This is a genomic window from Streptococcus sp. A69 (assembly GCF_058556195.1).
The window spans coordinates 346,030-461,372 of the sequence record NZ_JBZUJU010000002.1; the positions used below are offsets into that span (position 1 = coordinate 346,030).

At 42.6% G+C, this 115,343-nt stretch carries 106 protein-coding genes and 2 pseudogenes (2 of these 108 only partly in view); 86 read left to right on the forward strand and 22 right to left on the reverse strand.

What is annotated here, in order from left to right:
• A protein-coding gene (locus AC4ME5_RS05710; RefSeq protein ID WP_491800299.1) for a TDT family transporter crosses the window boundary here: on the forward strand, nt 1-821 show its 3' portion. Its footprint begins 79 nt before the window's first position; only the last 821 of its 900 coding nucleotides appear in the window; its start codon lies off the left edge, out of view; the stop codon is at nt 819-821.
• Nucleotides 822-845: 24 nt separating this feature from the next.
• Here the strand turns inward: AC4ME5_RS05710 and serS are convergent, their stop codons facing one another.
• The 3 genes from serS to AC4ME5_RS05725 all read right to left on the reverse strand — a co-directional run bounded on the left by serS (nt 846) and on the right by AC4ME5_RS05725 (nt 4,072).
• Nucleotides 846-2,120, reverse strand: coding sequence for a serine--tRNA ligase (gene serS / locus AC4ME5_RS05715; protein WP_084853551.1), 1,275 nt, complete (start codon nt 2,118-2,120; stop codon nt 846-848).
• 213 nt (nt 2,121-2,333) lie between these two features.
• Entirely contained in the window at nt 2,334-2,705 is a 372-nt protein-coding gene (locus AC4ME5_RS05720) for a DUF956 family protein (protein ID WP_000079371.1), read from the reverse strand.
• A 2-nt stretch (nt 2,706-2,707) separates the two neighbouring features.
• On the reverse strand, nt 2,708-4,072 hold the full coding sequence (locus tag AC4ME5_RS05725) for an aspartate kinase (protein WP_491800300.1): 1,365 nt from the start codon (nt 4,070-4,072) through the stop codon (nt 2,708-2,710).
• Between the two features lie 282 nt (nt 4,073-4,354).
• Between AC4ME5_RS05725 and AC4ME5_RS05730 the strand changes: the two genes are divergently transcribed.
• The 18 genes and pseudogenes from AC4ME5_RS05730 (at nt 4,355) to AC4ME5_RS05815 (ending at nt 18,053) form a co-directional block, all read left to right on the forward strand.
• Nucleotides 4,355-5,140 (forward strand): enoyl-CoA hydratase, encoded by a 786-nt coding sequence (locus AC4ME5_RS05730; protein ID WP_001015588.1) that lies wholly within the window; start codon nt 4,355-4,357, stop codon nt 5,138-5,140.
• Nucleotides 5,141-5,230: 90 nt separating this feature from the next.
• On the forward strand, nt 5,231-5,665 hold the full coding sequence (fabT, locus tag AC4ME5_RS05735; protein ID WP_000386338.1) for a fatty acid biosynthesis transcriptional regulator FabT: 435 nt from the start codon (nt 5,231-5,233) through the stop codon (nt 5,663-5,665).
• A complete protein-coding gene (locus tag AC4ME5_RS05740; RefSeq protein WP_491800301.1) occupies nt 5,665-6,639 on the forward strand; it encodes a beta-ketoacyl-ACP synthase III in 975 nt (324 codons plus the stop codon). The genes fabT and AC4ME5_RS05740 overlap by 1 nt, the downstream gene beginning before the upstream one ends.
• A gap of 57 nt (nt 6,640-6,696) precedes the next feature.
• A complete protein-coding gene (locus tag AC4ME5_RS05745) occupies nt 6,697-6,921 on the forward strand; it encodes an acyl carrier protein (RefSeq protein WP_000257840.1) in 225 nt (74 codons plus the stop codon).
• A 117-nt stretch (nt 6,922-7,038) separates the two neighbouring features.
• Complete coding sequence (gene fabK, locus AC4ME5_RS05750; protein WP_491800302.1) at nt 7,039-8,013, forward strand: enoyl-[acyl-carrier-protein] reductase FabK; 975 nt, start codon at nt 7,039-7,041, stop codon at nt 8,011-8,013.
• A complete protein-coding gene (gene fabD, locus AC4ME5_RS05755; protein ID WP_000167648.1) occupies nt 8,006-8,926 on the forward strand; it encodes an ACP S-malonyltransferase in 921 nt (306 codons plus the stop codon). Before fabK ends, fabD begins: the two co-directional genes overlap by 8 nt.
• Nucleotides 8,927-8,971: 45 nt before the next feature.
• Nucleotides 8,972-9,703: a 3-oxoacyl-[acyl-carrier-protein] reductase gene (gene fabG, locus AC4ME5_RS05760; protein WP_491800303.1), complete on the forward strand. Its 732-nt coding sequence runs from the start codon at nt 8,972-8,974 to the stop codon at nt 9,701-9,703.
• 29 nt (nt 9,704-9,732) lie between these two features.
• Complete coding sequence (gene fabF / locus AC4ME5_RS05765) at nt 9,733-10,968, forward strand: beta-ketoacyl-ACP synthase II (protein WP_057488697.1); 1,236 nt, start codon at nt 9,733-9,735, stop codon at nt 10,966-10,968.
• A gap of 2 nt (nt 10,969-10,970) precedes the next feature.
• Nucleotides 10,971-11,459 (forward strand): acetyl-CoA carboxylase biotin carboxyl carrier protein, encoded by a 489-nt coding sequence (gene accB / locus AC4ME5_RS05770; protein WP_096421712.1) that lies wholly within the window; start codon nt 10,971-10,973, stop codon nt 11,457-11,459.
• Entirely contained in the window at nt 11,456-11,878 is a 423-nt protein-coding gene (gene fabZ / locus AC4ME5_RS05775) for a 3-hydroxyacyl-ACP dehydratase FabZ (RefSeq protein ID WP_000565515.1), read from the forward strand. The genes accB and fabZ overlap by 4 nt, the downstream gene beginning before the upstream one ends.
• Before the next feature lie 11 nt (nt 11,879-11,889).
• Nucleotides 11,890-13,257, forward strand: a complete 1,368-nt coding sequence (gene accC / locus AC4ME5_RS05780) for an acetyl-CoA carboxylase biotin carboxylase subunit (protein WP_000488663.1) — start codon at nt 11,890-11,892, stop codon at nt 13,255-13,257.
• A 35-nt stretch (nt 13,258-13,292) separates the two neighbouring features.
• Nucleotides 13,293-14,159: an acetyl-CoA carboxylase, carboxyltransferase subunit beta gene (gene accD, locus AC4ME5_RS05785; RefSeq protein ID WP_001173376.1), complete on the forward strand. Its 867-nt coding sequence runs from the start codon at nt 13,293-13,295 to the stop codon at nt 14,157-14,159.
• Nucleotides 14,156-14,923 carry an acetyl-CoA carboxylase carboxyl transferase subunit alpha gene (locus tag AC4ME5_RS05790; RefSeq protein WP_001017372.1) on the forward strand — a complete coding sequence of 256 codons (768 nt, stop codon included), beginning with the start codon at nt 14,156-14,158 and terminating at the stop codon, nt 14,921-14,923. Before accD ends, AC4ME5_RS05790 begins: the two co-directional genes overlap by 4 nt.
• A 147-nt stretch (nt 14,924-15,070) precedes the next feature.
• Complete coding sequence (locus AC4ME5_RS05795; RefSeq protein ID WP_096421714.1) at nt 15,071-15,772, forward strand: CPBP family intramembrane glutamic endopeptidase; 702 nt, start codon at nt 15,071-15,073, stop codon at nt 15,770-15,772.
• A 226-nt stretch (nt 15,773-15,998) separates the two neighbouring features.
• A complete protein-coding gene (locus AC4ME5_RS05800; protein ID WP_007520576.1) occupies nt 15,999-16,181 on the forward strand; it encodes a hypothetical protein in 183 nt (60 codons plus the stop codon).
• 26 nt (nt 16,182-16,207) lie between these two features.
• A complete protein-coding gene (locus tag AC4ME5_RS05805) occupies nt 16,208-16,933 on the forward strand; it encodes a CPBP family intramembrane glutamic endopeptidase (protein WP_096421716.1) in 726 nt (241 codons plus the stop codon).
• Nucleotides 16,934-17,117: 184 nt separating this feature from the next.
• A pseudogene (gene briC / locus AC4ME5_RS05810) lies at nt 17,118-17,313 on the forward strand (biofilm-regulating peptide BriC).
• 17 nt (nt 17,314-17,330) lie between these two features.
• Nucleotides 17,331-18,053: a CPBP family intramembrane glutamic endopeptidase gene (locus AC4ME5_RS05815; RefSeq protein WP_491800304.1), complete on the forward strand. Its 723-nt coding sequence runs from the start codon at nt 17,331-17,333 to the stop codon at nt 18,051-18,053.
• Nucleotides 18,054-18,105: 52 nt separating this feature from the next.
• On the opposite strand, the gene nusB is transcribed toward AC4ME5_RS05815, so the two are convergent.
• From nusB to gatC, 9 genes are all read right to left on the reverse strand, one after another.
• A complete protein-coding gene (gene nusB, locus AC4ME5_RS05820; protein ID WP_045617622.1) occupies nt 18,106-18,525 on the reverse strand; it encodes a transcription antitermination factor NusB in 420 nt (139 codons plus the stop codon).
• Nucleotides 18,518-18,907 (reverse strand): Asp23/Gls24 family envelope stress response protein, encoded by a 390-nt coding sequence (locus tag AC4ME5_RS05825; RefSeq protein WP_000510584.1) that lies wholly within the window; start codon nt 18,905-18,907, stop codon nt 18,518-18,520. The genes nusB and AC4ME5_RS05825 overlap by 8 nt, the downstream gene beginning before the upstream one ends.
• Nucleotides 18,908-18,928: 21 nt before the next feature.
• Nucleotides 18,929-19,489 carry an elongation factor P gene (gene efp / locus AC4ME5_RS05830; protein WP_000568640.1) on the reverse strand — a complete coding sequence of 187 codons (561 nt, stop codon included), beginning with the start codon at nt 19,487-19,489 and terminating at the stop codon, nt 18,929-18,931.
• Between the two features lie 81 nt (nt 19,490-19,570).
• A complete protein-coding gene (locus tag AC4ME5_RS05835; RefSeq protein ID WP_491800305.1) occupies nt 19,571-20,698 on the reverse strand; it encodes an SPFH domain-containing protein in 1,128 nt (375 codons plus the stop codon).
• Between the two features lie 8 nt (nt 20,699-20,706).
• Nucleotides 20,707-21,663 carry a zinc-ribbon domain-containing transport protein gene (locus AC4ME5_RS05840; protein ID WP_491800306.1) on the reverse strand — a complete coding sequence of 319 codons (957 nt, stop codon included), beginning with the start codon at nt 21,661-21,663 and terminating at the stop codon, nt 20,707-20,709.
• Between the two features lie 99 nt (nt 21,664-21,762).
• Entirely contained in the window at nt 21,763-22,158 is a 396-nt protein-coding gene (locus tag AC4ME5_RS05845) for a hypothetical protein (RefSeq protein WP_491800307.1), read from the reverse strand.
• A 57-nt stretch (nt 22,159-22,215) separates the two neighbouring features.
• The gene (gatB, locus tag AC4ME5_RS05850) at nt 22,216-23,661 is read right to left on the reverse strand and encodes an Asp-tRNA(Asn)/Glu-tRNA(Gln) amidotransferase subunit GatB (protein WP_491800308.1); all 1,446 of its coding nucleotides are present in this window, start codon (nt 23,659-23,661) and stop codon (nt 22,216-22,218) included.
• On the reverse strand, nt 23,661-25,127 hold the full coding sequence (gene gatA / locus AC4ME5_RS05855; RefSeq protein WP_491800309.1) for an Asp-tRNA(Asn)/Glu-tRNA(Gln) amidotransferase subunit GatA: 1,467 nt from the start codon (nt 25,125-25,127) through the stop codon (nt 23,661-23,663). The genes gatB and gatA overlap by 1 nt, the downstream gene beginning before the upstream one ends.
• Nucleotides 25,127-25,429, reverse strand: a complete 303-nt coding sequence (gatC, locus tag AC4ME5_RS05860) for an Asp-tRNA(Asn)/Glu-tRNA(Gln) amidotransferase subunit GatC (protein WP_117305431.1) — start codon at nt 25,427-25,429, stop codon at nt 25,127-25,129. The genes gatA and gatC overlap by 1 nt, the downstream gene beginning before the upstream one ends.
• A 165-nt stretch (nt 25,430-25,594) precedes the next feature.
• Here gatC and AC4ME5_RS05865 point away from each other — a divergent pair, with 165 nt between their 5' ends.
• The 19 genes and pseudogenes from AC4ME5_RS05865 to AC4ME5_RS05955 all read left to right on the forward strand — a co-directional run bounded on the left by AC4ME5_RS05865 (nt 25,595) and on the right by AC4ME5_RS05955 (nt 49,915).
• Nucleotides 25,595-26,287, forward strand: coding sequence for a YwaF family protein (locus AC4ME5_RS05865; protein ID WP_491800310.1), 693 nt, complete (start codon nt 25,595-25,597; stop codon nt 26,285-26,287).
• Nucleotides 26,288-26,430: 143 nt separating this feature from the next.
• The gene (locus tag AC4ME5_RS05870) at nt 26,431-27,975 is read left to right on the forward strand and encodes a peptide chain release factor 3 (RefSeq protein WP_491800311.1); all 1,545 of its coding nucleotides are present in this window, start codon (nt 26,431-26,433) and stop codon (nt 27,973-27,975) included.
• A 756-nt stretch (nt 27,976-28,731) separates the two neighbouring features.
• On the forward strand, nt 28,732-33,459 hold the full coding sequence (locus tag AC4ME5_RS05875; RefSeq protein ID WP_491800312.1) for an accessory Sec-dependent serine-rich glycoprotein adhesin: 4,728 nt from the start codon (nt 28,732-28,734) through the stop codon (nt 33,457-33,459).
• A gap of 228 nt (nt 33,460-33,687) precedes the next feature.
• Nucleotides 33,688-34,914: a glycosyltransferase family 8 protein gene (locus AC4ME5_RS05880; RefSeq protein WP_491800313.1), complete on the forward strand. Its 1,227-nt coding sequence runs from the start codon at nt 33,688-33,690 to the stop codon at nt 34,912-34,914.
• A 15-nt stretch (nt 34,915-34,929) separates the two neighbouring features.
• Nucleotides 34,930-36,162 (forward strand): annotated as a pseudogene (locus AC4ME5_RS05885) (glycosyltransferase family 8 protein).
• Nucleotides 36,163-36,234: 72 nt separating this feature from the next.
• Nucleotides 36,235-37,452, forward strand: a complete 1,218-nt coding sequence (secY2, locus tag AC4ME5_RS05890) for an accessory Sec system protein translocase subunit SecY2 (RefSeq protein WP_491800314.1) — start codon at nt 36,235-36,237, stop codon at nt 37,450-37,452.
• A 9-nt stretch (nt 37,453-37,461) separates the two neighbouring features.
• Nucleotides 37,462-39,042: an accessory Sec system protein Asp1 gene (gene asp1, locus AC4ME5_RS05895; protein WP_491800315.1), complete on the forward strand. Its 1,581-nt coding sequence runs from the start codon at nt 37,462-37,464 to the stop codon at nt 39,040-39,042.
• The gene (asp2, locus tag AC4ME5_RS05900; RefSeq protein WP_491800316.1) at nt 39,026-40,555 is read left to right on the forward strand and encodes an accessory Sec system protein Asp2; all 1,530 of its coding nucleotides are present in this window, start codon (nt 39,026-39,028) and stop codon (nt 40,553-40,555) included. The genes asp1 and asp2 overlap by 17 nt, the downstream gene beginning before the upstream one ends.
• Nucleotides 40,552-40,992 (forward strand): accessory Sec system protein Asp3, encoded by a 441-nt coding sequence (asp3, locus tag AC4ME5_RS05905; RefSeq protein WP_491800317.1) that lies wholly within the window; start codon nt 40,552-40,554, stop codon nt 40,990-40,992. The genes asp2 and asp3 overlap by 4 nt, the downstream gene beginning before the upstream one ends.
• A complete protein-coding gene (secA2, locus tag AC4ME5_RS05910; protein ID WP_491800318.1) occupies nt 40,979-43,357 on the forward strand; it encodes an accessory Sec system translocase SecA2 in 2,379 nt (792 codons plus the stop codon). The genes asp3 and secA2 overlap by 14 nt, the downstream gene beginning before the upstream one ends.
• A gap of 12 nt (nt 43,358-43,369) precedes the next feature.
• Entirely contained in the window at nt 43,370-44,890 is a 1,521-nt protein-coding gene (gene gtfA, locus AC4ME5_RS05915) for an accessory Sec system glycosyltransferase GtfA (protein WP_491800319.1), read from the forward strand.
• On the forward strand, nt 44,874-46,220 hold the full coding sequence (gtfB, locus tag AC4ME5_RS05920; RefSeq protein ID WP_490211332.1) for an accessory Sec system glycosylation chaperone GtfB: 1,347 nt from the start codon (nt 44,874-44,876) through the stop codon (nt 46,218-46,220). The genes gtfA and gtfB overlap by 17 nt, the downstream gene beginning before the upstream one ends.
• On the forward strand, nt 46,213-46,392 hold the full coding sequence (gene asp4, locus AC4ME5_RS05925; protein WP_247923996.1) for an accessory Sec system protein Asp4: 180 nt from the start codon (nt 46,213-46,215) through the stop codon (nt 46,390-46,392). Before gtfB ends, asp4 begins: the two co-directional genes overlap by 8 nt.
• A gap of 1 nt (nt 46,393) precedes the next feature.
• Complete coding sequence (asp5, locus tag AC4ME5_RS05930; protein WP_491800320.1) at nt 46,394-46,618, forward strand: accessory Sec system protein Asp5; 225 nt, start codon at nt 46,394-46,396, stop codon at nt 46,616-46,618.
• Between the two features lie 70 nt (nt 46,619-46,688).
• Nucleotides 46,689-47,174 carry an immunity protein YezG family protein gene (locus AC4ME5_RS05935; protein WP_044021262.1) on the forward strand — a complete coding sequence of 162 codons (486 nt, stop codon included), beginning with the start codon at nt 46,689-46,691 and terminating at the stop codon, nt 47,172-47,174.
• A gap of 116 nt (nt 47,175-47,290) precedes the next feature.
• The gene (locus AC4ME5_RS05940) at nt 47,291-47,863 is read left to right on the forward strand and encodes a suppressor of fused domain protein (protein ID WP_000872725.1); all 573 of its coding nucleotides are present in this window, start codon (nt 47,291-47,293) and stop codon (nt 47,861-47,863) included.
• A gap of 292 nt (nt 47,864-48,155) precedes the next feature.
• Nucleotides 48,156-48,680 carry a hypothetical protein gene (locus AC4ME5_RS05945; RefSeq protein WP_000656481.1) on the forward strand — a complete coding sequence of 175 codons (525 nt, stop codon included), beginning with the start codon at nt 48,156-48,158 and terminating at the stop codon, nt 48,678-48,680.
• Nucleotides 48,664-49,269 carry an immunity protein Imm33 domain-containing protein gene (locus tag AC4ME5_RS05950; RefSeq protein ID WP_491800321.1) on the forward strand — a complete coding sequence of 202 codons (606 nt, stop codon included), beginning with the start codon at nt 48,664-48,666 and terminating at the stop codon, nt 49,267-49,269. Before AC4ME5_RS05945 ends, AC4ME5_RS05950 begins: the two co-directional genes overlap by 17 nt.
• Before the next feature lie 106 nt (nt 49,270-49,375).
• The gene (locus AC4ME5_RS05955) at nt 49,376-49,915 is read left to right on the forward strand and encodes a T6SS immunity protein Tdi1 domain-containing protein (protein ID WP_491800322.1); all 540 of its coding nucleotides are present in this window, start codon (nt 49,376-49,378) and stop codon (nt 49,913-49,915) included.
• Between the two features lie 102 nt (nt 49,916-50,017).
• Here the strand turns inward: AC4ME5_RS05955 and AC4ME5_RS05960 are convergent, their stop codons facing one another.
• Nucleotides 50,018-50,971, reverse strand: coding sequence for an aromatic acid exporter family protein (locus tag AC4ME5_RS05960; protein ID WP_491800323.1), 954 nt, complete (start codon nt 50,969-50,971; stop codon nt 50,018-50,020).
• A 49-nt stretch (nt 50,972-51,020) separates the two neighbouring features.
• Nucleotides 51,021-52,232 carry a serine/threonine transporter SstT gene (gene sstT, locus AC4ME5_RS05965; RefSeq protein WP_491800324.1) on the reverse strand — a complete coding sequence of 404 codons (1,212 nt, stop codon included), beginning with the start codon at nt 52,230-52,232 and terminating at the stop codon, nt 51,021-51,023.
• Between the two features lie 149 nt (nt 52,233-52,381).
• Here sstT and AC4ME5_RS05970 point away from each other — a divergent pair, with 149 nt between their 5' ends.
• The 23 genes from AC4ME5_RS05970 to AC4ME5_RS06080 all read left to right on the forward strand — a co-directional run bounded on the left by AC4ME5_RS05970 (nt 52,382) and on the right by AC4ME5_RS06080 (nt 74,547).
• Complete coding sequence (locus tag AC4ME5_RS05970; RefSeq protein ID WP_001150572.1) at nt 52,382-52,942, forward strand: mechanosensitive ion channel family protein; 561 nt, start codon at nt 52,382-52,384, stop codon at nt 52,940-52,942.
• Nucleotides 52,943-52,999: 57 nt separating this feature from the next.
• Nucleotides 53,000-53,908, forward strand: coding sequence for a magnesium transporter CorA family protein (locus AC4ME5_RS05975; RefSeq protein ID WP_000899712.1), 909 nt, complete (start codon nt 53,000-53,002; stop codon nt 53,906-53,908).
• 17 nt (nt 53,909-53,925) lie between these two features.
• Nucleotides 53,926-54,453: a YqeG family HAD IIIA-type phosphatase gene (locus AC4ME5_RS05980; RefSeq protein WP_491800325.1), complete on the forward strand. Its 528-nt coding sequence runs from the start codon at nt 53,926-53,928 to the stop codon at nt 54,451-54,453.
• 2 nt (nt 54,454-54,455) lie between these two features.
• Complete coding sequence (gene yqeH, locus AC4ME5_RS05985) at nt 54,456-55,562, forward strand: ribosome biogenesis GTPase YqeH (RefSeq protein WP_491800326.1); 1,107 nt, start codon at nt 54,456-54,458, stop codon at nt 55,560-55,562.
• A gap of 220 nt (nt 55,563-55,782) precedes the next feature.
• Complete coding sequence (gene yhbY, locus AC4ME5_RS05990; RefSeq protein ID WP_491800327.1) at nt 55,783-56,094, forward strand: ribosome assembly RNA-binding protein YhbY; 312 nt, start codon at nt 55,783-55,785, stop codon at nt 56,092-56,094.
• A 52-nt stretch (nt 56,095-56,146) separates the two neighbouring features.
• Nucleotides 56,147-56,776 (forward strand): nicotinate-nucleotide adenylyltransferase, encoded by a 630-nt coding sequence (locus tag AC4ME5_RS05995; RefSeq protein WP_491800328.1) that lies wholly within the window; start codon nt 56,147-56,149, stop codon nt 56,774-56,776.
• The gene (gene yqeK / locus AC4ME5_RS06000; protein WP_491800329.1) at nt 56,776-57,369 is read left to right on the forward strand and encodes a bis(5'-nucleosyl)-tetraphosphatase (symmetrical) YqeK; all 594 of its coding nucleotides are present in this window, start codon (nt 56,776-56,778) and stop codon (nt 57,367-57,369) included. The genes AC4ME5_RS05995 and yqeK overlap by 1 nt, the downstream gene beginning before the upstream one ends.
• Entirely contained in the window at nt 57,370-57,870 is a 501-nt protein-coding gene (locus AC4ME5_RS06005) for a cysteine hydrolase family protein (protein WP_491800330.1), read from the forward strand.
• Between the two features lie 12 nt (nt 57,871-57,882).
• Nucleotides 57,883-58,236: a ribosome silencing factor gene (gene rsfS / locus AC4ME5_RS06010; RefSeq protein WP_045617599.1), complete on the forward strand. Its 354-nt coding sequence runs from the start codon at nt 57,883-57,885 to the stop codon at nt 58,234-58,236.
• 322 nt (nt 58,237-58,558) lie between these two features.
• Complete coding sequence (locus AC4ME5_RS06015) at nt 58,559-59,299, forward strand: class I SAM-dependent DNA methyltransferase (protein WP_491800331.1); 741 nt, start codon at nt 58,559-58,561, stop codon at nt 59,297-59,299.
• A gap of 9 nt (nt 59,300-59,308) precedes the next feature.
• Nucleotides 59,309-60,406, forward strand: a complete 1,098-nt coding sequence (locus AC4ME5_RS06020; protein ID WP_491800332.1) for a nucleotidyltransferase — start codon at nt 59,309-59,311, stop codon at nt 60,404-60,406.
• A gap of 203 nt (nt 60,407-60,609) precedes the next feature.
• Nucleotides 60,610-62,223, forward strand: coding sequence for a ribonuclease Y (locus tag AC4ME5_RS06025; protein WP_491800333.1), 1,614 nt, complete (start codon nt 60,610-60,612; stop codon nt 62,221-62,223).
• A 134-nt stretch (nt 62,224-62,357) separates the two neighbouring features.
• Entirely contained in the window at nt 62,358-62,984 is a 627-nt protein-coding gene (gene gmk / locus AC4ME5_RS06030; protein WP_409002430.1) for a guanylate kinase, read from the forward strand.
• A gap of 24 nt (nt 62,985-63,008) precedes the next feature.
• Nucleotides 63,009-63,323: a DNA-directed RNA polymerase subunit omega gene (gene rpoZ / locus AC4ME5_RS06035; RefSeq protein ID WP_002874282.1), complete on the forward strand. Its 315-nt coding sequence runs from the start codon at nt 63,009-63,011 to the stop codon at nt 63,321-63,323.
• Between the two features lie 65 nt (nt 63,324-63,388).
• Nucleotides 63,389-65,785: a primosomal protein N' gene (locus tag AC4ME5_RS06040; RefSeq protein WP_491800334.1), complete on the forward strand. Its 2,397-nt coding sequence runs from the start codon at nt 63,389-63,391 to the stop codon at nt 65,783-65,785.
• A 12-nt stretch (nt 65,786-65,797) separates the two neighbouring features.
• Complete coding sequence (gene fmt, locus AC4ME5_RS06045; protein ID WP_491800335.1) at nt 65,798-66,733, forward strand: methionyl-tRNA formyltransferase; 936 nt, start codon at nt 65,798-65,800, stop codon at nt 66,731-66,733.
• Nucleotides 66,726-68,039: a 16S rRNA (cytosine(967)-C(5))-methyltransferase RsmB gene (rsmB, locus tag AC4ME5_RS06050; protein WP_491800336.1), complete on the forward strand. Its 1,314-nt coding sequence runs from the start codon at nt 66,726-66,728 to the stop codon at nt 68,037-68,039. The genes fmt and rsmB overlap by 8 nt, the downstream gene beginning before the upstream one ends.
• Nucleotides 68,040-68,054: 15 nt before the next feature.
• Nucleotides 68,055-68,795, forward strand: coding sequence for a Stp1/IreP family PP2C-type Ser/Thr phosphatase (locus tag AC4ME5_RS06055; RefSeq protein ID WP_491800337.1), 741 nt, complete (start codon nt 68,055-68,057; stop codon nt 68,793-68,795).
• Complete coding sequence (pknB, locus tag AC4ME5_RS06060; RefSeq protein WP_491800338.1) at nt 68,792-70,681, forward strand: Stk1 family PASTA domain-containing Ser/Thr kinase; 1,890 nt, start codon at nt 68,792-68,794, stop codon at nt 70,679-70,681. Before AC4ME5_RS06055 ends, pknB begins: the two co-directional genes overlap by 4 nt.
• An 85-nt stretch (nt 70,682-70,766) precedes the next feature.
• The gene (locus tag AC4ME5_RS06065) at nt 70,767-71,525 is read left to right on the forward strand and encodes a threonine/serine exporter family protein (RefSeq protein WP_000344546.1); all 759 of its coding nucleotides are present in this window, start codon (nt 70,767-70,769) and stop codon (nt 71,523-71,525) included.
• 1 nt (nt 71,526) lies between these two features.
• Nucleotides 71,527-71,982, forward strand: a complete 456-nt coding sequence (locus tag AC4ME5_RS06070) for a threonine/serine exporter family protein (RefSeq protein ID WP_000176910.1) — start codon at nt 71,527-71,529, stop codon at nt 71,980-71,982.
• A gap of 118 nt (nt 71,983-72,100) precedes the next feature.
• Nucleotides 72,101-73,273, forward strand: a complete 1,173-nt coding sequence (locus AC4ME5_RS06075; protein WP_491800432.1) for a hydroxymethylglutaryl-CoA synthase — start codon at nt 72,101-72,103, stop codon at nt 73,271-73,273.
• A complete protein-coding gene (locus AC4ME5_RS06080) occupies nt 73,273-74,547 on the forward strand; it encodes a hydroxymethylglutaryl-CoA reductase, degradative (protein ID WP_491800339.1) in 1,275 nt (424 codons plus the stop codon). The genes AC4ME5_RS06075 and AC4ME5_RS06080 overlap by 1 nt, the downstream gene beginning before the upstream one ends.
• 36 nt (nt 74,548-74,583) lie before the next feature.
• Here AC4ME5_RS06080 and AC4ME5_RS06085 read toward each other — a convergent pair whose 3' ends face one another.
• Nucleotides 74,584-75,549, reverse strand: coding sequence for a LacI family DNA-binding transcriptional regulator (locus AC4ME5_RS06085; RefSeq protein ID WP_049479116.1), 966 nt, complete (start codon nt 75,547-75,549; stop codon nt 74,584-74,586).
• On the reverse strand, nt 75,530-76,984 hold the full coding sequence (locus tag AC4ME5_RS06090) for a sucrose-6-phosphate hydrolase (protein WP_491800340.1): 1,455 nt from the start codon (nt 76,982-76,984) through the stop codon (nt 75,530-75,532). The genes AC4ME5_RS06085 and AC4ME5_RS06090 overlap by 20 nt, the downstream gene beginning before the upstream one ends.
• Nucleotides 76,985-77,363: 379 nt before the next feature.
• On the opposite strand from AC4ME5_RS06090, the gene AC4ME5_RS06095 reads away from it, so the two are divergent.
• Both AC4ME5_RS06095 and scrK read left to right on the forward strand, forming a co-directional pair.
• A complete protein-coding gene (locus AC4ME5_RS06095) occupies nt 77,364-79,250 on the forward strand; it encodes a sucrose-specific PTS transporter subunit IIBC (RefSeq protein ID WP_491800341.1) in 1,887 nt (628 codons plus the stop codon).
• A 158-nt stretch (nt 79,251-79,408) separates the two neighbouring features.
• Complete coding sequence (gene scrK / locus AC4ME5_RS06100; RefSeq protein ID WP_491800342.1) at nt 79,409-80,296, forward strand: fructokinase ScrK; 888 nt, start codon at nt 79,409-79,411, stop codon at nt 80,294-80,296.
• A 46-nt stretch (nt 80,297-80,342) separates the two neighbouring features.
• On the opposite strand, the gene AC4ME5_RS06105 is transcribed toward scrK, so the two are convergent.
• Nucleotides 80,343-80,960: a TVP38/TMEM64 family protein gene (locus tag AC4ME5_RS06105; protein WP_491800343.1), complete on the reverse strand. Its 618-nt coding sequence runs from the start codon at nt 80,958-80,960 to the stop codon at nt 80,343-80,345.
• Between the two features lie 133 nt (nt 80,961-81,093).
• On the opposite strand from AC4ME5_RS06105, the gene AC4ME5_RS06110 reads away from it, so the two are divergent.
• The 23 genes from AC4ME5_RS06110 to dtd all read left to right on the forward strand — a co-directional run bounded on the left by AC4ME5_RS06110 (nt 81,094) and on the right by dtd (nt 111,682).
• A complete protein-coding gene (locus AC4ME5_RS06110) occupies nt 81,094-83,727 on the forward strand; it encodes a DEAD/DEAH box helicase family protein (protein ID WP_491800344.1) in 2,634 nt (877 codons plus the stop codon).
• A 67-nt stretch (nt 83,728-83,794) separates the two neighbouring features.
• On the forward strand, nt 83,795-86,788 hold the full coding sequence (locus AC4ME5_RS06115; protein WP_491800345.1) for a type I restriction endonuclease subunit R: 2,994 nt from the start codon (nt 83,795-83,797) through the stop codon (nt 86,786-86,788).
• A gap of 406 nt (nt 86,789-87,194) precedes the next feature.
• Nucleotides 87,195-87,380, forward strand: coding sequence for a hypothetical protein (locus AC4ME5_RS06120; protein ID WP_491800346.1), 186 nt, complete (start codon nt 87,195-87,197; stop codon nt 87,378-87,380).
• 44 nt (nt 87,381-87,424) lie between these two features.
• A complete protein-coding gene (locus AC4ME5_RS06125; RefSeq protein WP_491800347.1) occupies nt 87,425-88,186 on the forward strand; it encodes a DUF6261 family protein in 762 nt (253 codons plus the stop codon).
• A 116-nt stretch (nt 88,187-88,302) separates the two neighbouring features.
• Nucleotides 88,303-90,546 carry an exodeoxyribonuclease V subunit gamma gene (locus tag AC4ME5_RS06130; RefSeq protein ID WP_491800348.1) on the forward strand — a complete coding sequence of 748 codons (2,244 nt, stop codon included), beginning with the start codon at nt 88,303-88,305 and terminating at the stop codon, nt 90,544-90,546.
• A 14-nt stretch (nt 90,547-90,560) separates the two neighbouring features.
• Nucleotides 90,561-91,781, forward strand: coding sequence for a restriction endonuclease subunit S (locus AC4ME5_RS06135; RefSeq protein WP_491800349.1), 1,221 nt, complete (start codon nt 90,561-90,563; stop codon nt 91,779-91,781).
• 16 nt (nt 91,782-91,797) lie between these two features.
• A complete protein-coding gene (locus tag AC4ME5_RS06140) occupies nt 91,798-92,994 on the forward strand; it encodes an HAD family hydrolase (protein ID WP_491800350.1) in 1,197 nt (398 codons plus the stop codon).
• A 27-nt stretch (nt 92,995-93,021) separates the two neighbouring features.
• A complete protein-coding gene (locus AC4ME5_RS06145; RefSeq protein ID WP_491800351.1) occupies nt 93,022-94,323 on the forward strand; it encodes a P-loop NTPase fold protein in 1,302 nt (433 codons plus the stop codon).
• 29 nt (nt 94,324-94,352) lie between these two features.
• A complete protein-coding gene (locus AC4ME5_RS06150; RefSeq protein ID WP_491800352.1) occupies nt 94,353-94,826 on the forward strand; it encodes a hypothetical protein in 474 nt (157 codons plus the stop codon).
• Between the two features lie 380 nt (nt 94,827-95,206).
• Nucleotides 95,207-96,808: a type I restriction-modification system subunit M gene (locus AC4ME5_RS06155; RefSeq protein ID WP_491800353.1), complete on the forward strand. Its 1,602-nt coding sequence runs from the start codon at nt 95,207-95,209 to the stop codon at nt 96,806-96,808.
• Nucleotides 96,809-96,900: 92 nt separating this feature from the next.
• Entirely contained in the window at nt 96,901-97,305 is a 405-nt protein-coding gene (locus AC4ME5_RS06160; protein WP_491800354.1) for a YbgA family protein, read from the forward strand.
• The gene (locus tag AC4ME5_RS06165; RefSeq protein ID WP_491800355.1) at nt 97,289-97,651 is read left to right on the forward strand and encodes a TIGR02328 family protein; all 363 of its coding nucleotides are present in this window, start codon (nt 97,289-97,291) and stop codon (nt 97,649-97,651) included. Before AC4ME5_RS06160 ends, AC4ME5_RS06165 begins: the two co-directional genes overlap by 17 nt.
• A 243-nt stretch (nt 97,652-97,894) precedes the next feature.
• Complete coding sequence (gene metE / locus AC4ME5_RS06170) at nt 97,895-100,144, forward strand: 5-methyltetrahydropteroyltriglutamate--homocysteine S-methyltransferase (RefSeq protein ID WP_491800356.1); 2,250 nt, start codon at nt 97,895-97,897, stop codon at nt 100,142-100,144.
• A gap of 63 nt (nt 100,145-100,207) precedes the next feature.
• Entirely contained in the window at nt 100,208-101,074 is an 867-nt protein-coding gene (gene metF / locus AC4ME5_RS06175; RefSeq protein ID WP_101800275.1) for a methylenetetrahydrofolate reductase [NAD(P)H], read from the forward strand.
• A 367-nt stretch (nt 101,075-101,441) separates the two neighbouring features.
• Entirely contained in the window at nt 101,442-103,655 is a 2,214-nt protein-coding gene (gene pnp / locus AC4ME5_RS06180; protein WP_491800357.1) for a polyribonucleotide nucleotidyltransferase, read from the forward strand.
• Nucleotides 103,656-103,670: 15 nt separating this feature from the next.
• Nucleotides 103,671-104,288 carry a serine O-acetyltransferase gene (gene cysE, locus AC4ME5_RS06185; protein WP_084875724.1) on the forward strand — a complete coding sequence of 206 codons (618 nt, stop codon included), beginning with the start codon at nt 103,671-103,673 and terminating at the stop codon, nt 104,286-104,288.
• Between the two features lie 35 nt (nt 104,289-104,323).
• Complete coding sequence (locus AC4ME5_RS06190; RefSeq protein WP_009729870.1) at nt 104,324-104,992, forward strand: hypothetical protein; 669 nt, start codon at nt 104,324-104,326, stop codon at nt 104,990-104,992.
• 23 nt (nt 104,993-105,015) lie between these two features.
• Nucleotides 105,016-106,359, forward strand: coding sequence for a cysteine--tRNA ligase (gene cysS, locus AC4ME5_RS06195; RefSeq protein WP_491800358.1), 1,344 nt, complete (start codon nt 105,016-105,018; stop codon nt 106,357-106,359).
• On the forward strand, nt 106,352-106,738 hold the full coding sequence (locus tag AC4ME5_RS06200; RefSeq protein WP_109289706.1) for a Mini-ribonuclease 3: 387 nt from the start codon (nt 106,352-106,354) through the stop codon (nt 106,736-106,738). Before cysS ends, AC4ME5_RS06200 begins: the two co-directional genes overlap by 8 nt.
• Nucleotides 106,739-106,741: 3 nt before the next feature.
• Complete coding sequence (locus tag AC4ME5_RS06205; RefSeq protein ID WP_491800359.1) at nt 106,742-107,611, forward strand: helix-turn-helix domain-containing protein; 870 nt, start codon at nt 106,742-106,744, stop codon at nt 107,609-107,611.
• A 113-nt stretch (nt 107,612-107,724) separates the two neighbouring features.
• Complete coding sequence (locus AC4ME5_RS06210) at nt 107,725-108,855, forward strand: ABC transporter ATP-binding protein (protein ID WP_000229937.1); 1,131 nt, start codon at nt 107,725-107,727, stop codon at nt 108,853-108,855.
• Nucleotides 108,856-108,992: 137 nt separating this feature from the next.
• A complete protein-coding gene (locus AC4ME5_RS06215; protein WP_001123776.1) occupies nt 108,993-111,209 on the forward strand; it encodes a RelA/SpoT family protein in 2,217 nt (738 codons plus the stop codon).
• 29 nt (nt 111,210-111,238) lie between these two features.
• Nucleotides 111,239-111,682 (forward strand): D-aminoacyl-tRNA deacylase, encoded by a 444-nt coding sequence (gene dtd / locus AC4ME5_RS06220; RefSeq protein WP_414344055.1) that lies wholly within the window; start codon nt 111,239-111,241, stop codon nt 111,680-111,682.
• Nucleotides 111,683-111,712: 30 nt separating this feature from the next.
• On the opposite strand, the gene AC4ME5_RS06225 is transcribed toward dtd, so the two are convergent.
• The 5 genes from AC4ME5_RS06225 to AC4ME5_RS06245 form a co-directional block, all read right to left on the reverse strand.
• Nucleotides 111,713-112,126, reverse strand: a complete 414-nt coding sequence (locus AC4ME5_RS06225) for a hypothetical protein (protein WP_057488656.1) — start codon at nt 112,124-112,126, stop codon at nt 111,713-111,715.
• Between the two features lie 107 nt (nt 112,127-112,233).
• Entirely contained in the window at nt 112,234-112,884 is a 651-nt protein-coding gene (locus AC4ME5_RS06230; RefSeq protein WP_491800360.1) for a metal-dependent transcriptional regulator, read from the reverse strand.
• A gap of 83 nt (nt 112,885-112,967) precedes the next feature.
• Nucleotides 112,968-113,462 (reverse strand): thiol peroxidase, encoded by a 495-nt coding sequence (tpx, locus tag AC4ME5_RS06235; protein ID WP_000206541.1) that lies wholly within the window; start codon nt 113,460-113,462, stop codon nt 112,968-112,970.
• A 122-nt stretch (nt 113,463-113,584) separates the two neighbouring features.
• Nucleotides 113,585-114,514: a metal ABC transporter substrate-binding protein gene (locus AC4ME5_RS06240; RefSeq protein WP_000733081.1), complete on the reverse strand. Its 930-nt coding sequence runs from the start codon at nt 114,512-114,514 to the stop codon at nt 113,585-113,587.
• 26 nt (nt 114,515-114,540) lie between these two features.
• A protein-coding gene (locus AC4ME5_RS06245) for a metal ABC transporter permease (protein ID WP_084937391.1) crosses the window boundary here: on the reverse strand, nt 114,541-115,343 show its 3' portion. Its footprint extends 46 nt past the window's final position; 803 of the gene's 849 nt are visible here — the last part of the coding sequence; the start codon falls outside the window, past its right edge — the gene reads right to left on this strand; it ends in the stop codon at nt 114,541-114,543.

Genomic DNA, 115,343 nt, shown 5'->3' on the forward strand with positions numbered 1-115,343 from the left:
CTGTTCCGTCGCATTTATTGAGTCTGACTGGTTTAGTTTTGTGGATTTTCTTTCTTATTCTTCATCTTTTTAATTGGGAAGAAACCAAGCAAGAATTGACCAAGCCCCCTCTTTTATCTGGGATGGCCACTTTTCCTATGGCTGGGATGATTTTATCGACCTATGTTTTTCGCGTATTCCCTGCTCTTCCTTTGGTAGCACAAGGGATCTGGTGGTTTTCCTTTCTCTTGGATTTGGTTTTGATTGCTACTTTCACCATCAAATTTGCCTGTCCAGGTCGGAAGGTCAATGCGACTCCAAGCTGGACGGTACTCTATGTGGGGATAGCAGTAGCGGCCTTGACCTATCCTCTGGTAGGCATTATTGAGATTGCCTATGCGACCTTGAGTTTTGGTTTTGTCTTGACCTTCTATCTCTATCCCCTTATTTATAGGGATTTAAAGCAAGATCCACTCCCAGTGGCCTTGCTTGGACAAGAAGGAATCTACTGTGCTCCCTTTTCTCTACTCTTGGCTTCCCTAGTTCGAGTTGAAGGAGCAAGCCTACCGACTTGGCTCTTGATCGTCATGATTTTGGCATCTCAATCCTTCTTTTTCTTTGTGTTAACTCGCCTGCCTAATATTTTAAAACAAGGCTTTCAACCAGCTTTCTCAGCCCTCACCTTCCCAACCATTATCACAGCCACCTCGCTCAAGATGGCCCAGGGAATTTTTAAACTTCCTTTTCTGGATTATCTGGTGTTGGCTGAAACGGTTATATGCCTCACTATTTTATTCTTTGTCTTGGGTGCTTATCTGATTTGGTTACGAAAAAAGGTCTAGCTAGAAATAGCTAGGCCTTATTTTTTATGGTTTGATAACTTCAGCGCCACCCATATATGGACGAAGAACTTCTGGAATGGTCACAGAACCATCTTCATTTTGGTAGTTCTCAAGAATAGCAGCCACTGTACGTCCAACTGCAAGTCCAGAACCGTTCAAGGTGTGAAGGAGTTTTACCTTGCCATCGACTTCATCACGGTAGCGGATTTGGGCACGACGGGCTTGAAAATCTTCTGTATTTGAACAGCTTGAGATTTCACGGTAGGTATTTTGCGCTGGAATCCAAACTTCCAAGTCGTAAGTCTTAGCAGCTGAGAAGCCCATGTCTCCAGTAGAGAGGGCAACGACACGGTATGGAAGGTTGAGTTTTTGAAGGATGTTTTCAGCGTTGGCCGTCATTTTTTCTAATTCTTCATACGATTCCTCTGGTTTGGCAAATTTGACCATTTCAACCTTGTGGAATTGGTGCAAACGAATCAAGCCACGTGTATCACGACCAGCTGAACCAGCCTCAGAACGGAATGAAGGACTCATAGCGGTAAAGTAGATTGGCAGGTCTTTACCGTCAAGGATTTCATCACGGTAGTAGTTTGTCAAAGGCACTTCAGCTGTAGGAATAAGGACATAATTAGTGTCTTTCAATTCAAAAGTGTCTTCCTTGAATTTTGGATATTGACCAGTACCAAACATAGAATCATGGTTAACCATGTATGGTGTGATGACTTCAGTATAGCCCTCTTTTCCATGCTCGTCCAACATAAAGTTGTAGATAGCACGTTCCAAACGAGCACCAAGCCCTTTATAGAAGAGGAAGCGAGCACCAGTAACTTTTGCTCCACGTTCCCAGTCAAGGATACCCAAGTCTTCACCAAGATCCCAGTGAGCTTTTGGTTCAAAATCAAACTCACGTGGAGTACCCCAACGGCGGACTTCCACATTGTCATCTTCGTCAGCTCCGATAGGAACACTGTCAGCAGGGATATTTGGAAGAGTAGTGGTGAATTCTGTCAATTTAGCATCGATGTCCGCTAGTTCAGCATCCAAGGCTTTGATTTCAGCAGATAGGGTTTGCATCGCAGCAATCTTGTCATCGGCATTTTCCTTGTTGCGCTTAGCTTGGGCAATCTCTGCAGAAACTGTGTTGCGTTCTGCCTTAAGGTTTTCAACCTTGACCAAGATGTCACGACGTTTAGCATCGATTTCTTTCATCTCGTTTAAGACAGCAGGATCTACACCACGTGTAGCCAATTTTTCTGCGACAGCATCAAAGTCTGTACGAATACGTTTAATATCTAACATAAGAACTCCTTTATGAAAAAAACACACCTGACAAAGCGTTGGAGTGGCAGGGCCACGGTTCCATCCAACTTCACAGGTGTGCACTTGATTGTGTATGTAATTGTTACTAACGGTAGAATTTCACTTACCCCTCCTATCTGCTCGCAGCACCCGCAGACTTTCTGGAAGAAGAGGATAACCTACTTATCCGTTGCTATGATTATACTAAAGTTTCTACTTTTTTGCAAATAGATTTTTAAATTTTTGACCAATGGTCTGGAGTAAAGTAGGGAGTTTCACAACCTTGTCATTGCCCAGTTTTTCGCGAGCGATTTTGAGGATAGCTCCAGAGTCTTTTGAAGCAAAGAGGAATTTTCCTTGATCGGTGAAGACTTCGAAGTGGCGGCTGATTTTGCGACCAGTTACGTTGGCTCCGATTTGTTGAATGCTGGACCAGGGAATTTGGATATATTGTTCGACATTGACATCAGGATAAAACTCTAAGGCTTGATCCCCGACTAGAAATTTTCCGACTTTTCCAGAGATGGAGAGATAGGATGTTCCAGTGGTTTGTAGGTCAATGACTTTATTGAGTGATTGGGCCATGATTAATCTTCCTTACTTTTATCGAAAAAGGCGTGGTAGAGAGCCTTGATAGCTGCCTTTTCTTGCTCTTTATTGACAACAAACATGATGGAAACTTCACTTGAGCCTTGGGACATCATCTGGATGTTGATTTTGTTTTCAGATAGAGCGCGTGTTGCAGTAGCAGTTACCCCGATATGGCTCTTCATCTTTTCTCCGACAATCATAATGATTGAAAGGTCATGTTCGATTTCAGCATGGTCCACTTCGGCCTTTTGAACTAACTGACGCAGAATTTCTTCCTCCTTGATAGGAGTCAATTCACGGGAACGAAGGATGATTGAAAGATCATCGATACCTGTTGGCATATGTTCCCAACCAATGTTAAGATCTTCAAGGATTTGAAGAATCTTACGACCGAATCCAACCTCGCGGTTCATGAGGTATTTTGACATGTTGATGCTGACGAATCCAGAATCACCAGCGATCCCAACGACTGGGAATTTATCGCTACTGTGTTTTAGAACGATACGAGTTCCTGGATGATCAGGGTTGTTGGTATTCTTGATAACAAGAGGAATTTTTCCGCGGTAGGCAGGTAGAAGGGCCTCATCATGAAGGACAGAAAATCCGGCGTAAGCCAACTCACGCATTTCACGGTAGGTTAATTCAGGAATGGAGTGTGGTTGATGGATAATACCAGGGTGGGCAGCGAAGATACCGTCTACGTCCGTAAAGTTTTCATAGAGATCAGCCTTAACACCTGCTGCGATAATGGAACCAGTAATATCTGAACCCCCACGTGAAAAAGTACAGATTTGATTTTCCTTAGTCACACCAAAGAAACCAGGGATGACAAGAACTTCGTTGCTATCAGCCAAGCCTTCAATCTTGTCATAACTAGATGGAATGATGCGTGCGTTTCCTGGTTCACTTGTGACAACAATTCCAGCTTCTCTTGGGTGAACATAGCGTGCATCGATGCCGTTTTGGTTAAAGTAGGCTGCAATCAATTTGGCATTGTTATTTTCTCCAGCCGCTAGGAAGGTATCATAGAGAAATTCATTGTCATCTATAGGAAGAGTAGCCAAGGCGCGAATGCTTTTAGATATTTTTTCTAAAACAGCAGGTTTTAACCCTAGTTCACTAACCATAGCGGCATAACGATCAATGATCCAGCTTTGGCTAGCACTGATGTCATTTCCAGCCACATAGTCACGATAGTATTTGATCAAGGCATCGGTTACCTTGGTATCTTCAGCATTGCGTTTGCCGGGTGCAGAAACGACTACAAAACGGCGTTCTTTATCACTTTTAACGATGTTTAAGACTTTTTCTAACTGACCAGCAGAGGCAAGCGAGCTTCCGCCAAATTTTACAACCTTCATAAGGACTCCTCAAGTAAGTATTTTATACGATTATAGCAGAAAGAGGGGCATTTTTCAATGAAGAAAATAACTTCCTATTATAATAGAAGAAAACACTAACTTATTCTGAAAAGCGATAACGATTTAAAAGTAAGAGTGTCAAATTTTACTCACACTCATAAATGATGGGTAAATAATCAGCTGAGACACTTTCCTTTAGTTTTTCCTTGCCTCTTTATCCAAAAAAAGGTATACTTTGATGATAAAACAATTTCATTGCCTTATAAAAGAAAAGGAGAAGCTATGAATCATATCTTATATCAGATCGTAGATGATCTGGCTATCATTACTTTGAATCGTCCCGAAGTGGCAAATGGTTTTCATATCCCAATGTGTGAGGAAATTTTAGAAGCTTTGACCCTAGCAGAGCAGGATCAAGCTGTGCAGTTCATCTTGATTAATGCGAATGGGAAGGTCTTTTCAGTTGGAGGAGACTTGGTTGAGATGAAACGCGCAGTGGACGAAGATGATATCCCATCTTTGAATAAGATTGCAGAATTAGTCAATACAATTTCTTTTAAAATCAAGCAAATTCCAAAACCTGTTTTGATGGAGGTAGATGGAGCGGTCGCTGGTGCTGCAGCAAATATGGCAGTAGCAGTTGATTTCTGTTTAGCGACTGACAAGGCAAAATTCATTCAAGCCTTTGTTGGAGTTGGATTGGCGCCAGACGCTGGTGGGATTCATCTCTTGAGTCGTAGTATCGGGGTAACACGGGCTGCACAACTTGCTATGACAGGTGAAGCTTTGACTGCTGAAAAAGCGCTAGAATGGGGCGTGGTATACCGTGTTTGTGAAGTTGACAAATTAGAAAAAACAAGAGAACAAGTTCTGAAAAAATTAAGAAGAGGTTCAGCAAACTCATACGCAGCGATTAAAAAGTTAGTTTGGGAAAGTCAATTTAAGGATTGGCAGAATTATGCTGAATTAGAATTGAAACTACAAGAATCGTTATCTCTAACTGAAGATTTTAAAGAAGGGGTTCGAGCACATTCTGAAAGAAGAAGACCGAAATTTACAGGAATGTAAAAAAATACTTGCACAATTTTTTGAAGTTTGTTATACTTCTTTTATCAAATGTTTTGATTGTAAAAGCTTTTTGAGGGGGAGGGAAACGATTTGGACTACCAACAAGTAAATGATTATCTAACATCTATTTTTAATAACGTCCTTGTGATTGAGGAGGTTAGCTTACGAGGTAGTCGATTCAAAGACATCTCCATCAAAGAAATGCACACGATCGATGTGATTGGGAAGTTCCCGGAGGCAACGCCAAGTAAGGTTTCAAAAGAACTGATGGTAACTCTTGGGACAGTGACGACGAGTTTGAATAACCTGGAGAGAAAAGGTTATATTGAGCGTATTCGTTCTGACCAAGACCGTCGAGTGGTCTATCTGCATTTGACAAAGCAAGGTCGTTTGGTTCACCGCCTTCATAAACGGTTCCACAAGGCTATGGTCGAAAAAATCATCGATGGCATGAGCCCTGAGGAAAAAGAGGTCATGGGCAGAGGTTTAACGAACCTTTATCAATTTTTGGAGGATTTGAAATAATGGCTTTTGCAAAAATAAGCCAGGTTGCTCATTATGTTCCAGAGCAAGTGGTCACTAATCATGACTTAGCCCAAATCATGGACACAAGCGATGAGTGGATTTCAAGTCGGACAGGAATTAAACAGAGACATATCTCAAAAACAGAGTCTACAAGTGATTTGGCGACAGAAGTAGCTAAGAGCCTGTTGGCTAAAGGGAGCTTAACAGCAGATCAGATTGATTTTATCATTGTAGCGACGATTACCCCAGATTCGATGATGCCTTCCACAGCAGCTCGAGTTCAGGCAAATATCGGAGCGCATAGAGCTTTCGCCTTTGATTTGACAGCAGCTTGCAGTGGCTTTGTATTCGCTCTCTCAACTGCAGAAAAGTTTTTAAGTTCTGGACAGTTCAAAAAAGGGATTGTTATCGGGGCTGAGACCTTATCCAAGGCAGTTGATTGGTCAGATCGTTCGACAGCTGTTCTCTTTGGGGATGGTGCTGGAGGGGTTCTCTTGGAAGCGAGCGAAATACGTCACTTCCTTGTGGAAAGTCTCTATACAGATGGCTCTCGGAGCGAGTGTTTGACCTATGGTCAAACGGCTTTGGCTTCTCCTTTCTCAGATCAAGAAGCAGTTCCTGCTTTTTTGAAGATGGATGGACGAGCAGTTTTTGATTTTGCAAATCGTGATGTTGCTAGATCAATCAAAGAAACCATAGAAAATGGTCCAATCGCAGCATCGGACTTGGATTATCTCTTGCTTCATCAGGCAAATATCCGCATTTTGGATAAGATGGCTAAGAAGATCGGCGTAGACCGAGACAAGCTTCCTGCCAATATGATGGAGTATGGAAATACCAGTGCAGCAAGTATCCCGATTTTGCTCTCAGAGTGTGTGGAGAATGGCATGATTCGTTTAGATGGTAGCCAGACGATTCTCCTATCAGGCTTCGGTGGAGGTTTGACATGGGGCACACTCATTCTTACAATCTAGGTAATCATGTGGTAAACACATAGTTATAAATTTTTTATATTTTAAAGGAGTCCTATCATGGCAGTATTTGAAAAAGTACAAGAAATTATCGTTGAAGAACTTGGGAAAGACGCATCAGAAGTAACACTTGAATCTACTTTTGATGATTTGGATGCAGATTCATTGGACTTGTTCCAAGTAATCTCTGAAATCGAAGATGCTTTCGATATCCAAATCGAAGCAGAAGATAACTTGAAAACAGTTGGTGACTTGGTTGCCTACGTTGAAGAGCAAACAAAATAATTAACATATTACTAGAAGGAGTAGGGGAAACCCACTCCCTCTTGTTTAGGTAATAGTTTGAAACTCAAATGATAAACTCATCGAACTATTACGTAAGCAAGGAATGATGGAGGCACTATGAAAACACGTATTACAGAATTATTGAACATTGATTATCCTATTTTTCAAGGAGGAATGGCCTGGGTTGCTGATGGCGACTTGGCTGGTGCAGTATCAAAAGCTGGTGGTTTGGGAATCATCGGTGGTGGAAATGCCCCTAAAGAGGTCGTGAAGGCTAATATCGATAAAATCAAATCACTTACGGATAAACCTTTTGGTGTCAACATCATGCTCTTGTCACCTTTTGTAGAAGATATCGTTGATCTCGTGATTGAAGAAGGGGTTAAGGTGGTTACAACTGGTGCTGGAAATCCAAGTAAATACATGAACCGTTTCCATGATGCAGGAATTACAGTTATTCCTGTTGTTCCAAGTGTTGCTTTGGCAAAACGCATGGAAAAAATTGGTGCAGATGCAGTTATTGCAGAGGGGATGGAAGCCGGTGGACATATTGGTAAATTAACAACGATGACCTTGGTTCGCCAAGTTGCTGCAGTTGTTTCAATTCCAGTTATCGCAGCTGGAGGAATTGCCGACGGTGAAGGTGTCGCTGCAGGCTTTATGCTTGGTGCAGAGGCTGTTCAAGTTGGTACGCGTTTCGTAGTAGCTAAGGAATCTAACGCCCATCCAAAATACAAGGAAAAAATCTTAAAAGCGCGTGATATCGATACGACTATTTCAGCTCAGCACTTTGGACATGCTGTTCGTGCCATTAAAAATCAGTTGACACGTGACTTTGAGCAGGCTGAAAAAGATGCCTTTAAACAAGAAAATCCGGATTTAGAAATCTTTGAACAAATGGGAGCTGGTGCTCTTGCTAAAGCCGTTGTTCATGGAGATGTAGAAGGTGGATCTGTCATGGCAGGTCAGATCGCTGGTTTGGTCTCTAAAGAAGAAACCGTTGAAGAAATCCTAAAAGATCTATACTATGGCGCTGCCAAGAAAATTCAGGAAGAAGCCTCTCGTTGGGCAGGAGTTGTAAGAAATGACTAAAACAGCCTTTCTATTTGCAGGTCAAGGTGCTCAGTATCTAGGGATGGGACGAGACCTCTATGATCGCTACCCTATCGTCAAGGAAACAATTGACCAAGCCAGTCAGGTTTTGGGTTATGACCTCCGTGACTTGATTGATAAGGAAGAAACCAAGTTAAACCAGACTCGCTATACGCAACCAGCTATTTTAGCGACTTCGGTTGCTATTTACCGACTATTGAAAGAAAAGGGTTACCAGCCAGATATGGTAGCAGGATTGTCTCTTGGGGAATATTCTGCTCTTGTAGCAAGTGGTGCCTTGGACTTTGAGGATGCAGTTGCCTTGGTTGCTAAACGTGGTGCTTATATGGAAGAAGCTGCACCTGCAGGCTCTGGGAAGATGGTTGCCGTTCTTAATACTCCAGTTGAAGTGATTGAGGAAGCTTGTGAAACAGCCTCTAAAGTTGGAGTAGTGACTCCAGCTAACTACAACACCCCAAGCCAAATCGTCATCGGTGGTGAGGTGGCTGCGGTTGACCGCGCAGTTGAACTCTTGCAGGAAGCAGGAGCAAAACGATTGATTCCTTTAAATGTATCTGGTCCTTTCCATACTGCCCTTCTTGAGCCAGCTAGTCAGCAACTAGCTGAAGCTCTTGAGGGAGTGAGTTTCGCTGATTTCACTTGCCCACTAGTTGGCAATACGGAAGCTGCTGTTATGGAAAAAGATCGAATCCAAGAGCTTTTGACGCGTCAGGTCAAAGAACCTGTTCGTTTTTATGAAAGTATTGCTGTGATGCAGGATGCTGGGGTAACCAACTTTATTGAAATTGGTCCTGGTAAGGTCCTATCAGGCTTTGTCAAAAAAATCGATAAAACAGCTCAGCTAGCTAACGTTGAAGACCAAGCAAGCTTGGATGCTTTGTTAGGAAACTAATGATCCCTTCTCCCACAAAATACAACAGGAAACAGGAGAGATAGAATGCAACTTACAAACAAAAATGTCTTTGTAACAGGTTCAAGTCGTGGTATCGGACTTGCCATTGCTCACAAATTTGCCCAACTAGGCGCTAATGTAGTTTTGAATAGTCGCGGAGCAATCTCAGAAGAATTGCTGGCTGAGTTTTCAAACTATGGTGTCAAAGTAGTACCGATTTCAGGTGATGTTTCAGACTTTGCAGATGCCAAGCGTATGGTAGATCAAGCAATTGCAGAACTCGGTTCTGTCGATGTCTTGGTCAACAATGCTGGGATCACTCAAGATACGCTTATGCTCAAGATGACCGAAGAAGACTTTGAAAAAGTGATTAAGATCAACTTGACAGGTGCTTTCAACATGACGCAAGCAGTCTTGAAACAGATGATCAAGGCACGTGAAGGTGCGATTATCAACATGTCTAGTGTGGTCGGTTTGATGGGAAATATCGGACAAGCCAACTATGCAGCTTCTAAAGCAGGTTTGATTGGTTTTACCAAGTCAGTTGCACGTGAAGTTGCCAATCGCAACATACGCGTAAATGCTCTTGCACCAGGAATGATCGAGTCAGATATGACTGCTGTTTTGTCTGATAAGGTCAAGGAAGCGACGCTAGCACAAATCCCAATGAAGCGTTTTGGACAAGCAGAACATATCGCAGATGCCACGGTCTTCTTAGCCCAACAAGATTATTTGACTGGACAAGTTCTCGCTGTTGATGGCGGACTTAGCATGTAAAAAAATAAGGAAAGATATAGGTAAGACAGATGAAACTAAATCGAGTTGTAGTAACAGGTTATGGATTGACCTCTCCTATCGGAAATACTCCAGAAGAATTTTGGAACAGTTTGCAAACTGGGAAAATCGGGATTGGAGAAATCACTAAGTTTGACCATAGCGAATTTGCTGTGCACAATGCGGCAGAAGTTCAAGATTTCCCCTTTGATAAATACTTTGTCAAAAAAGATACCAACCGTTTTGATAACTATTCTTTGTATGCCTTGTACGCAGCTCAAGAAGCGGTGACAAATGCTAATCTTGATGTAGAAGCAATCGATAAAGATCGCTTTGGTGTCATCGTGGCTTCTGGTATTGGGGGAATTAAAGAAATCGAAGACCAAGTTATCCGTCTTCACGAAAAAGGCCCAAAACGTGTTAAGCCATTGACACTTCCAAAAGCCTTGCCAAATATGGCTTCGGGAAATGTTGCCATGCGCTTTGGAGCAAACGGTGTCTGTAAATCAATTAATACAGCCTGTGCCTCATCAAATGATGCTATTGGCGATGCCTTCCGTTCAATCAAGTTTGGTTTCCAAGATGTCATGTTAGTAGGTGGATCAGAATCATCTATCACTCCTTTTGCCATCGCTGGTTTCCAAGCATTGACTGCCCTATCAACTACAGAAGATCCAACTCGTGCTTCTATTCCGTTTGACAAAGACCGTAATGGTTTTGTGATGGGAGAAGGTTCTGGAATGCTGGTTCTTGAGAGTCTTGAACATGCTGAAAAACGTGGCGCAACTATCTTGGCTGAAGTAGTTGGTTATGGAAATACCTGTGATGCTTATCATATGACTTCACCTCATCCAGAAGGTCAGGGTGCAATCAAGGCAATTAAATTAGCTTTGGAAGAGGCAGAGATTTCTCCAGAACAAGTGGCTTATGTCAATGCCCATGGAACTTCAACTCCTGCTAATGAAAAAGGAGAAAGTAGTGCCATTGTAGCTGTTCTTGGTAAAGAAGTACCAGTATCTTCAACCAAGTCCTTTACAGGACACTTGCTTGGTGCTGCAGGGGCAGTAGAAGCCATCGCTACAATTGAAGCCATGCGTCATAACTATGTACCAATGACGGCTGGAACAAGTGAGTTATCAGACTATATCGAAGCGAATGTCGTTTATGGACAAGGCTTGGAGCAAGAAATCCCTTATGCTATTTCAAACACTTTTGGTTTTGGTGGACACAATGCGGTTCTTGCTTTCAAACGTTGGGAGAATAAATAATTATGAATTTAAATGAGATCAAGGACTTGATGGCTCAATTTGACCAATCAAGTTTGAGAGAATTTTCTTATAAAAATGGAACGGACGCATTGCAGTTTAGTAAGAATGAAGCAAGAATGGCTTCTGAAGCACCAGCTCAAGTTGCTCCAGTGCCAACTGCAGTAGCTGCAAGTCCAGTAGTTTCTGCCCCTTCAACTCCAGTAGAGAGTTCTGTGGAAGAAGCTCCAGCACCAGCTGAAACGACGGTTGCTCCAGAGGGTGATGTTGTTGAAAGCCCACTTGTAGGGGTGGCTTATTTGGCTGCTGGACCAGATAAACCTGCCTTTGTCACAGTTGGAGACAGTGTTAAAAAAGGTCAGACTTTGGTGATCATTGAAGCCATGAAAGTCATGAATGAAATTCCTGCACCTAAGGATGGTGTGGTGACAGAAATTCTCGTTTCAAATGAAGAAATGGTTGAGTTCGGTAAAGGATTGGTACGCATCAAATGATCGATATTCAAGGAATCAAAGAAGCTCTACCCCATCGCTACCCCATGCTCCTAGTGGATCGTGTCTTGGAAGTGAGCGAGGATACCATTGTTGCCATTAAAAATGTGACAATCAACGAACCTTTCTTCAATGGTCATTTTCCTCAATACCCAGTTATGCCAGGTGTTCTTATCATGGAAGCCTTGGCTCAGACTGCTGGTGTCTTGGAATTGTCCAAACCTGAAAATAAAGGGAAACTGGTCTTCTATGCTGGCATGGATAAGGTTAAGTTCAAGAAGCAAGTTGTACCAGGTGACCAATTAGTCATGACGGCAACCTTTGTGAAACGTCGTGGTACGATTGCCGTGGTTGAAGCAAAGGCTGAAGTAGATGGCAAGCTTGCAGCGAGTGGTACTCTTACCTTTGCAATTGGAAACTAAGGAGGATCTCCATGTTTCGTAAAATTTTGATTGCCAACCGTGGTGAGATTGCGGTTCGCATTATTCGAGCTGCGCGTGAATTGGGCATTGCGACCGTGGCAGTTTATTCAACTGCTGATAAGGAAGCCCTTCACACACTCCTAGCGGATGAAGCTATCTGTATCGGACCTGGTAAGGCGACAGAATCTTATCTCAATATCAATGCAATTTTGTCTGCTGCGGTCTTGACAGAAGCAGAAGCCATCCATCCAGGTTTTGGATTTCTTAGCGAAAACTCCAAATTTGCCACGATGTGTGATGAAGTAGGGATTAAGTTCATCGGCCCTTCTGGTGCTGTGATGGATACCATGGGAGATAAGATCAATGCGCGTGAGCAAATGATCAAGGCTGGGGTTCCAGTTATCCCAGGATCTGATGGTGAAGTTCACACGGCTGAAGAGGCGCTTGCAGTTGCAGAAAAAATTGGCTATCCAGTCATGCTTAAGGCATCGGCAGGTGGTGGTGGAAAAGGGATTCGTAAGGTTGAAAAGGCAGAAGACTTGGTCGCAGCCTTTGAGACAGCATCCAGTGAAGCTAAGGCCAATTTTGGAAATGGCGCTATGTATCTTGAGCGTGTGATTTATCCAGCTCGTCATATCGAAGTTCAGATTCTTGCAGATCAAGAGGGTCATGTTGTCCATCTTGGTGAACGGGATTGTTCACTCCAACGGAATAACCAAAAGGTCTTAGAAGAAAGCCCATCCATTGCGATTGGCAAAACCCTTCGTCATGAAATTGGTGCTGCAGCCGTTCGTGCAGCAGAGTCTGTAGGCTATGAAAATGCAGGAACGATTGAATTTCTGCTCGATGAAGCGAGTGGCAATTTCTACTTCATGGAAATGAATACTCGTGTGCAAGTTGAACACCCAGTCACAGAGTTTGTTTCAGGTGTTGATATCGTGAAGGAGCAGATTCGCATTGCTGCCGGGCAACCTTTACCTTTCAAACAAGAAGATATCGTCCTACGAGGTCATGCTATCGAGTGCCGGATCAATGCAGAAAATCCAGCATTTAACTTTGCTCCAAGTCCAGGTAAAATCACCAACCTCTACCTTCCAAGTGGAGGAGTTGGATTGCGTGTAGACTCTGCAGTCTATCCAGGTTATACCATTCCTCCTTACTATGATAGTATGATTGCCAAAATCATTGTTCATGGGGAGAATCGTTTTGATGCCTTAATGAAGATGCAACGGGCACTTTATGAACTTGATATTGAAGGAGTACAAACCAATGCAGACTTCCAGTTGGATCTGATTTCAGACCGCCGAGTTATCGCTGGTGACTACGATACTTCCTTCTTGATGGAAACTTTCTTGCCAAAATACCAAGAAAAAGAATAGACTTTCAAATAGTATGAGAACTAAAAGGGGGAGTTATGGCTCTATTTAGTAAAAAGGATAAGTATATTCGGATCAATCCTAACCGTTCCGTAAGGCAGAAACCACAAGCCAAGCCTGAGGTTCCGGATGAACTCTTCTCCCAGTGTCCTGGTTGTAAACACACCATTTACCAAAAGGATCTTGGGAGCGAACGAATTTGTCCCCATTGTAGCTATACTTTCCGTATTTCAGCTCAGGAACGCTTGGATTTGACGATTGATTCTGACACCTTTGTGGAGATGTTTACGGGTATTGAAACTCAAGATCCATTAAACTTTCCTGGCTACCAGAAAAAACTAGCTAGTATGCGTGAAAAGACAGGTTTGGATGAAGCAGTACTGACTGGTACAGCTAGCATCAAGGGACAAAAAGTTGCCCTTGGGATCATGGATTCAAACTTTATCATGGCTTCTATGGGAACCGTTGTGGGTGAAAAAATCACGCGCTTGTTTGAGTATGCAACGGTAGAAAACTTGCCAGTCGTTCTCTTCACAGCTTCTGGTGGAGCCCGTATGCAAGAAGGAATCATGAGCTTGATGCAGATGGCTAAGATTTCTGCGGCAGTTCAACGTCATTCCAAGGCAGGACTTTTTTACCTAACTATTTTAACCGATCCGACAACAGGTGGGGTGACCGCTTCTTTTGCTATGGAAGGGGATATTATCCTAGCGGAGCCACAGAGTTTGGTTGGTTTTGCTGGACGTCGTGTTATCGAAAATACAGTTCGTGAGACCTTGCCGGATGACTTCCAAAAGGCAGAATTTCTGCTTGAACATGGATTTGTTGATGCAATTGTCAAACGGAGAGAATTGCCTGAAACAATTGCTAAATTAGTAAGATTGCATGGAGGAAGTCGCGGATGAATATTGCAAAAATAGTCAGAGAGGCACGCGAGCAAAGTCGCTTGACAGCCCTTGATTTTGCCAATGGCATCTTCGATGAGTTTATCGAATTGCATGGAGATCGCTCTTTCCGAGATGATGGTGCGGTCATTGGTGGAATTGGCTGGTTAGGTGACCAAGCAGTCACAGTCGTCGGTATCCAAAAAGGGAAGAGTCTTCATGATAACCTCAAACGAAATTTTGGGCAACCTCATCCAGAAGGCTATCGTAAGGCTCTTCGCCTGATGAAACAGGCAGAAAAGTTTGGCCGTCCAGTTGTGACTTTTATCAATACGGCGGGTGCTTACCCAGGTGTTGGAGCCGAGGAACGTGGACAAGGTGAAGCAATTGCCCGAAACCTGATGGAAATGAGTGACCTCAAGGTTCCAATCATTGCGATTATTATCGGTGAAGGTGGATCTGGTGGGGCCCTAGCTCTAGCCGTAGCTAACCGTGTCTGGATGTTAGAAAACTCAATCTACGCCGTACTTAGCCCTGAAGGATTTGCCTCTATCCTTTGGAAGGATGGAAGTCGTGCTATGGAAGCGGCGGAGTTGATGAAAATCACTTCACATGAACTCCTAGAAATGGGAATCGTAGACAAGGTAATCTCAGAAGCAGGGCTGTCAAGTAAAGAACTGCTAGGTTGCGTTAAAAATGAATTGCGTGCAGAACTAGATAGATTGCAAGAACTACCACTCGACCAACTTATCGAAGAACGTTACCAACGCTTTAGAAAATACTAAGAAAACTTAAAAGCTAGAACAATTTGTTCTAGCTATTTTGATAATAGAGCATGGATAAACATGAATACTCTAGATAAATAAGAAAAACAATCAATGGTCTATCCTCTATATTGCCCTAATAGAGAGTTTACCATTAGGAGAGAAAGAATGAAAAAGACAATACATTTAGGAATCTGTATGATTTTAATGTTCCTGTACATTTATTTAACGCCATTAGGGGCTATAACTCTAGCTAGAACCTTTGGTTTAGGAATGGACAGCTATATAATCTTCCTAGTTGGAGAAGTGTTGCTTATTTTCTTTTTATTCGTTTTGTGGTTGAAAAAGAAGAAGATGCTCTTTATCTTCGACAAAAAGGGTTGGTGCTGGTCTTATCTCGCTTTCTTAGTGGCTTGTTTCCTTATCTATTCTTTTTTAAATGGATTTAGAATGCAGAATATTCGATTGATTGACCATAGCTTTATTTTCCAAGACCTTCTTTCAGAACTTTACTTAAACGGGAGAGAAACGACTCTATCAAGTCTTATATTTTTAATCTTTAACATTTCGATTGTACCTGTTGTTGAGGAGACAATCTATAGGGGTTATTTTATGAATACCTTCTTTCCGAAGTCGGAGTTTTATTTGGATGTGATCTTGTCTTCTTTCATCTTCGGGCTCAGTCACTTAGTTCTATCTCATCGTGACCCCATCAGTCTCATCATTTATAGTATTCTTGGTCTTCTATTTACAGTTGTTTATCGAGTTACGGGTAGTCTTCGGTTTACCATTGTTTGTCATAGTTTCTATAATGCAATTCCCTATGCTCCGTCGATCTTATTTTATATCTATTATTTGATTTTTAGATAGTAGGAAGTTAGGAGATAAAGAAAAAAGCGTTTGATATCTGTCAAACCTTTTTCTAATTTGATGGGGAGATAGAGAAATCTCTTTTATCAATTTCTTATTTCTCAATGAGTAAAGCTACCATTTAGGGTGAAAAATTGACAGTTGAGGAGATAGACTATAAAATAGACAAAAAGATATGTACTGTAGATGTAAGCTTACAAAAATTTATTTTAAGGAGCTACTTGATATGACAGGTACAGAAACATTTACAGTTCTTTCATCTGAGGACTTAGAACAAGTTTCAGGTGGTGGCATGATTTGGTTGGTTGATGATTATTATTGGAGTTGGCCTTATGCTTACAGCATTGCAACTGATTCAAGTACAATATGTACTAGAATGACTGGTTATGGTAACGGAATTATACCTTAATGTTCTAATAATTTAAAGGGGTAAGTATGAAAAAACTAGGGCATTTGGGAGTCTATACATCACTGGTATTTCTATCGGTTTATCTACCAGAGTTGGGGATTATGCATTTAACTAAGTTTTTAGGATGGGGGATAGATGGCTATTCTATCTTTTTAACAGTTGAAGTAATAGCTCTTTTGCTATTATTTATCTACTGGCTCCAAAAGAAAGAGATGCTCTATGTTTTTGAAAAAAAGGGTTCAAAGAAGTCAAAATTCTTTTACCTTGTAGTTGGTCTAGTGGCTACTTATTTTGATCGTCAATTGGTGGATGCTTTTCAGTTACAGTTTCATCACCTAATTGATAACAAGTATATCTTTCAAGACCTTCTTTCTATTCTATACTCCAATGGTCAACCAACTTTTCTATCAACTGTTCTCAGTTTTAGTTTAACAGTAATCGTTGGACCTATATTAGAGGAACTGATTCATAGAGGGTACTTTATGAATACCTTCTTTCCCCAATCCAAGTACTATCTGGATGTTGTCCTATCTGCTCTTATCTTTGGACTTAGTCATTTAATCCTAACTCACCGAGATCCTATCAGTTTGATTATTTATAGTTTGGGCGGCCTCTTCTATGCCCTTGTCTACCGTTGGACAAAGAATCTAAAAATCACCATCCTGTGCCATAGTTTTTTCAACTTTCTCATTTATGCAAAACCTATTTGGATTTTTGTTTATAATTATGTCTATTATCATTTTTTTAGATAGTGGAAGTCAAACACTTTTTCTAATTTGACAGGAAGATAGAGAAATCTTTTTATCAATTTCTTGTTTTTCAATGAGTAAAGCTACCATTCAGGACGAAAAATTGACAGTTGAGGAGATAGACTATAAAATAGACAAAAAAGATTTATACTGTAGATATAAGCTTACAAAAATTAATTTTAAGGATGTGCTTGCAACGGCAGGTACAGAAACATTTACAGTTCTTTCGTCTAAAGACTTAGAGCAAGTTTCAGGCGGTCTTGCTATTTGGGAAAATGGTTGTGGTAGATGGGTTATATTATAGAAAATTTGCTCCCTATATGGGGCAAGGAGCACTTAATTCTTATAGGGATGCTTGGAAGTACGGTTTCCAAGCAGGATAATCTTTCAAAAAAGAACGATGAAAAACACAAAGAAACTAAGACAATTTGGAATATTTTTGCTTATTATTTTACTATCTACCTATTTACCGCAAATAATTGGTTTGTATGTGACGATAATTTTAGGGTTAGGCGCTGATGTCTACTCTCTTATTTTAACAAGGGGATTAGTAGGAAGTTTCCTTCTATTAATTTGGTGGTTAAAAAAGAAAAAGATGCTCTTTATCTTTGAGAAAAAGAGCTGGAACTGGTCAACTATCTTTTACTTGTTTGCATGTTATGTGGTTCATCAGATTCTCGGTAATTTTTGGGCACGTTTTGCTCATTTGATTAATCATAGGAATATTCATGATGTCTATTTTGCGGTGGTACTTTCAAATGGACAACCAACTGTTCTATCTACAGTTCTTAGTTTTATCTTAACAGTCGTTATTGGTCCTATTTTGGAAGAGACGCTTGATCGTGGGTATTTTATGAACACCTTCTTTACTAAGTCAAAGTTCTATTTAGATGTCATCTTATCAGGCCTTATCTTTGGACTTAGTCATTTGATCCTATCTCACCGAGACCCAATTAGTTTATTATATTATAGTCTGATTGGTCTCTTTTTTGCCCTTGTTTATCGTTCTACCGACAATCTGAGATTAACGATTCTCTGCCATAGTTTTTTTAACTTTCTCAATTATGCAAAACCTATCTGGATTTTTGTTTACAATTATATCTATTATCATTTTTTTAGATAGTGGGAGGCAAAGAAAAAAGCGTTTGATAGCTGTCAAACACTTTTTCTTTTTACTATTCTTCTGTTACAAACTGGCTGAGCAGTCCATTGATAAAACGGGCAGATTTTTGATCTGAGAAGTCCTTTGCAAGTTCGATAGCTTCATTAACAGCAACCAGCTGAGGGGTGTCAAATGAAGTGATTTCAAAGACTCCCAAGCGAAGGAGGTTTCTCTCCACGAGCGTTAAACGTTCGATGGTCCAACCTGCTTTTAAATGCTGTGTGATTTGCTTGTCTAGTTCTTCCTTTTTAGCTTGAACACCAGAAACTAGCTCTGTCAAAAAGGCTGGAAGTTGCACATCAGTATCTTCACGATCATGAGTATAGGCGAAACGACAAGCAGTTTCGACATCCGTACCGAACTCAAGGCTCATGAGAGCTTGAAAAGCGCATTTACGGAGTTGGCGTCTAGATTCTAATAGTGGACTAGTCATTGAGGAAGTCCTCGTCAAATAGATCTTTCAATTCTGGTTTTGGTGTTTTATCTGGAACGATACCTGCAACGTGGATATTGATAGCAGCGAGTTCTACATCAGCCATATTGCGGACTGCATCTTTGACAGCTTTCTGGATCGCAACAGCTACCTTAGGAACTTTTACTCCGTACTCAAGGTAGAGATAGATATCTGCTGTGAGCTCTTCGTCCACGTTTTTAAGATAAACACCACGGCCAAGAGAAAGTTTTGAAAGGGTGTCAGATACTGATTTGTTTGAAAAAGAGTGTACACCCTCTACTTTTGCAGTAGCAATAGCAATGATTTTTTCAAGTACACGTGGGGCGATAACGATTTCGCCAAGTTGTTCTTCAATTCCCATAGAATGACCTCTTTCTAGAGATTAGGCACGAGAAACGTAAGTTCCTTCTGCAGTGTTGATAACGAGTTTTTGTCCTGCTTCGATGAAGTCTGGAACGTTTACGACAAGTCCAGTTTCCATCGTTGCTGGTTTACCAGAACCTGTAACAGTAGCACCTTTGATAGATGGTTGAGTTTCTGCAACTGTCAATTCAACAGTAGTAGGAACTGTGACACCAATCACTTCAGTTCCGTAGAATTGGATCTTCACATCTGAGTTTTCAAGGATGTAAAGCAATTCGTTTTCAACGTTGACTACAGGGATTTCGTATTGGTCGTAAGTTTCTGTATTCATGAAGTATGCTGTGTCATCCATTTTGTACAAGTATTGAGCTGGGACAGTCTCGATAATAGCTTGTTCAAATTTTTCCTCTGGACGGTAGCTTGTGTCAAATGTAGAACCAGTACGGACATCACGCAATTTCATACGCATGATCGTGTTTCCTTTACCTGGTTTGTGGTGGCTAGCTTCCAAAACGCGGATCAATTTTCCGTCAGCTGTTTCAAAGGTCATACCAGCCTTTAATTTACTTGCTTCAATCATGTTTTTACCTCTTTAATAAAATAATTTACTCTTTATTGTACCATAAAAGACAACATTACTCAAATGTCAGAAGGAGCTTAATTAGTTGACTGGTACGATATTTCCATCTTCGTCTTTGGTAACGAGGACGTATTTTCCATCGACTTCGATGTAAAAATTCTTGCTGGCAGTTTGTCCAGTATTTTGAGCCTGTGCTTGATTTTGGACTTGTTGGCTGAATTGACCACCCAGAGTTTGGCCAAGATTCATGCCCATAAACATGTTCATCCCATTGCCATTTCCTTCGTTGGCAGCTGCAGCAATAAGCGCTTCGTTGCGAGCACGGCGTTCTTCGATTTCAATCGTGTTGTACTTCATTGCCACCAGCTCACTATCAAGCTTGCGAACGATATCAAGACTTTCTTGGTCGTAGCTGAGGTCTTCAAGCAAGATATTAGTTGCTTCAATTCCGTAGAGGCCTGTCCAAACCTTGTTGACCTCTTGTTTAGCGAGTTCGTTAAAGGTATCTTGGTTGGCATTGAGGCTATAGATATCAACCTTGTTTTCGTTGGTATATTTGGCAATGGCAATTGCGATTTTTGGTGCGATATTTTGACGGAGCGTTCCTTGAGCAACATCCTGAAGAGTATATGGTTGGCTATCTGTAATTTGCTGACTAACAGAGCTCACATAGAAGAGAACTGGATCCGCGATTTTTACATCAAACAAGCCATAGAAACGGATGTTGAGCAGTTGTTGGTAACGTTCACTGAAATATTCGACCGCATTTTGTGTGCCGAACTTATTGCCCGCGATAGGTTGCATGCGGATAAAGATAATTTCCTGTTGGGTGATGACTTGTCCACCGAAAGAGAAACGATTTTTAAAGTTTTCCCAAGTACCTTTTAAGCCACCTTTTTCAAGGAGCCAAGCGTTATCACCAGCTTGCCATTCGTGGCTACCAGCTTCGAGGACGTCGCCAAGGAAGGTACCGTTATTTACCAAAACAGCGCTATAGCCTTGAGGAACGATAACCACACTGCCGTCCGACAAGAGGCCTGTATTTTGATTGCTGTGACGAGAACGTCCATCGGGGTCTTTTGTGAGTAATTGTCCCTTGATGGCCAAGGCATCGCCAGAGACATTGTCTGGAAGGACAATGGCTTCCTTGAATTTACTGTCATTAAAACTATTTAAGCCTGCTGATAAGGCTGCACGTATAAATCCCATAATTCCTCCTAATTATATAGTTCGTCTTCATCCACAACATCGTAGGTATCGAGTACCCATTGGTTTGGACTGCGTGTTAATTCAGCACCGCAATAGTCACATTTGCTAATAGCTGATATTTTCAGTGGCGCGCCACAGTTTGGACAGTGGTCGCTGACGGCATCCTCTTGAACAGTTGATTCAGTTTGGCTACCGTGTTTGCGAATAAAGTTCAATTGATACACGGTGAAGAGATCTTTTTTAGGATCTCCTTCAAGTACACGACGACTCTCATCGTCAATGACATAGTCCCGCAAGGTAGACGATAGGATTACTACTAAGGTATCGTTTCCGTCAGGATTTTCAATGAACACCTTGATGCGAACATTTTCGATACACACTTTCTCTAAAACATTGGTTGTTTTAGCACGAATATGGTCCTCAAGTTGGGTGCTATGCTGAGAATAGAGACTAGTACTTTCTAAAGCTCGGACAGAGTTCCAATTTTTCTCAGTCCAGGCAACCTGCAATTTAAGGTAAATCTCTTTAACCCAAGAGGTGAAGGCCTCGGCGTCAAAGTTTGGATCCCCGTTTTTCACATGACTAATGGCTAAAGTGTTATGTTCAATTCGTCGGTGGATTGGTTGATAGTTGGTGTTACTGTGGCTTGTGCTTGAACTATTTGCTTTATTTTTTAAGGATTTAACGATAACCACTAAAACAATGGCACCCACGAGTATTACCATAAATCCTAGATAGGGTGAGCTAGCAGAGCTACTAGAGGATGAGCCGTATCCAGAGCGGTAATAGTGGTAGGATGAGCCGCCAGAACGACTTCCACCTCCACTTGAGCGACTGCTACTTCTGGAGCTACTACGACTGCTGCTACCACTTCTGGAATGTCCGACACCCGCATCAACGATTTGAGGCATGACAAGAAAAACAAGTAATAAGCAGGTCATTAAAAGAGCGTAAAACTTTTTCATGTGTCTCCTAACTATATGATTGAAAAGGTAGAATTCTGAATTCGAATGATTATTAAACTATTTAATAACATTTAAAAATTATCTAAGATATACTAGGCCTTATTTACTAGCATTTAGCTTCTTTATGGAATGGCGCTCAATGAGCCATCCCACAATCCATCCTATTGCTAGCAAGTAATTTTCAAAAGCACCGATAGCATTTACAGGAGAGTGATACTCCATATAATTGAGTAAGTGATTTGTTCCTATTCCAATTCCGCCAATAATGAGAGCAAGAAGTGCGATTCGTAGATAGAACCAATCGTATTTAATATTGACAGCGAGAATAATAATCAATACAGCTAAATTCCATAGTCCAATTTCTCGTTGCCAACCAGCAGATATTCCGTACCCGGAGTGACTTCCCATGTATGATGGAAAGAAAATTTGTAGTATAGAAGCGCCTAACATAGCGATGATGACTAAGACAAATAGCAATCGTAAAAATTTGTTCATTTATTCTCCTTGTCTCATTCTCGTTTTAAAAGTAGAAAAAAGTGTTTAAAGAGTAAATTACTCACTTTCTTTCAACTTCGCCAATTCCTGTGCAAGGAGTTTAAGGGCGACTTGTGGGTTGGCTTGTCCTTTGGTTGCTTTCATAAGGAATCCTGTGAAGGCCTTGTCTGCGTTTCGTTTGCCTGACTTGAAGTCGGCAACGGCAGCTTCGTTATCGGCAAAGACTTGGTGAATGATCGGAATCAGAACATCTGGATCAGAGATTTGCACCAAGCCTGCTTTTTCCACGTATTCACGCGCGCCACCGCCATTTTTAGCCAGGTGGACAAAGACTTTTTTGGCAATCTTAGATGAGATAGTGCCGTCTTCGATGATGGCAATCATTTCTACTAAGTTTTCTGGTGTTAATTCGATTTGTTCCAGTGTTTTACCTTCGGCGTTCAAGAACTGAGCGACTTCACCTTGGAGCCAGTTAGAGACTTGTTTGGCATCACCACCGAGGGCAACAGCTTTTTCAAAGAAGTCAGAAGTGACTTTATTTGCAGTCAACTGGCTAGCGTCATAGTCTGACAAGCCAAGCTCAGATACGTAGCGCGCACGGCGTTCTTTTGGAAACTCTGGCAACTCTGTACGCATTTCTTCAATCCACTCGTCTGAGATTTCAAAGAGTGGTAGGTCTGGTTCTGGGAAGTAGCGGTAGTCTGCAGCACCTTCTTTGACACGCATGAGGATGGTTGCTTTGTTAGCTTCGTCGTAACGGCGTGTTTCTTGGCGAATTTGACCACCTGAGCGAAGGATTTCAGCTTGACGTTGGACTTCGTATTCAAGACCCTTGCGAACATTTGAGAAGGAATTCAAGTTCTTCAATTCAGTCTTGGTACCGAATTTCTCTTGACCATAAGGACGAAGGGAGATGTTGGCATCCACGCGCATGGAACCTTCTTCCATCTTAACGTCAGAAATGCCAGCGTACTGGATAACTTCCTTGAGAGCAGTTAGATAAGCATAGGCTTCTTCAGGAGAACGCATGTCGGCTTCAGATACAATCTCAATCAATGGCACCCCTTGACGATTGAGGTCAACATAAGAGTAGCCATCTGTACCGTGGGTGTTCTTACCAGCATCTTCTTCTAGGTGAGCACGTTCGATACCGATTTTCTTAGTCGTACCGTCTTCTAGTTCTACTTCAATCCAGCCGTTATAACCGATTGGCTCATCAAACTGAGAAATTTGATAGGCTTTTGGATTATCAGGGTAGAAGTAGTTCTTGCGGTCAAAGTGCATCTTTTTGTGGATGTCCATGTTGAGGGCAAGAGCTGCCTTGATACCGGCATCTACGACACCCTTGTTGAGAACTGGTAGTACTCCTGGGAAAGACCAGTCAATCACGTTAGTGTTGGCGTTTTGGTCATTTCCAAAGTGGGCAGATGTAGGTGAGAAGATTTTTGAATTGGTGTTGAGCTCAACGTGGACTTCAAGTCCAATGACTGTTTCAAAGTTCATTAGTTATCACCTCCAAAAATCACGGGTTGTTGTTTGTGGTAGTCTGTTGTTGCTTCAAAAGCAGCAGCAGCTTGGTAAATGGTTTCCTCAGAGTACTTAGGACCAATCAATTGGAGACCGACAGGTAGACCTTGAGCAAATCCAGCAGGAATCGAAATTCCTGGGAGACCTGCCAAGTTGACAGGGATGGTCAAAAGGTCAGCCAAGTACATGGCAACTGGGTCGTGGTTGAGTGAGTCCAAGTCATAGGCAACGCTTGGAGCAGTTGGTCCCAAAATCAAGTCATAATCCGCAAAAACTTTTTCGAAATCTTGGATGATGAGGGTGCGAACCTGTCCAGCCTTTTTGTAGTAGGCATCGTAGTAACCTGATGAAAGACTGAAAGTACCCAGCATGATACGGCGTTTCACTTCTTCACCGAAACCTTGGCTACGGCTGTTTACATAGATTTCATCAAGGTTGCTTGCATCCTCTGCACGATAGCCGTAACGGATACCGTCAAAACGTTGCAGGTTTGATGAGGCTTCTGATGAAGCGATGATGTAGTAAACAGCTACACCGTATTTAGAGTGAGGAAGACTGACTTCTTCGACGATAGCACCAAGTTTTTCGAAGTGTTTGGCTGCATTCAGAATGTTTTCCTTAACCTCTGGGTCAATCCCTTCACCAAGGTATTCCTTAGGCAAAGCAATTTTCATTCCCTTGATGTCTTGCCCGATTTTTGAAGTAAAGTCGGCAATGCGGACAGGCGCAGAAGTAGAGTCTTTAGTATCTTCGCTGGCAATAGCATTAAGCAAGAGGGCATTTTCTTTAACAGTTGGTGCAAAAGGTCCAATCTGGTCTAATGAGCTACCGAAGGCAATGAGACCGAAACGTGAAACCGTTCCGTAGGTTGGCTTGAGACCAACGATCCCGTTGAAGGCAGCAGGTTGGCGGATGGAACCACCAGTATCAGAACCAAGTGACAAACGGACTTGTCCTGAAGCTACAGAAGCTGCGGAACCGCTAGATGAACCACCAGGAACTTTGCTGTGGTCCCAAGCATTTTTAGTCGCTCCGTAGTGGGAAGTTTCACCTGAACCACCCATGGCAAACTCGTCCATGTTGGTTTTTCCGACAACAATCATACCCTTAGCTTTGGCATTGGCAACGGCTGTTGCATCAAAGATTGGCTCGTAGTTGTAGAGCATTTTTGAGGCAGCAGTTGTAAGGATACCATCTGTAGAGATATTATCCTTAACAGCCAGTGGAATTCCTGAAAGGACATTATCCGCGTCGATTCCAGCTTCATCAATAGCCTTAGCTTGGGCAAGGGCTTGCTCCTCAGCGATGGTAACAAAAGCGTTGATAGCTGTCTCGCGAGATTTGATATCTTCAAGCGTTGCTTGGGTCAATTCAGTTGCAGAAATTTCCTTAGAGACAAGGAGGTTGTGCAAGTCTTCAATAGTTTTGTTATTAAAAGTCATTAGGCATCTCCTCCATCATCTAGGATAGCTGGTACCTTGATATAGTAGTTTTCTTTTTCAGGTACGTTTTTAAACAAGCGGTCACGGTCTGTTCCTTCTTCGGCCACATCCGGGCGGAGTACGGTCTTGCGGTCTGCCATAGTTGTAGTAGGTGCGACACCAGTTGTGTCGACTTCGCCCAGCAATTCAACCATATCAACAATCTTAGACAAGGTTGTCGCAAAGGCAGTAGTTTCTTCTTCAGAGAATCTTAATTTTGAAAGATTGGCAACGTGTGTTACCTCTTCTTGCGTAATTTTCATCTTGCATCCTTTCGTGAAATGATGATTTTTAGTCTGTTCTATTTTATCATATTTTCCTATAAATAAGGGATCCAAACTGAAAAGAAATAGAAATTGAAAAATCGCTTTTAATTCGCTATAATGGTTAAACTAGAGAATAGAGAAAATAAGGGTTAGGATAGAAATATGTTCCATCAATTTATCACCAGATCTCAAACGGTTCCTCCTCCCATTCCACTCTTTTGGTATGGGATTATGATGCTTCTCTTAGTGCTTTGCATTTATGGAGCACTTGCTTATCACAAAAATCCGAAATTTGTCCGCTTGTTTAAGGGGATTCAGATCCTCCAGTTGCTAGCCCTATATAGCTGGTATGTTGGCTTTGGGATCCCATTTTCTAATAGTCTTCCTTTTTATCATTGCCGTTTGGCTATGTTTGCGGTGGTTTTCTTGCCAGATAAATGGCGGAGCAAGCAATATTTTGCCCTCTTAGGAGCAAGTGGAGCGGTATTTGCTTTGGTTTACCCTGTTTTTGACCCCTATGATTTCCCCCATATTACCAGTTTTTCATTTTTGATTGGGCACTATGCCCTTCTAGTGAATTCCTTGGTCTACTTGATGAATCACTATGACAAGACCTTGCTTAAGAAGTATATGATTGTAGCCTATACCTTTATTCTCAACCTCTTTTTAGTTGGGGTTAATCAGGTAACGGGTGGAAATTATGGTCTCTTAAGAGATACCCCGTTTATCTCGAATGCTCCTCTATGGATAAAGTACCTTCTTGTGTCCGTCATCCTCTCACTGGCTCTGGTTCTTTTTGATATCTTGTTCAAGAAACGTTGGAAAAAAAGAAAACGGGTGAAATCTGTGCTCTAGCTTGCCTTTTCATCGGATGAGCAATTGAAAAACTTCCAAAAATCCGATATAATGGAGAGTCGAAAGGAATAGTAAAATCCAATGTAAACATCATTCTTAGCTACTAAAACAACTAAAAATAGAAAATCAAAGAAAGAGAACTTATGACTATTCAAGAAGAAATCAAGAAACGCCGTACCTTTGCCATCATCTCCCACCCGGACGCCGGGAAAACAACTATCACTGAGCAGTTGCTCTACTTTGGGGGTGAGATTCGTGAGGCTGGTACCGTAAAAGGTAAGAAAACAGGGACTTTTGCCAAGTCTGACTGGATGGATATTGAGAAACAACGTGGGATTTCGGTCACTTCATCTGTGATGCAGTTTGACTACGATGGTAAGCGCGTCAACATCCTTGACACCCCAGGGCACGAGGACTTCTCAGAAGACACCTATCGTACCTTGATGGCGGTGGATGCTGCGGTCATGGTGGTAGACTCTGCCAAGGGTATCGAGGCCCAAACCAAGAAATTGTTTGAGGTTGTCAAGCACCGTGGCATCCCAGTCTTTACCTTTATGAACAAGCTGGACCGTGATGGTCGTGAGCCACTGGACCTCTTGCAAGAGTTGGAAGAAGTCCTAGGTATTGCCAGCTATCCAATGAACTGGCCCATCGGGATGGGGAAAGCCTTTGAAGGCTTGTATGACCTCTATAACCAACGCTTGGAACTCTATAAAGGGGATGAGCGTTTTGCCAGTCTGGAAGAAGGGGACAAGCTCTTTGGAAGCAATCCTTTCTACGCTCAGGTTAAGGACGACATCGAACTTTTGCAAGAAGCAGGAAATGAGTTTTCAGAAGAAGCTATTCTGGCTGGAGAATTAACACCTGTATTCTTTGGATCAGCTCTTACTAACTTTGGTGTGCAGACCTTCCTTGAGACCTTCCTTAAGTTTGCCCCTGAACCACATGGACACAAGAAAACAGATGGCGAAATTGTCGATCCTTACGATAAGGACTTCTCAGGCTTTGTCTTTAAAATCCAAGCCAACATGGACCCGCGTCACCGTGACCGTATCGCCTTTGTTCGTATCGTATCAGGTGAATTTGAGCGAGGAATGAGTGTCAATTTGCCTCGAACTGGTAAGGGTGCCAAACTATCGAATGTGACTCAGTTTATGGCGGAAAGTCGTGAAAATGTGACCAATGCTGTAGCAGGAGATATCATCGGGGTTTACGATACAGGTACTTATCAAGTTGGGGATACCTTGACAGTTGGAAAAAATAAGTTTGAATTTGAACCACTGCCAACCTTTACACCTGAGATTTTCATGAAAGTTTCGCCTAAGAATGTCATGAAGCAAAAATCCTTCCACAAGGGGATTGAGCAACTGGTGCAAGAAGGAGCTATTCAGCTTTATAAGAATTACCAAACAGGCGAGTATATGCTAGGCGCTGTTGGTCAACTCCAGTTTGAAGTCTTTAAGCACCGCATGGAAGGCGAGTACAATGCCGAAGTGGTCATGAGCCCAATGGGTAAAAAGACCGTTCGCTGGATCAAGCCTGAGGACTTGGATGAGCGGATGTCCTCAAGCCGCAATATCTTGGCTAAAGATCGTTTCGACCAACCAGTCTTCCTCTTTGAAAATGACTTTGCCCTTCGCTGGTTTGCGGACAAGTATCCAGATGTAGAGTTGGAGGAAAAAATGTAAATCGCCAAAGTTACTTGATTGTGTAACAATCTAAGTAACTAACGCCAAGTTTCTATGGAACTTGGCTAGGCGCTCCACTAGTAAAGTTTTACGAATATTATCGATTCGTAAAACTTTACGTCGTAAAACTCAGTGTCGTAATCTAATAATAGGTAACCGCTATGGCGGTTTACCTAAACGCTTCACTAGGAAAAATCCACGAATATTATCGATTCGTGGATTTTTCCGTCGTAACCACGTTTTACAAATGAAATCGATTTGTAAAACTCAGTGTCGTAGGTTACTGCTATTAATTAGTATGGCATTTTACTTACATGCTTCGTAAGAAAAGTCCTCGAATGTTTTTGATTCGTGGATTTTTTGTTGGAAAGGATAGAAAGTTACCTCAGCTACCGGCCTCATTGATTCATTTGTGAAACTGCTTTTAAATACTCTACTCCTAAAAGTCTGTGGATGCTATTGATTCATGGGCTTTTTCTATATTTTGAATAAAAATTAATTCCCTGAGTAATTGGAACTGTTTGCTCAATTTTTAAAGCAGTTCGAAATGGTTAAAAATAAATAAAATATATTAATAGATAGATAAAAATATAATTTATATTGAAAAAACAGAATAGATTTGAAATAAAGTTATTTTGAAATCATTTTCTTTCTTTAGGATGTGTTATGGATATTGAATTGTCGGTATATTTGGTATATAATAAGAAGATAGTATTTTATAGGTGAATAGATCTTTTTCAAGTTGAGGGAATGAACATGTTTTTTAGACACCAGAAGGGTGAATATAGAGAAACAGACCGTGTAACTCGGTTCAAATTAATCAAATCAGGGAAGCATTGGCTACGGGCCTCGACTTCCCTTTTTGGCTTATTTAAGGTGATGCGTGGAAGCGCGGATACGAGCCAAGTAAAGACAGAAATGGTTGAAAAGCAAGAAGGTCAGAAGTTGACGGGCTTGGATGTCTTGAAAGGGATAGCAGCTACGGGGACGATCTTAGGTGGTTTTGCTGCGACGCAAACGCGTGTTTATGCCAATGATGCAGTAGCTGTTGAGAAGACTGTCGAATCGAAAGATACTCTGGCGACGAGAGATTCATTGGTGCTAGGGACGACACAGGATTATCAAGATACTACTAGCTTGTCTTTGTCTACCAGTCAAAGCCAGTCATTGTCAGAATTCAATTCGCAGAGCGCCAGTCAATCTGCCTCTACGAGTCAGTCTATCAGTGCCTCAAGCTCTTCTAGCATGAGCCAGTCGATGAGCGACTCTGCTTCTACTAGTCAGTCCTTTGCAAACAGTCAAAGTGTAACTGCTAGTTCAAGTGAATCCCTTGGGACACAAAATCAAGCGAATAGTGGTCTGTCAGAGAGAGCTTCAGTTGGTGTTCAAAGTCAGTACCAAGCAAGTGAGTCAGCTCGGGAGACAGTGAAAGAATCACAACCTTCAAAAGAATTAAAAGCAGTTGATTTTTCTACAGAATCCTTGTCTCACAGTCAGTCTGGTTTTGTAAAGGATGAAGGTGCGACGGCTGAATCAGGTCTGACTATGACCTCCCTGGCCTTGACGGAAAAACAAAATGAAGAAAAACGGAAGAAATTAGAGTCCTTGTCTGCTGAGATTGGGCAATTTCTAGCTCAAGCGCAGGGACTTCCAAACTCGGATGAGGCAATTGCCAAGGCTAGTCTAACTAAGAATGAGATAGAAGATGCCTTGAAAGGGGAGGTTTCTGACCTTGCCACTATCTTACAAAAAGCTACAGAAGCTCGAAATAGTATTGCAAATACTGTGTTACGTGCCAAGTCTGGACTTCGTGACAGCAGAAACGGACAAGCTTTGACCAAAGCTTCAAATACCGCTAGCTTCAGAGCTGCTAGGGATACTGAGAAGCCAGAACTTCAGAAAATAACTGTTACAGGTGGCGCAGTTCTAGAAGGACAAAAATTTAAAATTTATCGAGAAGAAAATTTTTCTGCGACCATTGAGTTTACTGATAACAGTGGTCGAATTGAACATGCAAAATTTGTTCCTACTGCTGTTCCCGCGGCCTATCCGGCTACTTCAACTGTTGTCTCATTCACTACGAGTAATGGTCAAAGTATCAGAATGATTGTTCCAACAGATAGGCTAGCGAAGGATGGAAATGCGACAACAACCAATCCTTTCATAGCTTCAATATCAGGATCTGTTGGAAAAAATCAAGTAGTAAATAGTTTGTGGACCCGTTATGTTTTTACCTATGATCAGGAAGGTAATTTTAGCGGAAATACTACTGATGTAGGTCTTGTAAAAGATTTAACAGCCAACCCTGCAGCTATTCAATTTGAAGTCCATGCTCAGTCTGAAAAGTACGAACCAGCTATCAATGCTGAGGTGAATCGAAACTTTACTCTAACGGCCAATTCAGGGACTATTTCTGTTGGTGAAGCCAGTCAGTACATCACGAATGCAGCAGGTACCCCAGAACTCCCGACTACAGGGATAACTCCAGGGACTCAGACAACCTATACTTGGAAATCTGGGACCAATACGAATTTGTCTGCTGGTCGGCATACTTTGACTGCAGTGGTAACTTATCCAGATGGAAGTACGGATGAAGTAGAGATTCCGATTGAGGTTCGCCCTCAGACACCTAGAATTGAGGAACGTTTCCTTAACGAAAAAGGTGGTCTCACAAATCAAGCGATTACGGTAGATGGAGTGACTCCAGGTGGGACTGTTACTCTTACAATTGCAGGGGAAACATTCACCAAACAAGCAACGGGGAGCTCGACTAGTGTAACCTTTACTGCAAATGAGTTGAAGAAAGTATATGATCGTAATGGAGGACGACTTCCTAGTGGACCGGTGACTGCAAGTACGACAGTGGATGGTTTGGTTTCAGATACATTTAATGGGCAAATCACGCCAAATCAAGCGTCAATTTCAGTAAGTAATAGCCAATCAGCTTCAGTAAGTTCGAGCCAATCCGCTTCAGCGAGCGCTAGTCAGTCTGCGTCCGTAAGCTCAAGCCAATCTGCTTCAGCGAGCGCGAGCCAGTCAGCGTCTGTCAGCTCAAGCGGATCGGCTTCAGTAAGTGCCAGCCAGTCTGTGTCCGTAAGCTCAAGCCAATCAGCATCAGTGAGTGCTAGTCAATCTGCATCTGCAAGTTCGAGTCAATCCGCCTCAGTAAGCTCAAGTGAATCGGCTTCAGCAAGTTCGAGTCAGTCCGCTTCAGTAAGCTCGAGTCAGTCTGCATCGGTAAGTTCTAGCCGGTCAGCGTCCGTAAGCTCAAGCCAATCTGCTTCAGCGAGCGCTAGTCAATCAGTATCTATAAGCTCCAGCCAATCTGCATCAGTAAGCGCTAGTCAGTCTGCATCAGTAAGTTCGAGCCAATCTGTATCGGTGAGCTCAAGTCAATCCGCTTCAGCGAGCTCTAGTCAATCAGCCTTAGCGAGCTCCAGCCAATCAGCATCCGTGAGCGCCAGTCAGTCTGCATCTGCAAGCTCCAGCCAGTCAGCCTCAGTAAGCTCAAGCCAATCAGCGTCAACGAGTTCGAGCCAATCGGCATCAGTAAGCACAAGTGAATCTGCTTCAGTAAGTGCTAGTCAGTCAGCATCGGTAAGTTCAAGTCAATCGGCATCATTGAGTGCTAGTCAATCCGCTTCTGTAAGTGCGAGTGAGTCAGCCTCAGTAAGCTCAAGCCAGTCAGCATCAGTCAGCGTTAGCCAATCTGCATCGGTAAGTTCAAGTCAATCCGCTTCAGCCAGCGCTAGTCAATCTGCGTCTGCAAGTTCAAGTCAATCCGCTTCAGCCAGCGCTAGTCAGTCTGCATCAGTAAGTTCGAGTCAGTCTGCATCAGTAAGTTCGAGTCAGTCAGCGTCAGTGAGTGCAAGTCAGTCAGCTTCAGTAAGCTCAAGCGAATCAGCTTCAGTAAGTGCAAGTGAATCAGCCTCAGCGAGCTCTAGTCAATCCGCTTCAGTGAGTTCAAGCCAGTCAGCCTCAGTCAGCGCTAGCCAGTCAGCCTCAGTAAGTGCGAGTGAGTCAGCATCAGCAAGTGCGAGCCAATCCGCTTCAGTAAGCGCTAGTCAGTCAGCGTCAGTAAGCTCCAGCCAATCTGCCTCAGCAAGTGCCAGCCAATCCGCTTCAGTGAGCTCGAGTCAATCGGCTTCTGTAAGTTCGAGTGAGTCTGCATCGGTCAGCACAAGTCAATCTGCTTCAGTCAGCTCCAGCCAGTCCGCATCAGCAAGCGCCAGTCAATCTGCCTCAGTGAGTGCGAGTGAATCAGCGTCAGCGAGCGCAAGTGAGTCTGCGTCGGTAAGTGCCAGCCAATCAGCCTCAGTCAGCTCGAGCCAGTCTGCCTCAGTGAGTGCAAGTCAGTCAGCGTCAGCAAGCGCCAGCCAATCCGCTTCAGTGAGCTCGAGTCAATCTGCGTCGGCAAGTGCCAGCCAGTCTGCGTCATTGAGCTCTAGCCAATCCGCATCAGTAAGTGCCAGCCAATCCGCATCAGCAAGCGCCAGCCAATCCGCCTCAGTCAGCTCGAGTCAGTCTGCATCGGCAAGTGCCAGTCAGTCAGCATCCTTAAGTTCAAGCGAATCGGCTTCAGTCAGCTCGAGTCAATCTGCTTCATTGAGTGCCAGTCAATCCGCATCTGTAAGCTCAAGTGAGTCAGCATCTGTAAGCTCAAGCCAATCAGTATCAGTTAGCTCGAGTCAATCGACTTCAACGAGCGCCAGTGAATCTGCGTCAGTAAGCTCCAGCCAGTCAGCGTCAGTAAGTTCGAGTGAGTCTGCATCTGTAAGCTCAAGTCAGTCCGCTTCAATGAGCGCTAGCCACTCTGCATCTGTAAACTCAAGTGAATCAGCATCTGTAAGTGCTAGTGAGTCTGCTTCAGTTAGCACAAGTGAGTCTGAATCGTTGAGCGCTAGCCAATCTGCGTCAGTCAGCGCAAGTGAGTCAGTATCTGTAAGTGCGAGCCAGTCTGCATCAGCCAGTGCGAGTGAGTCTGTATCTGTAAGCTCGAGTCAATTCGCTTCAGCAAGCGCTAGCCAATCGGCATCAACAAGTACATCAACTTCTGCAAGTATGCTAGCAGACGAGTTGGCGTTGGAGAGTGCTTCGATCTCAACAAGTACTTCAGTGAGCGAATCTACTTCGACGAGCGCATCACTCTCAGCTAGCGTGTTAGCCAGTGAATCGGCTCTAACAAGTGCTTCAATCTCAGCAAGTACATCATCGCGTCAGTCTGAGTTGATTAGTACTAGTCTCTCGACTTCAGATTCTATTAGTAGATCTGCGTCAGCAAGTGCTCTGGCATCTACTTCAACAAGCACCTCTCTCTCAATGGCAAACATTGCAAGCCAAGGTCAATCTGCTTCAAGCAAGCCAAAACAAGTCTTGCCAAATACAGGAGCGTCGACTTCCGTAGCATCTGCTTTATTGGGAGCATTGGCAGCTGTGACAGGGATCGGTCTTCTTGCAAAGAAGGGTCAGAAGGACGATGAATAAAGTCATTGATAAGATATAAAAATCAATGAATAAATACTAAAATGGAAAACCTTTGAAAACATGATTTTTCAAAGGTTTTTTCTATATGCGAGAAGGGGAAAATCCTCTTTGGAGTTTGAAATAAACTAGGGGAAAAGGTATAATAGGAAGGTGAGAGAATCATCGAAAAAATCAGGACTATAGTAGTAGAAAAGTAGCCAAAAGAATGTGAAAAGAAAAGGGGATGAAATGGGAAAAGAGCTTCAAAAAGCCATTGTACTAGGTGGTGATAATGGTTATATGGACAAGATTGAAACAACAATCAAGTCAATCTGTGCCCATAACCGAGCAGTGACTTTTTATATTTTTAATGACGATTTGCCATCCGAATGGTTTCAACTGATGGAGAGACGTTTAGAGCCCCTAGCCTCAAAAATCGTCAATGTCAAGATTAGTCATCATGGCTTAAAAGGGTATCATCTTCCCTTGTCTCACCTAAGTTACGCAGCTTTCTTTCGCTATTTTATACCTCAGTATGTTAACGAAGACCTAGCCTCGTACCTGGATTCGGATATTATCGTTAGATCAAACTTAGATGAACTCTTTTTAGAAGACATGGCAGACTGTCCCGTGGCGGCTGTGGCAGATGCCTTAGTTCCTAGCACTTTTAATTCAGGTGTCTTGCTGATTAATGTCGCTCTCTGGCGCCAAGAGAAGGTGACGGAGCACTTGTTGAGCTTGACAAATCAGCTACATGATCAAGTTTTTGGTGATCAGGGCATACTAAATCACCTCTTTGAAAGTCGCTGGAAACCGCTGCCAGCCACCTATAATTTTATGGTTGGCATGGATACAGTGGCTCGAAATTACCAGATGGATTCTTGGTATAGCGATTCTCTTGCTATTGAAAAGACAACCAAGATTATCCATTATACCGGGGACAAGCCTTGGTACCAAATCAACCTCAATCGTTTTAGGGAGGACTGGTGGTTTTACTACGGACTAGAGTGGTCTGATATCGTCATGAAAAAATGTGATTTCCATAAAGGTTTGGCGTCTTTAGTCCAAGAACCCCAGTATGCGACCGCAATTTTTACAAATACTTGTCACATAGAGAGAATCGAGTACCTGATCCAAGAACTGCCAGATGTCGAGTTCTCTATCCTAGCTCATACCAACTTTGCGCCGGAGATTATGAATTTGCAATCGCATCTGAACGTACGCCTCTATCCCTACTTTAATCCTATGAATGTCAAAAAGGTCTTAGAAAAGATCGACTTTTACTTGGATATCAATCATGAGGATGAAATTGCAAACATTATCCAAGAAGTGCAACAAAGAGAAATCCCCGTATTTGCTTTTGAGACCACTAGTCATGACCCAAGTGGTTTTAGTCAAGTCTACTCATCTACAGCCGTAGATGAAATGATTGAGTCTATTCGCACGTTTTTGAAATCGAAGAAGCAGTCGTTGTAAACTGAAGGAAACTAAATTAAAAAAACAATTGTTCTTGCAGGAGATTATGCCTATATTCGTCAGATTGAAACAGCACTCAAATCTCTCTGCTACCATAATAGCCATGTCAAGGTCTATATCTTTAACCAGGATATTCCCCAGGAGTGGTTTCGCGCTCTCAGACCGATAGTAGAGCAGATGGGCGGTGAGTTAGTGGATGTAAAGATGCTTGGTGCCCAGTTTCAGATGAACTGGAGCAACAAATTGCCCCATATCAATCACATGACCTTTGCCCGTTATTTTATCCCTGATTTTGTCGAAGAGGACAAGGTTCTTTACTTGGACAGTGATCTGGTAGTGACGGCTGATTTGACGCCCCTCTTTGAAATGGACTTGGGGGAAAACTACTTGGCTGCCGCACCATCTTGTTTTGGTGTTGGAGTTGGCTTTAATGCAGGTGTACTCTTGATCAATAACAAAAAATGGCGAGCAGAGACTGTGAGACAAGAGCTAGTTGAACTGACGGAGCGGGAACACCAACATGTCAGTGAAGGGGACCAGTCTATCCTCAATATGCTCTTTCATGACAGCTACACTCCTCTGGATCAGAACTATAATTTTTAGATTGGCTTTGACAGTGGGGCTGCCTCACATGGACATGAATTTATCTTCCAGATTCCCCTAGAGCCCCTGCCAGCCATTTTGCATTTCCTCTCTCAGGACAAACCTTGGAATACTCATTCGGTTGGGCGTTTGCGTGAGGTTTGGTGGCACTATCATCTGATGGAGTGGTCTGCCATTGCTGAAAAATGGCGTCAGGCAGGAATTGACTATCCAGTCACAGTCTATCAGCCAGTTATGACTTGTGTTAATTTGACCAACTCCTGGCATCTTGAGAAAATCGACTATCTGGTTCAAGCCTTGCCAGAGGTGCATTTCTACATTGCAGCCTATACGACGATGGCACCTGAACTCATGCTCTTGTCACGTTTTGAAAATGTGACCCTCTATCCCAACACCTTCCCCCTATTGGTCGAGAAACTGATCCAGCAGACAGATGTCTACCTTGATATTAACCATGATGACAAGTTGAGTGTTGTTTATGACTATGTTTCACGCTTTGAGAAACCAATCTTGACTTTTGACAATACCCAGTCGCAGGAACTGCCTGAAAGTGCCTATGCAGGTATTTTCTCAGCAGAAAGACCAGAAGAAATGGTAGCAGTTCTGAAGGCTTATCTGGACGAGAAAACTGAGATTGAGATTTGAAGATGCTAAGATAAAAAGGCTGGATTGGCCTCGTGTGACAGGACAGAAAGATAAAAAGAAAAGGAGGAGCTAGTGAAAGAATTTCGTTCATCGATAGCAGTAAAAAAAGGGATGCACACCCTGTCTTTGCTCTTTATTTATGTGCTCGGAAGTCGTATCGCTCTTCCCTTTGTTGACCTCAATAGTCGGAATTTTCTCGGAGGCAGCGCAGCCTATCTGGACTTTTCAGTAGCCCTAACTGGTGGAAATCTTCGCAGCCTCTCTCTCTTTTCCATCGGGCTTTCACCTTGGATGTCAGCTATGATCTTGTGGCAGATGTTTTCCTTTTCAAAGAAACTGGGCTTAAACTCGGTTTCTTCGGAAGTCCAGGATAGACGGAAAATGTACTTGACGTTAGGGATTGCCTCGATTCAGGCCTTGGCCTTGACTACAAATCTTCCTGTCCAAGCTCCCTACAATCCCTTCTTGGTCTTTCTCCTCAATACTAGCCTTTTGGTTGCGGGGACCTTCTTCTTGGTTTGGCTGTCAGACATCAATGCATCTATCGGAGTTGGAGGCCCTGTCGTCATTTTATTGGCAAGTATGGTGGCTTCACTCCCTCAGGACATCATCCAATCGGTCCAAGTTCATAAGATTTCTCCTTGGTTGCTTTTCCTGTTGCTGATACTTGGCGTCCTCTTTACCTATCTAGTTGTTCTCTTTTACCGAGCTAGATACCGCATCCCTATCAATAAGATCGGACTTCATTCTCGCTTTAAACGCTATTCTTATCTGGAAATCATGCTCAATCCTGCGGGTGGCATGCCTTATATGTATGTGATGAGTCTCATGGGCTTACCTTCCTATCTCTTGATCTTGCTTCAACATCTGGATAAGGGTAATCCTCTCTACCCTGCCATACTGGAGCAGTATGCGATGGGGAAACCCTTGTGGATCTACGCTTATATCCTTATCCTCTTTGTCTTTAGCATTGCCTTTGCCTTTGTCAATGTGAGTGGTCAACAGATTGCAGATCGGATGAAGCAATCAGGAGATTACATCTACGGGGTCTATCCTGGTGAGGATACCAGTCGCTTTATCAATCGTTTGGTTCTCCGATTTGCTCTGATAGGTGCAGTCTTTAACGTTACCTTGGCTGGACTTCCGATCTTGTTTGTCTTGAAGGATGAGAGTTTGTTAAAAGTCAGCATGATTCCCGGACTCTTTTTAATTTTGAGTGGCATGTTGTTTACAATTCACGACGAACTGCAAGCGCTCAGACTAAATGAAAGGTATCGGCCACTATTCTAGGAGGTTTTGATGTATTACTTTATCCCAGCCTGGTATGGCAAGGAGCGCCCCTGGCATGCCGATTTGACACCTTGGTATTTTTCTCATTTTAAGCTAGAATTTGATGACACCTTCAATCAGATTCGCTTGATGCAACACCAAGGTATCCCTGCACAGGTCCTCCTTTTGTCCTATCAGCCTCATCTTCGCTATTTTCTCCATCGCCAAGGTATTTTAGAAGCACAGGTTTATTCCTTATTTGATGAATTGCAGGATTTTCACGAGATTCGATCGCAGGTCTTGCAGCTCCGAGATATTGAGTGGGAAGAGGACTGCGAGTTTGTTTACAGTCCCTTTACCATTTTAGTTTTGAGAAATGGAAAGCCCTATGCTCAGGTGGAGCATGGGATTGAAGGTTTCATTAGTACGATTCAGTATTTCAAGGAAGATGGGCTCTTGTTCGCCAACTACCTGATGGATGATCGGGGGCTGGTTTCCAGTGTGATTTACTACCAAGATGGTCAGGCTCTCTACCAAGACTACCTCAATCCCAAGGGACTGTGGCAGTTTAGAGAGTACTTGCAAGATGGGGGCCGTATCGAGGTCAATCCTATCTTTGCTTTTCGCTTCCAAAAAGAGGCCTACCAAGATATGGGAGATTTGATTGCGGAGTTTTTTGAGAAGAAAATAGCTCAACTCCCTGAGGGAGGAGCGACCTATTTTCTGCCTGCTTGTGATCAGCACAATGACTTCCTTTTAGAACGATTGCCTCACCAAACCACTAAGGTTCTCAGTCTTTTTATCGGACGAAATCCTCAAGAGCGATTATCTCAGTTGGCAGGTCTGCTGGATAAGGTGGACCTTGTTCTGGTCGACAGAGAGGACACCTTGCACTTGGCTCAGTCTGCCTTTTCAGAACAAGCAATGAAGTTTCGCCATTTATCGCCTTTTGATACCCGCTTGGAGCTGGGAAAGAGCCAGACTCGGAAGGAGTCGCTCCTCTACTATCAACTGGACTTTGAGCAGGGGATAGAGGACCAAGCCCTCTATCAGGTCTTGCATTTTCTTTCTGAAAACAAGGATACGGAGCTGGTTTTTGGAGCCTTTGCTGCTAGTCAAGAAGAAATGAAGCAGCTGGAAACACGTGTTTCTGAGATAATTGCAGAGCGATTTCCAGACCAGGAACTGGAGAAGGAAGTAGATTACCAAGGAGCTGAAAATCCACTTGAGGACAATCGCCATCAGAGCAAGCGCTATTCGTTTGTCAATATGAAGGATGAATCGGAGTTAATCAAGCAACTGGAATTTGTTCGTTTGATTGTCGATTTGAACAGGCAGCCTCTCCTCTATACCCAGATAGCAGGCATCAGTGCTGGTATTCCTCAAATCAACAGGGTCAAAACAGAGTATGTTAGCCATCAGAAGAATGGCTATCTGTTGGAAAATACTGCGGATTTTGCGCAAGCTGCCCATTACTATCTCGACAGCCTGCAGATATGGAATGACTCCCTGATTCATTCGATTGAAAAGATAAAGGAACACACTGGGGAGCAATTCCTAATCAAACTAGAAAAGTGGCTGGAGGAGGTGACTCATGGAAAAGAAATATAAGATCTTGCAAATCGGTCCAGAGGATTGGCGAGATACACTTGTCCTACCAGCCCAACTAGACTGGTATCATGTTTCTCCCAACACATCGTCTGACATCCAGAAAATCATGGATGAGAATGACCTAGATCACTTTCATGCTGTCATTCTCACGGATGGGGCCTACCTAGTAGATTTGTTGCCTTTTGCGTCTAGCTTGGAACCCTATACGGTTTTCTATCCGGAGCAGTTTGCAAGTCAGGATAAAAACATTCAGAACCTCATCAAACAGCACTGCATGCAAGCGATGGACCTGTCTGACCGACAGAGCTTTGTTCGGGACCTCTCCACCTCCCTCTTTGAAGGTGGTTATGGAGACAAGCTGAGTCCAGCTACGATAAGGATTCACCCGAGTTTTCAAGGCTCTGTCTCCTATCAAGGGTTTGAGCATCTGAAATTAGAAGGAGACTTTGGGAAGACCTATACCCAGATAGCCTCTTGGGCCTACAATCAGACCGTCCAAGCCCATTCACCAATCGAACTCTGGCTCGAATATGAAAAAACTGGACCAGTGGAATTGCGCTTGCGTTTGCGAAAGATCCCAGCAGGATCCATTTCAGAGATTAGACAGGACATTCTCCTCGAGGAAGCAGACTTTGCCTCAGCAATCATTGTGGAGCAAGACTATGACGCTTATCTGAGCATTTCTCTTGAAGCGCGTGGTCAGGGAAAGGTCAACATCGGCAATCTCCATCAACGCTGGAGCCGGAAACAGTTTGGAAAGTTTATACTCGGTGGCAATATCCTGCATGATGAAAAACGTGAGGAAATCAACTATTTCTTTTACCCAGGGGATTTCAAGCCCCCTCTAGCAGTCTATTTCTCAGGTTACCGTCCGGCGGAAGGCTTTGAGGGTTACTGGATGATGAAGAATCTCCAATGCCCCTTTCTCCTCTTTTCGGATCCTCGATTAGAAGGGGGAGCCTTTTACCTTGGAACTGAGGAGTTGGAAGACAACATACAGGCAACAATCCAACACTATCTAGACTACCTAGGCTTGGATAGAAGTGACTTGATCCTATCTGGCCTGTCAATGGGAACCTTCCCAGCCCTCTATTATGGTTCTAACTTTGAGCCCAAGGGAATCGTAGTCGGAAAACCCTTGACCAATCTAGGAACCATCGCACAGCGGGGCCGACTAGAGGCGCCAGGAGTTTTCCCGACCAGCTTTGATGTCTTGCACCTTCAGACAGGAGGAGTGAGCCAAAAAGACATGAAGGACTTGGATCAACGTTTTTGGAGCCGATTTAAACAAGCTGATTTTTCCCAGACGACCTTTGGTCTTTCTTACATGAAGGACGAGGATATGGATAGTGGTGCCTATGACCAGCTAGTGGAGACTCTTTGCCAGACAGGAGCCAAGATTTTGTCCAAAGGAACCGCAGGTCGACACAATGATGACACAGGTACAAACGTTGCCTGGTTTATTCATTTTTACAAGATGATACTAGAAGAATACGGAAGAGGTGAGACATGATTATCATCAAGAGAGAGGATATTAGGTGGGGTGAGATGGGAGCCACTTATCTTTACGGGAGCCAGATCACCTATCATGCAGACGGTCATGTTACCCTGAAAAATCCTTTGCTGGCTTCAGGTGAAACCCTTAAAACTTGGTTTTCCAGCGTCAACTACCAGGCTACTAGAAGCCAGCCCAGCCTCCCTCTTCTCAAGAAAAATCACACCTACCGTCTATCTATGAAGATGCAGGTTCAACCAGCCAATGGACTTTATCTCAAACTGACCTTTTTAAATCGTTATGAGGAGATAGTCGAGGAGAAGATTGAAAGGCAATTTTCCTTTACTTTTACCTATCCTGAAGCCGCCTATACTTATCGACTTTCCTTGATTAGTGCAGGTTTTGAGGCTCTTGATTTTGCTTCGTTTTCTATTGAGGAGGATGCTGGTGTTTAATCATTTGTATCAGGAAAGACAACTGAGAAAGGTCAAGAAACTTGTAAGCCAAATCAATGCCCTCAAAGAAGAGATGGCTGCTCTCAGTGATGGGGAAATGGCTGCAAAGACAGAGGAGTTTCGCCAGCGTCTTGCCCAAGGAGAATCCTTGGATGAGCTATTGGTAGAAGCCTATGCCCTTGTCCGTGAGGCGGATAAACGGGTCTTGGGTCTCTTTCCCTATGATGTGCAGGTCATGGGAGCCATTGTGATCCACCAAGGAAATGTGGCTGAGATGAATACGGGTGAAGGCAAGACCTTGACTGCAACTATGCCCCTCTACCTCAATGCTTTAACGGGTAAAGGCAGTATGCTAGTCACGACCAATGACTATCTGGCTAGACGGGACGCAAGTGAAATGGGCCCAGTCTACCAATTTTTAGGTCTAACTGTCGGTCTTCCCTTTTCAGAGGATCCAAAGGAGGACTTGACTGCCGAAGAGAAAAGAAAGATCTACACCTCAGATATCGTCTACACGACCAATAGTGTACTGGGATTTGACTATCTCAATGACAACCTTGCCTCCACTCGTGAGGGGAAATTCCTGCCTCCCTTTAACTACGTCATCATCGATGAGATCGATGATATTCTACTTGATAGTGCCCAAACTCCCTTGATCATTGCAGGGTCTCCCCGCGTCCAGTCTAACTACTATGGGATGATTGATACCCTAGTGACGACTTTGGTTCAGGGTATAGACTACATCTACAAGGAAGAAAAAGACCAGGTTTGGTTGACCCGAAAGGGAGCCCAGACGGTTGAAGGATTCCTAGGAATCGACCATCTCTATAAGGAAGAGTACGCAAGTTATGTTCGGCATCTAGTCTATGCTCTCAGAGCCCACACGCTCTATACCAAGGACAAGGATTATCTGGTTCGAGGTCAAGAGATGGTTTTGTTGGATAAGGGTACAGGACGTTTGATGGAAATGACCAAGCTTCAAGGAGGTCTCCACCAAGCCATCGAAGCCAAGGAACATGTGAAGCTTTCTCCTGAAACCAGAGCCATGGCTTCAATCACCTACCAAAGTCTCTTTAAGATGTTTCGTAAAATCTCAGGTATGACAGGAACGGGAAAGGTGGCAGAAAAAGAGTTTTTCGAAACCTACAACATGTCTGTCATTCGTATCCCGACTAATCGCCCACTTAGGCGAATGGACCATCCGGACAATCTCTATGTGACCCTCCCTGAGAAAGTGTATGCCTCTCTCGAAGCTATCAAGACCTACCACGCCAAAGGCAATCCACTCCTTATCTTTGTCGGATCTGTTGAAATGTCTCAGCTGTATTCGTCCTTGCTCTTGCGAGAAGGGATTTCCCACAATGTCCTCAATGCCAATCATGCGGCGCGTGAAGCCCAAATCATCGCAGAGTCTGGACAGATGGGGGCAGTGACCGTTGCGACTTCTATGGCAGGTCGAGGGACAGATATCAAACTCGGTCCAGAGGTAGCAGACTTGGGCGGATTGGTTGTGATTGGTACCGAGCGGATGGAGAGCCGACGGATTGACCTGCAAATCAGAGGGCGATCTGGTCGCCAGGGGGATCCGGGTATGTCTCAATTTTTCGTGTCGCTTGAAGATGATGTGATCAAAAAGTTCGGGCCGTCTTGGGTTCATGACCTATATCAAGACTATCAAGTAGAGGACATCAGACAACCCAACCTACTCAAGACTAGCAAGTACCGCAATCTCGTTAGAAAAGCCCAAGAGGCTAGTGATAGTGCCAGTCGCTCTGCGCGCAGACAAACCTTAGAGTATGCGGAAAGCGTCAATATCCAACGCCAAATGGTCTACAAAGAAAGAGATCGTTTGCTGGATGGAAGTCGTGACCTGGAAGATATTCTTGAGGATATACTGGCAGACTATACCAAACAAATCTCAGAAAAAACCTATAGCAGTCCCCAAGAACTCTTTCACTTCATCGTGACCAATATTAGTTTTGGGATAAGAGAATTACCAGATGATTTAAACCTGTCTGATGCGGGTCAGGTTAGAAATTTACTAGAGAAAATAATAGCCAAGGAAATCGCAGCTAAAAAGGAAGTCCTCCAACTTCACCAGCTCTATGATTCTTTTCTGAGAATATCTATGCTCAAGGCGATTGATGACAACTGGGTTGAGCAAGTCGACTACCTCCAACAGCTCAGTCTAGCAATCGGGAGCCAGTCTGCTTCTCAAAAGAACCCTATCGTGGAGTACTATCAGGAGGCCTATGCTGGCTTTGAAACCATGAAGCAACAAATCCGTACAGATATGGTACGCAATCTTCTCATGGGGATTGTGGAAGTAACGCCCAAAGGTGAGATTCTCACCCATTTTCCATAAAAAGAGGATCATATGACAATTTACAATATAAATCTAGGAATCGGTTGGGCGAGCAGTGGTGTCGAATATGCCCAGGCCTACCGAGCAGGGATTTTTAGAAGTTTAGACCTAGCGTCTAAGTTTATCTTTACCGACTTGATTTTAGCAGACAATATTCAGCATTTAACGGCCAATATCGGCTTTGCGGATAATCAGGTAATCTGGCTTTACAATCATTTTACAGATATCAAGCTAGCACCGACCAGTGTTACAGTTGACGAGGTCTTGGCCTCTTTTGGTGGCCTTGAGAGTCATAGGGAGCAGGACGGCAAGGTCTTGCGCGTCTACTTTTCAGATGAGGATAAGTTTGTGACCTGCTACTTGGTAGACTCGGCCAAGAATCTAGTGCAGCATGCAGAGTATGTGTTTGGGGGGAACTTGATTCGCAAGGATTATTTCTCCTACACACGCTACTGTACAGAATATTTCGCACCCAAAGATCAGGTGGCTAGACTGTACCAACGAACCTTTTTCAATGAAGATGGCAGCACCGCTTACGATATGTTGCTGACTGAAGGACAAGAAGAGGTCTATCGATTTAAGGACCGGATCTTGTATGGCAAGCCAGCACTTATGCGTTATTTTATGCAAAGTTTGACTTTAAGCAAGTCTGATTTGCTTATCTTGGATAGGGAAACAGGCATTGGTCAGGCTGTTTTTGAAGAAGCGCAAAAGGCCCATCTAGCAGTTGTCGTTCACGCGGAGCACTATAGTGAGAATGCTAGCAACGAAGACTATCTCCTTTGGAATAACTACTATGAGTATCAATTTACAAATGCGGACAAGGTCAATTGTTTTATCGTGTCTACGGATCGGCAGAAGGAAGTTCTTGAAGGTCAATTTGCTCAGTACAGTCAGCATCGTCCACGAATCGTCACGATTCCAGTTGGGAGCATTGATCAGCTGACCGAGCCTGCTAGGGAACGCAAGCCATTTTCTCTCATTACCGCTTCTCGTTTGGCCAAGGAAAAACACATCGACTGGCTCGTCAAGGCAGTCATCCAGGCCCATCAAGTCCTTCCAGAGCTTACCTTTGATATTTATGGAAGTGGGGGTGAAGAATCCCTTTTAAGGGAAATCATCACGGCTCACCAGGCGGAAAACTATATCCAGCTCAAGGGACATGCAGACCTATCTCAGATCTATCACCAGTATGAAGTCTATCTGACAGCCTCTACCAGTGAGGGATTTGGTCTGACCTTGATGGAGTCGGTTGGGTCAGGCTTGCCCCTGATTGGTTTTGATGTGCCTTATGGAAACCAAACCTTTATCCAGGACGGTCAAAATGGCTACTTGATCCCAAGTTCGGACGACCATGTTGAAATGGAAATTAAAAGGGCCTTCGCGGAAAAGATCTGCCAGCTCTATCAGGAAAATCATTTGCCAGATATGAGAACAGCATCTTATGACCTAGCGAGAGAATTTTTAACAGATAAAGTAAGGGGCAAGTGGAAGAAAACGATAGAGGAGGTCCTGCATGATTCAACTATTTGATCGATATGGTCAGGAAAGCCGAGATTTGCACGAAAGTCTAGAAGCTGCTGGTCTGTCCCATGTCACGGTTGTGATCGAGCCAGATGGCTTTCTCCCAGATGGGATTCTTTCTCCCTTTACCTACTATCTAGGTTACGAGTCGGGAAAAGCTCTTTATTTTAACCAAGTAGCTGTACCTGAATTTTGGGAGATTGCGGGCAATAACCAGTCTGCGCATATCCTAGAGGATTCTCGGGAGAGGGGCGTGATTCACTATGTGGATGCACCTCAGGCCCGTTTGGTCAAGCAAGTCGACTGGAAGGACTTATCCGGTCGCATCTGCCAAGCAGACCACTATAACCGATACGGAGCCTGCTTTGCCAAGACCACCTATAGTGCAGAAGGACAGGCTATCCTGACCAAGTATCAGGATGCAAAGGGACAGGAGATCCTACTGGAAAACCATGTGACAGGCGATATTCTCCTAACCTTGCCCGGACAAGCCATGCGCCATTTTAAAAATCGAGTGGAGTTCACGATTTTCTTTTTGCAAGACTTGGGAATCGATACTCGCCACCTTGTCTTTAACACTCTCGCAACCTCTTTCTTGGTCTCATACCATTATCCAGACAAGAGTGGACGGGACATCTTGGTCTGGCAAGAACCACTAGATGGTTGTCTTCCTGGTAATATGCAGCTGCTCTTGGAGCAAGGGGACTTGAGAGCCAAGCAGATCCTCATACCAGACAAGGATACCTATGAAGAGGCCTTGGCCTTGACCAATCCAGCCTATCATGACAAGTTTGTCCATCTAGGCTATCATTATCAGTTCAAAAGAGAAAATTTCGTCCGAGCAGATGCCTTGATTGTTACCAACTCAGATCAGATCCAGCATATCGAAACCCTGATAGAGTCCTTGCCAATGGTGACCTTCCGAATCGCGGCGGTGACTGAAATGTCGTCCAAGTTGCTGGCCTTACTTGCCTATCCCAATGTCGTTCTCTACCAAAACGCTAGTCCACAAAAGATTCGAGAACTATTTCAGCTGTCGGATCTCTATCTGGATATCAATTATGGAAACGAGCTTTTGGATGCTGTCCGTCAAGCCTTCGAGCACAATATGCTCATCCTAGCCTTTGACCAGACAGCTCATAACAGATCTTACACAGCTCCAGAACACCTCTTTAATGTGCAGACTGTTGGAGACATGATTGCGAGGATTCAAGAAGCTATCAGCAGTCTTGACAAGATGGGCCAAGCCCTTGGACATCAAGGTCGCCATGCAAACTATGTGGACTTAGCTACTTACCAAGAGAGGATGGAAAGGATAATAGGGGAAGGACATGACTAAAAAAGATTTATTTTACAAGGATGTCGAAGGACGCATGGAAGAGTTAAAGCAAGGAGCGCTTAAGAAAGAAAAGCCTAGTAGAGGAGAAAAAATCAGTAAAACCTTCTCTATTTTACTCGGCTTGCTCATCCTTATTAGCCTGATCTTTACATTATTAGGAATCTTGAGGTGAAATGATGGAAGTTTTGATGATTGTAGGCATAATCCTAGCTGTCGCCTTGATTATCCTAGTTCTCATCCAACCTCGCCAAAGCCAACTCTTTTCCATGGATGCGACCAGCAATATCGGAAAACCAGGATACTGGCAGAACAACCGATTGGTAAAAATTGTAACCCTCTTGCTCAGTTTAGCCCTGTTTGTCTTGCTCCTTATTTTTATGATAGTGACCTATCAGTAAGGATGCAGTTCCATTCACAGATGAGGAAAACTAAACACGAAAAAAAGATCCAAGCAAATCGGAGGATAGAATGGAAGAACTAATGAATGAAAAAATTATCGAAATCGTGCATCAAGCCAACGATATGATTCCAGTAGAGTGGGATGATTTGTATATTGTAATTGAAATGGACAAAACATTTAGTGGAGAAGTTTATTTTTATTTTAAATATAAGAATGAATATCACTATTATTTATACATTCCTAGAGATTTTGGTGTAGATAAATTCGAAATTTATAGTCAAACAGATCGATTGTTTGAGAAGTCGCAAGAATTAAAAAAAGTATTTGTTGAGAACGACTTGGCAGATTGGTATATTTGTATTATTCACTTAGATGAAAATAATAAATTATCAGTAGACTTCGATTATGCCCCATGGTTGGAAAGTGGTTATGGTCCAAGTGCTCGAATGGACTTGTTTGAATATAAATATCTCGGCAAGCAACCAGCTAATGAAAAAGAACTAGAACAGTTCAAGGCTATGGAAGCCTTCCAAAGAGAACATAATGGGAAATAGTTTGTTTGATAAAAGACCACCATTTAGGTGGTCTTTTGTGGTTTATCAAACGCTGGTCCATAAGGTTTATGGTATACTGGGATTGTAGAGCCAGCAAACTTTAAGAGGAGAATCAAATGAAATACGATAAAATTAAAATTGCACAGGAAATTGCAAGGGCTGTAGGGGGAGTTCCTCAAGCCTATACATTTAGAAATCACGATAACAAATTAGATTTATTCATTGGAGAGAATTGTCCGGATGATTATTTAACAACTGCAGCAACAATCGGTTTATCAGAATATACCATTTATCGTCGAATAAATGGTAAGCCTTTAAGAGTTGAAATCATTGGAGCAGCTGATGCGGAGCTGGAATATTTTCCAAATATTATAGCAGACTGTGGTTTTAATATTGTGAGGGGAGAGTACAGCATCTCTCCAGGTGCAGTCTATCCAAATATTATTAGAAATTACTATCCCAATGCGAAAGTAAATCATATATTCTTCACTCAGCCTTTCTTGTGGGATTTAGAATCTTTTGATTTTGATGAAGAGTATGTTACGTGGTTACAAGCTATCCCGATTACAGAAGCTGAGCTTCAATTTATAGAAAAGCATGGAGCCGAAGTGGGAGCACAGAAGTTAGAGGAATTGTTTGAAGAACATCAGATAGATGTTTATGATTTTATGAGACCTTCTGTAGTGTAATAAATTTTTTATCTTCGTCTAGGGGGTCGGAGGGGAGTTTTTCCTATTTTTAACCTCATCAATATCAGTTGTGAGTCCAACCTCGCTCCCAGTTGACATGCGACCTTCGTAATTGGAAATAAGGCACGAAATTGGAGAAAAGACCACCTTAATGGTGGTCTTTTCTGGTTTATCAAACGTTGGTCTATAGGTTTTATGGTATACTAGGTTTGTAGAGCCAGCAAACTTTAGTGACAACTTTACAAAAAGTGGTGCCCGTGTCCACAATGCATCTGATGATGTCGCTCGAGGCATGAAAGAAGCGGCAGAACAAGTCGGCAAGAAAGCAAGTAAAGAATTCCGCCAAGAAGCCAGCGAGCAGTTGGCTAAGCATAGTGATGATGTAGCGAGTACTTCTAAAGGAATTTCAAAAGAAGAATATAATTCTCTTCGCAAGAAAACACCAAGTCAAGAGATACGCGATCATGTCAATAATATTGATGGAGAAAAATTTGATCCAATTTATGGTTATCCAGTTGAAACCCTCGAAGCAGACCATATTGTCTCTATGAAAGAAATTACCGAAATGGATGGATTTGCTCCTCTATCTGATGTTGATAAGGTAGAGGTTTTGAATCTTGAGGATAATTTTATGGGATTAGGTAAACCTACCAATAGTTCCAAAGGGTCTAAAACTTGGAGTGATTGGCAGGGGCATTCCAAATTAGGAGATATTCCGGCTGAGATAAGAGAAAAAATGATAGCTTTGGAGCGTGAAGCTAGAACTAAGCTACAAAATGAAATTTTCAGGAGGTTGAAAAATGACGGAAGTGCTTGATACAAAAGTAGAGAAGAATGGTTTGATCTTTTACGGGACATTCTCTGAAGGTCTTTTTGAGGAATGGCTCAAAGTTGTGAATGTACTGCCCTCGAAGGAACGAATACAAGATGGCCTGCTAATACAAATCGGTTTCAACATATATAAACTTGTTCAATTGAACATGGACCAATTTAGGATAGTGTCAGTCAACTATGAAACAACCCCTTTTAAAGAGTTTACTGATGATTTGACCTTGGCTCTTTGGATTCAGTCTGAACAAAGCACACTAGCTAAAGAGCTTAATATTGAAGTTTCTGAAATCAGATTTGATGAGAAAATAGTGTTGGCTAAAGGTGTCTTTGAGTGTGAACATTACTATTTGCAGAGACAAGATACTGATCGAAAAGGTGATTCGGGATGGTTTGTTGGCTATCAAAATCAAGATACAGATGATTTTGTTGCTATGTATGCTTTTGAAATATTGAAAAAGAATCCAAAACTAATAAAATCTTTGATTCTACCAGAGGACTACCTAGTAGTAGTTAATGGTGGAGATATTCAGACGATTCTGAATGAGCCAGATGAGGAAATTTTTTCCTCTTTGTAAAGCTACCCGACTTATTTGGGAGGGAAAGCAACCTATTTTAGATTTTCTACGAATGAGGGGAATAGCATCTAATATTTTTGTCTATAAACTGAAAAAGGAGGAAAAAATGTTAGAAAACTTTATAAAAGTGGCAGATATGCCCAAAGATGTTATTGAAAAATATAAAAATCAAGTTCCAGCTGAGTTAGTTCAAATTTGGCAGGAAGATGGTCTAGGAACTTTTCTTGATGGTTATCTGAAGGTAATTAATCCAGATGATTATCTTGAACTTCTCCAAGATAGCTATTTCAGAGGAGATGTCGCTTTTCCTATGTTTGTAACAGCATTTGGAGATATTATTACTTGGGAAAAGAATACCTACGTGGGAATTGTCCAATATAATATTCAGGATCTGGATATTATTTGTAAGGGTCTGGATTTATTCATTCGATTTTTAGATAATTCATATGTGACTGATAACTTTGAACTTAATTTATATAGGCAAGCTGTTGCCAAACATGGTCAATTAGCCTACGATGAATGTTTCGGTTTTGTTCCACTTCTAGCATTAGGTGGCTTTAAAGATATAGACCATATGGATAAGGTAAAAGTTTTGGAACACATTTACCTCATGTACCATCTGACTGGCGGTGTGATGGACGACTAGGAGTTGCTATTTCTTTTTTGAGAACAGTGCGAGAGGAGGAACTTACCTCCCAAATGAAAAACACAAGAACCTCAGAGGAAGTCCTCTGAGGTTCTTTGCGTTCTAATTTCCATATTTTTGGTAAAAATCAACCTTGACCTGGATAAAGGTTTCGGCTTCGCGTAGTAGCTGCAGGAGGGTGGCGCGAGTCTCAAATTCCTCGCGTGTTTTAGGGAGACTCCGATTGCGGAAGACTTGTAGATAGCGTTCGATGTCATCAAGTAAGTCATGAGCAGGATTGGTCTGGCTTAGCTGGGAAGCAATCTTAGAAAAGAGCTGGGCCAAAATCAAGCTTTCACTTGCTGCTAACTGGCAAGTGTTGATTTGCTGGGCCATGTTTCGTAGGATGCGACTTTGTCGCTGCCTCATCTCAAAGTAGTGGATGTGGTAGTCCGTTTGGTGAAAGAGGTGATCTGAGTGGTCCAGATAGACCAGCTTGAGGGCTTCATCGAGGAGGTTGTCTAATTGGTCAACGAGTTGGGCTTGGTTGCGTCCGTCTCCTCTTGACAGATAGTATTTAAAGCGAAGCAGGATGTCTTTTAATTTTTCTTCGACCTGAAGGTGGTAGCTTTGGATGGCTTTCTCACGAGAGGGCATATAAAGGTTGACCAACAGAGCAAAGCTTGTCCCGATGAGAAAGAGGAGTACTTCATTAAGCAAGAGCTCTGGAGAAGTAGACTCCTGTACCAAGAGATGACCGACCAAGACACTGCTAGGGGTGATGCCGATTTCCCAACCCATTTTGTAAGCGAGAGGGACATAAAGAGCCAGGTAGAGGCCCAGACTCCAGATGTGAAAGCCCATCAGCTGAAAGGCTAGAACACCCATAGCGAGCGCTAGGAGCATGGAAAAGAGGCGGTTGCGTGCTAATTTCAGCGTGCTTCTGCGCGTGTCGGAGAGGCTTAAGAGAGCGATGATTCCAGCTGAAACTGCTGATGATAAATCTAAAAAATAAGCGAGAAAACAAGCGAGACAGGTCGCTAAGACCAGTTTGGTCGTGCGTTGAGTGAGAGACATGAAAATTTCCTAAACTAATAGAATCAAGTGTTTAACGAGAAATCAGAGACTAGGGGCGAAGTTTTCGGTTTGTAGCATACTCGGCAACCGCTGTAAAGAGGACATCTGTTGAAGAGTTCAGGGCTGTTTCACAGGAGTCTTGCACGACTCCGATCACAAAACCGACCCCGACAACCTGCATAGCCAAGTCGTTGGAAATCCCAAAGAGGCTACAAGCGACAGGAATGAGGAGAAGGGATCCCCCAGCGATTCCAGAGGCACCGCAGGCAGAAATGGCAGCCACGACACTGAGCACAAATGCTGTCCCAAAGTCTACCGAAATTCCGAGTGTGTTGACGGCAGCCAGGGTCAGGATGTTAATGGTAACTGCAGCGCCAGCCATGTTGATGGTCGAACCAAGCGGGATGGAGACAGAGTAGGTGTCAGGATTCAGTCCCAAGTCTTGGCAGAGTTTCATATTGACAGGGATATTGGCAGCAGAGCTACGAGTGAAAAAGGCTGTAATACCACTGACACGTAGACATTTCAAAACAAGGGGATAGGGATTTTTCCTCATAAAGAGAAAGGCGATGAGCGGGTTGATGATGAGAGCAACAAAGGCCATGGTAGCAATCAAGAGACCTAGGAGGACACCGTAGTTGGCCAGACTGGCAATGCCCTTATCAGAGATGGTCTTAAACACTAAGCCTAAAATCCCAAAGGGAGCTAGGTTGATAATCCATTCCACGATTTTAGAGGTGACATCTGCCATGGTTTTCAGCAATTCTTTGCTGTGTTTACTTGCCTCTCTCATAGCCAAGCCAAAGATAACTGCCCAAGAGAGAATCCCGATATAGTTGGCTTCAACAATGGCATTCAAAGGATTGTCCACCAGTTTAAGCAAGAGGTTGCTGAGGACTTGACCAATACCGTCAGGAGCAGCAACTTCTGTATTTGCACTGGTCAGGGTGATTTGCACAGGCAGTAAGAAACTAGCTAGAACAGCCACCAATGCAGCAGCAAAGGTTCCAAGCAAATATAGGAAAATAACCGTCTTCATATTGGTATTTTGTCCCTTTTGATGTTGGGAAAGGGCATTGGCAACAAGGGCAAAAACCAAAATAGGAGCGATGGCTTTCAGTCCACCTACAAAGAGGTCTCCAAGCAGACCAATTTCTGTAAGGTTTGGGAAGAGCATCCCCAATGTCGCTCCAAAAATCATTCCAATAAGGATTCGTTTGATGAGGCTTGCCTTAGTCCAGGCTCTAATGATTCGTTTCATAGCAGTCTCCTTCAAATGTATTGTTTATAATTATAGTATAAATATGCTATATAGGCAAGTGATATTTTGAAAATAGGGCCGATAATTGAATAATTATGAAAGAAAAGAGAAGGGCGATTTTATGGTATAATAGGGAAAAGGAGTTTTATATGCAAGATTTTTTTCAACGCTATTTTGATAAACTTGATTTAACAACCATGTTAGAGAATCTCTTGACCAAGGTGATTTCTCTTTTGATTTTGTTTTTACTATTTTATATAGCTAAAAAGATGCTTCATGCAACTGTACGAAAGATTGTCAAGCCCTCGCTTAAATTTTCCAATCGAGATGCAGGAAGACAAAAGACTATCTCCCGTTTGCTGGAGAATGTCTTTAACTACATTCTTTATTTCTTTCTGCTCTACTGTATCCTGTCTATTTTAGGTTTGCCAGTTTCTAGCCTCCTTGCTGGTGCGGGGATTGCTGGGGTGGCCATTGGTATGGGGGCGCAAGGCTTTCTATCCGATGTCATCAATGGCTTTTTCATCCTCTTTGAACGCCAGCTTGATGTGGGCGATGAAGTGGTTCTCACAAATGGACCGATTACCGTTTCTGGAAAGGTCGTTAGCGTAGGGATCCGTACAACTCAACTGCGAGGTGACGATCAAGCCCTTCACTTTGTTCCAAATCGTAATATCACCGTCGTCAGCAATCTATCTCGTACTGAATAGGCCGGCTATTTTAGCAGATTTGTGGTACAATAGAAGGAGTTTGGTAAAGGAGAGAGTATGCTATTTGTAGAGAAAAAATTAGGTCACGATTGTACGTGGATAGACCTTGATGTAGACAAGATTAAAAACATGGAAGACCTTTCGGATGTCTATGGATTGGACAAGGAAACCATCGAGTATGCTCTGGATAGAAATGAGCGTGCCCACATGGACTATCACCGTGAAACGGGAACGGTAACCTTCATTTATAATGTTCTTGACTTAGAAAAAGACAAAGAATATTATGAAGCGATTCCGATGACCTTTATCGTTGAAAAACAACGGCTGATCACAATTAGCAACCACAAGAATAGTTATGTGATTAAACGAATGGCATCCTACCTTGAAAGCCATGAAGTTGTTTCAATCTACAAATTTCTTTTTGCCAGTTTAGAGATTATTAGCAATGCTTATTATCCAGTGATTGAAGAGATGGATAAAGGTAAGGATGAAATCAGTGCACTTCTTCGTCAAAAAACAACTAAAAAAAATCTTTTTGCTCTCTCTGACTTGGAAACTGGTATGGTTTACCTGACTGCTGCTGCCAAACAAAATCGTCTCCTCTTGGAACATATCCAAGGACATGCCCTTTATCGCAGTTTTAACGAAGTTGAGAGAGAACAGTTTGACGATGCCATGATTGAAGCGCATCAGTTGGTTTCGATGACAGACTTGATTTCTCAAGTTTTGCAACAACTCTCAGCCTCTTACAACAACATCCTAAATAATAATCTAAATGATAATTTGACAACTTTGACAATTATCTCAGTCTTGCTAGCTATCCTTGCAGTTATTACAGGATTCTTCGGAATGAATGTTCCCTTACCGTTTGCAAATGAACCAAATGCTTGGATTTATATTTTGCTAGCTAGTCTCATTTTATGGGTAGTCTTAGCCCAATATTTAAAGAATATTGCTAGAAATTAAAAAGAAAAGGAGCCAGAATGGCGATTGAAAATTACATGCCAGATTTTGCTGTGGAAGCAGTTTATGATCTGACAGTCCCAAGCCTGCAGGCGCAGGGGATCAAGGCTGTTTTGGTCGATTTGGATAATACCCTCATTGCTTGGAACAACCCTGATGGGACGCCAGAGATGAAGCAATGGTTACATGACCTTCGGGATGCAGGCATTCGCATCATAGTGGTATCAAATAATACAAAAAAACGGGTACAACGCGCAGTTGAGAAGTTTGGGATTGATTACGTTTATTGGGCCTTGAAGCCTTTCACTTTTGGGATTGACCGTGCCATGAAGGAATTCCACTATGAGAAAAATGAAGTGGTCATGGTCGGCGACCAACTTATGACGGATATACGAGCAGCGCACCGTGCAGGCATTCGCTCGATCCTAGTCAAACCCTTGGTCCAACACGACTCCATTAAAACGCAGATTAATCGGGCTCGTGAGCGCCGTGTCATGCGAAGAATCACTGAAAAGTATGGACCGATTACATATAAAAAAGGAATTTAACTATGGAAGAAATTCTCTGTATTGGATGTGGAGCAACCATTCAGACGACAGACAAGGCTGGTCTTGGTTTCACTCCCCAGTCAGCACTCGAAAAAGGTTTGGAGACTGGTGAAGTTTATTGCCAACGCTGTTTCCGTCTCCGCCATTACAATGAAATCACAGATGTCCAGTTGACGGACGATGATTTCCTCAAGCTCTTGCATGAGGTGGGAGACAGTGATGCCTTAGTGGTCAATGTCATAGATATTTTTGACTTTAATGGCTCTGTCATCCCAGGCTTGCCACGTTTCGTCTCGGGCAATGATGTCCTCTTGGTCGGAAATAAAAAAGATATTCTGCCCAAGTCAGTTAAACCGAGCAAGATTAGCCAGTGGCTCATGGAACGTGCCCACGAAGAAGGACTTCGTCCTGTTGATGTCGTCCTGACTTCAGCCCAAAACAAGCATGCCATTAAGGAAGTCATTGACAAGATTGAACACTACCGTAAGGGACGCGATGTCTATGTGGTCGGTGTGACTAACGTTGGAAAATCAACTCTAATCAATGCCATTATTCAAGAAATAACGGGTGATCAGAATGTCATCACGACTTCACGCTTTCCAGGGACAACCTTGGACAAGATTGAGATTCCACTTGATGATGGATCTTATATCTACGATACACCGGGGATTATCCACCGACGCCAGATGGCCCACTACTTGACGGCTAAAAACCTCAAGTATGTCAGCCCTAAAAAGGAAATCAAGCCAAAAACCTATCAACTCAATCCTGAACAAACCCTGTTTTTAGGTGGTCTTGGACGCTTTGACTTCATATCAGGAGAAAAGCAAGGATTCACAGCTTTCTTTGACAATGAACTTAAACTCCACCGTACCAAGCTAGAAGGCGCTAGTGCTTTCTATGACAAGCACGTCGGAACCCTTCTAACACCACCAAATAGCAAGGAAAAAGAAGATTTCCCAAAACTAGTCCAGCATGTCTTTACCATCAAGGACAAGACAGACCTAGTCATTTCAGGCCTAGGCTGGATCCGCGTAACAGGCACCGCCAAAGTCGCCATCTGGGCACCAGAAGGCGTCGCCGTCGTCACACGCAAAGCAATTATTTAAAAGTATTATAATAAAATCGCTGAGCGAACAAAGTGAGCTCATACAAAGATAGTTATTGCCGTGGTGTGATTGCCAATCTTTAGGTTGGCAAGGGGCACAATTGAGACCTAGGCTCAATTGTGAGGTCAGGAAATCCATTTTTCAAAGATGAAGTCTTTGAAAAATTAGTTCCGACCGTCCCCCACCACCTAAAATAACTATCCAAAAAGGAAGAAAGAATATGTCATTAACATCAAAACAACGTGCCTTCCTCAACAGCCAGGCACACACCCTCAAACCCATCATTCAAATTGGAAAAAATGGTCTCAACGACCAAATCAAGACCAGCGTCCGTCAAGCTCTTGACGCGCGTGAATTAATCAAGGTTACTCTCTTACAAAACACAGATGAAAACATCCACGAAGTAGCTGAAATTTTGGAAGAAGAAATTGGTGTGGATACTGTCCAAAAAATCGGACGCATTTTGATCTTGTTTAAACAATCTAGCAAGAAAGAAAATCGCAAGATTTCTAGAAAAGTTAAAGAAATCTAAGACTGAAACTCCAAGAAACTGTTTTTACAGAGAATTAAAGGAAGACGAGCCTATGGCAATCGAATTATTGACTCCCTTTACCAAGGTAGAGTTGGAGCCAGAAATCAAGGAGAAAAAACGCAAACAAGTTGGGATTTTAGGGGGGAATTTTAACCCCGTTCACCATGCCCATCTTGTTGTGGCGGACCAAGTACGACAACAGTTAGGACTGGACCAGGTCCTGCTCATGCCTGAATACCAACCACCTCATGTGGACAAAAAAGAAACCATCCCTGAACACCACCGTCTCAAGATGCTTGAATTGGCGATTGAGGGGATCGAAGGTCTGGACATTGAAACTATTGAGTTGGAGCGTAAGGGTATTTCTTACACCTACGACACCATGAAGATTTTGATAGAGCAACATCCGGATACGGATTATTACTTCATTATCGGGGCTGATATGGTGGACTATCTGCCCAAGTGGTACCGAATTGATGAACTAGTCGACATGGTTCAGTTTGTGGGGGTTCAGCGACCACGCTACAAGGCAGGGACTTCTTATCCAGTCATCTGGGTGGATGTACCTCTCATGGATATCTCATCCAGTATGGTGCGTGATTTCCTTGCCCAAGGTCGGAAGCCCAACTTTCTCCTACCTCAGCCAGTACTAGACTATATCGAGAAGGAGGGACTCTACTGATGGCCTATCAAGACTATATCAACTGCTCCCGTGAGGCTTTGTTGGAAAAAATGGCAGAGCTTCTACCTGAAAAACGCTTAACTCATTGCTTGGGTGTGGAGCGTGCAGCCATAGAATTGGCTCAGCGCTTTGGTGTGGATAGTGAGAAAGCAGGCCTAGCAGGTCTTCTCCACGACTATGCTAAAAAGCTGTCAGATCAGGAATTTCTAAACTTGATTGACCGTTATCAGCTAGACCCTGACCTCAAAAACTGGGGCAATAATGTCTGGCATGGGATGGTTGGCATCTACAAGATTCAGGAAGATTTGGATTTGCGTGATCCGGAGATCCTAAGAGCTATTGAAATCCATACAGTTGGGGCTGGTCAGATGACCGATCTAGACAAGGTCATCTATGTAGCAGACTACATCGAGCACAATCGTGCCTTTCCAGGCGTAGATGTGGCGCGTGAAATTGCAAGTCTATCACTCAATAAGGCAGTGGCCTACGAAACGGCTCGTACCGTGGAGCATCTAGCCCATCAGGGATTCCCCATCTATCCCCAAACCCTTGAAACCTATAACGCCTTTGTGCACTATTTGAAAGAGGACTAAATGAAGACAGCTTTTATCATTATTGATGTACAAAATATTTTAGTGGAAACAGGTTTTAAGACAGAAAGGCTATTGGAAAAAATTTCTTGTTTACAAAACCAAGCTAGAAGCAAGAATATTGAAATTATCTATGTTCAACATATTGAGAACCCTGAAGCCCAAACATCAGAAGATTGGCAGTTATCTGCGCTTTTAAATCGAAAACCTGATGAAAAGGTCTTTCAGAAGAAGTATAATAGTATTTTCAAAGAAACTGGCTTAAAAGAACACTTGGATAAACAAGGAATTGAAAAATTAGTTTTATGTGGTATGCAGACAGAATATTGTGTGGATACATCTGTCAAGGTTGCCTTTGAATATGGCTATAAGCTTATTATTCCAGAAGGTGCTGTCACAACCTTTGATGGTGATGACATTCCAGCAGAAACGATCAATGAATTTTATGAGAACATTTGGGAGGGGCGCTTTGCAGATGTCCTAGACTACAAACGTATTTTCTAAAAAGAGGACTAAATGAACGAAAAAGAATTACTAGAACTAGTCGTGAAAGCGGCTGATGAGAAACGTGCGGAGGATATCCTTGCACTTGACGTACAAGATTTGACCAGCGTGACAGACTACTTTGTTATCACGAGCTCGATGAATAGCCGTCAGTTGGACGCAATCGCTGATAACATTCGTGAAAAAGTAGCAGAAGCTGGTGTTAAAGGCAGTCATGTCGAAGGTGATGCAGCGGGAGGTTGGGTTCTACTAGACCTCGGTGGTGTCGTCGTGCATATCTTTTCAGAAGAAATGCGTTCCCACTACAACCTTGAAAAACTATGGCATGAGGCGCATTCTGTAGACATTTCAGAAGCCTTGGCCTAGTAGATGAACTCAGTTGCAGTCAACTGGGTTTCTTTGCTTATTTTAGAAGACAATTGATAGAAAAGTAAAGAGTGCCGTGTTTGGTTGATGTTGAAACTGAACATGAACTCAAGCTGTGAGAAAAAGAGTAACCTTCCCTTGTATCTGATGATACGGCAGAAAGTTTCTATTTTCTCTTTGCTTTTAACGCTCTTTGTATCTTAGAAAGGATTAGAACCCGCCCTGTAATCGTCGGAAAATAGATAGCCTTCCTTGGAGCTCGGCTCCATCGTCAGGCTCCTAATTTTCTATCGAATTACGGGCGGACTTGGTATCATGTTTTATGGCGACTTATGAAACCTTTGCGGCGGTCTATGATGCGGTCATGGATGACAGTTTATACGATAAATGGACGAATTTTTCTCTGCGTCATTTGCCTAAAACCAAGGAGAGAAAGAAGCTTTTGGAATTGGCTTGTGGGACAGGCATCCAGTCTGTCCGCTTTTCTCAAGCTGGCTTTGATGTGACGGGGCTTGACTTGAGCGCGGATATGCTGAAGATTGCGGAGAAGAGAGCAACATCAGCCAAGCAAAAGATTGATTTTATTGAAGGCAATATGCTGGATTTATCTAAGGCAGGTCAATACGACTTTGTCACGTGTTATTCGGACTCTATCTGCTACATGCAGGATGAGGTGGAAGTAGGGGATGTCTTTAGGGAAGTCTATAATGCCCTCAAGGAAGATGGTGTTTTTATCTTTGATGTACATTCGACCTACCAGACTGACGAGGTTTTTCCAGGTTATTCCTATCATGAAAATGCCGAAGATTTTGCCATGCTCTGGGATACCTATGAGGATGCAGCACCTCACTCCATCGTGCATGAGTTGACCTTCTTTATCAAAGAGGCTGACGGTTCCTTTAGTCGCCACGATGAAGTGCATGAGGAGCGGACCTATGAGGTCTTGACCTATGATATTTTGCTGGAACAAGCTGGTTTCAAGTCTTTCAAACTCTATGCGGACTTTGAGGATAAGGAGCCGACAGAGACAAGTACCCGTTGGTTTTTTGTCGCGCAGAAGTAGGAGAACATCATGACCATCACAGGTATTATCGCGGAGTTCAATCCTTTTCATAATGGGCACAAATACCTGCTAGAACAGGCTAAAGGGTTGAAAATTGTGGCCATGTCTGGGAATTTCATGCAGCGTGGAGAGCCTGCTATCGTGGACAAGTGGACACGGGCTCAGATGGCGCTGGAAAATGGAGCGGATCTGGTAGTGGAATTGCCTTTTTTAGTCAGTGTTCAGGCGGCGGATTTCTTTGGCAAAGGAGCTGTGGATATCTTGGCGCGGTTAGGTATTGATACCCTAGCTTTTGGGACAGAGGAAGTTCTGGATTATCAGAAAATTGCTGACTTATACACAGAGCAAGGTACTGAGATGGAGAATTTTGTGGATAATCTGCCTGATTCCCTCTCCTATCCCCAGAAAACCCAAACTATGTGGAAGGAATTTGCTAGTCTTGATTTTTCAGGCCATACCCCCAATCATGTTCTGGCTTTGGCCTATGCCAAGGCGGTTGCAGGACGAAACATCAAGCTTCAGCCGATTCAGCGTCAGGGAGCGGGTTACCATTCTGTGGATAAGGATGTGGACTTTGCCTCGGCAACAGCTCTCCGTCAGCATCAATCAGACCAAGATTTCTTAGAACGCTTTATGCCTTCCGTTGCCCTCTTTGAGCAGGCCCGTAAGGTGAGTTGGGACGACTATTTTCCCTTGCTCTGCTATCAAATTTTGTCAAATCCAGACCTGACGACCATCTATCAGGTCAATCAAGAAATGGCTGTGCGCATCAAGGAAGCTATCAAAACAGCCCAGTCTGTTGACGAATTGGTCGAGGCAGTTGCGACCAAACGCTACACCAAGGCGCGTGTCAGACGCCTCTTGACTTATATTTTGGTGCAGGCCAGAGAAAGCGACTTGCCAGAAGCTATCCATGTTCTTGGCTTTACTGAAAAAGGAAGACAACACCTCAAATCTCTGAAAGAGCAGGTCTATCTAGCCAGCCGAATTGGCAAAGAACCTTGGGATGCCATGACTCAAAAGGCAGACCAGATTTACCAACTAGGACACCCAAGTATAGCAGAGCAGAATTTCGGCAGAGTGCCGATAAGAATAGAATCAAACTAAGTCTACTGAAAGGTGGGCTTTTTTATTGTATGTTTTAATGAAAATGTCATTTTTAAGAGTTAGAAAGTTGGTTTTGTGATTTCAGAACTTTCTTCCAAAATTCACACAAAACTCTTCAATTTAGGTTTGTTTAAATTCCTTTTTTATGATAGAATATTAAGGAATGTATGTCATTCGATAAACAAATTTAATGAGGTAAAAACATGGAAATCATGACACTTGCGATTGCTGTTTTTGCCGTCATCATTGGTTTAGTCATTGGATATGTCAGCATCTCAGCTAAGATGAAATCATCTCAAGAGGCTGCAGAGTTGATGCTTCTAAATGCTGAACAAGAAGCAACTAATTTACGAGGACAAGCTGAGCGCGAAGCGGATTTATTGCTAAATGAAGCCAAGAGCGAAAGCAAGTCTCTTAAAAAAGAAGCACTATTGGAGGCCAAAGAGGAAGCCAGAAAATACCGTGAAGAAGTGGACGCTGAATTTAAGTCAGAACGTCAGGAGCTCAAGCAAATTGAAAGTCGTTTGACGGAGAGAGCTACGAGCCTTGACCGTAAGGACGACAATTTGACGAACAAAGAAAAAACACTTGAACAAAAAGAACAAAGTATTTCTGATAGAGCAAAAAACCTTGATGCACGTGAAGAGCAATTAGAGGAAGTCGAAAGACAAAAAGAAGCTGAACTTGAACATATCGGTTCCCTTTCCCAAACTGAGGCTCGAGATATTATCTTGGCTCAGACAGAGGAAAACTTGACTAAGGAAATTGCTAGCCGCATTCGTGAGGCTGAGCAAGAAGTGAAGGAACGTTCAGACAAGATTGCGAAAGATATCTTGGTTCAGGCTATGCAGCGTATCGCTGGTGACTATGTAGCAGAGTCAACAAACTCGACAGTTCACCTACCAGATGATACTATGAAGGGTCGCATTATCGGTCGTGAAGGGCGAAATATTCGTACCTTTGAAAGTTTGACAGGGGTCGATGTGATTATCGACGATACACCGGAAGTGGTGACCTTGTCAGGATTTGATCCAATTCGTCGTGAAATTGCTCGTATGACCATGGAAATGTTGCTCAAGGATGGCCGTATCCACCCAGCTCGTATCGAGGAGTTGGTGGAGAAAAACCGTCAGGAGATTGACAATAAAATCCGTGAATACGGTGAGGCTGCTGCTTATGAGATTGGTGCGCCTAACCTCCATCCAGACTTGATGAAGATCATGGGACGTTTGCAGTTCCGTACTTCATATGGACAAAATGTCTTGCGTCATTCGATTGAGGTTGCTAAGTTATCTGGTATCATTGCCAGTGAACTTGGTGAAAATGCAGCTCTTGCCCGTCGTGCTGGATTCCTTCATGACATCGGGAAAGCTATTGACCGCGAGGTTGAAGGTAGTCACGTTGAGATTGGTACGGAGTTGGCTCGTAAGTACAAGGAACACCCAGTTGTGGTGAATACTATTGCTAGCCACCACGGAGATGTCGAAGCCGAAAGCGTCATTGCAGTGATCGTTGCTGCAGCAGATGCCTTGAGTGCAGCGCGTCCAGGTGCTCGTAGTGAATCTCTTGAAAACTATATCAAGCGTCTCCACGATTTGGAAGAAATCGCCAATGGCTTTGAAGGAGTGCAAAATAGCTTTGCCCTTCAAGCAGGACGTGAAATTCGTATCATGGTTAATCCAGGACAAATCAAAGACGACAAAGTCACAATCTTAGCTCACAAAGTTCGTGAGAAAATTGAAAACAATCTCGATTACCCAGGAAATATCAAGGTAACCGTGATCCGTGAACTTCGTGCAGTAGATTATGCTAAATAAATAAGAAAGAGCAGTTGAAAAATTACTGCTTTTTTGTTACACTAGATAGAAAGACTGTAGAAGGATAACTGACGCGATCATCAGTATCCGAGAGAAATTTTACTTTATTTCACAGACTAACTAAAGGAGACATAATGGCAGACCGAGGCTTGCTAATCGTTTTTTCTGGTCCTTCAGGAGTTGGGAAAGGAACGGTTAGAAGAGAGATTTTTGAGAGTTCTGAGAATCAATTTCAATACTCTGTATCGATGACGACACGCGCGCAACGTCCTGGTGAAGTGGACGGAGTGGACTATTTCTTCCGTACTCGTGAAGAGTTTGAAGAGCTGATCCGTCAAGGTCAGATGTTGGAATATGCAGAATATGTCGGTAATTACTATGGAACTCCTCTGACCTATGTCAATGAAACTCTGGACAAGGGAATCGATGTCTTTCTTGAGATTGAAGTCCAAGGAGCCCTTCAGGTTAAGAAAAAAGTTCCAGATGCTGTCTTTATCTTCCTAACACCACCAGATTTGGATGAATTACAAGATCGTTTGGTAGGTCGTGGAACAGATAGCGCTGAAGTGATTGCCCAACGAATCGAAAAAGCCAAGGAAGAAATTGCCCTCATGCGTGAGTATGACTATGCCATTGTCAACGATCAGGTGCCCCTCGCCGCTGAACGTGTCAAGCGTGTGATCGAAGCAGAACACTTCCGTGTGGACCGTGTCATTGGTCACTATCAAGAGATGTTGCCAAAATCTCCAACCCCTCGATAAACTATAGGAAACAGGTACAAGCAAATGATGTTAAAACCCTCTATTGATACCTTGCTGGACAAGGTACCATCAAAATATTCACTCGTAATCTTGGAAGCAAAACGTGCCCACGAATTAGAAGCTGGAGCACCTGCAACTCAAGAATTCAAATCTGAAAAATCAACTCTTCGTGCTTTAGAAGAAATCGAGTCTGGAAATGTAACCATTCACCCAGATCCAGAAGGAAAACGTGAAGCAGTTCGTCTCCGTATCGAAGAAGAAAAACGCCGCAAAGAAGAAGAAGAAAAGAAAATCAAAGAGCAAATCGCTAAAGAAAAAGAAGATGGTGAAAAAATTTAAGGTTGGGGGGACTCAATCTTATTTTTTCTATTGCAAGAATGTAGTGACAAGAAGGAGGTGAGAAGATGGCTATCGCAAAAATTATCGTGGATGTTCCCCTGATGCAGACGGACCAGCCCTATAGCTACAAGGTCCCAGAGGAATTTGTAGACATGCTGGAAGTCGGTATGCGGGTCCATGTCCCCTTCGGTAAGGGCAATCGTTTGATCCAAGGAATTGTGCTGGGCTTGGAGTCCCATTCAGATGAAGAAGTGACAGATCAGGACTTGAAAGAGATTGCGGAGGTGCTAGACTTTTCTCCAGTTTTGACTCAGGAGCAACTCTGGCTGGCAGAGGAGCTACGTAAGTCTGTCTTTTCTTACAAAATCTCCATCCTAAAAGCCATGCTTCCGGGATTTTTAAACTCCAGTTATGATAAGATTCTCTATCCTTTAGAAGGCCTAAGCCAGGCAGACAAAGAGCGCTTGTTTGGTTCAGAAGATTCGCTAGCCTTTTCTTCTCTAGATTTAGCCAAGCAGGCAGAAATGATGCGCTTGACCAGAAAAGGTCTGCTCCGCTTAGAATACCAGGCTGTCGATCAGAAGAAGGTCAAAACCCAGTCTTGGTACGAGGTCCATGTTGAGCAGTTAGAAGGTATTGAGATTTCTGCACGTGCCAAGAAAAAGGCAGAGCTGAGAGACTATTTGCTGTCTCATCCTGGAAGTGCTCCTCTAGCTAGTTTGTTAGATTCCTACTCGCGGGAGCAAGTCAACTTCTTTGTGGAGCAAGGAGCTCTAACCCTAGTCCAAAAGGAAGTGCAACGCTCAGCCGCTTATTTTGAAGGCATTGAAGCAAGTAGACCTTTGGAGCTGAACCAAGAGCAAAGACAAGCTCGCGATGCTGTTATCAGTGCTATTAGCAGTCAACAGCCTCCTTTCCTCCTTCAAGGGATTACAGGAAGTGGGAAAACGGAGGTATACTTGCAAATCATCCAAGGAGCCTTGGACAAGGGCAAGACAGCTATTTTGCTGGTACCTGAGATTTCTCTGACGCCACAAATGACGGAACGGTTCATTGCTCGTTTTGGCGAGAAAGTAGCTATCCTCCACTCAGGCCTTTCCAATGGTGAAAAGTACGATGAATGGCGCAAGGTTGAGCGTGGCGATGCCCAAGTTGTCGTTGGCGCTCGATCAGCTATCTTTGCTCCTTTGAAAAATCTAGGTGTCATGATTATCGATGAAGAGCATGAAGCTAGCTACAAACAAGACAGCAATCCCCGTTATCATGCCAGAGAGGTCGCCATTTTACGAGCCCAGTACAATCAAGCAGCCCTAGTCCTTGGTTCGGCAACACCGAGCTTAGAAAGCCGTGCGCGGGCTGGCAAAGGTGTTTATCAACACTTACGCCTGACCCAACGAGCCAATCCTTTAGCCACCATTCCTGAGGTTCAAGTGATTGACTTTCGTGACTATATCGGGCAGAATGAGACATCAAACTTTACGCCTCCTTTGCTAGAGGCCATTCGAGATCGCCTGGATAAAAAAGAACAGGTAGTCCTCATGCTCAACCGTCGGGGTTATTCTAGCTTTGTTATGTGTCGGGAGTGTGGGACGGTGGATACTTGTCCCAACTGTGATATTTCTCTCACCTTGCATATGGATACCAAAACCATGAACTGTCATTACTGTGGCTTTTCTAAGGGAATTCCTCATGTCTGTCCTAACTGTCAGAGTCGCAGCATTCGCTACTACGGTACAGGGACTCAGAAAGCCTACGATGAGCTGGCAGAACTCTTTCCTCAGGCCCGCATTCTGCGAATGGATGTGGATACGACCCGTAGGAAAGGCAGTCACCAAGCTCTTCTTGACCAGTTTGGTCAAGGCGAAGCGGATATCTTGCTGGGAACTCAGATGATTGCCAAGGGCTTGGATTTTCCAAATGTAACCCTAGTAGGAGTGCTCAATGCAGATACGGCCTTGAACTTGCCTGATTTCCGTTCTTCTGAGAGAACCTTCCAGCTCTTAACTCAGGTGGCTGGTCGTGCAGGTCGAGCGGAGAAGGCTGGGCAGGTCTTGATCCAGTCATACAATCCTGAGCACTATGCCATTCGTTTTGCTAAAGATCAAGACTACGAAGGCTTTTATGCCTATGAAATGGGTATCAGACGCCAACTCGGCTACCCGCCTTATTATTTCACGATTGGGATTACCCTCTCTCACAAGAAAGAAGAAGAGGTTGTCAAACGTGCCTATGAAGTTATGGGAATTTTGCGCTCAGGTTTATCGGAAACTAGTAAAATCCTTGGACCAACGCCAAAACCCATCGCCCGTACCCACAACCTTTATCATTACCAGATTTTGATTAAATACCGTTTAGAAGATGAACTAGGACCAACCCTCAATCGAGTTTTGGCCTTGACTCAAGAACGGGAAAATAGCGAGCTTCGTCTCAGTATTGACCATGAGCCGCAACAATTTTTATAAGAAGGAGAAGAAATGACAAAACTAATCTTTATGGGGACACCTGAATTTTCAGCGACAGTTTTGAAGGGGTTGTTATCAGATGACCGTTACGAGATTCTAGCTGTTGTGACCCAGCCAGACCGCGCTGTCGGCCGTAAAAAAGTAATCCAAGAAACCCCAGTCAAGCAGGCTGCCAAAGAAGCAGGCCTTCCCATCTACCAACCTGAAAAATTATCTGGAAGCCCAGAGATGGAAGCCATTATGAAGCTAGGGGCGGATGGGATTGTGACCGCTGCTTTTGGGCAATTTCTCCCAAGTAAACTCCTTGATAGCATGGATTTTGCGGTCAACGTTCACGCTTCCCTCCTTCCAAAACACCGTGGTGGCGCCCCCATTCATTATGCCTTGATTCAAGGGGATGAGGAAGCCGGTGTGACCATTATGGAGATGGTTAAGGAAATGGATGCAGGAGATATGATTTCCCGTCGCAGTATTCCTATCACAGATGAGGATAATGTTGGAACCTTATTTGAGAAATTAGCGATTGTTGGTCGTGACTTGCTTTTGGATACTCTTCCTGGCTATATAGCTGGTGAAATTCAGCCAGAACCACAAGATCCTAGTCAGGTCACTTTCTCGCCAAATATTAAACCAGAAGAAGAGAAACTCGATTGGACTAAAACCAATCGTCAACTCTTTAACCAAATCAGAGGGATGAATCCATGGCCTGTTGCCCACACTTTTCTCAAAGGAGACCGCTTTAAGATCTATGAAGCCCTGCCAGTAGAAGGTCAGGGAGCTCCAGGCGAGATCCTGTCTATTGGCAAGAAGGAATTGATTGTCGCAACGGCTGAAGGAGCTCTGTCTCTCAAGCAAGTGCAGCCAGCAGGTAAGCCTAAGATGGACATTGCTTCCTTCCTCAACGGAGTTGGACGAACATTGACTGTAGGAGAACGATTTGGTGACTAAAGTAGAAACGGCTAGAAATCTAGCTCTAGCAGTGCTAGAGGATGTTTTGGTTAACCAAGCATATTCCAATATTGCTTTAAATAAACACCTCAAGGGGAGTCACCTCTCAGCAGCAGATAAGGGTTTGGTGACAGAGATTGTCTACGGTACGGTAGCCCGAAAACTGACTCTGGAATGGTACCTGTCCCACTTTATCGAAGACCGGGATAAGCTAGATAACTGGCTCTATATCCTGCTCCTCCTGAGCGCTTACCAACTTCGGTATCTGGATAAAATTCCTAATCACGCTGTTGTTAATGAAGCAGTGGAACTAGCCAAAGCCCGTAAAAAAGGCAGTGAAAAATTAGTCAACGCCGTCCTTCGCCGTATCGTGCGAGAAGGGTGGCCAGATATTGACAGCATCAAACGCAAAAACAAGCGTGATTCCATTGCCTATTCTCTCCCAGTTTGGCTAGTATCTAAGCTCAAGGAAGAGTACGGGGAAGAGCGAGCCCAAGCCATTTTTGAAAGCCTTTTGGTGCGTAACAAAGCCAGCATTCGGGTGACTGACTTGAGCCGAAAAGAGGAAATCAAAGCTGTGTTAGAGACGACTGATTCCCCTTTGGCGGCCACAGGTCTGGTCAAGGAGCAAGGCCACTTTGCAGGTCATGATTTGTTCGCAGAAGGGGCTATAACCATCCAAGATGAATCCAGTCAACTGGTTGCTCCGACTCTTGATCTACAAGGTGATGAACAGGTCCTAGATGCCTGTGCCGCTCCGGGTGGAAAAACAGCCCATATGGCCTCTTACCTCACATCCGGTAAGGTGACGGCTTTGGATCTTTATGACCATAAGTTGGACTTGATCCAAGAAAATGCGGAGCGTTTAGGTGTGGCAGATCAAGTGCAAACGCAAAAATTGGATGCCAGAAAGGTGCATGAGTTTTTTGAAAAGGACTCTTTTGATAAGATTTTGGTAGATGCTCCCTGTTCTGGGATTGGACTCTTGCGTCGTAAACCAGACATCAAATACAATAAGGAAACGGCAGATTTCACGTCCTTACAGGAAATTCAGCTGGAAATATTAGGTAGTGTTTGTCAAACGCTACGAAAAGGTGGTATAATAACGTATAGTACCTGTACTATTGTCTCTGAGGAGAACTTTCAAGTCGTTGAGGCGTTTTTAGAAAGTCACCCCGAGTTCGAGCAGGTTAAACTAGAACACGAATGCAAAGATATCCTGAAAGATGGCTGCATCCTGATTACTCCTGAATTGTATGGAAGTGATGGATTCTTTATCAGCCAATTTCGCAAGATATCAGAATAGGAAGGAACTGACACAATGGAAATAGCATTATTAACAGATGTTGGTCAGAAACGGACAAATAATCAGGACTATGTCAATCACTTTGTCAACCGAGCAGGACGCACTATGATCATCTTGGCTGACGGAATGGGAGGACACCGTGCAGGAAATATCGCTAGTGAGATGGCAGTCACAGACCTCGGTGTGGATTGGGTAGATACTCAAATTAACTCAGTCAATGAAGTTCGTGAGTGGTTTGCCCACTACCTAGGGATTGAAAATCAAAAAATTCATCAACTAGGTCAGGACGAAGCATATAGAGGCATGGGAACAACGCTAGAAGCTGTTGCGTTTATTGACAACCAAGCCATCTATGCTCACATTGGAGATTCTCGTATCGGTTTGATTCGTGGAGAAGAATACCACCAGTTGACGAGTGACCATTCCTTGGTTAATGAATTGCTCAAAGCTGGTCAATTGACTCCAGAAGAGGCAGAAACTCACCCTCAAAAGAATATCATCACCCAGTCTATCGGACAAAAAGATGAAATTCAACCCGATTTTGGAATGATTACACTGGAGTCTGGGGATTATCTCCTACTCAACAGTGATGGCTTGACCAATATGATTTCGGCTGGCGAGATTTATGATATCGTAACCAGCGATATTTCCCTAGCAGACAAGGCGGCAACCCTCATTCGCTTCGCTAACAATGCAGGAGGTTTAGACAACATTACGGTTGCCCTTGTTTACATGAACGAGGAGGCAGCAGAATGATCCAAATCGGCAAGATTTTTGCCGGGCGGTATCGGATTGTCAAGCAGATTGGTCGAGGAGGCATGGCAGATGTATACTTGGCCAAGGATTTGATCCTAGACGGGGAAGAAGTGGCAGTGAAGGTCCTGAGAACCAACTACCAGACGGACCCGATTGCTGTGGCACGTTTCCAACGTGAAGCGAGGGCCATGGCGGATCTGGACCATCCTCATATCGTTCGGATAACAGATATTGGTGAGGAAGACGGTCAACAGTACCTAGCTATGGAATACGTAGCAGGCCTTGACCTCAAGCGTTATATCAAAGAACACTATCCTCTTTCAAACGAAGAAGCAGTTCGGATTATGGGACAAATCCTCTTAGCCATGCGCTTAGCCCATACTCGAGGAATTGTTCACCGGGATTTGAAACCTCAAAATATCCTCTTGACACCAGACGGCACAGCTAAGGTCACGGACTTTGGGATTGCCGTAGCCTTTGCGGAGACCAGTCTGACCCAGACCAACTCAATGTTAGGCTCCGTTCATTATTTGTCACCTGAACAAGCGCGTGGTTCTAAAGCGACCTTCCAGAGTGATATCTATGCAATGGGGATTATCTTCTATGAAATGCTGACGGGGCATATCCCTTATGATGGGGATAGTGCGGTTACGATTGCCCTACAGCATTTCCAGAAGCCACTTCCGTCCGTCATAGCTGAAAACCCATCTGTCCCTCAGGCTTTAGAAAATGTTGTCATCAAGGCAACTGCTAAGAAGCTGTCAGATCGTTATCAGTCTGTTTCAGAAATGTATGTGGACTTGTCAACTAGCTTGTCTTATAATCGCCGGAATGAACCGAAACTGGTCTTTGACGATGCGAGTAAGGCAGACACTAAGACTTTACCTAAAGTTCCACAAAGTACACTGACATCGATTCCTAAAGCTCCGGCGCAGGAAGAACGCCCTCAGCCAAAGAAACCAACTCAACCGGTGGCAGAGCCGGCTCCAGCGCCAAAGCCAGCCAAGAAACGGAAGTTTAAGGCTCGCTATATGATTCTTTTGGCTAGTCTCCTATTGGTTGTAGCCTCTTTGGTCTGGATTTTGTCAAGAACACCAGCAACGCTTGCTATTCCTGACGTAGCTGGACAAACCGTTGCAGAGGCTAAGGAAGCTCTTAAAAAATCCAAGTTTGAAGCCGGTGAAGAAAAGTCAGAGGCCAGCGATACCGTAGCAGAAGGACGTGTTATTCGAACGGATCCAGAAGCTGGTAGCGGCCGAAAAGAAGGAACCAAGGTTAATTTGATTGTTTCTTCTGGTAAGAAATCCTTCCAATTGAGTAATTACGTCGGACGCAAGTATACGGATGTCGTAGCTGAACTCAAGGGGAAGAAGGTTCCTGAGAATCTAATCAAGATGGAAGAGGAGGAATCCAGCGAAAGCGAACCTGGAACCATTCTCAGACAAAGTCCTGCGGCAGGTACGACTTATGATCTTTCAAAAGCCAGCACAATTACTTTAACGGTTGCTAAGAAAGTAACAAGTGTTTCTATGCCAAGTTATATTGGTTCAAGTCTCGAATTTACAAAGAATAATTTGACTCAGATTGTCGGTGTAAAAGAGGCTAATATTGAGGTTGTCGAGGTTTCGACTGCTCCTGAAGGGACAGCAGAAGGTACAGTTGTAGATCAAACACCAAAAGCGGGTGAACAGGTTGACCTTGCTAGCACGCGTATCAAACTTTCCATCTACAAACCGAAAACACCACCGTCAACTTCATCTTCTAGTTCTGCACAACGTGGGAACCAAGGTTCTTCTACAACTCCAAATCAGGGGAATCAACAAGGAAACACTCCTTCAACTAGTCAATCAAATAGTGAAGGAACACGTGAAAGTTCTCGAGATTAAACGAATCTTTGTCATGATTTCATGACAAAGATTTTTTTTCATTGATTTTTGTGATAAAATATAGGAAGCAGAAAAGGAGGAGAAAATGGACGAATCAAGAGAGTTGAATGCCGTTATTGATGTCATTATGTTAGCTGGAACCATTCTCTTAAAAAGCGGTTCGGAGATTTATCGGGTTGAGGACACCATGATCCGTATCGCTCATTCACAGGGAATAGTGGATTGCAACGTTCTTGCCATGCCAGCAGCTATTTTCTTTTCTATTGAGAATACCAATATTTCTCGTATGAAACGGGTCACTTCTTCCTCCTACAACATCGAAAAAGTCTGCGATGTCAACCAAGTATCACGGGAGCTTGTCGGAGGGCAAATCGATCTCTCTACAGCCTTTGAAAGGCTAAAGGAAATCAGAAATCAAGCTCTTCCTTATACCAAGTTCCAAGTGACTATTGCAGCAACTCTCAGTGCCCCTTTTTTCTCGATTATGTTCGGGGGGAATACCTATGATGCTTTTGGTGCAGCCATTGCGACCTTACTTGGTTTTGCTTTCTCTCTCTATGTAGAGAAGTTTGTCCGCATTCCTTTTGTAACCGCCTTTGCGGGAGCCTTTGTTTTTGGCTTGATTGCCCAGTTCTGGGCCCGCTATACAGGATTTCCTTCGACGGCAGACTTGATCATAGCGGGAGCCGTCATGCCTTTTGTTCCAGGGATTGCTCTGACAAATGCAGTTCGGGATATCATGACCAACCATATCAACTCTGGTATGAGCAAGATGTTTGAATCCCTGCTCATTACCCTCGCTTTAGGGGCCGGTACCTCCGTCGCCCTAGTTTTGATGACATAAGATGACTCTAACAAGTATTTTACTCCAAGCAGTAGCGAGTTTACTCGCCATTATCACCTTTCTAATCGTACTGAATGTTCAACGCTCTATGCTCCTACCTGGTGGTGTTCTGGGAATGGGTGTCTGGCTCCTCTATCTTGTACTTAAAGAACCAACCAATGTTATTGTTGCGACCTTTATCGCAGCGGTGGTTGGTTCTTGTATCAGCCAAATTTTAAGTATTGTATATAAGACGCCAGCAGTGGTCTTTGTCTTGGCCATTCTTGCCCCCTTAGTACCTGGTTATCTATCCTATCGAACGACAGCTTTCTTTGTGACAGGCGATTACAGTCATGCCCTTACCAGTGCAACGCTAGTAGTTATGTTGGCTCTGGTCATTTCTATCGGGATGGCAAGTGGAACAGTGATTCTAAAACTTTATTACTATATCCGAAAACAGCGAGGCATATCCTCCTAATGCTGTCAAAGCAAAGACTTGATTTGTTGAATCAAGTCTTTTTTCTCTCATTTGTTCCTATTTGTGATAAAATAGAATAGAACGATTTTTTACAATGAATGAAAAAACAGAGGTAAATATGACAATCGGTATTGATAAGATTGGTTTTGCGACCAGTCAATATGTCTTGAAATTACAAGACCTAGCAGAAGCAAGAGGAGTTGATCCGGATAAATATAGTAAGGGTCTCTTATTAAACGAAATTAGCATTGCACCATTGACTGAGGATGTTGTCACCTTAGCTGCCAGTGCAAGTAACTCTATTCTAACAGACAAAGAAAAAGAAGAAATCGACATGGTTATCGTGGCGACCGAGTCAGGGATTGACCAGAGTAAGGCAGCAGCGGTCTTTGTTCACGGTCTATTAGGTATCCAGCCGTTCGCTCGCAGTTTTGAAATCAAAGAAGCTTGTTACGGAGCAACAGCTGCCCTCCATTATGCCAAGTTGCATGTGGAAAATTCTCCAAAGTCCAAGGTCTTGGTCATCGCCAGCGATATTGCCAAGTATGGTGTAGCGACTCCAGGTGAACCAACTCAGGGAGCTGGGAGTGTGGCGATGTTGATTACGCAAAATCCGCGTACCATGGCCTTTAACAATGATAATGTTGCCCAAACGCGTGACATTATGGATTTCTGGCGCCCGAACTATTCAACCACTCCTTATGTAAACGGCTTGTACTCAACTCAGCAATATCTTGACAGTCTTACGACGACTTGGGATGAATACAAGAAACGTTATGATTGGACTATGAATGATTTTGCGGCCATCTGCTTCCACTTGCCTTATCCCAAATTAGCCCTAAAAGGCTTGCGCAAGATGATGGATAAGACTTTGTCTCAGGAAAAAAAGGATAGTCTTCAAGAAAACTTTGATAAGTCCATTCTCTACAGTCAGATGATTGGGAATATCTACACAGGTTCCCTCTTCCTTGGGCTTCTCTCCCTTTTGGAAAATGCAGAAAATTTGAAGGCTGGAGATAAAATTGTCCTCTACAGTTACGGAAGTGGAGCGGTTTCAGAGTTCTTTAGTGGAGAACTGATTGAAGGTTATGAAGCTTACCTTGATAAGGATCGCTTGAGCAAACTCAAGCAACGTACAGCATTGTCTGTTGCGGACTATGAAAAAGTCTTCTTCGAAGAGGTAGAGTTGGATGAATCGGGTTCAGCCCAGTTTGCAGGTTTTGAAAATCAAGACTACGCCTTGGTTGAAATTCTCGACCACCAACGTCGTTATAGCAAGGTTGAAAAATAATGAAGAGAAGTTGGAATGGATTTTCTAAAAAGTCATACCATGAGCGCCTTGAGTTACTGAAAGCTCAGGCGCTCCTTAGTCCTGAAAAGCAAACCAGTCTGGAGCAGGATGAACAAATCAGCTTGGCAGTTGCAGATCAGCTGAGTGAGAATGTAGTGGGAACTTTTTCTCTGCCTTATTCTATCATTCCAGAGCTTTTGGTGAACGGTCAGGACTACATAGTTCCCTATGTGACAGAAGAACCCTCAGTGGTTGCTGCGGCCAGCTATGCAAGTAAAATCATCAAGCGAGCAGGTGGCTTTACTGCTAAAGTACATGAGCGCCAGATGATTGGTCAGGTAGCCCTTTATCAAGTTGCTAATCCAGATCTAGCGCAAGAGAAGATTGCCAGCAAGAAGGCAGAGCTCTTAGAACTTGCCAATCAAGCCTATCCCTCCATCGTCAAACGTGGTGGTGGGGCGCGTGATTTGCATGTAGAGCAGATCAAAGGTGAAACAGACTTTCTCGTCGTCTATCTCCATGTCGATACTCAGGAAGCCATGGGAGCCAATATGCTTAACACCATGCTGGAAGCCTTGAAACCAGTCTTAGAAGAACTCAGTCAGGGACAGAGTCTTATGGGAATTTTGTCCAACTACGCGACCGATTCTCTGGTGACTGCAAGCTGTCGTATCGCCTTTCGCTACTTGAGTCCCCAAAGGGACCAAGGACGAGAAATTGCGGAGAAAATAGCTTTGGCTAGCCAGTTTGCACAGGCTGATCCCTACCGAGCAGCTACTCACAATAAAGGGATTTTTAATGGTATTGATGCCATTTTGATTGCCACTGGTAATGACTGGCGCGCCATCGAAGCTGGGGCCCATGCCTTTGCCAGTCGAGATGGACGCTATCAAGGTCTTAGTCAATGGACACTGGACATGGAAAGAGAAGAATTGGTCGGTGAGATGACCCTACCCATGCCGGTAGCGACCAAGGGTGGCTCAATCGGTCTCAACCCGCGTGTAGCCCTCAGTCATGAACTACTGGGAAATCCTTCTGCCAAAGAATTAGCTCAGATTATCGTGTCTATCGGTCTCGCCCAAAACTTTGCGGCCCTCAAAGCCTTGGTAAGTACGGGCATCCAGCAAGGCCACATGAAATTGCAGGCCAAATCCTTAGCTCTCCTAGCTGGTGCTAGTGAGTCTGAAGTTGCTCCCCTCGTTGAGCGCCTCATCGCAGATAAAACCTTTAACTTAGAGACAGCCCAGCGCTATCTAGAAAACTTAAGATCATAAAAAACTCAGACAAATCGGTCTGAGTTTTCTTTGTGTTTAAATACTTTTACCGGGTAATAGAGTAACAGGTAAGAAATAACCAGTTGTCGCGACCTCTTTACCTTCAATCTTCTGCAAGAGAAGATCAACAGTGAGTTGGGCAATCTCTTTCATAGGTTGCTTAATCGTTGTCAGGTGAGGATAGTAGTTCTCGATAAAGTAAGTCCCATCATAGCCGATGACCTTGAGCTCATCAGGAACAGAGATACCTAGCTCCTGAGCGATTTTGATCACTAGGATAGCTGTCAAATCGTCCGAAGCAAAAATCGCATCTGGTTTCTGATGGGTCAAGATATTCTTGATTTCCATTTCTTTTCTGACGGGAGAAAAGTCACTCGAAACATTGATAATAGGCGCTTTCGGGAGAACAGAGGCAAAGCCAGCATGGCGCAGTCCAGTCGGTGAGTTAGAGTTATCATTTCCTGTAATCATGATGATAGACTGAGCGCCTGTCTTAACCAGAGTTTGGGCTGCGAGGACCCCGCCACCGTAGTTATCAGAGGAGACGACAGGGATGTCTGGCGATAGGTTTCGGTCAAAGGAAATGATCGGTGCCGTCACACGATTGTAGTCTTCAATTCCCAAGTTGTGACTTCCAGAAATGATACCGTCTACCTGATTGGCCTCCAGCATTTCAATGTACTCCCGTTCTTTTTCAGAGTCATGTTCGCTGTTACAGATGATGGTCTTGTAGCCATTCTTAAAGAGTTGGTGTTCCAACTTATCAATCAACTCCGCATAAAAGACATGACTGATGTTTGGAAAAATAAGTCCAATCAACTTGGCAGATTTTCCTTGGAGACTTCGAGCTAAATTGTTGGGCTTATAGCCCAATTCTCTCATGGCTTCATTGACCTTTTGAATGGTTTTTTCCGATAGATAACCCTTTTTATTGATGACCCGAGAAACGGTAGTAGGGCTGACGCCTGCAAGTTTGGCGACATCAGTTAGTTTTGCGACCATAATCTAATTCATAATAAGTTCCGGTTGGCTTTCCAGACTTGATCAGGATACCGTTTTGGTTCGCATGCGGAAAGACGCGACCAGAAAATACTTTTTCTCCTTTATTGATGAAAATTTCAAAGACAGAATTGTCGATGAAGATGTTTGCAGTAGTAGTTTGATTGCCGATTGGGCATGAACGAGTGCTTCCAAATTCTTGGGCATACTGTTCTCCAGCCTGGCTACGGTCTACTGTAACTTGACCATTTACAAGGTCAAAGTTGATTGAAAGCCCCTTGCCTTCTTTATCAGCAAGTAAGACAATCTCGCTCTGGCTATTGGCCTCCAAGTTGAGCTCGAGTTCATAGGTGTTGTTGGTTTGAGTACGATTTGAGAAGACCTCTTCAGAAGAACGAAGTTCTTTGATAGCTGCGATAGGGTATTGGTAGAGTTTCCCATCTTTGATGGTCAGTTCCTTAACCAGTGAAAGGGCACCTTGATAATCAAATCGATCAGATGGGTAGGCTACATCTGGTAACCCAAGCCAACTTACTGCTAGTGCACGTCCGTCAGGAGCGTTGAAGGCTTGAGTTGCATAGGCTTCGAAACCATAGTCTAGATTGTGAAGTTGAGACACATCTACCATTTTAGCGTTTTCAGGATCAAAGGAAACCCCGATTTTGTACATATTTGGAAAGATATTATCGTAGTCTAGAACTTTTTTATCCAATCCTTGTGGACAGTAGAGAAGGACAGGTTGCTCCCCTACAAAGACCAGATTTGGGCATTCCATCATGTAGGCAGTGCGATCGTTAGCGAAGTCAAGGTCGCCAACTGCTTGCCAGTTTGTGTAGTCGTTGTCAACAGCCTTGTAGAGACGGACGAAGCCTTTTTTCTCCAAGTCCTGTCCACCGACGATAGCATAGTATTGACCTTTGAAGTTAAAAATTTGCGGGTCGCGGAAATGGTCAGTAGAGTCAGATGGTTGGCCAATCAAGATTTTGTCAATTTTCGTAATCTTACCATCTTTATCCATCAAAGCACCAATCTGGTATGGGTGACGAATCCAGTTTTCATCACGGACATTTCCTGTATAAAATAGGAACAAGTTATCGCCAAACTGCATGGCAGAACCAGAGTAGGCACCGTGACTATCCAATGGAGTATCTGGCAAAATTTTGACTCCAGTTTCTGTGAAGTGCACTAAATCATCACTTTCTAGCTGTGCCCAAGATTTCAAACCGTGTGCTGCACCAAAAGGAAAATTCTGGTAAAAGAGGACCCACTTGCCATCAAAGTAAGAAAAGCCATTTGGGTCGTTGAGAAGTCCTGTTTTTGGCTCAACATGGTAATGAGTATGCCATGGAGATTGTGCCATCTTTTCCTTTATATGTTGAATTTCTTCTTGCGTCCAATCTTCATAGGGTCTATAACGACGCTCGGTTGTCCATTCCATTTTATCTTTCCTCCATAAGTTCTATTCTATTATTAATAGTAAACGTTTTCGGCAAAAAAAGCAAGTTTTTTATGTTAAAAAAGAAGAAAAAATGTCAAACGATTGCCATAAATTGAGTGGAAGAAATCGGGCAAATTTTCAAGAAAAAATGAAAGAAAATGAAAAGAAAAAGCTTTGAACCCTCTAATATAAGGATATTTTTATGAGTAAATAGAAGAACTCAGTCAAAAACTATCATAAACGGAGATAAAGAAGAGAAGGAAAATAAAAAATTCTGCAAAACGCTTGACATATTTTAGAAACGTGATAAAATAATAGTCGTAGGGCGAATAAAATCGCTTTCAAATAAGAACAAAATTTTATAAGGAGATTTTTGCAAATGAACAATCAGGATATTGCAAAAAAGGTCATCGAAGCCCTTGGCGGACGTGAAAATGTCAACAGTGTAGCCCACTGTGCGACCCGTCTACGTGTCATGGTCAAAGATGAAGAGAAAATCAAGAAGGAAGTGATTGAGAACTTGGATAAAGTTCAAGGAGCTTTCTTTAACTCAGGCCAATACCAAATCATCTTTGGGACTGGTACAGTAAACAAGATGTACGACGAAGTGGTTGCACTTGGCTTGCCAACATCTTCTAAAGAAGACATGAAAGCAGAAGCTGCTAAACAAGGGAACTGGTTCCAACGTGCTATCCGTACTTTCGGTGACGTCTTTGTACCAATCATCCCAGTTATCGTAGCGACTGGTCTCTTTATGGGTGTTCGTGGTCTCTTGAATGCTCTCGGAATGACACTTCCAGAAGATGTTACCATTTACAGCCAAATCCTCACAGATACAGCCTTCATCATCTTGCCAGGTTTGGTTGTATGGTCTACCTTCCGCGTATTCGGTGGAAATCCAGCCGTTGGTATCGTCCTCGGTATGATGCTGGTTTCTGGTTCGCTTCCAAACGCTTGGGCAGTAGCATCAGGTGGTGAAGTAACAGCTATGAACTTCTTTGGCTTTATTCCTGTTGTTGGTTTGCAAGGTTCCGTTCTTCCAGCCTTCATCATCGGGGTGGTCGGAGCCAAGTTTGAAAAAGCTCTCCGCAAAGTGGTTCCAGATGTCTTGGATCTCTTGGTGACACCATTCGTGACACTTTTGGTTATGTCTATCCTTGGACTCTTTGTCATCGGACCAGTCTTCCACGTTGTTGAAAACTACATTCTTCTCGGAACAAAAGCGATTCTTGGCTTGCCATTTGGTCTCGGTGGTTTGGTCATCGGTGGGGTTCACCAATTGATCGTCGTATCAGGTGTACACCACATCTTCAACTTGCTTGAAGTGCAATTGCTTGCTGCTGACCATGTAAATCCATTCAACGCTATCATCACTGCAGCTATGACAGCTCAAGGGGCGGCGACAGTTGCCGTTGGTGTCAAAACTAAAAATCCTAAACTGAAAACACTTGCTTTCCCAGCCGCTCTTTCTGCCTTCCTCGGTATTACAGAGCCTGCTATCTTCGGGGTAAACTTGCGTTTCCGTAAACCATTCTTCCTTTCATTGATCGCTGGTGCTATCGGTGGTGGATTGGCTTCAATCCTTGGACTTGCTGGTACTGGTAATGGTATCACCATCATCCCTGGTACAATGCTTTACGTTGGGAATGGTCAATTGCTTCAATACCTTCTTATGGTAGCTGTATCATTCGTTCTTGGTTTTGCCCTTACTTACATGTTTGGTTACGAGGACGAAGAAGAAGTTGCTACTGAAGTTGCGACAGAACGTTTGGTCCAAGAAGAAACAACTGGTAACCTTCCAGTAGCTCCTCAAAACGAAACCATCCTTACTCCAATTGTTGGGGAAGTTGTTGCACTTGCTGACGTGAATGATCCAGTTTTCTCAAGCGGAGCTATGGGACAAGGGATTGCTGTCAAACCTAGTCAAGGTGTAGTTTATGCGCCAGCAGACGCTGAAGTGACCATCGCATTTGCTACAGGTCATGCCTACGGTTTGAAGACAGCCAATGGGGCTGAAATCTTGATTCACGTTGGTATCGATACAGTGACAATGAACGGTGAAGGCTTTGAACAAAAGGTTGCTCAAGGCGACAAGGTCAAAGCTGGAGACGTTCTTGGAACCTTTGACTCAAATAAAATCGCTGCCGCAGGTCTTGACGACACAACAATGGTTATCGTAACCAACACAGCAGACTATGCTTCTGTGACACCAGTCGCAAGTGGTTCAGTTGTCAAGGGTGACACGATCATCGAAGTGAAAGCCTAATCCTCTTCAAAAATCAAATCTAAAAACAAAACGAACAAATGTCATGTTTGTTCGTTTTTACTTGAATGGTAAGATATACAGAGGAAAATCTAAAATATAGAGAAATTTAAGTTTTCAAAATGTGCTATAATAGAGAAAACAAAGATAAGAGGTTTATCATGACAAAATTATATGGAAGCTTAGAAGCGGGCGGTACAAAGTTTGTCTGTGCTGTCGGAGATGAAAATTTTAACGTTGTAGAAAAAACACAGTTTCCTACAACAACTCCTATCGAGACCCTCGATAAAACCATCGAGTTCTTTTCAAAATTCGATAATCTTGCAGGTCTTGCTGTCGGATCATTTGGTCCGATCGATATTGACAAAAACTCAAAAACTTATGGCTTTATCACAACGACTCCAAAACCACATTGGGCAAATGTAGACTTGCTTGGTGCCCTCCGTCGCGCCCTTAATGTGCCCATGTATTTCACCACAGACGTAAACAGCTCTGCTTATGGTGAAGTGGTTGCCCGTAACAATGCTGGGGGCCGTATCGAAAACTTGGTCTACTACACTATCGGTACAGGAATCGGTGCAGGTGTCATCCAACGTGGTGAGTTTATCGGTGGTGTAGGTCACCCTGAAATGGGGCACTACTATGTAGCCAAACACCCAATGGATATTGAAAAAGAATTCAACGGTGTTTGTCCTTTCCACAAAGGCTGTTTAGAAGGCTTCGCGGCTGGACCAAGTCTGGAAGCTCGTACAGGTGTTCGTGGTGAAAACATCGAACTCAATAATTCTGTCTGGGATGTTCAAGCCTACTATATCGCTCAAGCTGCGGTCAATGCTACAGTGACTTTCCGCCCAGATGTGATCGTCTTTGGTGGTGGCGTCATGGCACAGCAACACATGCTGGACCGTGTACGTGAGAAATTCACAGCTCTTCTCAACGGCTATCTACCAGTACCAGACGTGCGTGACTATATCGTGACTCCAGCGGTCGCAGGTAATGGTTCCGCCACACTTGGAAACTTTGTTCTTGCTAAGAGTGTCGCAAAATAAAACAAAGAAAAAATCCGTTTGGTTGCCCAAGCGGATTTTTCTATTCTCAAAACATCTGCCAGAAGAAATCAATAATATAGGTCAAACCATAAGTATAGACTACTAGGGTAAAGGGCTTGGTCAAAACGATGATAATCATATAGCGTTTGAAGGTCATCTTGGTCAATGCTGCCAGCATACAGAGAAAATCAGCTGGACTGACAGGCCAGATCATCATAAAGATAAAGAACCGCTCGAAGCGATTGCCCTTATCTAGCCAACCGATGTACTTGTCATAGGTGCGCTTGCTGACGACGGACTGGACAAAGGCAGCCCCGTAGAGACGCACGAGGTAAAAGATAATGGCACAGCCAATCACGATACCGACATAGTTATAGATGGTTCCGATGATGTGGCCGTAAATAAAGACCCCAGCCACTGAGGTCAAAGCTCCCGGAATGATCGGAACAACGGTTTGTAGGATCTGTAAAAAGATAAAAAGTGGTGGCCCCCAAACCCCAGCTTGCTGGATAAAGGCCGATAGGGTTTCCTTGGACTGTAAAACTCCTGCCTGATAGGCCCAAATGCAGAAAATCAAGGTGCCGACTCCCCCGACGATAGACGAAACATTGATGACTTGCTGCAGAAGGGGAGAAACAGTTTTCATTTGCTTATGCTGTGACATGTAAACTCCTCATAGATAGTATGATACTACTATATCATATTTTATGGAGAAAAACTATCTGGATTATCTGACTGGAGAAATAAGTGTGGTAAAATGAGAATAAGAAAATGACAGTATAGAATGAGGGGGTATCATGTTAGGTTTAAACTTTAAAGGAAGCTGGCGCCAATACCAAAAACAGGTTTTGGATCGTTTTCAGGACTATCAAGCAGACGGTCATGTTCATCTAGTGGCTGCTCCAGGGTCTGGAAAGACAACCATTGGTATCGAGCTAATCGCTCGTTTTGGCAACCCAGCCCTTGTTTTAGTTCCGACTGTCACCATTCGTGAACAATGGGTGGACAGGATTCAAACAGCCTTTTTAGAGAACGAACAGAAGATTTCAGGCCTCGTTTCCCAAAACTTAAAGGAGATGAGGCCCCTAACGATTGTTACCTATCAGGCCTTTCATAGTGCTATAAACCAATTGCAATCACAAGAAGATGGTGAAGCAGAGGATTTTGTGGGATTCGATTTGCTTGCAAGTCTAAGAGCTCAGAAAGTTGCGACTCTTTGCTTGGACGAATGCCACCATCTGCGCAATGAATGGTGGAAAAGTCTGGAAGCCTTTCGCAAGCAGTATGAACAGCTGCAAGTCATCTCCCTGACAGCCACACCACCATATGACAGCGAGCCAGAACTCTGGGAACGCTATATCCGTATGTGTGGGGAAATCGACCAAGAAATAACAGTACCCGAATTAGTCAAGGAAGACACTCTTTGCCCTCATCAGGATTTTGTCTATATGTGTTCACTAACAGCTGAAGAGTCGGAACGTCTCAAACAGTTTGAGGAGACTAAGTGGGACTATATTCATCACCTTATAGTCGATCCTTATTTTCAAACATTTGTAGCAGGGTCTAAGGTCCTCAAAGGGGATATTTCATCTGATTTGCTCTTAGAAGATCCCAAGTACTTGTCTGCTATGTTGATTTATATGCATTCTCAGGGGTTAACGATTCCTCCCTCTTTGCAAAATTTACTGGGAACCCAGAAGCTTCCAGCATTGACCTCCTACTGGCTGGAGACGCTGTTGCAGAGCATACTCTATCAGACACCAGATTGGTATGAGGATTCAGATGGATATAAGAAAAAGTTAGAGGCTGATTTGAAGGCGCGTGGCTTGGTGGAAAAACGTCAGGTTTATCTGGTTAAGTCTAAGGCTTCTGACCAACTTTTAACCCAATCTCTAGGGAAGTTGTCTGCCATTGCCGATATCTTTTTGACGGAGTATGAGAGTCTAGGTCAGGAACTGAGGCAGTTAGTACTAGCCGACTATATTCGCAAGGATTTTGCCACCTATCTGGGAGATAATCAGGCAACCATTTCTCAGTTGGGGGTTCTCCCTTATTTTGAAAGCATTCGTCGCAAAGCTCAGGAGCAAGAGATCCCTGTATCTTTGGCTGTCTTGTCAGGTAGTGTCGTTATTTTGCCTACCGATGTGGTAGCAGAGTTGAAGGAACTCTTGCCTCAGGTTCCTCTTAGTTTCTCATCTATTGGTCACTTGGATCCAAAAGATTATGTGCAGGTTGGTTATCCTAGCCCAGCTAAGGGAATCGTAGCGGCAGTGACGGAGCTTTTTCAACGAGGGCAGATTCAAGTCCTGGTCGGAACCAAATCTCTCCTCGGAGAGGGTTGGGATGCTCCTTGTGTTAATTCCCTAATACTCGGAAGCTTTGTGGGGAGCTTTATGCTAAGTAACCAGATGCGTGGCCGTGCCATTCGTATCTGGCCGGGACATCCAGAAAAGACCAGTAACATCTGGCATCTGGTAGCCGTTCAAGCGCAAGCACTTATCACTCTTCCTGGTGAGGAGCCTAGACCAGAGAGCAATCAGGATCTGCAGACCTTGTCGCGACGGATGGAGCATTTTCTTGGATTGGCTTATAATCAGGAGAGTATTGAGACCGGTTTGGATCGTTTGGATTTTCCCAAGCCCCCCTTTAGGAAAAAGCAAATCAGCGAGTATAATGAGCGAGTTAAGAGTCTCTCCAAGGATCGAGCAGGCTTGCGCAAAAAATGGCAAGATGCTCTCGTAGTGGCAGATCAATTTGAGATTGTCACTGAAGTCGCTGCTCAACAACAGAAGATTCCAATCATGCTCCAGTTTGATGCATTAAAATGGGTTCGCATGTCTTTGTTGCTCCTAGCAGTGGATTTATTGCTCTTGTTGTTTAGATTGAGACTGATTAGAGTTTGGTGGCTTACGGCAGCCTGTCTCCTCTTTCTAGCTTTTGCTACATCACGCTATCTCCTCTATAAAAGCCCCTATAGGCGTATGCAATTCCTTGGTGAGCAGATCCGAAAGGCTCTGCTAGATTCGGGGCATCTAATAGACGATCAATCCCGTGTTCAGGTAGAGGAGGACAAGGACAACTATATGGTTTTTGCCTATCTCAAGGGAGGAAGCATGAGGGACAAGGAGCTGTTTGCACAGACTGTGGGAGAGTTCTTTGCTCCAGTGGACAATCAGCGCTATCTCTTGAAGGCAGAGAAAGCCCAACAAGGTCAGTCACCTTACTATGCCGTTCCTAGTCTTTTTGACAAGCGCAAGGAAGATGCACAGAAATTCCTAAACTTTCTGATACCTACTATCGGGCACTATGATCTCGTCTACACACGAACAGAGACCGGACGGAAAATCCTTCTTGAAGCTCGTATCCAAGCTCTCTCTAACAAAAACGACCGTATCTTGACTAAGAAGAAGGTTAAAAGCCGGTTGGAGTAGGAGCGTATGGAAAAATCCATCTGAAACATGATATAATATAGTAAAATTGTGCATTATAAAGGAGAGAATGATGCAAGTAAAACCAGAACTGGAGATAGAAAAACAACTAATCACCCAACTGGTAACTGGGGAAAGTCAATGGACTTATCGAGAAGATTTAAAAACAGAAGACCAATTATGGGACAATTTCTTTACTAAACTAGCCCAAAACAACGTTGCCCTGCTAGCAGACTATCCTTTGACAGAGCAGGAAAAACGCCAGATAAAAAACCAACTCAACTTTATCAGCTACTATGATGCTGCCAAGTGGTTGGTCGGTGAAAACGGCATTGCCAAAGTCGAGGTTCAAAGAGAGGATGCAAGCCTAGGAACCATCCGCTTATCCGTCATCTGGCGAGACAATATCGCAGCTGGTAAGTCTAGCTATGAAGTTGTCAATCAAGTCGAGAGAGACAGGGCCAATCCCCTAGATCAAGACCGTAGACTGGATGTTACTCTTCTCATCAATGGCTTGCCTATGATTCAAATCGAGCTCAAGAGTTCCCAAGCAGCATTTATCGATGCCTTTCATCAGATAAAAAAATATGATCGTGAAGGGAAATTCCGTGGCATATACTCTAGCTTGCAGATGTTTGTTGTGACCAACAAGGTCGATACTCGCTATATCGCTGCAGCTCGTGAAAATAAACTCAACAAGCAATTTCTAACCAAGTGGGTGGATAAGGACAATCATCCTGTGACAAACCTGACTAGCTTTGCCCACGAAGTCCTTTCCATCCCTCGTGCGCACCAGATGGTCATGCAGTATTCTGTCATTGATGATAGCAAGAAATCTCTCATTCTCTTGCGCCCCTACCAGATCCATGCTATCGAAGCGGTGCAGGAAGCCTCTCGCCAGCAAGCATCAGGCTATGTTTGGCATACGACAGGTTCAGGAAAGACCTTGACTTCTTATAAGGTGGCTCGGAATCTCCTCCAGATTCCATCCATCCAAAAGACGATTTTTGTCGTTGACCGCAGGGACTTGGACCAGCAGACTACTTCATCTTTTCTCTCTTATGCGACCAATGATGTCATTGATATCGATGAGACGGATAATACCCATGATTTGGTCAAGCGACTAGGAAGTAATGATAAGCGTGTCGTGGTGACAACCATCCAGAAAATCACTACCATGATGCGCAAGTTTGAACAAGGTCTTTACCAAAGAGATGCGGACAAAATCAAGGGGCTCCGAGTGGCCTTTGTCGTGGATGAATGCCACCGTGCCGTTACGCCACAAACACAAAAAGACATTAAAGTCTTTTTCCCCCAGTCCCTCTGGTATGGATTTACAGGGACGCCTATCTTTAAGGAAAATAAACGCCAGCAGGTCGGAGACCTTGCTCAAACCACCCAGCAACAGTATGGCGAACGCTTGCACGAGTATACAGTCAAGGAAGCTATCCATGATGGAGCTGTTTTAGGTTTTAAGGTCGATTATCGTAATACCCTCATCACAGATCAGTCTGAAGATCAAGTCCCAGATAGTGTTTACGAAGATGAGGAGCATATGCTGGAAGTCTTGGATGCCATTATCAATAAATCCCGCCAACAGTTAGGCTTCCAAAAGGGAGTAGGTAAGACCTACAATGCCATCCTAACTGTTAAATCCATCCCTCAAGCCCAAGCCTACTATGACCTACTCAAACGAGTCAAGGCTGGTCAGACACGAGTCAAGGTATCAGAGAGGGTCAAGCAGGTCCTTCCTGATTTTCCAAAGGCGACCATCACTTATTCTGTCACAGAAAATGAAGAGGACTCAAGAGCCAACCAAGACCACATGAAACAGGTCTTAGAGGACTATAACCAAGAGTTTGATACTCACTTTACCATGGCGGATCTTCGTGGCTTTAACACAGATGTCAATAACCGCCTTGCCCGTAAGCAAGACAAGTATCTCTATCGCAAGGAGCAGTTGGACTTGGTTATCGTGGTCAATCGTCTCCTAACGGGATTTGATGCGCCTTGTCTATCGACTCTCTTTATCGACCGCAAACCCTTGCAACCGCAGGATTTGATTCAGGCCTTTAGTCGTACCAACCGTATCTTTGATTCTAGTAAATCCTATGGTCATATCATCACTTTCCAAAAGCCTCTAGCCTTTAAGGAAGCAGTGGATAATGCCCTCAAGCTCTACTCAAATGGTGGAGAAAACGAGGTCCTAGCCCCTAGCTGGGAAGAGGAAAAGAGGAACTTTTTACGGAGTTGCAGTGATTTCCAAAATCTCATCACCGATGATCCTGAGCAAGGGCTCCAAATCGAGCAGATTTCTACACCTGAGTTGAGAAAGCTCGCCAAGGCCTATCAGGTCTTTGATAAATACCTAGCTTCTATCCGAGTTTATAAAGAGTATGATGAGGAAGAAATCTACGCGCAGACAGGACTTAGCGCAGAAGAATTGGAAACCTATCTTGGCTTCTATCAAAACATCCTAGCTGAATTAAAAAGCCGAAGAGATGATGGTGGTGAGGATGGGGAACCCCTTGATATTCACTATGAACTAGAGTCCATCCAAGTGGATGAGATCAACTATGCCTATATCCTAACCTTAATCCAAAGCCTGATCGAGCAAGGTCAGAGTCAAGAAAAGAACCTAAGCGCTCAAGATAGAGAGGCAGTGAATAGCTATATTGAGAGCCTTGAGAAGACCAATCCAAATCTTGCCCAGATCATCACTGAACTATGGAAGGAAGTACAGGACAAGCCAGAAAGCTATCGCGGTCAGTCCATTGCCAATATCTTGGATCAGATGATCGAGGCGGTTATCCAGCAACATATCCATGTCTTTAGCAAACGTTGGTATGTCGGAGAGGATGAACTCCGTTACTATGTTGAGCACTACCGCAAGGGAGCCAAGAAACAACTGGGAGAGAGCCAGCTGACCAAGAGCCAGCGCTATCAGGACTATAAGATAGAAGTGGCAGATGCCCTTAATCCCCTCCTCTATAAAAAACAAATCAAGGAGGCATGTAAGCAACTTGTCGAAGAAGTCATTGAGCCACTCAGAGTGGGGAGATAGTCCTTCGAAGTTTCGAAGACATAGACTTCCTAAAGTTTAGATGTATTCTATGCTTAGAATGATAAGAAATACATAAATTTATGGGTATTCTAAGCTTCGAATAGTCTATCTGAGAAAGTTTTGAGGTCTTCGAACTTTCGAATAGTCGTCTTTCCTAAAGTTTAGATGTATTCTAAAGCTAGAAAAGTTAAAATCTAAAAATAGTAAGAGTCTCTATCTGACAGACGGATACGTTTCCAGTCAGATAGGGATTTTTTGTTTCTGAAATGACTGATTTATCCTGTAAAAGTAAGAAATAGACTGAAAAAGTGCTGTTGGGATGATAAAGTAGACAGTTGAGCGGATGAGTGTCCTGAGTTCTTTGCTATTTGTTAGAATTGTCTTATCAACTTAAAGGAGAAATCTGATGAAGGAAGATAAAGAAAATGATGAGGGTATCCTATCGGACCTTCCTCTATGGGGACTCCTATTTTTGGTCTGTGTATTGCTTCAAGTCTATGTAGGAAAGGAGAGACCTTTGATTCAACCTGTTAGACAAAGAAGTATTGTAAAAACAGATCTATCTTCCAGAACTAATCCAGTCTTTATTTGATAAAGAAAAAACTAAATGATTCGTTAAATAGAAAGGTTATCATCATGACAAAAACATTCACTATCCATCCGCTAAGCTATACCAATTTTACCAACCGTGAGTTTGAAAGTCTCATGGTAGATACGGGTCAACTACTAGAAGTTTTTGCCAAGGCACATAAGGACGAGCCTATGTATGGCAAGCATCTCGATTCCTTCAGGAGCAAGCTAGCAGACTTCCAAAGCCAACTCGCTATCGTAGAAAAGAAAGAGGCGACGAACCTGACCGAAGTCGATCGCAATCGTGACAGTGCCCTAGTCGGTCTCTTTACCCTTCATAGGGGCTTTGCTAAGATCAAGGAGACCAAACTCAAAGAAGCCCATGAGGCCTTGAAGCCAGTTTTTGCCAAGTACAAGGACATCACCAAGCATAGCAATGATGTGGAAACGGCAGAAATCAAGAGTCTGCTCAAAACCCTCAGTGAAGAACCCTACCATACGGCAGTGACTAGCCTAGGACTGACACCTATGCTACAGACGGTGATCAGTGCGCAGGAGGAGTATGATCAGGTTGAGAGTCAGACGCGTGCGCATAAGTCTGCCAAGGAAGTTGGAAAGACCAGACAAGTCCGTACCGAACTAACCAGCATCTACGACCTCTTTATGCGCTATACCGCAGCCAGCGCAGAAGCCTATCCTGAAAAAGAACACCTGACCAAACTCCTTAAAGACCTCAACACAATACGAGATAGTAAACGACGATTGAGTGGCTCGGGTAAGAAGGATAAGAAAGCGAAAACAGAAGAAGCGACACAAGTGGCAGGATAAAGACAACCCCTTAGAAATGCATTTCTGAGGGGATTTTGATGTCTGTAGAAATGTTTGGAAGAACTTAAATTAACTGGTATAATAGATAAAGGCAAATATAAAATGAAGGTTTATCTATGAAAAAAAATTATATTGAACATGAAGTAAAAGTAAAACTCATGGATTCAATACTCAATAATGATGGAGATTACCAATGGTTTCTAGATTATATTGAAAATAATTTTGATAACGATGATATTGATTCTTGGGAAAACTTTGAGAATAGGTATGTGTCTTTTTCAAAAATAATTGATTATTTCTCTAAAATCCAAAAGATTGAAGATAAAGAATTGAAAACGGATTTTGTTCTGTTAAAAGATATTATTTTGATTTCTAGATTCAAATTAGATTTAATTACGTGGTCACAATTATCTATTAAAGTCCAGTCAAATTTTGGAAAAATATTAGCACTAGCACTATATATAACTAAATTGATGAGTTTAAAAAATCAATTAAATGATGAAATTAATTTTGGGATTTTTTCGATTAAGAATTTTTGGCAGGTGTATAATTTAGATGAAGTTATTGAGCGTAAAGAATTGATTTACGATTATTTAGAAAGTATTTCAATAAAAAACTTTGACAGAGAAAAAGAAATTATTTCTTCTAATTTAAATCATGAGGATACAACTTGCTCAATGCAATTCCTTGCTGTATTAAAATCATTAGCTTTTAATACAACTACATTTTCTTACAATTATAAAAAATATGAATACAATGTGATTACATGGCAAGAGAGAGTTGTATTAGGATTTGTAACTCGTCCACTTGATGTCTTATTAAAAGATGAGGATTTTAATTCACATTTTTCAGTTGAACAATTAAAAAAATTAATCGATTATTTCCATGGTGATGGAGTAGTGCGATATATAATTGAGACTATAATTTATGAAAAATTCAATATCTTGCCTTCATCTATGGTAGTTGAAAACCATATACAGTTACTGCTCTTTAATGTTTCTATGAAGTCTGATTTTGAACTTTTTAACTCAAGTTCAGTATTATTTTTATCAAAACTTTTTAAAGAAAAAGATTTTAAAAAGATAAGTATCAGTAATTATTTGCGTTATAAATTCATGCAAGCTATTCAAAATGTTGAAGAACCAAAACAAATTGAAAAATTAAAAGCTTTAGGTTTCCCAACTAGCAAGCAACAAAATGAAAGATTAAAAAGTTATTCACGTGATCTTTATAAATCAATTTCTAATGTCCAAAATAATGCTGATTTAATTCGTTATTTTGATAGTGTATCACTTGTTGTGTATTTAGATAATGAGTATTTCTTTCAAATATGCCAAAAGTTTCGGGAAGTCGTAATTGAGAAAGAAGAAACGCAATCACTAGAAACGGCCAATATGTTTCTAATGTATATGAAATTTTTATACTTTCTAAGTGATAATCTTGGTGAACATTTAAATAAAAATTTGTTAATAAATGAAATTATTTCTATTCAAAATTTGTGGGAAAATACTTATTATGAACAAGAACTTAACAATATGCAAGAATTTACTTATCAACAGGAAATTTCGAATACGGAGATTGATAAATTTAATTATTTCTTAATAAAACATCCATTTTCTATAGCGAATCAATGTATATTAGTTACAGAAGAAAAGACTATCCAAATTATGGAATTAGCTTCTGAAAATGCATTGATATATTTTATGAATAGAATAATAGTTGACCCAATATTTCCTAAAGATAGTTCTGATATAGTATTGGATAGACATGATGTTGACCAATTACTAGAGAAATACGTAAAATCAATTATTGATAATAAGAGTTATAAGTTTCGTAATATTTTAAAACCAAATAAATATATGCTTGCTTTACATGAAAATTATATCCGAAATGTGACTTTTTTAACTACTATTTTTAATAGAACAGAGGAACTGTATCTTTATTTAAATAGTTGTAGCAGATTTAATTTTATTGAATTTGATAAAGAGATTAAAATTGCACATATTACTCAATTATTTCCGTTGCTGGAAGAAAAAATTAGAGAACTTGCGAGACTGTCTGGTTATAATCCTTTTAAGATGCAAAAGAAGGAGTTTATGAATTACAGAGATCCAAGTTCAATTCTCAGAGAGATAATTACTGAAGTTTTTAATCTTACAGATAGCTTTGAGAATATTCCTGATTTGTTATTTGTCTATCATTTTATGTATAATAGTAATTCACTCAATATTCGAAATGAGTGTATACATGGTAGAGATTTTTTAAGTGGTGAAAGATTGATTCTAGCATTTAAAGTTACAATGTTATCCATCCAGATGATTGAGAATAGAATTAAATTAATTAAAGAAAATTCAAGATAAATGAGAAATAATTTATGATAAAAGTAAATAAACCTAAAATAAGATTTAAAAATTTTAATGATAGTTGGAGCTTAAGAAAATTAAGCGACACTCAAACTGATTTTAAAGATGGTAATTATGGAGAAGCTTACCCTAAAGAAACAGACCTAACATCTTCAACTCAGGGAGTTCCTTTTCTGAGGGGAAGTGATTTGGATAATGGAAAGTTGACTCTAACAAATGCTAGATATATAACTCAATCAAAACACAATGAATTGATATCTGGACACTTGATTGAAGACGACATTGTAATTGCAGTAAGAGGTAGTCTGGGTTCGTTAGGGTACGTTGGACCTGATAATGAGGGATGGAATATAAACTCACAGTTAGCAATTATAAGAACCAGAAAAATAGAATTAATAGGTAATTATTTAATACAATTTTTATTATCAAATAGGGGTAATAAGGAGATTTCATCACATATTACTGGTACAGCATTAAAGCAGTTGCCTATTAAGCAATTAAAAAATATAAAAGTTCCTATTCCAAAAATAGATGAACAATCCGCCATCGGTTCACTTTTCCGAACCCTCGACGACCTTCTGGCTAGCTACAAGGACAATCTTTCCAACTACCAATCTCTCAAGGCAACCATGCTTTCCAAGATGTTTCCCAAAGCTGGACAGACAGTTCCTGAGATTCGTTTGGAAGGATTTGAAGGTGAGTGGAAAGAAAAGGAATTCAGTAAACTTGTAAAAAGAGTTACTCAAAGTTCTGACTCTGATTCATTGCCAAAGGTTGAGTTTGAGGATATTGTTTCTGGTCAAGGTCAACTCAATAAAGATATTAGTAGCAAATTTGATAATCGTAAAGGTATACACTTTAAACCTGGATACACATTATATGGGAAATTACGTCCATATTTAAATAATTGGCTTTTGCCGAAATTTGAGGGAGTAGCTTTAGGAGATTTTTGGGTATTTGATCCAAATGGAAATGATTCAAATTTCATTTATTATTTAGTTCAATCAAATCGCTATCAAAAAGTTGCTAATGACACATCTGGTACAAAAATGCCACGATCTGATTGGAAGTCGGTTTCATCTACTATTTTTGCAATTCCACAAACAGTTGCCGAACAACAAGCCATCGGCGCCTATTTCTCTAATCTCGATAACCTCATCAACTCTCATCAAGAAAAAATTTCTAAGCTAGAAACACTGAAAAAGAAACTCTTGCAGGATATGTTTATTTAACTGAAAGGGGCTAAATATGCCAGACATAACTTTTAAACGTGAAAAGAAAACAGACAAACCGGTTATTGCACTTTGCTATGATTTTGATAAAACTCTATCTCCAGATGATATGCAAGCTCAAGGATATATCCAAACAGTACAACCAGAAGGAAGCGACATGATTGGTGATTTCTGGAAGGAGTCAAATGGTCGTGCTACAGCAAATAATATGGATAAAAACCTTGCTTATATGTATACCATGAAGAAAAAAGCACGTGGTCAGATTGTTTTTACAAAAGAAAAGTTAGCTGAGTATGGATCTCAGGTTGCACTTTTTCCAGGAGTAGAGGATTGGTTTAAACGCATAAGAGACTACGGAGCTGATAAAGGAATCATTGTCGAGCATTATATTATATCTTCAGGTTTAAAAGAGATGATAGAAGGAACTTCAATTGCAAAAGAGTTTAAAGAACTGTACGCAACTTCTTTCTATTTTGATGATGATGGAGTTGCTGTCTGGCCTGCTCAAGTAGTGAATTATACTAATAAGACACAGTTTCTTTTTCGTATCTCAAAAGGTGTCCTCGATGTTAATGATGAAGCGGTTAATGATTCTTTTGCACCTGACGAAATCAGAGTTCCATTCCGAAATATGATTTATTTAGGTGATAGCGACACAGATATTCCTTGTATGAAATTGGTGAATTCTCAAGGTGGTTATTCTGTCGGAGTTTTTAATCCAGATGAAAAAGATGAACTGAAGGCAAAGAATAAAGTCTATAAAATGATGAGAGATAATCGTATTTCTTATTTTGCTCCTGCAGACTATTCAGAGGGTAGTGAGCTTGACGAACTAGTGAAATTGATTATTGATAAAACTGTATACAATGAAAAACTGTATGAGAAAAAGTACAATAATCAAAAAGAAGCTATTGAACAAGCTAAACCAAAAGAAGAGCAAGAGAAATTAGATTTAATCAACTCATTAGAAAGTAGTGGTAGCTTCAAAAATACTCATGCTATAGTTGAGAAGTTATCAAAATATACTAGTTGGAAACATGAAGAATTGGAAGACCTTTTACAAATTGCACTAGAAAATACACAGGTATGGCATATTTTAAATGATCCAGATATTAAAAAGTTTTACCAGTATCTTATTGAACAACTTGGTAGCAATACTGATGAGTTAATTAGAGACACAGTTGAAAATATTCAACAAAAATTTGAATCATAATTGAAGATGAGAATTGTTAGGTGAGATATGACGGAGAAAAATTTTATAGAACTAGATAAAATTGATACCTCAACTGCGGCGCAAAATTTTGCAAATTTATTAAACGAGAATAAGACGTATTTTTTGAATGGTACTTGGGGATCAGGAAAGTCTAATTTTCTAAAACAAGTTGACAATTTAAAACCTCTAAACAATAAAAAAAAAGTTAAACTAGTAACCATTGATTTTTGGAGATTAAATGACAGTCGCTCAACATTAGAGACAGTTTTTGCCAATTTACATCCATTTGTTTATTGGGGATTAAGATTAATTGTAATTCTATGCATTGCATTATCAATATTAATGACTAATGTAGTTGATTTGGGTCTAAGTGTTTTTGTACCTACTTGGGTTATATTGGGTGCAGGAGTGGTTGCTTTAATAGTCGCAATTCATCAGTTTTTGAAAATAAAATCAGATGGAATTTATAGTAGGTTGTTGACTTTAAATTTTCATTCATGTGGGAAGAAAGTCTTAGTCGTTGATGATTTTGATAGAATGACGCCGGCTCAACAGGAAGCTAGTTATAAACTTTTCAGTTTACTCAATGGAAAACTTCCAATTATCTTTGTTGGAGATATAGAACTTTTACATAAAAATGATAATAATTATCTTTCAAAAATTATAGATCGACGAGTTGAACTTCCATTTGTTCTCCATCCGACAAAAATATGGAGTGATTATTTCGAGCAATTGGAAAATAGATTAGAAATAAAGCTTTCTGATGGGTTTAAAGGTGTGTTCATAAAAGATGAAAAAAATTTACGAGACAGAGAACGCTTTAATGATTATGTTAATCTGGAATTGATTGGACGGAATAAAAAGAAGTATGTTCAAAGTGAACAACAGTTAGTTGTTATTTATCTTTTTCTATATTATCCAAAATTTTATGAAAGTCTAAAGACAGGTAAAGGTTCTATTGGAATAGATTCGAATAAACAATTATTAATTGAAGAACTTCATAATATTTTATTTAAAAAAAATGATTTATATCCTAGTTGTTACCTTTCAAATTGGGAAGCTTACCTTATAAATGAAATACCATCGAATAGAACAATTGATGAACTGAATTGTATTCTTGATTATAATCAAGAACTTTCCAGTGAAATTTTAAATTTTCAGAATGATTTTTTTGATTATGTAACAGGAAACTTTGAAAGTCTAACTGAGAATCAAGGAAACGAATTATTTTTACACTCTATAGAATTATCTCAAATTACTGATAATAATAGGCTGATGGATTTTATTATTCAAAAAAAGTTGAGAAAGAAATCCCTGGATATAGTCTAGGATCCCGAGTAGTAAATGAAAAATTAGTTATGGATACCATTTCCTTTTTAAAAAACTTTTTAGGAAAAAATGATGACAGTGAGATTTTATTCTTTATTTTTAAGCATAAAATTTTTAGGTATTCAGACATAAAATTGTTTGATACAAATTACTTAAGTCCATATGATAAAGAATTCTCGTCATATAAATTTAAACATGTTATATTGTTAATGAATTTATACAGTCTAGATAAAGAACTTCAATATAAAGACTGGGGAGATAAACTTTGGAACGCGATTATTAAACTAAGTGAAGAGGAATTCCTTAGGTTTTGGTTAGAATTTGGATTGATAAGAAATAAAAATAATAAACTTGGATATGATTCTCAAAATAAAGATTATATTTTTGTAAACGATTTTGACACTTTTGCTGATCAAAGTGAGATTTTTTTCTTAATAGGAAAAATTAAGGAAAGACTAAAAGAACTCAAAGAAGAAGGATTCAAATTTGAGTTTGAGAGCTGAAAAAGTACCATGGTAACTGTAACACAAGTATCAAAGATATTAAGCAACCTAGAGGTGGATTTCTACCCATTGAGTTATTTTCAGTAGAGAATCTAGATAATCATAGGGGCTCCATCCGGTGGAGTCTGTGTCTTCTGGTCTAGTGGCGGATTTGTGTAGTCTACCTTACTCGGTTTATAAACGGCACTTATGTTAGGAGTACTTTCAGGATTTCTATACAAAATAGAATTTGAGAATATTTAGCCTGTTTAAAAATATTATTTACAAACTTCCAGTCTCATAGATTTCATTGGTTTTAATGAAACTAAAGAAAATGAAGTGATTTGTTATAAATGATTGCTTGTTTAAAAGAATAATTGCAAAACTTAGAAAGAAACATTATGGAAACAACACAAACTTCCCAGTCGCTCTACCAAGCCCTGTGGAACTCAGCGGATGTTCTCCGCTCCAAGATGGATGCCAATGACTATAAGTCTTATCTTTTGGGCATGGTCTTTTATAAGTATCTGTCAGACAAGATGCTCTTTTTCGTGGCGGAGACCATGGAGGAGGGGACAGATAGTCTTGAGGAGGCCCTTGAGATCTATCGCTCCTACTACGAGGATGCGGACACTCACGAGGACCTCCTCTCTGTCATGAAGGATGAACTCAACTATAGTATCAAGCCAGACCTGACCTTTACGGCTCTAGTAGCACGTGTCAATGAGGGGACTTTCCAGCTGGAAGATTTGGCTCAGGGTTTTCGTGATATCGAGCAGAGCGACGACCTCTATGAAAACCTCTTTGAGGATATCGACCTCTATTCTAAAAAGCTAGGGGCAACTCCACAAAAGCAAAACCAAACGGTGGCAGCAGTCATGAAGGAGTTGGCTGTGCTAGATGTGGCTGGTCATGCGGGTGATATGCTGGGGGATGCCTATGAATATCTGATCGGTCAGTTTGCAACAGACTCTGGGAAAAAGGCTGGTGAGTTCTACACGCCTCAGCCCGTTGCCAAGCTCATGACTCAGATTGCCTTTTTGGATCGTGAAGACCAGCAAGGCTTTACCATCTATGATGCGACCATGGGGTCTGGCTCTCTCTTACTCAATGCCAAGAAATACTCTCATAAACCGCAGACGGTGGTCTACTTCGGTCAGGAGCTCAATACCTCCACTTATAACTTGGCTCGGATGAACATGATTCTACACGGCGTTCCTGTTGAGAATCAATTTCTCCATAATGCTGATACACTAGACGAAGACTGGCCGACTCAAGAACCAACCAACTTTGATGGGGTTCTCATGAACCCTCCATACTCTGCCAAGTGGTCTGCAAGCTCTGGCTTCCTGAATGATCCTCGTTTCTCTCCTTTTGGGAAACTTGCTCCCCAGTCCAAGGCTGACTTTGCCTTCCTCTTGCATGGATATTACCACCTCAAGCAGGATAATGGAGTTATGGCTATCGTCCTTCCCCATGGTGTTCTTTTCCGTGGCAATGCGGAGGGGACCATTCGTAAGGCCTTGTTAGAAGAAGGAGCCATTGACACGGTTATCGGTCTACCTGCTAATATCTTCTTTAATACCAGCATTCCGACCACGGTTATCATTCTCAAAAAGAACCGTACCAATCGTGATGTCTACTTTATCGATGCTTCGAAGGAGTTTGATAAGGGTAAAAACCAGAATATCATGACGGATGCTCATATCGAGAAGATTCTGGAAGCCTACAAGTCTCGAGAGGAGATTGACAAGTTTGCCCATCTAGCAAGCTATGAAGAAATCGTCGAAAATGACTACAACCTCAATATCCCTCGCTATGTAGACACCTTTGAGGAAGAAGAAGTCGAGCCGCTGACAGACATCGTCAGCAAGATTAACAAGACAAATGAAGCAATTCAAAGCCAAACAGCTTCTCTACTTGAAATGTTCGGTCAACTCCACGGAACCACACCAGAAGCCGAAGCCGAGCTCAAAGAGTTTTTGAAACACTTTAAAGGGTGATGGAGCCAATTGATTCGCTCATATTCCGCTCATTTTTAAGATTTAACTTTGTTTCCATATTTCCTGGAAACTTATAGAAAGCAAGGAGAAACATGGAACAAACTAATCAAAAATCCCAGTGCCAACAACTCTGGGCTAGAAACAAATACCTCGTTTTGAGTCATTCTAGCAATATTTACAATGAGATTCGCCAATACTTGAAGAATGAAGAGGTGGAGGTGAGTCTGGTTCAAGAGATGATTGACCGCGCCTGTCAAATCCCAGAACACAGGGGTCAGGTTTGCAATGCCTTTCAGCATATTTGGGGCTATTTCAAAAAGAAAGCGACTGATGCTGAACGCAAGGATTACATGCTCTTGCTGGATCGCTACCGCTTTGGTCAGGTTTCCAAGGAAGACTTGATTGCTAAGACTCGAGACTTGCTTGATCACTATCCAAATAGCTACTTGCAACATTCGACTTTACTGAAAGGAGACTCCCATGAGACTTTGGCATGAGGCTTTGATTTCACAACTTCCCCGTCCTCAGCTTTTGGGGCAACATCGAGAATGCTGCGCCCTGCGTGGCAATGGCTGGGGCAGAAAGCATGCGACGGTTGATTATGTCTTTACTCACTCGCCCTATCGTCTCTATGTCTATCATCGCTTGATCATGGAGGAGATGGCTAACCGTGGCTATAATGTCAGTCCAGAGTGGCTGGACAAGAACTACCGTGGAAAAATCTGTCCTGCTTATGAAGACTTAGCAGAGGAAAAGTTGGTCAATCCTATCTATAGTGAGCATGATGCAGAATACTATGAGGAGTGTTTGGATAATCTTCGTGATAAGAGGATCGACCTATAGTCTTTTCTAATAACAAGTCATAGTCAACTCTCAGTTTACTCAAGATTGACTATGAACATAACTATCTTGAAACTCTATTAATCATTGTCTACCAAAGGATTTGGGGAATCTTCTCCAAATCCTTTTTTGTGCTTTGAAAAGCGATATAGTTTCAAACTATATCAAAGCCTAATTATTTACAATTATACAGACAGTTTCTTTTCTGTTAAGATAGTTTCAACAACAAATTTTGGAGGACACATCATGTCAACTACGATCATCGGTTTCCCTCGTTTGGGTGAATTCCGCGAATTAAAATTTACAACTGAAAAATACTTTAGAAAAGAAATCTCAGAAGAAGAACTCTTGGTAGCAGCAAAAGAATTGCGTGCAAAACACTGGAACATTGTCAAAGAAAAAGGCATCACTGAAATCCCATCAAATGACTTTTCTCACTATGACAACTTCCTAGATGCAGCATTCCTCTTCAACGTGGTACCTGCTTCAGTTCAAAACTTGGACTTGTCTGAGCTTGAGCGTTACTTTGCTTTGGCGCGTGGTTACCAAGGAGAAAAAGGGGATGTTCGCGCCCTTCCAATGAAGAAATGGTTCAACACTAACTACCACTACATCGTTCCTAAGTTTGAAAAAGACACTCAAGTAAAATTGGCAGGTCACAAGATCTTTGATGAGTTCCAAGAAGCCAAAGAACTTGGATTGAACACTCGTCCTGTTCTCGTCGGTCCATTCACTTTCCTTCAATTATCAGACTTTGAAGAAGGCGTGAAAGCTGAAGACTTCGTAGACAGCTTAGTGGCTGCTTACCAAGAAGTTTTTGCTAAATTAGCTGAACTTGGTGCGACTCGCATCCAGTTGGACGAAGCGGCTCTTGTCAAAGACTTGACAGAAGAAGAAAAAGCACTCTTCTTGAACCTCTACAACAAACTCTTGGCTGACAAAAAAGGTCTTGAAGTCTTGCTTCAAACTTACTTCGGTGACGTTCGTGACGTCTACGCTGACCTTGTGAACTTGCCAGTAGATGCCATCGGTTTGGACTTCGTTGAAGGTAAGAAAACTCTTGAACTGGTTAAAGGTGGCTTCCCAGCTGACAAGACTCTCTATGCAGGTATCGTCAATGGTAAAAACATCTGGCGCAACAACTACGAAAAGAGCTTGGCTGTTCTTGAGCAAATCCCAGCTGAAAACATTGTCTTGACAAGTTCATGCTCGCTTCTTCATGTGCCATTTACAACTGCTAACGAAGAATTTGAGCCAGCTATCTTGAACCACTTTGCCTTTGCAGTTGAAAAATTGGAAGAACTTCGTGACTTGGATGCTATCCGCAATGGTCAAGGTGCAGAAGCTCTTGCTGCTAACAAAGAACTCTTTGCGACTGAACGTGTTGGTGAAAATGCTGAACTTCGTGCGCGCATCGCTGGATTGACTGACGCAGACTACACTCGTTTGCCAGCCTTTGCAGAACGTGAAGCTATCCAAGAAGAAGCCTTTAAACTTCCAGCTCTTCCAACAACAACTATCGGTTCATTCCCTCAAACTAAGGAAGTTCGTGCGAAACGTTTGGCCTTCCGTAAGGGTGAATTGTCACAAGAAGAGTACGATGCTTTCCTTGCTGAAACTATCGACGAATGGATCAAATGGCAAGAAGAAGTTGGATTTGACGTGCTTGTACACGGTGAGTTCGAGCGTAACGACATGGTTGAGTACTTCGGCCAAAACTTGTCAGGTTACCTCTTCTCTAAGAATGGTTGGGTACAATCATACGGTATGCGTGGGGTGAAACCACCAATCATCTGGGGTGACGTCACTCGTCTTAACCCAATCACTGTCAAATGGTCTAGCTATGCGCAAAGCCGTACTGACAAACCTGTTAAAGGTATGTTGACTGGGCCTGTTACAATTCTTAACTGGTCATTCCCACGTGAAGACATCTCTATCAAGGACTCTACTCTTCAAATCGCTCTTGCTATTAAGGATGAAGTTCTTGACCTTGAAGCTGCAGGCGTGAAAATCATCCAAATCGATGAGGCTGCTCTTCGTGAGAAATTGCCACTCCGTCGTAGCGACTGGTACGAAGACTACCTTGACTGGGCTATTCCAGCCTTCCGCTTGGTACACTCTACAGTAGCGCCAGACACACAAATCCACACTCACATGTGTTACTCAGAATTTACAGATATTATCCCAGCTATTGACAACATGGATGCGGACGTTATTTCCTTTGAAGCCAGCCGTTCAAACCTTGAAATCTTGGACGAACTCAAAGCGAAAAACTTCCAAACAGAAGTGGGACCTGGGGTATACGATATCCACTCACCTCGTGTGCCAAATGAAGGCGAAATCGACCACACAATCGATGCTATTCTTGCTAAAGTTCCAAGCAAGAAAGTTTGGATTAACCCTGACTGTGGTTTGAAAACACGTGGTATTCCAGAAACAAAAGAAAGCTTGATCCGCCTTGTAGAAGCAGCTAAAGCTGCGCGTGAGAAATTGTAAGATCCGATTTCTCTCCATACAATGGTTGTTCAAAAAGAAATCAACTAGAAAAGGTTATTACATATGTCACGCCAAACACCGTCACTCTCATTTGAAGTGTTCCCTCCAAACCCAGCAGTGGGTAATGATAAAATTATTTCTGCCTTGCAGGATATGCGAGAGTTAACACCGCACTTTATCAGTGTGACCGCCAGCAATAATAAATTTAATATCAAGGAAACAACGGTTCGTTTGGCTGACTTTATCCAGAATGATTTGGCGATTCCAACTATTGCCCACTTGCCAGCTATCTATCTGACCAAGGAAAAGGTTGCTGAAACCATTGCAGACTTGGATAAGGTTGGGGTACAGAAAATCTTGGCCTTGCGTGGGGATATTATCCCTGATGTGGAACCACAAAAGGATTTCCGCTACGCAACGGACTTGATCGAGTTTATCAAGGAACAAGCCCCTCACTTTGATATTGTTGGTGCTTGCTACCCAGAGGGGCACCCTGACTCGCCAAACCAAATCTCAGATATTCAAAATCTCAAGAAGAAAGTGGATGCAGGCTGTTCAAGCCTCGTAACACAACTTTTCTTTGACAATGAGCGTTTCTATGATTTCCAAGATAAGTGTACCTTGGCAGGGATTGATGTTCCCATTCATGCGGGTATCATGCCCATTCTGAACCGTAATCAAGCGCTTCGTCTCTTGCAAACGTGTGAGAATATCCATCTTCCACGAAAATTTAAGGCTATCTTGGACAAGTATGAGCACGATCCTGAGTCGCTCAGAGCAGCAGGACTTGCCTATGCCGTGGATCAGATCGTTGACTTGGTGACCCAGGATGTCGCAGGTGTGCATCTCTACACCATGAACAATGCTGAAACAGCAAAATACATCCACCAAGCAACCCATGCCTTGTTTAACCATCAGTCTTTAGGATAATAAAAAGCAAACCATTCTTCTCAGGTGAGGGGAATGGTTCCTTTTTAATAGAAAAGCCCGTACTTTTTAAGAAAAATATGATAAAATAGACTCTGTACGTACTTGATACAAAGATGAGGGTATAAACAGATTCTTAGCTATTCAAATCTGCTATAAAAGGTACAAATGCTAAAGAATAATATTTTTAAACTTTTCAAAGTGCCTAGATAGTTGAACACGGGCTGAATCCCTAGTGAAAAAGATAGATTTCCTGGTGTGCATCGCACACTGCGTCAAACTCCTATTTTCATACGGGATTCTTTACGTCCTTAGTATCTTGATCTTTGTAGGCAAGGCGTATAATTTCATCAATCCAAAGGGGATTAAAATGACAAAACAAGTGTTTCAAACGACTTTTGCGGGTCGTGAGTTAATCGTAGAGACTGGTCAGGTTGCTAAGCAAGCAAATGGCTCTGTTGTCGTGCGTTACGGTGAGTCAACTGTCTTGACTGCTGCCGTCATGTCTAAGAAGATGGCAACTGGGGATTTCTTCCCTCTTCAAGTCAACTACGAAGAAAAAATGTATGCGGCCGGGAAGTTTCCTGGTGGCTTTATGAAACGTGAAGGACGTCCATCAACAGATGCGACCTTGACAGCGCGTTTGATTGACCGTCCAATCCGTCCTATGTTTGCGGAAGGTTTCCGTAACGAAGTACAAGTGATTAACACGGTCCTTTCTTATGATGAAAATGCTTCTGCACCTATGGCTGCTATGTTTGGTTCATCTTTAGCGCTTTCTATCTCAGACATTCCATTTGACGGACCAATCGCTGGGGTACAAGTGGGCTATGTCGATGGTCAAATTATCATCAACCCAAGTCAAGAACAAGCAGAGCATTCACTTCTTGAATTGACAGTAGCTGGTACCAAGCATGCTATCAACATGGTTGAGTCTGGTGCCAAAGAATTGTCAGAAGAAATCATGTTGGAAGCCCTTCTGAAAGGACACGAAGCTGTTAAAGAATTGATTGCCTTCCAAGAAGAAATCGTTGCTGCTGTTGGTAAAGAAAAAGCAGAAGTGGAATTGCTTCATGTGGATGCGGACTTGCAAGCTGAAATCATCGCAGTCTACAATAGTGACCTCCAAAAAGCGGTTCAAGTAGAAGAAAAATTGGCTCGTGAAGCTGCAACTCAAGCAGTGAAAGATCAAGTAACAGCTGTTTACGAAGAAAAATATGCAGACCATGAAGAATTTGACCGTATCATGCGTGATGTGGCTGAAATCTTGGAACAAATGGAACACGCTGAAGTGCGCCGTTTGATCACAGAAGACAAGGTGCGTCCTGACGGTCGTAAGGTTGATGAAATCCGTCCTTTAGATGCGCAGGTTGACTTCCTTCCTCGTGTGCACGGTTCAGGTCTCTTCACTCGTGGACAAACTCAAGCTCTTTCAGTCTTGACCTTGGCACCGATGGGTGAAACTCAGACTATTGATGGTTTGGATCCCGAGTACAAGAAACGCTTTATGCACCACTATAACTTCCCTCAATACTCTGTCGGGGAAACTGGTCGTTACGGTGCGCCAGGTCGTCGTGAGATCGGTCACGGTGCTCTCGGGGAACGTGCTCTTGCTCAAGTATTGCCAAGTTTGGAAGAATTCCCATACGCTATCCGCTTGGTGGCAGAGGTCTTGGAATCAAATGGTTCTTCTTCTCAAGCCTCTATCTGTGCGGGAACTCTTGCCCTTATGGCTGGGGGTGTGCCAATCAAGGCGCCAGTAGCAGGGATTGCCATGGGTCTCATCTCAGATGGAAACAACTACACTGTCTTGACAGATATCCAAGGTTTGGAAGACCACTTTGGAGACATGGACTTCAAGGTTGCAGGTACTCGTGACGGGATTACAGCCCTCCAAATGGATATCAAGATCCAAGGGATTACTGCAGAAATCTTGACTGAGGCTCTTGCTCAAGCCAAGAAAGCTCGTTTTGAAATCCTTGATGTGATTGAAGCAACCATCCCAGAAGTTCGTCCAGAATTGGCTCCAACTGCACCGAAAATTGATACCATCAAGATTGATGTGGACAAGATTAAGATTGTCATCGGTAAAGGTGGAGAAACCATCGACAAGATTATCGCTGAAACTGGCGTTAAGATTGATATCGACGAAGAAGGTAATGTTTCTATCTACTCTAGCGACCAAGATGCCATTAACCGTACCAAAGAAATCATTGCTGGCTTGGTTCGTGAGGCTAAAGTCGATGAAGTATACCATGCCAAAGTTGTTCGTATCGAGAAATTTGGTGCCTTTGTCAATCTCTTTGATAAGACAGATGCCCTCGTTCACATTTCGGAAATGGCTTGGACTCGTACCAACCGTGTCGAGGATTTGGTAGCTATCGGTGATGAAGTCGATGTTAAGGTTATCAAGATTGATGAAAAAGGCCGTATCGATGCCTCTATGAAGGCGCTTCTTCCTCGTCCGCCAAAACCTGAGCATGATGAAAAAGGCGAAAAGTCTGAGCGGCCTCACCGTCCACGTCATCACAAGGATCACAAACCTAAGAAAGAAGTTACAGAAACACCAAAAGATTCAGAATAAGAAAAGGAGAAATGTATGGGATGGTGGCGCGAAACCATTGATATTGTAAAAGAAAATGATCCAGCGGCACGCAACAGTTTGGAAGTTTTGCTGACTTATCCAGGTGTCAAGGCCTTGGCTGCCCACCGTCTCTCGCATTTTCTCTGGAAGCATGGCTTTAAACTCCTAGCTCGTATGCACAGTCAGTTTTGGCGCTTTTGGACTCAGATTGAGATTCATCCAGGTGCCCAGATTGATTCAGGTGTCTTTATCGACCACGGTTCAGGCTTGGTGATTGGAGAGACGGCGATTGTTGAAAAAGGCGTTCTGCTCTATCATGGAGTGACTCTCGGTGGGACAGGAAAAGACTGTGGCAAACGCCATCCGACCGTTCGTCAGGGTGCCCTTATATCAGCACATGCCCAAGTTATTGGTCCTGTAGAAATTGGTGCAAATGCCAAGGTCGGTGCTGCTGCAGTAGTCGTGGCAGACGTACCTAGTGATGTGACAGTTGTCGGTATTCCGGCTAAGATCGTCCGAGTTCATGGACAGAAGGATGAGCCAACGATCCACGAAGTCGAAGAAAAACGAGAGTACTACGTCAATAAACTCGAGCAGGCTAAAGAAGCCAGTCACAGATCGTCGGGGTTGTAGAGAACAGTTATATATAAGTAAGGGAAGTGGTCGAAATGGATATTTTTTTTATTATTTTAGTTTTCTTTTCATTTATCTGTTTTTACTTTTACTCTAAACAAAAAGAAATGAAAATGGACATGGAGGCAGATTATAGCGATATTATAGGTCAAAAAGAAGAAATTGATGGGAAATTGTGCTTATTGTTTGAGTACACAAAGTATCAACCACGAAAGTACGATTATATTCTTGATAATTTTTTTCCTGGTCAAAGTGTTTTTGCAATTGATCCGAGAACAAATGAAGCAGATCCAAAACTGGAGTATGTTATATTAGATAGAATAGACCTAGAATATAAGAAAGATAGCAAAGAATTATTCGCCCCTTTTTATATCGTTTTTACGATTAAACCTAGAGAGGAATATAATAACTACTCAACCAGTATAGTCCATAATGCTCCCGTTCAAAATAACTATGCTGGTAATAACTATCAAGATAACAGATATAGCAATTACTATAATGAAATTATTTCAGTGTTGAATGAATACAAAACAGAATTGATTCGACATGGTATTAATGATAGCGAAATTGATAGTATCATTACTTCTCCGCAAGATAAACAAAAATTGGAATATTTCGTAGAAAAGTATGAACCAATTTTAAGAACTATTGAAGTTGCAAGTGCGGCTGCTACTCTTTTTGATTTATTGCTGAAATTTTTATAGATAGTAGGATATAGGAGTATTTTATGATTAAAATCTATGACACCATGTCTCGTGATTTGCGAGAATTTGTCCCAATCGAGGACGGTAAGGTTAAGATGTATGTCTGTGGGCCAACCGTCTACAACTATATCCACGTGGGGAATGCTCGTTCAACGGTAGCCTTTGATACCATTCGTCGCTACTTTGAATACCGTGGCTACGAAGTTGCCTATATTTCAAATTTCACGGATGTGGATGATAAGATTATTAACCGTGCCAGGGAAGAAGGCATCACGCCTCAGGAGGTTGCGGATAAGTACATCGCTGCCTTTCGTGAGGATGTGACAGCCTTAGGTGTGAAACCTGCGACTCGCCATCCGCGTGTAGTAGAGTTTATGGCTGACATCATTCGTTTTGTGGAAGACTTGATTGAAAAAGATTATGCTTACGAGAGTCAAGGAGATGTTTACTTCCGCGTGGAAAAATCTCACAACTATGCTAAGTTGGCCAATAAAACCTTGGAAGATTTGGAGCTGGGTGCTTCAGGTCGAACAGATGAAGAAACGGCTCGTAAGGAAAATCCTGTAGACTTTGCTCTTTGGAAAGCTGCAAAACTAGGCGAGATTTCTTGGGACAGTCCTTGGGGATCTGGTCGTCCGGGTTGGCATATCGAGTGTTCAGTCATGTCAACAGAGATTTTGGGCGATACCATTGATATTCACGGTGGGGGAGCTGATCTGGAGTTTCCGCACCATACCAATGAAATTGCCCAGTCAGAAGCAAAAACAGGTAAGACTTTTGCCAACTACTGGATGCATAATGGCTTTGTTAACATTGATAATGTCAAGATGTCTAAGTCCTTGGGCAACTTTATCACCGTCCATGATGCCCTCAAAACCATTGATGGTCAAGTGCTTCGATTCTTCTTTGCGACTCAGCATTACCGTAAACCAATCAACTTTACTGAAAAGGCAGTGCGGGATGCAGAGACCAATCTCAAATATCTGAAGAACACTTACGAGCAACCATTTTCTGGGACTGTAGATACTCAAGAGTTGCAGGCTTTTAAAGATAAGTTTGTTGCCACTATGGATGAGGATTTCAACTCTGCCAACGGTATCACAGTTGTCTTTGAGATGGCCAAATGGATCAATTCTGGCAACTATGATGCAAGTGTTAAGGAAGCTCTTGCGGCTATGTTGGAAGTCTTTGGAATTGTCTTTATCGAGGAAGTTTTGGATGCAGATATCGAGGCCTTGATCCAAAAACGCCAAGAAGCGCGTGCCAATCGTGACTTTGCGACAGCGGACCAAATCCGTGACCAATTGGCGGCTCAAGGAATTAAGCTCCTTGACACCAAGGATGGAGTGAGGTGGACACGTGATTGATGTCAATCTCATTAATGGGATTGCGCTGGCTTTTGAGGGGGATGCGGTTTATTCCATGTATATTCGTCGCCATCTTATCCTCAAAGGGATGACCAAACCCAACAAGCTCCACCAAGAGGCGACTAAGTATGTGTCAGCCAAGGCTCAGGCTCGCTTGATTTCCCTCATGTTGGAGGAGCAAATCCTGACGGAAAAAGAAGAAGAAATCTACAAACGTGGTCGCAATACCAATAGTCACACAAAGGCTAAAAATGCAGATGTGGTGACTTACCGCATGTCTACAGGTTTTGAAGCAGTGATGGGCTATCTCCATCTGACTGAAAATGTGGAGCGTCTAGAGACCTTAATTTCTTGGTGCATCCAAAAAGTGGAGGGCTAGAATATGATTGCAAAGGAATTACAGGACTGGTTTCCTGAAGCTCAGATTTCAGATCAGCCGATTGAGAGACCAGGCTATCTTACTCTTCCTTTAGCCTCTCAGCAGTGGATTTTACTGGAGGAAGCTGGGCTCAGCGAGCGTGAAAAGCAGTTGGTTGCCCTTTTGACCCAGCAGGAGCAGGCTCGTTCGCTCAATCCTTGGTATCCCTATCTGATTGAGGGGAAGGGGCAGGCACCGCAAGCTTTCAAAAAGATTCAATTGGTTTATTGCCATCTATCTTATTACCAACAGGAAAATCTAGCCTCTTGGTTGGATATGATGCGGACTCTTTTTCCCAACTGCCAGACAGTGCTACAGGTCGGTGCTCAGGATTATGTATTCGTGCTTCAACAAGATAAGTACAGCTCTGTCCGCTCAATCTTATCTGATACGATTGAAGCGGTTGAGTATGACTTTGGCCTTCGTCTGTCTATCATGTTGGGGCAGGTTTGGTCTCAGACTGGGTATCAGGCTCTGTCAGATTTAATCCAAGCAGAGCGGGACTTGTTTAAGACATGGTGGCGTCAGGGTCACCAAGGTGTACACACCTTTTCACAACTCTATCTATGGAGTATGGGAGAAAGGATTGTGGATCTGAGAGTCATTAAAGAATGTCTGCACCAGATGATTTTGGATCAGGATCAGATTCAGGAAATCATTCTCTCCCTTTGGGAAAATAGTGCTGTCCTAACTAAAACAGCCCAGCAACTCTATCTGCACCGCAATTCTCTTCAATACAAGATTGACAAATGGGAAGAATTGACAGGGCTTCAGTTGAAGGAGTTAACGGATCTTACCTTGTGTTATCAGTTGATTTTACCAGATATTCTTTAAAGTTTTGTGCAAGTTGCACAGAACTTTTTTATTTTTTTGGTCACCTTGCCATAGAAAAGTAAAGCGTTTTCATCTATAATAAAACTATCAAAAGACAAAAGGAGTTCACCTCGATGGTAGAATTAAATCTTAAAAATATTTACAAAAAATATCCAAACAGCGAACACTACTCAGTTGAAGACTTCAACTTGGACATCAAAGACAAAGAATTTATCGTTTTCGTAGGTCCTTCAGGATGTGGTAAATCAACAACTCTTCGTATGATTGCTGGTCTTGAAGACATTACAGAAGGTACTGCATCTATTGATGGCGTGGTTGTCAACGACGTAGCTCCAAAAGACCGTGACATCGCCATGGTATTCCAAAACTACGCTCTTTATCCACACATGACTGTGTATGACAACATGGCTTTCGGTTTGAAATTGCGTAAATACAGCAAGGAAGACATCGACAAACGTGTGCAAGAAGCAGCAGCAATCCTTGGTTTGAAAGAGTTCTTGGATCGTAAACCAGCTGACCTTTCAGGTGGTCAACGTCAACGTGTTGCCATGGGTCGTGCCATTGTCCGTGATGCAAAAGTATTCTTGATGGATGAACCTTTGTCAAACTTGGATGCCAAACTTCGTGTATCGATGCGTGCTGAAATTGCGAAGATCCACCGTCGTATCGGAGCTACAACTATCTACGTAACGCACGACCAAACAGAAGCGATGACACTTGCAGACCGTATCGTTATCATGTCAGCAACTAAGAACCCTGCTGGTACAGGTACTATCGGACGTGTTGAACAAATCGGTACTCCTCAAGAAGTTTACAAAAACCCAGTTAATAAATTCGTAGCAGGATTTATCGGAAGCCCAGCTATGAACTTCATCAATGTGAAATTAGAAGGCAATGAAATTGTTTCTGACGGTTTCCGCTTGAAAGTGCCAGAAGGTGCTTTGAAAGTTCTTCGTGAAAAAGGCTATGAAGGTAAAGAATTGATCTTCGGTATTCGTCCAGAGGACGTGAATGCAGAACCTGCTTTCCTTGAAACATTCCCAGAATCAGTTGTCAAAGCTACTATCTCAGTATCAGAATTGCTTGGTTCAGAATCTCACCTTTACTGCCAAGTTGGTAAAGACGAATTTGTTGCTAAAGTGGATGCTCGTGACTACTTGCAAACAGGCGCAACAGTTGAACTTGGATTTGACTTGAACAAAGCACACTTCTTCGACGTAGAAACTGAAAAAACAGTCTACTAAGCAAATGAAATGTCAAAACACTGCTAGAGAAATCTGGCAGTGTTTTTTAATGATTGGTATTGGTATAAAAACAGGCTTTTCTAGTTTTCATATCCTTAAAAAAGTGATAAAATGGTAGGAAGAATTGGAGAGTATAGATGCCGAAAGAAGTGAATTTGACGGGCGATCAGGTAGTCGCTTTAACGAAAGAATATTTAACAAAGGAAGACGTTGCTTTTGTCCAAAAAGCATTGATTTACGCAGTTGATTGTCATAGTGGGCAATTTCGGAAATCAGGAGAGCCCTATATTATCCATCCCATTCAGGTAGCAGGCATTCTGGCTAAGCTCAAGCTGGATGCCGTAACCGTTGCCTGTGGTTTTTTGCATGATGTGGTTGAGGACACAGATGCGACACTGGATGATTTGGAGAGAGAGTTCGGTCATGATGTTCGGATTATCGTTGATGGGGTGACCAAGCTTGGTAAGGTTGAGTACAAATCACTCGAGGAACAATTGGCTGAAAATCACCGCAAGATGCTTATGGCCATGTCTGAGGATATCCGTGTTATCTTGGTTAAATTATCGGACCGTTTGCACAATATGCGGACTCTCAAACACCTGCGAAAGGACAAGCAAGAACGTATCTCCAGAGAAACTATGGAAATTTACGCACCACTTGCTCATCGTCTGGGGATTTCCAGTGTCAAGTGGGAGTTGGAAGATCTATCTTTCCGTTACCTCAATCCAACTGAGTTTTACAAGATTACCCACATGATGAAGGAAAAACGCAGAGAACGTGAGGCTTTGGTTGATGAAGTCGTAACCAAGTTGGAAGAGTACGCTACCGAACGCAATCTCAAAGGGAAAATCTATGGTCGTCCTAAGCATATCTATTCGATCTACCGCAAGATGCAGGATAAGAAGAAACGCTTTGAGGAAATTTATGACCTGATTGCCATTCGCTGTATCTTAGATACCCAGAGTGATGTCTATGCTATGCTGGGTTATGTGCATGAACTTTGGAAACCTATGCCAGGCCGCTTCAAAGACTATATCGCCAATCGTAAGGCCAATGGTTACCAGTCTATCCATACAACTGTTTATGGGCCAAAAGGACCGATTGAATTTCAGATTCGGACTAAAGAAATGCACGAAGTGGCTGAGTACGGGGTTGCGGCTCACTGGGCTTATAAGAAAGGCATTAAAGGGCAGGTCAACAGCAAGGAATCTGCTATTGGGATGAACTGGATCAAGGAGATGATGGAGCTCCAAGACCAGGCTGATGATGCCAAGGAATTTGTGGACTCTGTTAAAGAAAACTATCTGGCGGAGGAGATTTACGTCTTTACTCCAGATGGTGCGGTTCGCTCCCTTCCAAAAGATTCGGGACCGATTGACTTTGCCTATGAAATCCATACCAAAGTCGGTGAAAAAGCGACTGGTGCCAAGGTCAATGGCCGTATGGTTCCGCTGACAACCAAGCTCAAGACAGGGGATCAGGTTGAAATTATCACCAATCCCAACTCCTTTGGTCCGAGTCGTGACTGGCTCAACATGGTCAAGACCAGCAAGGCGCGCAACAAGATTCGTCAGTTCTTTAAAAATCAAGACAAGGAATTATCCGTTAACAAGGGCCGTGAGATGTTGATGGCCCAGTTCCAAGAAAACGGCTATGTAGCCAATAAATTCATGGACAAGCGCCATATGGATGAGGTTCTTCAAAAGACCAGCTACAAGACAGAGGAGGCTCTCTACGCAGCCATTGGTTTTGGAGAAATTGGCGCTATTACCGTCTTTAACCGTTTGACCGAAAAGGAACGCCGTGAGGAAGAGCGTGCCAAGGCCAAGGCGGAAGCAGAAGAGCTTGTCAAAGGTGGCGAAGTTAAGGTTGAAAACAAAGAAACTCTCAAGGTCAAGCATGAGGGTGGTGTGGTCATTGAAGGGGCTTCAGGTCTCCTAGTTCGGATTGCCAAGTGTTGCAATCCAGTGCCGGGTGACGACATTGTCGGCTACATTACTAAGGGACGCGGTGTAGCTATTCACCGTGTGGACTGTATGAATCTCCGTGCCCAAGAAAACTACGAGCAACGTCTTCTTGATGTGGAGTGGGAAGATCAATTCTCAAGCAAGGAATACACTGCCCACATCGATATCTATGGTCTCAACCGTACAGGGCTCTTAAATGATGTTCTGCAAGTTCTCTCCAACACAACTAAGAATATCTCAACCGTTAATGCTCAACCAACCAAGGATATGAAATTTGCTAATATCCATGTCTCCTTTGGTATTTCCAACCTCTCTACACTGACCACAGTCGTGGATAAGATTAAGAGTGTGCCAGAGGTCTACTCTGTCAAACGGACCAATGGCTAATTCTCCCTTCAGTTACTAGAAAGGCTATTATGAAAATCATCATTCAACGAGTCAAGAAAGCCCAAGTGAGTATCGAAGGTCAGGTTCATGGGAAAATCAATCAGGGGCTTTTATTGCTGGTCGGTGTTGGACCAGAGGACCAAGAGGAAGATCTGGACTATGCTGTGAGAAAGCTCGTCAACATGCGGATTTTTTCTGATGCAGAAGGCAAGATGAATCTGTCTGTCAAGGATATTGAAGGAGAATTCCTTTCTATTTCTCAGTTTACCCTCTTTGCGGATACCAAGAAAGGCAATCGTCCCGCCTTTACAGGAGCAGCCAAGCCGGATATGGCAGCTGCCTTCTATGAGGCTTTCAACCAAAAGCTAGATCAGGAAGTGCCCGTTCAGACAGGCATCTTTGGAGCGGATATGCAGGTGGAGCTGGTCAATGATGGACCAGTCACCATCATTCTTGATACTAAAAATAGATAAGAAAACCAAGCCAGCTGGCTTGGTTTTTGTTTATAGACACTCCCATAAAGAGGTATGTTTGTTGTAAAAGTCGGGATAGTTTTCTCTTAGGTGGCTAGCCGTTATATAATATAAAGTAGAATGACAACCAGTGACGATTGGCATAAGAGAGGAAAGTCGCTGAGAACTAGCGAAGGTTAAAAGGACAAATAATAGAAAATCGCTGATGAGCACCCCTAAATAGTAGAGGCGAATTTTTTTGTTCATCTGAGGATAAATCTCAGAGAAATGTTTTTTGAGTCGGAAGACCAAGCGAGATAGCAGTAGTCCCTGAGCAAGGATGAAAATAAAACCAGAGAGCATGAGCCAGCCCAAAGCTGTCTCATGTCTTGTGATAAAAAATGCTAATAGTAGCAAATCGCAGAGTGCAATGGCTACAAAATGGATTCTAAAGAGCTTTTTCATAGGAAAACCTCCCTCTTTTATCTAGCTTCATTCTACACCAAACGAATGGGACTTACAAGCAAAATGACAAAAAATCCCTGAAAGGAACTTCTTTCAGGGATAAGGGGTTAACTGATTTTTTCGACATAGAGTTGTTTGGCGATATCGATGCTAACTTGGAGATCTTCACCTTTGTTGACCAGTGTAAAGCTATTGGAAAAGCTATCAAACTGCTTGACTTGGAGTTGGTCACCGATATGAATTGCGTACTTCTCTAGATATTTGAGTAGATCAAAGCTATCATGAACCCGAGTCAGGAGATAGGTACCGGCTTTTTTGGTATCTGCTAGAGGTAGGTTGTTAATTTCGACTAAGAGCTCTCCTTTGACTGGGATGGTTCCTCCGTGGGGGCAGGTTTTAGGGAAGCCAAGCAGTTTATCTAGTCTCTCTACGAAGAGGTCGGATACAGTGTGCTCTAGGACCTCAGCTTCCTCATGGATCTGGTCACTGGTATAGTCGAGATGGTGAACTAGAAAGACTTCAATCAACCGGTGTTTGCGATAGAGCTCAGAAACCAGTTCGAGGCCGATATCTGTCAATAGGTAGCCATTCTCCTTGTCCTTGAGGATGAGATTTTCATTTTTCATGCGTTTGATCATCTCTGTTACGGCAGGTGGAGAGACTTGCATACGGGTAGCAATTTCTTTATTGGTGATTTTCTGCATCTCCGTACCGATTTCATAAATACATTTTAGATAGTCTTCTTTATTTGGCGTCATTCGTTTCCTCTTGTCTTTTCTCTCCATCTAGTATATCAAAAAAAGCTAGATTTCTCTAGCCTTCTGCCCTAATGGCTTTGATTTTAGTCCAGTTCTTTCACTGCAGCAATGGCAGCTTCAAAGTCTGGTTCCGTGTTGATGTTGTCAACGTATTCTACGTAACGGATGACATTGTCAGTATCGAGAACAAAGACGGCACGTGCAAGGAGATGCCATTCGTTGATTAAGAGGGCATAATCACGCCCGAAAGAATGGTCAAAGTAGTCTGAAAGCATGATGGCATTGTCAAGGCCTTCAGCCCCACACCAGCGTCCTTGGGCAAATGGTAGGTCCATAGAAACGGTAAGAACGACGGTGTTGTCAAGGTTGGCTAGTTCTTGGTTGAATCGACGTGTTTGCGTTGAGCAGACACCAGTATCGATAGAAGGGACAACACTCAAGACTTTTTTCTTTCCATCAAAGTCAGCTAGCGTTTTTTTAGAGAGATCTGTTGTCGTAAGAGAAAAGTCAAGTGCCTTGTCTCCGACTTGCAGTTGTTTACCTGTAAAAGTTACAGGATTTCCGAGAAAAGTGGTCATGAAACTACTCCATTCTTTTTTCTTTTATTTTACCGAGAATTGTCAGATTTTTCCAATGATTTGACCGGAAATTAAGTGATAAAAAAACGCCCATTCACGTGAGAACGACGTTTTTTAGTGGATTACTTAGACAAACCTTCAGCAATCTTGTCAAGGTTGTATTTCATCATGCTGTAGTAGCTGTCGCCTTCTTTGCCTTCTTCAGCGATTGAGTCAGTAAAGATTTGTGCGTAGATTGGGATGTTTGTGTCTTGTGAAACAGTCTTCATTGGACGGTCATCGACACTTGATTCAACAAAGAGTGATGGAACTTTTGTTTGGCGAAGTTTTTCAACCAAGGTTTTGATTTGTTCAGGAGTACCTTCTTCTTCCGTGTTGATTTCCCAGATGTAGGCACTTGGAACACCGTAGGCTTTAGAGAAGTATTTGAAGCATCCTTCGCTGGTTACGATGAGTTTCTTTTCAGCAGGGATATTGTTAAATTTCTCTTTGGCTTCCTTGTCCAGTTTGTCTAGTTTTTCAGTATAGTCTTTGAGATTTTTTTCGTAGAATTCCTTGTTGCTAGGGTCCTTGGCAATGAGCTGTTTAGCGATATTTTTAGCATAAATCATCCCATTTTCAAGGTTGAGCCAAGCGTGTGGGTCTTCTTTGCCTTTCTCGTTTTGGCCTTCAAGGTAGATGATGTCTACACCGTCGCTAACTGCAAAGTAGTCTTTGTTTTCAGTTTTCTTGGCATTTTCGACCAATTTGGTAAACCAAGCATTGCCACCTGTTTCAAGGTTGATACCGTTATAGAAAATCAAGTCAGCTTGAGAAGTTTTCTTAACGTCTTCAGGAAGTGGTTCGTATTCGTGTGGGTCTTGACCAACAGGAACGATACTGTGAAGATCAATCTTGTCACCAGCGATATTTTTGGTAATATCAGCGATAATTGAGTTTGTAGCAACAACTTTTAGTTTTTGACCAGAAGTAGCATCTTTTTTTCCGCTAGCACATGCTACAAGTGCAATGACGGAAAGAAAGAGTACAAGCAATGTACCTAATTTTTTCATTAGATTCCTCCAGAAAGGGTCTCCCCTTATTTATTGATTTTTTTATGTTTCAGTTTCAAATATCGTTGTTTTGGAGCGATAAAGAAGCTAATGAGAAAGAAACTGGCAGATGTGAGCACGATGCTCGATCCTGCTGCGAGATTGAAGCTATAGCCGATAAAGAGTCCCACAACAGAAGCTAGAGCTCCTAGACTTGATGAAAGGAAAATCATGCTCTTTAGGCTATTAGCATAGAGATAAGCCGTCGCAGCTGGAGTGATTAGCATGGCAACGATAAGAATGGTTCCAACACTTTGCATGGCGGTGACGGACACAAGGGTCAAGAGCACCATGAGCAGATAGTGGTAGAAATTGACAGGCATTCCCATGGCTTTAGCCAGGAGCTCGTCAAAGGATGTAATCAATAGTTGTTTAAAGAAAATCCCGATAATCAAAAGAATGATTGCCCCCACACCAATGGTAATCCACATGTCCATGTCTTGGACAGCGAGGATATTCCCGAAAAGGATATGGAAGAGGTCTGTCGAACTCTTGGCAACACTAATCAAGATGACACCTAGGGCTAAGAAAGATGAAAAGGTAATACCAATGGCAGTGTCACTCTTGATGATAGAGTTTCCCTTGATGTAGGTAATGATGATGGAGGCCATCAAGCCAAAGATAATGGCTCCAATAAAGAAATCAATTCCCAGGATAAAGGAAAGGGCTACGCCGGGCAAAACTGCGTGAGAGATAGCATCTCCCATGAGAGACATCCCACGTAGGATGATAAAACATCCCACAGCTCCAGCAACCACTCCGATGACTATAGCTGTTATCAAGGCGTTTT

Bases quoted from the DNA above. Each gene is read 5' to 3' on its own strand.
- serS (WP_084853551.1), bottom strand. From the start codon at position 2,120: ATGTTAGATATTAAACGTATTCGTACAGACTTTGATGCTGTCGCAGAA.
- AC4ME5_RS05720 (WP_000079371.1), bottom strand. From the start codon at position 2,705: ATGGCCCAATCACTCAATAAAGTCATTGACCTACAAACCACTGGAACA.
- AC4ME5_RS05725 (WP_491800300.1), bottom strand. From the start codon at position 4,072: ATGAAGGTTGTAAAATTTGGCGGAAGCTCGCTTGCCTCTGCTGGTCAG.
- AC4ME5_RS05730 (WP_001015588.1), top strand. From the start codon at position 4,355: ATGAATCATATCTTATATCAGATCGTAGATGATCTGGCTATCATTACT.
- AC4ME5_RS05740 (WP_491800301.1), top strand. From the start codon at position 5,665: ATGGCTTTTGCAAAAATAAGCCAGGTTGCTCATTATGTTCCAGAGCAA.
- AC4ME5_RS05745 (WP_000257840.1), top strand. From the start codon at position 6,697: ATGGCAGTATTTGAAAAAGTACAAGAAATTATCGTTGAAGAACTTGGG.
- fabK (WP_491800302.1), top strand. From the start codon at position 7,039: ATGAAAACACGTATTACAGAATTATTGAACATTGATTATCCTATTTTT.
- fabD (WP_000167648.1), top strand. From the start codon at position 8,006: ATGACTAAAACAGCCTTTCTATTTGCAGGTCAAGGTGCTCAGTATCTA.
- fabG (WP_491800303.1), top strand. From the start codon at position 8,972: ATGCAACTTACAAACAAAAATGTCTTTGTAACAGGTTCAAGTCGTGGT.
- fabF (WP_057488697.1), top strand. From the start codon at position 9,733: ATGAAACTAAATCGAGTTGTAGTAACAGGTTATGGATTGACCTCTCCT.
- accB (WP_096421712.1), top strand. From the start codon at position 10,971: ATGAATTTAAATGAGATCAAGGACTTGATGGCTCAATTTGACCAATCA.
- fabZ (WP_000565515.1), top strand. From the start codon at position 11,456: ATGATCGATATTCAAGGAATCAAAGAAGCTCTACCCCATCGCTACCCC.
- accC (WP_000488663.1), top strand. From the start codon at position 11,890: ATGTTTCGTAAAATTTTGATTGCCAACCGTGGTGAGATTGCGGTTCGC.
- accD (WP_001173376.1), top strand. From the start codon at position 13,293: ATGGCTCTATTTAGTAAAAAGGATAAGTATATTCGGATCAATCCTAAC.
- AC4ME5_RS05790 (WP_001017372.1), top strand. From the start codon at position 14,156: ATGAATATTGCAAAAATAGTCAGAGAGGCACGCGAGCAAAGTCGCTTG.
- AC4ME5_RS05795 (WP_096421714.1), top strand. From the start codon at position 15,071: ATGAAAAAGACAATACATTTAGGAATCTGTATGATTTTAATGTTCCTG.
- AC4ME5_RS05800 (WP_007520576.1), top strand. From the start codon at position 15,999: ATGACAGGTACAGAAACATTTACAGTTCTTTCATCTGAGGACTTAGAA.
- AC4ME5_RS05805 (WP_096421716.1), top strand. From the start codon at position 16,208: ATGAAAAAACTAGGGCATTTGGGAGTCTATACATCACTGGTATTTCTA.
- AC4ME5_RS05815 (WP_491800304.1), top strand. From the start codon at position 17,331: ATGAAAAACACAAAGAAACTAAGACAATTTGGAATATTTTTGCTTATT.
- nusB (WP_045617622.1), bottom strand. From the start codon at position 18,525: ATGACTAGTCCACTATTAGAATCTAGACGCCAACTCCGTAAATGCGCT.
- AC4ME5_RS05825 (WP_000510584.1), bottom strand. From the start codon at position 18,907: ATGGGAATTGAAGAACAACTTGGCGAAATCGTTATCGCCCCACGTGTA.
- efp (WP_000568640.1), bottom strand. From the start codon at position 19,489: ATGATTGAAGCAAGTAAATTAAAGGCTGGTATGACCTTTGAAACAGCT.
- AC4ME5_RS05835 (WP_491800305.1), bottom strand. From the start codon at position 20,698: ATGGGATTTATACGTGCAGCCTTATCAGCAGGCTTAAATAGTTTTAAT.
- AC4ME5_RS05840 (WP_491800306.1), bottom strand. From the start codon at position 21,663: ATGAAAAAGTTTTACGCTCTTTTAATGACCTGCTTATTACTTGTTTTT.
- AC4ME5_RS05845 (WP_491800307.1), bottom strand. From the start codon at position 22,158: ATGAACAAATTTTTACGATTGCTATTTGTCTTAGTCATCATCGCTATG.
- gatB (WP_491800308.1), bottom strand. From the start codon at position 23,661: ATGAACTTTGAAACAGTCATTGGACTTGAAGTCCACGTTGAGCTCAAC.
- gatA (WP_491800309.1), bottom strand. From the start codon at position 25,127: ATGACTTTTAATAACAAAACTATTGAAGACTTGCACAACCTCCTTGTC.
- gatC (WP_117305431.1), bottom strand. From the start codon at position 25,429: ATGAAAATTACGCAAGAAGAGGTAACACACGTTGCCAATCTTTCAAAA.
- AC4ME5_RS05865 (WP_491800310.1), top strand. From the start codon at position 25,595: ATGTTCCATCAATTTATCACCAGATCTCAAACGGTTCCTCCTCCCATT.
- AC4ME5_RS05870 (WP_491800311.1), top strand. From the start codon at position 26,431: ATGACTATTCAAGAAGAAATCAAGAAACGCCGTACCTTTGCCATCATC.
- AC4ME5_RS05875 (WP_491800312.1), top strand. From the start codon at position 28,732: ATGTTTTTTAGACACCAGAAGGGTGAATATAGAGAAACAGACCGTGTA.
- AC4ME5_RS05880 (WP_491800313.1), top strand. From the start codon at position 33,688: ATGGGAAAAGAGCTTCAAAAAGCCATTGTACTAGGTGGTGATAATGGT.
- asp1 (WP_491800315.1), top strand. From the start codon at position 37,462: ATGTATTACTTTATCCCAGCCTGGTATGGCAAGGAGCGCCCCTGGCAT.
- asp2 (WP_491800316.1), top strand. From the start codon at position 39,026: ATGGAAAAGAAATATAAGATCTTGCAAATCGGTCCAGAGGATTGGCGA.
- asp3 (WP_491800317.1), top strand. From the start codon at position 40,552: ATGATTATCATCAAGAGAGAGGATATTAGGTGGGGTGAGATGGGAGCC.
- secA2 (WP_491800318.1), top strand. From the start codon at position 40,979: ATGCTGGTGTTTAATCATTTGTATCAGGAAAGACAACTGAGAAAGGTC.
- gtfA (WP_491800319.1), top strand. From the start codon at position 43,370: ATGACAATTTACAATATAAATCTAGGAATCGGTTGGGCGAGCAGTGGT.
- gtfB (WP_490211332.1), top strand. From the start codon at position 44,874: ATGATTCAACTATTTGATCGATATGGTCAGGAAAGCCGAGATTTGCAC.
- asp4 (WP_247923996.1), top strand. From the start codon at position 46,213: ATGACTAAAAAAGATTTATTTTACAAGGATGTCGAAGGACGCATGGAA.
- asp5 (WP_491800320.1), top strand. From the start codon at position 46,394: ATGATGGAAGTTTTGATGATTGTAGGCATAATCCTAGCTGTCGCCTTG.
- AC4ME5_RS05935 (WP_044021262.1), top strand. From the start codon at position 46,689: ATGGAAGAACTAATGAATGAAAAAATTATCGAAATCGTGCATCAAGCC.
- AC4ME5_RS05940 (WP_000872725.1), top strand. From the start codon at position 47,291: ATGAAATACGATAAAATTAAAATTGCACAGGAAATTGCAAGGGCTGTA.
- AC4ME5_RS05945 (WP_000656481.1), top strand. From the start codon at position 48,156: ATGAAAGAAGCGGCAGAACAAGTCGGCAAGAAAGCAAGTAAAGAATTC.
- AC4ME5_RS05950 (WP_491800321.1), top strand. From the start codon at position 48,664: ATGACGGAAGTGCTTGATACAAAAGTAGAGAAGAATGGTTTGATCTTT.
- AC4ME5_RS05955 (WP_491800322.1), top strand. From the start codon at position 49,376: ATGTTAGAAAACTTTATAAAAGTGGCAGATATGCCCAAAGATGTTATT.
- AC4ME5_RS05960 (WP_491800323.1), bottom strand. From the start codon at position 50,971: ATGTCTCTCACTCAACGCACGACCAAACTGGTCTTAGCGACCTGTCTC.
- sstT (WP_491800324.1), bottom strand. From the start codon at position 52,232: ATGAAACGAATCATTAGAGCCTGGACTAAGGCAAGCCTCATCAAACGA.
- AC4ME5_RS05970 (WP_001150572.1), top strand. From the start codon at position 52,382: ATGCAAGATTTTTTTCAACGCTATTTTGATAAACTTGATTTAACAACC.
- AC4ME5_RS05975 (WP_000899712.1), top strand. From the start codon at position 53,000: ATGCTATTTGTAGAGAAAAAATTAGGTCACGATTGTACGTGGATAGAC.
- AC4ME5_RS05980 (WP_491800325.1), top strand. From the start codon at position 53,926: ATGGCGATTGAAAATTACATGCCAGATTTTGCTGTGGAAGCAGTTTAT.
- yqeH (WP_491800326.1), top strand. From the start codon at position 54,456: ATGGAAGAAATTCTCTGTATTGGATGTGGAGCAACCATTCAGACGACA.
- yhbY (WP_491800327.1), top strand. From the start codon at position 55,783: ATGTCATTAACATCAAAACAACGTGCCTTCCTCAACAGCCAGGCACAC.
- AC4ME5_RS05995 (WP_491800328.1), top strand. From the start codon at position 56,147: ATGGCAATCGAATTATTGACTCCCTTTACCAAGGTAGAGTTGGAGCCA.
- yqeK (WP_491800329.1), top strand. From the start codon at position 56,776: ATGGCCTATCAAGACTATATCAACTGCTCCCGTGAGGCTTTGTTGGAA.
- AC4ME5_RS06005 (WP_491800330.1), top strand. From the start codon at position 57,370: ATGAAGACAGCTTTTATCATTATTGATGTACAAAATATTTTAGTGGAA.
- rsfS (WP_045617599.1), top strand. From the start codon at position 57,883: ATGAACGAAAAAGAATTACTAGAACTAGTCGTGAAAGCGGCTGATGAG.
- AC4ME5_RS06015 (WP_491800331.1), top strand. From the start codon at position 58,559: ATGGCGACTTATGAAACCTTTGCGGCGGTCTATGATGCGGTCATGGAT.
- AC4ME5_RS06020 (WP_491800332.1), top strand. From the start codon at position 59,309: ATGACCATCACAGGTATTATCGCGGAGTTCAATCCTTTTCATAATGGG.
- AC4ME5_RS06025 (WP_491800333.1), top strand. From the start codon at position 60,610: ATGGAAATCATGACACTTGCGATTGCTGTTTTTGCCGTCATCATTGGT.
- gmk (WP_409002430.1), top strand. From the start codon at position 62,358: ATGGCAGACCGAGGCTTGCTAATCGTTTTTTCTGGTCCTTCAGGAGTT.
- rpoZ (WP_002874282.1), top strand. From the start codon at position 63,009: ATGATGTTAAAACCCTCTATTGATACCTTGCTGGACAAGGTACCATCA.
- AC4ME5_RS06040 (WP_491800334.1), top strand. From the start codon at position 63,389: ATGGCTATCGCAAAAATTATCGTGGATGTTCCCCTGATGCAGACGGAC.
- fmt (WP_491800335.1), top strand. From the start codon at position 65,798: ATGACAAAACTAATCTTTATGGGGACACCTGAATTTTCAGCGACAGTT.
- AC4ME5_RS06055 (WP_491800337.1), top strand. From the start codon at position 68,055: ATGGAAATAGCATTATTAACAGATGTTGGTCAGAAACGGACAAATAAT.
- pknB (WP_491800338.1), top strand. From the start codon at position 68,792: ATGATCCAAATCGGCAAGATTTTTGCCGGGCGGTATCGGATTGTCAAG.
- AC4ME5_RS06065 (WP_000344546.1), top strand. From the start codon at position 70,767: ATGGACGAATCAAGAGAGTTGAATGCCGTTATTGATGTCATTATGTTA.
- AC4ME5_RS06070 (WP_000176910.1), top strand. From the start codon at position 71,527: ATGACTCTAACAAGTATTTTACTCCAAGCAGTAGCGAGTTTACTCGCC.
- AC4ME5_RS06075 (WP_491800432.1), top strand. From the start codon at position 72,101: ATGACAATCGGTATTGATAAGATTGGTTTTGCGACCAGTCAATATGTC.
- AC4ME5_RS06080 (WP_491800339.1), top strand. From the start codon at position 73,273: ATGAAGAGAAGTTGGAATGGATTTTCTAAAAAGTCATACCATGAGCGC.
- AC4ME5_RS06085 (WP_049479116.1), bottom strand. From the start codon at position 75,549: ATGGTCGCAAAACTAACTGATGTCGCCAAACTTGCAGGCGTCAGCCCT.
- AC4ME5_RS06090 (WP_491800340.1), bottom strand. From the start codon at position 76,984: ATGGAATGGACAACCGAGCGTCGTTATAGACCCTATGAAGATTGGACG.
- AC4ME5_RS06095 (WP_491800341.1), top strand. From the start codon at position 77,364: ATGAACAATCAGGATATTGCAAAAAAGGTCATCGAAGCCCTTGGCGGA.
- scrK (WP_491800342.1), top strand. From the start codon at position 79,409: ATGACAAAATTATATGGAAGCTTAGAAGCGGGCGGTACAAAGTTTGTC.
- AC4ME5_RS06105 (WP_491800343.1), bottom strand. From the start codon at position 80,960: ATGTCACAGCATAAGCAAATGAAAACTGTTTCTCCCCTTCTGCAGCAA.
- AC4ME5_RS06110 (WP_491800344.1), top strand. From the start codon at position 81,094: ATGTTAGGTTTAAACTTTAAAGGAAGCTGGCGCCAATACCAAAAACAG.
- AC4ME5_RS06115 (WP_491800345.1), top strand. From the start codon at position 83,795: ATGATGCAAGTAAAACCAGAACTGGAGATAGAAAAACAACTAATCACC.
- AC4ME5_RS06120 (WP_491800346.1), top strand. From the start codon at position 87,195: ATGAAGGAAGATAAAGAAAATGATGAGGGTATCCTATCGGACCTTCCT.
- AC4ME5_RS06125 (WP_491800347.1), top strand. From the start codon at position 87,425: ATGACAAAAACATTCACTATCCATCCGCTAAGCTATACCAATTTTACC.
- AC4ME5_RS06130 (WP_491800348.1), top strand. From the start codon at position 88,303: ATGAAAAAAAATTATATTGAACATGAAGTAAAAGTAAAACTCATGGAT.
- AC4ME5_RS06135 (WP_491800349.1), top strand. From the start codon at position 90,561: ATGATAAAAGTAAATAAACCTAAAATAAGATTTAAAAATTTTAATGAT.
- AC4ME5_RS06140 (WP_491800350.1), top strand. From the start codon at position 91,798: ATGCCAGACATAACTTTTAAACGTGAAAAGAAAACAGACAAACCGGTT.
- AC4ME5_RS06145 (WP_491800351.1), top strand. From the start codon at position 93,022: ATGACGGAGAAAAATTTTATAGAACTAGATAAAATTGATACCTCAACT.
- AC4ME5_RS06150 (WP_491800352.1), top strand. From the start codon at position 94,353: ATGGATACCATTTCCTTTTTAAAAAACTTTTTAGGAAAAAATGATGAC.
- AC4ME5_RS06155 (WP_491800353.1), top strand. From the start codon at position 95,207: ATGGAAACAACACAAACTTCCCAGTCGCTCTACCAAGCCCTGTGGAAC.
- AC4ME5_RS06160 (WP_491800354.1), top strand. From the start codon at position 96,901: ATGGAACAAACTAATCAAAAATCCCAGTGCCAACAACTCTGGGCTAGA.
- AC4ME5_RS06165 (WP_491800355.1), top strand. From the start codon at position 97,289: ATGAGACTTTGGCATGAGGCTTTGATTTCACAACTTCCCCGTCCTCAG.
- metE (WP_491800356.1), top strand. From the start codon at position 97,895: ATGTCAACTACGATCATCGGTTTCCCTCGTTTGGGTGAATTCCGCGAA.
- metF (WP_101800275.1), top strand. From the start codon at position 100,208: ATGTCACGCCAAACACCGTCACTCTCATTTGAAGTGTTCCCTCCAAAC.
- pnp (WP_491800357.1), top strand. From the start codon at position 101,442: ATGACAAAACAAGTGTTTCAAACGACTTTTGCGGGTCGTGAGTTAATC.
- cysE (WP_084875724.1), top strand. From the start codon at position 103,671: ATGGGATGGTGGCGCGAAACCATTGATATTGTAAAAGAAAATGATCCA.
- AC4ME5_RS06190 (WP_009729870.1), top strand. From the start codon at position 104,324: ATGGATATTTTTTTTATTATTTTAGTTTTCTTTTCATTTATCTGTTTT.
- cysS (WP_491800358.1), top strand. From the start codon at position 105,016: ATGATTAAAATCTATGACACCATGTCTCGTGATTTGCGAGAATTTGTC.
- AC4ME5_RS06205 (WP_491800359.1), top strand. From the start codon at position 106,742: ATGATTGCAAAGGAATTACAGGACTGGTTTCCTGAAGCTCAGATTTCA.
- AC4ME5_RS06210 (WP_000229937.1), top strand. From the start codon at position 107,725: ATGGTAGAATTAAATCTTAAAAATATTTACAAAAAATATCCAAACAGC.
- AC4ME5_RS06215 (WP_001123776.1), top strand. From the start codon at position 108,993: ATGCCGAAAGAAGTGAATTTGACGGGCGATCAGGTAGTCGCTTTAACG.
- dtd (WP_414344055.1), top strand. From the start codon at position 111,239: ATGAAAATCATCATTCAACGAGTCAAGAAAGCCCAAGTGAGTATCGAA.
- AC4ME5_RS06225 (WP_057488656.1), bottom strand. From the start codon at position 112,126: ATGAAAAAGCTCTTTAGAATCCATTTTGTAGCCATTGCACTCTGCGAT.
- AC4ME5_RS06230 (WP_491800360.1), bottom strand. From the start codon at position 112,884: ATGACGCCAAATAAAGAAGACTATCTAAAATGTATTTATGAAATCGGT.
- tpx (WP_000206541.1), bottom strand. From the start codon at position 113,462: ATGACCACTTTTCTCGGAAATCCTGTAACTTTTACAGGTAAACAACTG.
- AC4ME5_RS06240 (WP_000733081.1), bottom strand. From the start codon at position 114,514: ATGAAAAAATTAGGTACATTGCTTGTACTCTTTCTTTCCGTCATTGCA.